Genomic DNA, 113,502 nt, shown 5'->3' on the forward strand with positions numbered 1-113,502 from the left:
TCGCCGCCGACAGCCCGGCGGGGCCGCCGCCGACGATCACGACGTCGTATTCCATCGATTCGCGCGGGCCGTATTGCTCGATGAGGCTTGCGGGGGTCATTGGCGTTCCTCTAACCGTTAGAATGCTTTTATTCGGGAGCGTATTGTCTGCGAAACGAAACGCTTGCCGCAACAACATGCGGCTAGATTAGCACGATCGTTCTATTTTTGTGCTAGGGTAATGTCGCCCGGGCTGTGCCGCCCGGGCTGGCGAAACGACATCGAAAGGGGATGTGCAAATGGGTCGGTCGATCAATCTGGAAGGCAAGGTTGCGCTGGTCACGGGCGCGTCGAGCGGCCTCGGGCAGCGCTTTGCGCAGGTGCTGTCGCAGGCTGGCGCGAAGGTCGTGCTCGCGAGCCGCCGCGTCGAGCGCCTGAAGGAACTGCGCGCGGAGATCGAGGCGGCCGGCGGCGCCGCGCACGTCGTGTCGCTCGACGTCACCGACGTCCAGAGCATCAAGGCGGCGGTCGCGCATGCCGAGACGGAAGCCGGCACGATCGACATCCTCGTGAACAATTCGGGCGTCTCGACGATGCAGAAGCTCGTCGACGTCACGCCGGCCGATTTCGAGTTCGTGTTCGACACCAACACGCGCGGCGCATTTTTCGTCGCGCAGGAAGTGGCGAAGCGGATGATCATGCGCGCGAACGGCAGCGGCAACGGCAAGCCGCCGTGCCGGATCATCAACATCGCGTCGGTGGCAGGGCTGCGGGTGTTCCCGCAGATCGGGCTGTACGCGATGAGCAAGGCCGCGGTCGTGCAGATGACGCGCGCGATGGCGCTCGAGTGGGGGCGCCACGGGATCAACGTCAATGCGATCTGTCCGGGCTATATCGATACCGAAATCAATCATTACCTGTGGGAAACCGAGCAGGGCCAGAAGCTGCAGTCGATGCTGCCGCGCAAGCGCGTCGGCAAGCCGCAGGATCTCGACGGGCTGTTGTTGCTGCTCGCGGCCGACGAGTCGCAGTTCATCAACGGCTCGATTATCTCTGCCGACGACGGCTTCGGCCTCGCCTGAGCGGATGACATTCAGCAACAAAGAAGACTGCAATGAGCGCAACAAGCGATTACTCCCCTGTATTTGAGATGTCGATGCCGATCCGCTGGGGCGACATGGACGCGTTCGGCCATGTGAACAACACGGTCTATTTCCGCTACATGGAGCAGGCGCGGATCTCGTGGTTCGAGGAGCTCGGCATTGCCGGCGGCAACGGCGAAGGGCAGGGGCCCGTCATCGTCACGGCGTCGATGGAATTTCTCAAGCAGCTGCACTATCCGGGCGACGTGATCGCGAAGATGTCGGCCGCGAAGCCTGGCCGGAGCAGCTTCGACACCGGCTTCGAGCTCACGCGCGCGGATGATCCGCAGCACGTCTATGCGCGCGGCAAGGCGCGCTGCGTGTGGGTCGACTACGCGCTCGGCAAGTCGGTGGAACTGCCGCAACTGCTGCGCGACACGATCGAGCGCGCACTCGCGACCAAAATCGACTGAGCGCCGGGTCGGCGAGACCGGCGCCGGCGCCGGTGAGCCGCCATGCCTGTCTTACCCGGAGTCATCCGATTCGGCCGCCCAGCGCGGCCGATCTTCATTCGGACGCCGCCATCCGGCGGGCGTTCACTGCCCGAGCAGACGCTGCAGCAGTTCCGGCGTGTTGTTCGTGCCGTATTTGCGCATCAGCCGTGCGCGGTAGATGTCGACCGTGCGCGAACTGATCTCGAGCACGCGCCCGATCTGCTTGCTGGTCTTGCCTGTGGCGAGCTGCGCGGCGATCTCGCGCTCGCGCGGGGTCAGCTCGACGGCGACGCGGCGCGTCGCGCTCAGGTCCTCGAAAGTCCACACGCCGGCCGCGAGCGGCGCGGTGCGGTCGAGCGCGCGGCCCGTCACGTGGCACCAGAACAGCTCGCCGTCCGCGCGCTTCATGATCCTGTCATCCGAGTAGATGCCGTTCGCGGCCATCACGCGCGCGATGCGCTCGCCGATGCGCTGGAATTCGTCCGTCGACGGGTAGAGCACCTCGTACGACTTTCCGATCAGGTCGGCCCGCGCGCAGCGGAAGATCGACGCGAGCGCGTCGTTGCAATCCTCGATCACGCGGTCGCGCGACAGCACGAGGCCGAGCGGCGCGAGGTGGAAGGCAGTCTGGTAATCGAGAGCGGGCATGGCGCAGGCAAGCGGAGGCAAACGCTTATGTATTTTTGCGTATTGTGCCGCATCCGTGCCGCATCGTACCCTTTCAGGCATCTCGCGGTGGTTTGCCGCGACATAAAAACAGCGTGCTTCGACGCAGGCATTGCCGCGCATGCATAGAATGATGCGGCGGGCTTGCGGTCCAACTGGGCGCGTGAACCGGTTTTGCTGGTTTCCATAGAGGAAGGGACAACTGATGAACAAAGTCTATCCAAGCGCGGCTGCCGCGCTGGAAGGGATCGTCCGCGACGGACAGACCTTCGCGGTGGGCGGCTTCGGCCTGTGCGGGATTCCGGAGGCACTGATCGCGGCGTTGCGCGACTCGGCCGTCAAGGGCATCACCTGCATCAGCAACAACGCGGGCGTCGACGGTTTCGGCCTCGGCCTGCTGCTGGAAACGCGCCAGATCAGGAAGATGATCTCGTCGTACGTCGGCGAGAACAAGGAGTTCGAGCGCCAGTACCTGGCCGGCGAACTCGAGCTCGAATTTACGCCGCAAGGCACGCTCGCCGAGAAGCTGCGCGCGGGCGGCGCGGGCATCCCCGCCTTCTTCACGAATACCGGCTACGGCACCGTGATCGCGGAAGGCAAGGAAACGCGCCAGTTCGGCGACCGTCACTACGTGCTCGAGCCGTCGCTGACGGCCGACGTCGCGCTCGTGAAGGCGTGGAAGGCCGACAAGTCCGGCAACCTGATCTACCGCCGCACGGCGCGCAACTTCAACCCGATGTGCGCGATGGCCGGCAAGATCACCGTGGTGGAAGTCGAGGAGATCGTCGAGAACGGCACGCTCGATCCGGACCAGGTCCACACGCCGGGGATTTTCGTGCAGCGCATCGTGCTGAATGCGACGCCTGAAAAACGCATCGAACAACGCGTCGTACGCGCGAAAGGAGACTGACATGGCCTGGAATCGTGACCAGATGGCCGCGCGCGCGGCGAAGGAACTGCAGGACGGCTTCTACGTGAACCTCGGCATCGGCTTGCCGACGCTCGTGGCCAACCACGTGCCGGAAGGCGTCGAGGTGTGGCTGCAGTCGGAAAACGGCCTGCTCGGCATCGGCCCGTCGCCGACCGAGGACGAAGTCGACGCCGATCTCATCAACGCCGGCAAGCAGACCGTCACGACGCTGCCGGGCTCGTCGATCTTCTCGTCGGCCGATTCGTTCGCGATGATTCGCGGCGGCCACATCAACCTCGCGATCCTCGGCGCGATGCAGGTCAGCAAGCAGGGCGACCTCGCGAACTGGATGATCCCCGGCAAGATGATCAAGGGGATGGGCGGCGCAATGGACCTCGTCGCGGGCGTGGGGCGTGTCGTCGTGCTGATGGAGCATGTCGCGAAGGGCGACCAGCACAAGATCCTCGAAGAATGCAACCTGCCGCTGACGGGTGTCGGCGTGGTCGACCTGATCATCACCGATCTCGGCGTGATCGAAGTGACGCCGGCCGGCCTGAAGGTCCTCGAACTCGCCGACGGCGTGAGCGCCGACGAGATCCAGGCGAAGACGGGCGCGCCGCTCGACGTGAGCGCGGTAGCCTGAGTCGTCGTTCGTCCCGATACGCCCCGCATGCCGGAAGGTATGCGGGGCGTTTGCATGGGCGGCCGGCGCGACAGGCCGCGCCGGCGTCAGACGGCGGCCCGCAACGATTCGCCGGCGCGCCCGGTTGCGGATGGGGGCTCGCCGGGCGAACCCAACTGCAGCGCATGAAACAGGAAGCGCTGTAGCGTCGCGGCCGCCGACGTGCGATCGCCGGTATCCGCGTGGCTGAACAGCCCGAAATCGGCGGCGGGCGGGGCCGGCAGTCCGGCTGCCTGTGGATCGAGCGCGCGCATCGTGTCGCGACGCACGTTCCAGTCCAGCAGCACCGCGATGCCGAGGCCGGCCTCGACCGCCGACTGGATCGCGGACAGGCTCGTGCTGGTGCAGATGACGCGCCATGCGCGGCCGGCTTCGCGCAACGTCGCGAACAGCCTGTCCTGCCACGGGCACGCACCGCCGAATGCGACGATGGGCACCGCTTCGTCCGTCGGAAGCCGGGGCGCGGCGAGCGCGGCGGCCCAGCGCAGCGGATGCCGCCACGTCGTGAGCGGCTCTGCGCGGATCAGTGCGGGATCGCCGATCACGAAATCGAGCGCATTGGCCGCGAGTCGCTGCGACAGCACCGGGCTCGTATCGACGACGATCTCGAGCGCGACGTTCGGAAACGACGCTGCGAACTGCCGCAGCGCGTGCGGCAGATGCCCGACGGCGATGTCCTCGAGAATGCCGAGCCGGACGGTGCCTGAAATGTCGCCCGCGGTGAGCGCGGCGCGGGCGGCGAGCCCGATGCCGAGGAGCTCGTGCGCATACGGCAGCAGCACGCTGCCCGCCGCCGTCGGCGTCACGCCGCGCGGCGAGCGTTCGAGCAGGCGCTGGCCGACTTCCTCCTCGAGCCGGCGCAGCGCCATGCTGACGGCGGCCTGCGTGCGATGCAGCACCATTGCCGCCGCGCTGACGCTGCCGGTTTCGATCACGGTGACGAACGTGCGCAGCAGCGTGCTGTCGAGATCGCGGATCATCAATTTTCCTGATGCAGACATAAGAATTATCAGCTTATATCAGGCGCGCGGCCGCGGTTAGCATCGGCGTGTCACTGATCTGGAGCGGTCGAATGAGCGAGGAATCGAGTACGGTACGGCCGGGTGGTGTCGCGCGCACGGCTGCCCCATTCGCGAACGCGGTCGCGCCGCTGCTGGCGGTCGCGTCGATGTGCAGCGTGCAGCTCGGCGCGGCGCTGTCGAGGCCGGCGACGATCGAGTACGGCACCGTAAGCACAACCTGGTTGCGGCTCTGTTTCGCTGCACTCGCGCTCGCGGTTGTCGTGCGGCCGCCGCTTCGCACTTATTCGCGGCAACGCTGGATTGCGGCCGTCGCGCTCGGCAGTGCGATGGCCGTGATGACGCTGTGCTTCTTCGAAGCCGTGCGCCGCGTGCCGCTCGGGCTCGCGGTGGCGATCAACTTTCTCGGGCCGCTGGCGGTCGCCGCCGTCGGCGTGCGCAGGCCGGCGATGCTCGTATGGCCCGTGCTGGCACTGGCGGGCGTGCTGTTGCTGGCGCGGCAGGACGGCATGTGGGTGACGGCGCCCGCCGCGCTGGTCTTTCCGGTCGGTTCGGCGCTCGGCTGGGCCGCCTATATCCTGTTGATGAAGCGCGTCGGTACGTTGTTCGACGGATTGCAGGGGCTCGCCACGTCGCTGATCGTGGCCGCGCTCGTCACGACGCCGTTCGGGCTTGCGCAAAGCGGCGGCCATCTGCCGGCCGGGCAACTGGTCGATGCCGCATATCTGGCGGTGCTGGTCCCGCTGTTTCCCTACGTGCTCGAGCTGATCGCCCTGCGGCGGATGAGCGCGTCGGCGTTCGGCATCCTGATGAGCGCCGAGCCTGCGATCGCTGCCGTGATCGGTTTCGTCGTGCTGGCGCAGCCGATGAGTGCGCTGCAGATCGCCGGCACGCTGTGCGTGGTCGGCGCGAGCATCGGTGCGGTCGTGCAGAAGTAGTCGCGTCGTCGCGAACGCACGGCCATGACGAGCCGGTGCGTGCGCGGGGTGTTTTATCGCGAGTGCATGCGTCACGCGATCGCGCCGCCGCCGTCGATCAGTACCGTCGAACCGGTCGCATAAGGCGTTGCCGCCAGATACAGGATCGCATTCGCGACATCCTCCGGCTGGCCGACCCTGCGTGCCGGAAGCCGCTGTGCGGCGCCTGCATACATCGCGTCGCGTGCGTCGGGTGCGAGCTTCTCCCACAGCGGCGTTGCGATCAGGCCGGGCGATACGGTATTCACGCGAACCGGCGCCAGCTCGAGTGCCAGGCCGCGGGCGAGGGCTTCGAGCGCCGCATTGATCGCCCCCTGCAGGACCGACGACGCGCTCGGCCGCACACTCAGGTAGCCGGATACGAATGTCAGCGAACCGCCGGGCGCGATATCGATCGCGCGGGCGATGCGGTATGCGCCCCAGAACTTGCTGTCCATCGCCGCCTGCGCGTCGGCAAGCGGCAGTGCACGGACCGGGCCCGTGGCCGTCTTCGCGGCCGAGATCACGACGTGGTCGAACTCGCCGGCACGCGCGCAGAAGGCGTCGACGTCCGTCGTATTCGTGATGTCGAGCGTTTCGCGCCGCACATGCGCGGCTGGCATGGCGTCGACGTCGGACCTGCCCGGGTCGCGCGAGGCGATCGTCACTAGCGCGCCGCGTCGCGCGAATGCTGCCGCCGCGGCGGCGCCGATGCCGGAGCTGCCTCCGACGACGAGGACTTTCTTTCCGTGAAGCAGATCATTCATGAGTGTCTTTCCTGGGTGAGTGTTGATGGGAATCCCGTCAGATCGTTTCGGTTTCGCGCAGCGTCGACGGGCTGTGCAGGGCGAAGCGCGCAATGTCGTCCTTGCGCATGAAGGCGACGCCCGGGTGTGATCGCGCGTAGTGCAGGAACGCGTCCCACGCGCGGACCATCTGCGGCGTGCCGCTGATCCGGTCATGCGCACTGATCGACATCAGTCTGCGCCGCTGCCCGGCTTCCGCGTACAACTGGTCGAAATCGAGCTTGATCTGCTCGAGGAACATCGTCGGCGAATAGTTGCGACCTTCGATCAGCAGGATGTCGTTGTTGCGCAGCGTGTACGGAACCACCGCGAAATCGCGACCGCCGACGGTCTCGATGAACGGTTCGTCCCGACTGACGTCGTCGATGTGATAGGTGTAGCCGAGTTCCTGCAGCAGCGGCAACGTATGCGGTCCGCGCCGCAGCCAGTTGCAGTTGTAGCCGGTGGGGCGCTGGCCGGTCACCGATTCGACCATGTCGCGTGCTTCGGTCAGGAAGCGACGCTCTTCGTCGCGGCTCATCGCGAATTGTGCGCGCCACGTCGGGCCGTGTGCGGCAGCTTCGTGGCCGCGCGACACGATTTCACGTGCCAGTTCGGGGTGCCGGCGCGCGGCTTCCCCGATCATGTGCGACGTGACTTTCACGCCGTGTCGGTCCCACAGGTCGAGCAGGCGCGGAATGCCTTCCCGGTAGCCATACGCGAACCAGGTGGCCGACGCGAGATCGACCGGCACCGACAGCGGGAACGCGACGGCCGGGAACGGGCTGTCCGCGCCCGTGGGCGGCTGTCCGCCCGCTTCGAACTGCATCGAGATCGAGATCGCGAGGCGTGTGTCGTCCGGCCAGAACGGCGCGGCCCCCGGTGCGGTGGGCGCCGGCGTCGGCGCGGCGGTTGCGGGCAGGGAGGCGCCGGCCGCCAGCGCGATGCCGGTCGCCAGTCCGGCACCGGCCTGGACCAGGAACGTGCGGCGCGGCAGGGGCGTCGGGCGTTCGTCGTTTCCGTGGGGCATCGTTCCCTCCGTCAGCCGACGAGTCCAAGCTGACGCAGCAACGTCAGGTTGTCCTCGATGTGCCAGTTTTCCGCGATCCGGCCGTGGTCGATCCGGTAGATATCGGTCGCGATGAAGTCGATCGCCTGTCCATGCCCGGCCGTTCCGTTGAAAGTGCCGGTGAAATGTCCGCGAAAATGCAGGTGCACGACGACACGGTCGCCCGCGACGATCATCTGTTCGATGTCGCAGCGCAGATCCGGGATCGCGCCGCGCATCGTGCCGGACGCCGCGAGCGGCCCCGGCAGCCCTTGTTCGCGGCCGGGTGGCAGCGTTCGGTCGGTGAAGTCGGCGGCGAGTGCCGTGCGGGCGAGGGCGGGATCGCCGGTATTCCAGAAGGTGCCGTAGCGGCGCGCGGCCAGAATTTGCGCACGGGCCTGCGCGGCCGGCAAGCCTGCCGCGACGGTCAGGTTGTGCGGCGCGACGAGATCGGCAGCACGCGACGCGGCTGGCCAGAGCGCAACGGCGCAAGCGGCCGCCGCCAATGCGTGTGCGATTGGGCCGGTGGCCGAACGAAAGCGGATCGACATGGTTTCGGAGGTCCTGTGAGGGGCGTCGGGCGACGACGCGGAACAGGTATGGTAGGTTTCCGTTCTGCATGCAAATACGGGCGAATAGCGAATGGATTCTTCGAAGAAAGGAAAGATTCGGATGAGATGGTGGCCAGGATGCTGATCGACGATTTCCCGGCGCTCGATACCTTCGCGAGGATCGTGGCGGCCGGCAGTCTGTCGGCGGCGGCGCGCGAACTCGACCTGTCGTTGTCAGTCGTCAGCAAGCGGCTCGCGCACCTGGAGTCGCGGCTCGGCGTCCGCCTGCTGCACCGGACGACACGACAGCAAACGCTGACCGATGACGGCGCGCAGTTTCACGCGCAGGTGCTGCGCATCCTGGAGGAGGTTGACCGCGCCGAAACGCTGATGCGCGATCGTCGCGGCACGGTCAGCGGTGTACTGCGCGTGACGGCGCCCGGCGAGCTCGGCCGCTTGCGGATCGCGCCGCTCGTGGCGGCATTTCAGCAGCGACATCCGCAATTGACCGTGCAACTGGTGCTGACCGATACCGTCGTCGATCTGCTCGCAGCCGACATTGACGTCGCCGTGCGGATCGGCAATCTTGCCGATTCGACGATGATCGCGCGCGAGCTGGCGCCGAATCATCGCGTGCTGTGTGCGTCGCCGGGCTATCTGGCGGCGCACGGGCTGCCGGTCCATCCGGCCGAACTCCGTGCGCATCGATGCATCGTGATGGGCGACCAGCCGCGTGCCGAATGGCGGTTCGATGGCGCTCAAGGCGGCGTGGCGGTCGAGGTGACGGCCGCGCTGCTGACGAACGACGGCGGCGCGGCGCGCACGCTGGCGCTCGAGGGCGCGGGCATTGCGTTGAAGTCGATCTGGGATGTCGACGCCGATCTCGATGCCGGTCGGCTCGTGCGCGTGCTGCCGGCGTTCGCGGCGTCCGCGGCACCGCTGCATGCCGTCTATCCCGGCGGCCGTCACGTGCCGTTGCGCGTGCGGACATTCGTCGATTTCCTGCGCGAGCAATTGCGGGGCGCCTGGCGCCGCAACGATTGAATCCGCCTCGGGAGATGGGCCGGCCGCGTGGCGCCTCGTCGTTGCGAAGCGGTTTACAATCGTTTGCATCGGGCGTCGCAAGCGTTGCCCCGCGCGTCGCCCCCGTTCTCCACAGGATGCCAACGATGCCAACGACCCCAGCGAATCCTCCGGTTCCCCGCCAGCGGCGCGTGCAGTGTGCGAGCGCGGCCGGCCTTCACCGTGTTGCCTATACCGAGTGGGGCGATCCCGCCAACCCGCGCGTGCTCGTCTGCGTGCACGGCCTGACCCGCTCGGGGCGCGATTTCGACCGGCTGGCCGCCGCGCTGTCCGATACGTATCGCGTCGTGTGCCCCGACATCGTCGGGCGCGGCCGGTCGGATCGGCTGGCCGACCCGCGGCTCTATGCGATTCCGCAGTACGTGGCCGACATGGTGACGCTGATTGCGCGGCTCGACGTCGAATCGGTCGACTGGTTCGGCACGTCGATGGGCGGCCTGATCGGCATGGCGCTCGCGGGGCTGCCCGGTTCGCCGCTGCGCCGGATGATCGTCAACGACGTCGGTCCGCGCATCGAGCCCGATTCGCTCACGCGCATCGGCGAATACCTCGGCGTGCAGCCGCGCTTTGCGACCGAGCAGGAGGGGATCGACTATCTGACGTCGCTGTCGCTGCCGTTCGGTGCGCTGACTGCGGACGAATGGCGCGAGATCAACGGGCCGCTGCTGCACGAGCTGCCCGAGGGTGGCTGGACGATGCGCTACGATCCGCGCATCGCCGAGCCGTTCAAGGCGACGACGCCCGAACTGGCCGCGCTCGGCGAGGCCGCGCTGTGGCATGCGATCGAGACGACGGATGCGTCGCTGCTCGTCGTGCGCGGCGAGACGTCCGACCTGCTGTCGCGCGAGACGGTGGCCGACATGGTGCGTCGCGGCCGGCATGTGACGCACGCCGAGATTCCGGGTGCGGGCCACGCGCCGGCGTTCATCAGCGCCGACCAGATTGCGCTTGCACGGCGGTTTTTCGTCGAAGGCGACGCATAAACGCGTCATAATATGCGGTTCGGCGGCACGCGGGCCATGCCGCCGCCCGATTCACTATCCACTCACGACCGGAACATTCCATGGCAGTCATTCGTCACCACGTCGGAGCCCGTCTCTCCGAAACCGCGATCCACAACGGTACCGTGTATCTGGCCGGCCAGATCGCCGAAGACACCACGCAGGACATCAGGGGCCAGACGCGCGAAGTGCTCGGCCACATCGACCGCCTGCTCGCCGAAGCGAACAGCGACAAGGCACATCTGCTGTCGGTGCAGATCTACATCTCGGATCTGGCGAACTTCGACGGCATGAATGCGGAGTGGGACGCATGGGTCGCGCACGGCAACACGCCGCCGCGCGCCACCGTCGAGGCGAAGCTCGCGGATCCCGCGCTGCTCGTCGAGATCGTGGTCGTCGCCGCACAGCGGAGCTGAGCGTTATCCGACGATGACCGCATTCCGCCAGGCCGTGCAATGACCGAGTCCGTTTCCGCTTCCCCCGTCGCGGCACCGTCGTTCGACGACGTACTGGCGTTCGTGCGCGAACGGGCCGGCGACGCACGCCTGTCGTCGGGCGAGTTGCTCGCCGATCACTCGGCCGGCACGGCGGCGATCATGCGCACGCTGAACGTCGACCCGTCCGCGATGCAGGCCGCGGCGCTGTTCGTGCTGACGCCGCACCTGAGCGACCCCGAGCGCGAGCTCACCGAGCGTTTCGGCGAAGAGGTGGCGCGGCTCGTGTCCGACGTGCGCAAGCTGTTGCGGCTAGGCACCGTCAGCCTGCGCGCCGCGCAGAACGCCAGGCCCGACACGGGGCGCGACGCGGCGGAAGAGCGGCGCACGCAGATCGAAGCGCTGCGCAAGATGCTGCTCGCGTTCGCGCAGGACATCCGCGTCGTGCTGATCCGGCTCGCATCGCGGTTGCAGTCGCTGCGCTATTACGCGGCCGCGAAGATCGAGCCGCCGCCCGACGTCGCGCGCGAGACGCTCGAGATCTATGCGCCGCTCGCGAACCGTCTCGGTATCTGGCAACTGAAGTGGGAGCTCGAGGATCTCGCGTTCCGCTTCGAGGATCCCGTCACCTACAAGCGGATCGCGAAGCTGCTCGACGAGAAGCGCATCGAGCGCGAGGCGTACGTCACGCAGGCGATCGAGCGGCTGCAGCACGAGCTCGCGGAAGCGAGCATCCAGGCCGACGTGAGCGGCCGGCCGAAACATATCTACAGCATCTGGCGCAAGATGCGCGGCAAGGAGCTCGATTTCTCCGAGCTGTACGACGTGCGCGCGTTTCGCGTGATCGTGCCGGACATCAAGGATTGCTACGCGGTGCTCGGCATCGTGCATCACCTGTGGCAGCCGGTGCCGAAGGAATTCGACGACTACATCTCGCGGCCGAAGCCGAACGGCTACAAGTCGCTGCATACGGTCGTGATCGGCGACGACGGCCGCGCGTTCGAGGTGCAGATCCGCACGCAGGAGATGCACCGCTTCGCCGAGTACGGCGTGGCCGCGCACTGGCGCTACAAGGAGGCCGGTGCGCGCGGCTATGGCGGCCAGTTCTCGGCGAGCGACAAGTACGACGAGAAGATCGCGTGGCTGCGCCAGTTGCTGGCGTGGAAGGACGACGTCGAGGACGGCACCGAGGTGTCGGGCGACCAGGCGTGGGCGCAATTGCGCGAGACGTCCCTCGACGACGACCATATCTACGTGCTGACGCCGCAGGCGCGCGTGATCGCGTTGCCGCAGGGCGCGACGCCGGTGGATTTCGCGTATCACCTGCACAGCGAGCTCGGCCATCGCTGCCGCGGCGCGCGCGTCGACGGCGTGATGGTCCCGCTGAACACGTCGCTCGCGAACGGCCAGACGGTCGAGATCGTCGCGGTGAAGGAGGGCGGGCCGTCGCGCGACTGGCTGAACCTGCAGCTCGGCTACCTGAAGAGCCCGCGCGCGCGGCAGAAGGTGCGTGCCTGGTTCAACTCGATCGAGCAGGAAGAAAACATCGCGCATGGCCGGGCGCTCGTCGAGAAGACGCTGCAGCGCGAAGGCAAGACGTCGGTCAGCCTGGACAACCTCGCCGCGAAGCTCGGCTTCAAGTCGCCCGAGGAACTGTTCTCGGTCGTCGGCAAGGAAGAGTTCAGCCTGCGCAATGTCGAGCACGCGCTGTCCGATGCGCCGCCGCCGGAGCCGGCGCCCGAGGCGCCCGCCGATTTCGAAAAGCGCAGCAGCGGCGCGAGCGTCGCGCACGGCGCGTCGACCGGCGTGCTGGTGGTGGGCGTCGATGCGCTGCTGACCCAGCTGGCGCGGTGCTGCCGTCCGGCGCCGCCCGATCCGATCAGCGGGTTCGTCACGCGCGGCAAGGGCATGTCGATCCACCGCACCGATTGCCCGACGTTCCGCCGGATGGTCGAGCGCGCACCGGAGCGCGTGCTGCAGACGACCTGGTCGGCCGACGTGCTGGGCGGGCGCGGCGCGTCCGTCTATCCGGTCGACCTGATGATCGAGGCGAGCGACCGGCAAGGGTTGCTGCGCGACATCTCCGAAGTGTTCGCCCGCGAGAAGATCAACGTGGTGGGCGTGAAGACGCAGAGTCGCCGCAATGCGGCGTTCATGCAGTTCACGGTCGAGGTATCGAACTCGGCGCAGGTGCAGCGCGCGTGCACGCTGCTCGGCGAGGTGCAGGGCGTCGTGCGGGCAGGGCGGAAGACGTGATGTGGGGTTGGAACACCGTTATTTTGCTGCGACCGCATAAAAACACTTGCCAAGCCCGTAACGGCTCCATATAATCTTAGCTTCTCTAGGCTCGTAGCTCAGCTGGTTAGAGCACCACCTTGACATGGTGGGGGTCGTTGGTTCGAGTCCAATCGAGCCTACCAACGAATTGAGAATGCCCGGTCTCCGGGTGTTCGATGCAGTAAAGAACTCAACGCGAACAAGGCGAATACGGTTATGACACCGCGAACGTTGACCGAAACTACTTCGGAGCGACGCTAGTCGAGGAACGTTTTCGCCCTTTCAGTTTGAGTGAAGTATCGAATGCGGCCCCTCGAAAGCGGGGCCGCATTTTTTTTGTCGCGAAATTTCTGCGCGTGATTTTTTGATCGCGCGTACCTGGTCTGCCGCCCACTGTCGGCATCACGGAGAATGCTATGGTTTCGATACGCTTGCCTGACGGCTCAGTTCGACAATACGAGCATCCGGTGACAGTTGCCGAGGTTGCAGCCTCGATCGGTCCCGGCCTTGCGAAGGCTGCGCTTGGTGGCAAGCTCGATGGCGAGCTCGTTGACACGTCCACGGTGATCGACCGCGACGCGTCGCTCGCGATCATCACGGACAAGGATGCCGACGGTCTCGACATCATCCGTCACTCGACCGCGCACTTGCTCGCGTATGCGGTGAAGGATCTGTACCCGGACGCGCAGGTGACGATCGGCCCGGTGATCGACAACGGCTTCTATTACGACTTCTCGTACAACCGTCCATTTACGCCGGAAGATCTGGAAAAGATCGAAAAGCGCATGCAGGAGCTCGCGAAGAAGGACGAGCCCGTGACGCGTCGCGTCGTGTCGCGCGACGAGGCGGCCGGTTACTTCCGCAGCATCGGTGAGAAGTACAAGGCCGAGATCATCGAATCGATTCCGCAAAGCGACGAAATCAAGCTGTACTCGCACGGCGGCTTCACCGATCTGTGTCGCGGCCCGCACGTGCCGTCCACCGGCAAGATGAAGGTCTTCAAGCTGATGAAGGTCGCGGGCGCGTACTGGCGCGGCGATTCGAAGAACGAGCAGCTGCAGCGCATCTACGGTACGGCCTGGACGAAGAAGGAAGACCAGGATCAATACCTGCACATGCTCGAGGAAGCGGAAAAGCGCGACCACCGCAAGCTGGGCAAGCAGCTCGACCTGTTCCACATGCAGGAAGAGTCGCCGGGCATGGTGTTCTGGCATCCGAAGGGCTGGGCGCTGTGGCAGCAGGTCGAGCAGTACATGCGCCGCCGCGTGAACGACGCCGGCTACCTCGAGATCAAGACGCCGATGATCATGGACCGCTCGCTGTGGGAGGCGTCGGGCCACTGGCAGAACTACCGCGAGAACATGTTCACGACGGAGTCGGAGAAGCGCGACTACGCGATCAAGCCGATGAACTGCCCGGGCCACGTCCAGGTGTTCAAGCACGGCCTGCGTTCGTACCGCGACCTGCCGCTGCGTTACGCGGAATTCGGTTCGTGCCACCGCAACGAGGCGTCGGGCGCGCTGCACGGCCTGATGCGCGTGCGCGGCTTCGTGCAGGACGATGCGCACATCTTCTGTACGGAAGACCAGTTCATCTCGGAATCGATCGCGTTCAACACGCTGGCCATGAGCGTGTACAAGGATTTCGGTTTCGATCACATCGACATCAAGCTGTCGTTGCGCCCCGAGCAGCGCGCGGGCACGGACGAGACGTGGGATCGCGCCGAGCAGGGCCTGCGCGACGCGCTGACGGCCTGCGGCCTCACGTGGGAAGAGCTGCCGGGCGAGGGCGCGTTCTACGGCCCGAAGATCGAGTACCACATCAAGGATGCGCTCGGCCGCTCGTGGCAGTGCGGCACGCTGCAGCTCGACATGGTACTGCCGGAGCGCCTCGGCGCCGAGTACGTGGCGGAAGACAACAGCCGCCGCCGGCCGGTGATGCTGCACCGCGCAATCGTCGGTTCGATGGAGCGATTCCTCGGCATTTTGATCGAGCACCATGCTGGTGCAATGCCCGTCTGGCTCGCGCCGTTCCAGGCAATTGTGCTGAATATCGCCGAAAGTCAGGCCGAATATGCGCACTCTCTGGCCCAAACGTTGCAAAAACAAGGGGTTAGAGTGGCGGCCGATTTGCGCAACGAGAAGATTAGCTATAAAATACGCGAGCACACGCTGGAAAAGGTGCCTTATCTCCTCGTCGTGGGCGATAAGGAGCGTGATGCGCAAACGGTAGCCGTGCGTGCCCGTGGCGGCGTCGACCTTGGCGTAATGCCGGTCGAAGCCTTCGTTGAGCGTCTGCAGGAAGACCTGCGCTCGTTCAAGTAACCGCCCTGGCAGCGCGGCTCGTTTTTTTAATTTTTAGAGGAAACGTAACATCGCTACTGATAAGTCGTCGCACCGCATCAACGGTGAAATCACTGCGCCGGAAGTGCGTCTGGTCGGGATCGAGAACGAACCGCTCGGTATCGTAAAACTCGCTGATGCTTTCCGTAAATCGGAAGAACTGGATGTTGACCTGGTGGAAATCGCGCCGCAAGCGGTTCCCCCGGTTTGCCGTCTGATGGATTACGGCAAGTTCAAGTACCAGGAATCGAAGAAGCAGCACGAAGCGAAGCTGAAGCAGAAGGTCATCCAGGTCAAGGAAGTCAAGTTCCGCCCGGGTACCGATGACGGTGACTACAACGTCAAGCTCCGCAATCTCGTGCGCTTCCTCGAAGAAGGCGACAAGACGAAGATCACGTTGCGTTTCCGCGGCCGTGAAATGGCTCACCAGGAAATCGGTATGCGGATGCTCGAGCGTCTGCGCACGGATCTCGAGGAAGTCGGCCAGGTCGAGCAGATGCCGAAGATGGAAGGGCGCCAGATGATCATGGTGCTCTCGCCGAAGAAAAAGAAGTAACGGGCCCGCGCGCTTCGCGTGCTGGTTCGACAGTGGTTCGGCGCGTTGCCCGGTCAGGGCGGCGTGCCAACGATGACGGCGGCTGCGCAAGCGGGTCGCCGTACACAAGTGGACTGGGTTTCGAAGGGCGGGTCAAGGGCGCAAGCCAACCGCACACCCATCGCCATCTAATAAACTGGAGTTGTTCGTCATGCCTAAGATGAAGACCAAGAAGAGCGCTGCAAAGCGCTTCGTGGTGCGTCCGGGCGGTACCGTCAAGCGCGGTCAAGCCTTCAAGCGTCACATCCTGACCAAGAAAACCACGAAGAACAAGCGTCACCTGCGCGGCGCAACGGCAGTTCATGATTCCGATCTGAACTCCGTCCGCGCGATGCTGCCGTTCGCGTAACCCCTCAACTGATACTCTAAGGAGAGAAACATGCCTCGAGTCAAACGTGGGGTAACCGCACGGGCCCGCCACAAGAAGATCATCAACCTGGCCAAGGGTTATCGCGGCCGCCGCAATAACGTCTACCGCATCGCCAAGCAGGCGGTGATGCGCGCTGGTCAGTACGCGTACCGCGACCGCCGCAACAAGAAGCGTGTGTTCCGCGCACTGTGGATCACGCGTATCAACGCGGCAGTTCGCCAGCACGACATGACCTACAGCGTGTTCATCAACGGCCTGAAGAAGGCGTCGATCGAACTCGACCGCAAGGTCCTGGCCGACATGGCGGTGTTCGACAAGGCTGCTTTTGCTGCGATCGTCAAGCAGGTGAAAGCCGCCGTTGCAGCCTAATTGCAAAATTAGCACTGCGTGGTTAGTTGCAGCGATGTTCCGGTAGTCTCGGCCGCTGCAGCGAAAACGGGGCTCTTCCGAGCCCCTTTTTTGTTTGGCCGGGCGATTTTGCTCGCCGAAAACGAATGACGTTGGAAATGATGGGATCTATGGATCTGGACCAGATTGTCGCCGACGCGCAGCAGTCCTTCGAACAGGCTGCCGACATCACCACGCTCGAAAACGAGAAAGCACGGTTTCTCGGCAAGTCGGGTGCGCTGACCGAGTTGCTGAAGGGCCTCGGCAAGCTCGATCCCGAAACACGCAAGACCGAAGGCGCACGCATCAACGTCGTGAAGCAGCAGGTTGAAGCCGCGCTGACCGCCCGTCGCCAGGCACTGGCCGACGCGCTGCTGAATCAGCGCCTCACTGCCGAAGCGATCGACGTCACGTTGCCGGGCCGCGGCGCCGGTGCAGGCAGCCTGCACCCCGTGATGCGCACGTGGGAGCGGGTCGAACAGATTTTCGGCTCGATCGGTTTCGATGTGGCCGACGGCCCCGAAATCGAGACCGACTGGTACAACTTCACGTCGCTGAACAGCCCGGAGAACCATCCGGCGCGTTCGATGCAGGACACCTTCTACGTCGAAGGCAAGGATGCCGACGGCCGCCAGTTGCTGCTGCGCACGCACACGAGCCCGATGCAGGTGCGTTATGCGCGCATGAACCGTCCGCCGATCAAGGTGATCGCGCCGGGCCGCACGTATCGCGTCGACAGCGATGCGACCCACTCGCCGATGTTCAATCAGGTCGAGGGGCTGTGGATCGACGAAAACATCAGCTTCGCCGACCTCAAGGGCGTCTATACCGACTTCCTGAAAAAATTCTTCGAGCGCGACGACATCCTCGTGCGCTTCCGTCCGTCGTATTTCCCGTTCACGGAACCGTCGGCCGAGATCGACATGATGTTCGAGCAAGGCAAGAACGCCGGCAAGTGGCTCGAGATTTCCGGTTCGGGGCAGGTGCATCCGACCGTGATTCGCAACATGGGCCTCGATCCCGAGCGCTACATCGGCTTCGCGTTCGGCAGCGGCCTCGAGCGCCTGACGATGTTGCGCTACGGCGTCCAGGATCTCCGGCTGTTCTTCGAGAACGACCTGCGTTTCCTGCGCCAGTTCGCATAACGCCGCTCGCCGCGCCGACCTGTGCCCGCGCACGCCCCGACGGACGTTTCCGAGGGGCCCGGGCGTCGATCTAACCTGTTTCGAACGTAGACATCCATGCAATTCCCTGAATCCTGGTTGAGAACCTTTGTCGACCCGCAGCTGACGACCGACGAGCTGTCGCACGCGCTGACGATGGCGGGGCTCGAAGTCGAATCGCTGAGCAAGGCTGCGCCGCCGACGTCGAAGATCGTCGTCGGCCGCGTGCTCGAAGTCGTCAAGCATCCGGATGCGGACAAGCTCAATGTCTGCCAGGTCGACGCCGGCACCGGCGCGACGCTGAACATCGTCTGCGGCGCGCCGAACGTCGCGCCCGGCATCAAGGTGCCGGTTGCATTGGTCGGCGCGGAACTGCCGCCGGCGGAAGAGGGCGGCAAGCCGTTCGCGATCAAGCTGTCGAAGCTGCGCGGCGTGGAGAGCCAGGGGATGCTGTGCTCGGCACGCGAACTGAAGCTGTCCGAGGACCACAGCGGCCTGCTGATCCTGCCGGAAGACACGCCGGTCGGTCAGGACATCCGCGAGACGCTCAATCTCGACGACACGATCTTCGAAATCAAGCTGACGCCGAACAAGGCCGACTGCCTGTCCGTGTTCGGCATCGCGCGCGAGACGTCCGCGATCACCGGCGCGCCGCTGACGCCGGTCGACATCCGCCCGGTGCGCGTCGAGCTCGACGAAACGCTGCCGGTGCGCATCGCCGCGCCCGATCTGTGCGGCCGCTTTTCGGGTCGCGTGATCCGCGGCGTGAACGCACACGCGAAGACGCCGCAGTGGATGGTCGAGCGCCTCGAGCGGTCGGGCCAGCGCAGCGTGTCCGCGCTCGTCGACATCTCGAACTACGTGATGTTCGAACTCGGCCGCCCGTCGCACGTGTTCGATCTCGACAAGATCCACGGCGGCATCGAGGTGCGCTGGGGCAAGCGCGGCGAATCGCTGAAGCTGCTCAACGGCAACACCGTCGAACTCGACGAAACGGTCGGCGTGATTGCGGACGACCGTCAGGTCGAGAGCCTGGCCGGCATCATGGGCGGCGACAGCACGGCCGTCACGCTCGACACGACCAACATCTATCTCGAAGCCGCGTTCTGGTGGCCGGACAGCATCCGTGGCCGTGCGCGCAAGTACAACTTCTCGACCGACGCGGCCCATCGCTTCGAGCGCGGCGTCGATTACGCGACGACCGTCGAGCACGTCGAGCGCATCACGCAGCTGATTCTCGAGATCTGCGGCGGCAAGGCCGGCCCGGTCGACGACCAGTCGGTGAACCTGCCGCAGCGCGCGCCGGTGAAGATGCGCGTGTCGCGCGCGAACCGCATCATCGGCGTGAAGATCAGCGCCGACGAGATCGCCAGCATCTTCACGCGCCTCGGCCTGTCGTTCGAGCGTGAAGACGACGCGTTCCTCGTCACGCCGCCGTCGCATCGCTTCGACATCGAGATCGAGGAAGACCTGATCGAGGAAGTGGCGCGCATCTACGGTTTCGAAAAGATTCCGGCGCGTCCGCCGGTTGCGACGAGCGAAATGCGCGCGACCAACGAGACGCGGCGCTCGATCCACGACATCCGTCACGCGCTCGCCGCGCGCGACTACGCGGAAACCGTCAACTTCAGCTTCGTCGATGCGGAGTGGGAGCACGATTTCGCGGGCAACGACAACCCGATCCGGTTGCTGAACCCGATCGCGAGCCAGCTTTCGGTGATGCGCACGACGCTGTTCGGCAGCCTGATCGCCGTGCTGCGCCACAACCTGAACCGCCGGGCCGATCGCGTGCGCGTGTTCGAATCGGGCCGCGTGTTCCTCGCCGATGCGTCGGTGAAGGCCGGCGAGCTGGCGGTCGAAGGTCATGCGCAGCCGAAGCGGGTCGGTGCGCTGGCATACGGTCCGGCAGTCGACGAGCAGTGGGGCGTCGCTACCCGCGCGGTCGATTTCTTCGACGTGAAGGGCGATCTCGAGGCGCTGCTGGCGCCGGCGGCCGCACGCTTCGTGAAGGCAGAGCATCCGGCCCTCCATCCGGGCCGCAGCGCACGCATCGAGGTCGATGGCCGCGCGGTCGGCTGGATCGGCGAGCTGCACCCGCGCCTGATGCAGAAGTACGAGCTGCCGCACGCGCCGGTGATGTTCGAGATCGATGCGGACGCGCTGATTGCACGGGCGCTGCCGGCACCGACCGACGTGTCGAAATTCCCGCCGGTCCGTCGCGATATCGCCGTGGTCGTCGATCAGGCAGTCGAGGTTCAGGCACTTTTCGACGAAATGAAGAAGGCGCTTGCAGAAGAGGCCTGCCGATTCGTTCAGAAGGTTGTACTCTTCGACGAATTTCGTGCAAAATCAAATACTTCCGGTGGTCTTGCCGCGCACGAGAAGAGCCTTGCGTTCCGTGTGACGCTGCAGGACGCGGCTGGCACGCTACAGGACGAGGTCGTCGATCAGGCGATCCAGACGCTGGTCGAGCGGATGGCTCGTGCCGGTGCGCGCCTGCGCGGCTAAGGAGAAGGCCCGCCCGTTCGCGGGCGGCTTTTTCCCATCGTAAGTTTTGATTTAACGCGCTGTATGGCAGATATGAACGACATGACCTCGAGTGAATTCGAAGCCCTCCTGACGGCGCAACGCAGCGCCATGAACCGCGACGCTTCGGCGGCGGCGTCCCCCGAGACGCCCACGCTGACGAAGGCGGAGCTGGCGGAGTTGCTGTTCGACAGCGTCGGGCTGAACAAGCGTGAAGCGAAGGACATGGTCGAGGCGTTTTTCGAGGTGATCCGCGACGCGCTCGAAAACGGCGAGAGCGTCAAGCTGTCGGGATTCGGCAATTTCCAGTTGCGCGACAAGCCGCAGCGTCCGGGCCGCAATCCGAAGACGGGCGAGGCGATTCCGATCGCGGCGCGCCGGGTGGTAACCTTCCACGCGAGCCAGAAGCTGAAGGCGCTGGTCGAAAACGGCACCGAGTAAGCGCCGCACGCAGCAGTCTCCGCGCGGCCGCCGCGCACCCTTTACCGACGGTTAACCGACGATGACCACTACGGTTGAGAAAGTCGTCTTGCCTCCGATTCCCGCGAAGCGCTACTTCACGATCGGTGAAGTCAGCGAACTGTGCGGGGTCAAGCCGCATGTGCTGCGTTATTGGGAACAGGAATTCACTCAGCTGCGTCCGGTGAAGCGGCGCGGCAATCGTCGCTATTACCAGCATCACGAAGTGCTGCTGATCCGGCGGATTCGCGAGTTGCTCTACGAGCAGGGATTCACGATCAACGGTGCGCGAAACCGGCTCGATTCGCCGGGTAGCGAGCGGGCCGCGGCGGAGCCGGTCGAACCCGAGCTGCAGGCCGCCGATGCGCGCGTACCGGGCAAGCCCGGCACCACCGTCGACGTCGTCGCGCTGCGACAGGCGCTGCTCGACGTGATCGACGGACTGAAGCACGACTAAGCGCCCAGCGCGAACGAGATCAAAGGAAAAGCCCGGTTGGCGACACGCCACCGGGCTTTTTTCACGGGCGCCGCACATGCGCATCAGCGCGACGCGAGCGGATTCTTCCGGCCCATGTCGACGACCAGCGTGCCGTCCGGCAACATCCGCACCGAACCCTGCGCGACCTGGCTGCGGTAGCCGTACAGGTCGAAGCGCATCGGGCCGGCCTCGGCCGAATTGCGGATCAGTGCGCGCACGTTCAGTTCGAGCACGTTGAACATCTTCATGTCGCCGCCTTCCATCCACATGTAGCTCGGTGCGTCGATCTGCGGTCGCTTCGGTGCGGGCGCGCCGGCGGCGCGCCGGAACGTGAGGCGCAACCCGTCGCGCTCGACCGTGGCCTGCCCGAGCTTGCCGTTCAGTATCGGCGGCGGGAACACGGTGTACTGGTCGAGCACGAGCGTGTCGCCGCGCAGTTCCGCGCCGCGCCGCTGCAGCGGCGTCAGCGACGCGAGCTCGATGCCGAGCGAGCGCAGGAGCTTCGCCTGCGGAATGCCGAGCACCGACACCTGCGCAGGCTTGAACGCGAGGTGCCGGTCGTCGAGCACCGTCAGCGAGCCCTTCATGTCAGTCGGCAGCCAGACGCCCGGCACGTGATTCCAGAGCTTGATGCCGCCCTGGACGCGCAGGTCCTGGCCGTCCGCGCTCAGTTGCAGGTCGTTCAGCGACCGCGGCGAGTAGTCGAGCAGGTAGCTGTTGAACAGCGCCGACATCGCCTTCCACGACTCGACGACCGTGCCGCCGAGAATGCGGATGTCGTACTGGTTCGGATCGTCGAGATCGACGGGTTCGCCGGGCCGCTTCGACACGAGTTCGACGTCGAGATCCTCGACATGGAAGCCGATGTCGCCGGACAGGTTGAAGTCGACGTTACGCAGATGGATCGTCGGATTGCGGTTCGACACGTGCCGTTCATTGAATGTCGTGGTCGACGTGCGCCGCATCGCGACCTTCTGCATGCCGGGATGCACCGCGTCTGCCGCGAGCGCATAGGCTTCCCAGTGCTGGCGCACGTCGCGCAGCGCAGTCTGCTGCGCGGCGAGGAAGCTGTCGTTCAGGCGCGCGGTCGCGTTGCCGAGCTGTGCGCCGCTGGCGGGGCCCGTGTACGAAGGCATCCGGATCGCCATCGCACCGCTTTCGTCGAAATTGAAGTAGCCGGCCGACACCTGGTCGCGATAGTGATACAGGTCGAACACGAACGTCTGGTCGCGCTTCGTCGGATCGACCGGACCGATCAGGATGTCCGCGTTCATCGGCATCGAGCGCATGAACTTCACGTCGCCGCCGCGGATGTACATCGCCTGCTGCGGCGCGTTCGCGGGCATCGCGAAGCCGGCATGCGTGCCGTCGTCGAGCTTCAGGTCGAGGCCGGTCGGCGTCACGCGCAGTGCGGTGATCGTGAGTTTCAGGCGCGGCGGCGGCATCAGCTTGTCGACCGCCATCACGAGATCGTCGCCGGCGAGCTGCGCGATCGGGGTCTGCACCTTCAGCAGGTCGGCCATCTTCACGTTGGCCGCGCGCATCACCGGCTGTGCGTTGATGCCCGACACGCGCACGCCGGTCGGGTGGAATACGAGCTGGCTGCCGTCGCGGATCGCGAGCGTGCCGGTCAGCGAGAACGGCACCCAGCCGTCGCGCTGCATCTCGCCTTGCAGATGGATCACGCCGTCGCCGGCCGAGACGGCCAGCTTGCGCAGCGGTGCGTTGCGATAACCGAAGATATAGGTGTTGAAGAGGGCGGTCAGCTTCGCGTTGTCGAGCGTGACCGTGCCTTCGTGGACGTCGATCTGGAAGCTCGTCGGATCGTCGAACACGATCGGCGCGCCGGCCTGCGTCGGCACGAGCGTGGCCGACAGCTGATGGATGAAGAAACCGAGGTTGTTGACGATGCGGAAATCGACATCGCGCAGGAACGTCATCGCGCCGTTCTGGCCCGAGTCGCGCAGCGTGAACGGGCGTGGCTGCGTGAGGCTGAGCGACGCGACCGACGGCACGGTGCGCGCGACCTGCTGCTCGCGCGCGAGGCGTTCTGCCTTGGTGCGTTCGATCTTCGTCGATGCGACCGGCGTATTGCCGTCGCGCTGCGCGGCCGATTCCGCACAGCCGGCGCAGAGCAGCGCGAGCGCAAGCGCGCCGCAGCCGAACACGCGGGACGCGGTGTGCGACATCGGGGCGGCCGCGCGTCGCCGGCCGGACATCCAGTTGAAAATTGCCAAAGGCGAGCGATGGCCGCGCCGGACCGCATTCCGCATCGTCTGTCTCCATGTCTTGTCGTGATCGACGGCGGCGCGCGCCACTGCACGGCGCGAACGTCGATGCCGTGCAGTGTGTCATAGCGCGCTAGAGCGGCGTTACCAAACAACGGGCGCCCGGGGCCGCGGCGCCGACGGGCTGCGGGACAATGGATTCGCGGTGATCGGGCGATTGGATCAAACGGTCGTTTGGTTTTTGCCTCGTGTCGGCCGGCGCCTTTTGCGGGGCCGGGCAAATCCGTCGCGAGCCTTGGCCGGCGCGGGTTTGCCCGGATGGGCGAGGCGGCGGCCGGTCAGACCAGCAGGCGCTGCCGGATCGCGTTCTGCGTGGCCGGGTCGAGTTGCAGGCCGTTCTCGATATACGACGTCATCGACCCGTACGACGCCGTGACCTGATCGAATGCCGCCTGCAGATAGTCGGCGTGCGCGCCTTGCAGCGCGGTCATCATGTCCGCGGCATTCTGGCCGCCGGCTTTTTGGGCCTGGGCGATGGAGGCGGCGATTTCTGCCGCGCTGTAGACATTGGTCAGCAGGTAGTCGTCGACGATCGTGTGCTGCGGGACGCCGATGATCGTGTGCAGGATGGCGGTTGCCCAGCCGGTGCGATCCTTGCCGGCCGTACAGTGGAACACCCGGTTTTCATCCGTGCCGGCGAAACCGGTGAACAGCGCGTGATAGCTCGCACGTGCGGTGTCCGACGTCACGAACGCGCGGTACATGCTCAGCATGAAAGCGGTCGCTGTCGCGCCGCTGGTCGGCAATGGGTCGATGCTGGCGGCGCCGAGCACGTTGAGGTTTTGCCACGTGGCGCCGGCGAGCATCACATCCGGTTGCGTCTTGATTTCGGCGGGCGTGCGCAGGTCGCAGATCTGCTTGATGCCGAGCGTGCCGACGGTCGCGACGTCGGCGCTGGACAGCGCGAGCGCAGACGACCGATAGATCACGCCTTTCTTCATCTTCGCGCCGCCGGTCGTGACATAGCCGGTGCCGTCCGGGCCGGCCGTGTCGCGAAAGTTCGCTGCGGAGGCCAGCCGCGGCGTCGTGACCGGCGCGACCGAGATGGAGTCGCCGCCGCATGCCGACAGCAGCGACGCGCTCCCCAGCGCGACGCCTATGGTGCCGGCGCTGAGCCGGAGAAATTGTCGACGGGAGATTTCGTTGTTCTGATGCATTCAATGCCCTTTGTCGAAGACGGTTACAAGATGCTGCGACCGCCGCGTGACCGAAGCCGCCTCCTGTCTCGCGCAACGCGGCAAAGCCGGGCGGGCCGGATCGATCGGCGTGCAGTCGGACGGTTCGCCGGGCGTGTCGATCTCGCGCCGGCTAACCGCACGGTAGCGATTTACGGTGAATCGGCCATCGTCCTTTTCGATTAGGGGCGTATGTGGGGAGGGCGGCGCGGGCCGTGCATCAACGGATACGATCGGTGTTGACGGCGAGGTAAGATCGGTGTCAGTGGCTGGTTCGATCACAACACGGTAGCCATCACGGGGAAGCGCCATGGATCTCAAGGAAGTCGACGTACTGGGTGCGGCGGTAGGCGATCACTGGTACTACGCGTCGAAGGCGAGCGCGATCCGGCGGTTCCTGGGCGGGGCGGGCGCGAACCGGATCCTCGACGTCGGGGCGGGCTCCGGCTTTTTCTCGAAGCACTTGCTGGAGCGCACGCAGGCATCGGAAGCATGGTGTGTCGATACGAGCTACGCCGGCGACACCGACGAGGAGACGGCCGGCAAGCCCATCCACTTTCGACGATCCGTCGAACGGTTCGATGCCGATCTCGTGTTGCTGATGGACGTGCTCGAGCATGTCGACGACGACGTCGGGCTGCTGACGCAGTACGTGAAGGGCGCGCCTTCGGGCAGCCGGTTCCTGATCACGGTGCCCGCATTCCAGTTCCTCTGGAGCGGCCATGACGATTTTCTCGAGCACAAGCGTCGCTATACGCTTGGCAGTCTCGAGGATGTGGTGCGTCGCGCGGGGCTCGACGTCGAGCACGGCGCCTATTACTTCGGTCTCACGTTTCCGCTGGCGGCCGCGTTGCGGCTCGGCGAGCGGGCGCGTCGGCAGCCGCGCGCGCCGGCATCGCAACTGCGCCGTCACCATCCGCTCGTCAACGGCCTGCTCAAGACGATCTGTCGCATCGAGTTGCCGATGTTCCGCTTCAATCGCGTCGCAGGATTGACGGTCATCTGTGTCGCGCGCAAGCGGTGAATGCGATGTAACGATCAGGCGGTTGGCGCGCAGGGCGTACCGCCATGCGCACTCGCACATGCATCGGTGCGGCCACGCCAAAAAATTTCACAAGAACATTCACAAAATGCATGCGACCCGTTCTAAATCGGGAAACTGTCTGTTATAATTTTTTTCTTTCGGGGCGTAGCGCAGCCTGGTAGCGTACCTGCATGGGGTGCAGGTGGTCGGAGGTTCAAATCCTCTCGCCCCGACCAGACAAAGAACCCGCGTCAGTTCAGGCTGACGCGGGTTTTTTCTTGCCGGTCGCTTTTTTGCACATCGCGGCGCGGCCCCGGTAAAATGCAAGGTTGATCCACGGAAAGCGCCGTGATTTAGCGGAAGAGGATTCCCCGAACATGACTGATCTTCGTCTTACCATGCGGTTCGCTGCAGTGCTCGCCACCGGCGCGCTCGTCGCCGGTTGCGGTACGTCGTCGCCCACGAAAGTGGACTACAAGAGCGATTCGAAATCGAAGGAAGCGTCGCTCGCAGTGCCGCCCAACATGCTCGACGAGACGGCCGATCAGCGTTCGCTGCCGCCGCAGGGCGGCGCGACTTCCCTGTCTGCGCTTCAGCAGGTCCAGCAGGCAGCGCCTGCGCTGGACACTGTCGCACCGCCCGTGGCCGGCATGCATATCCAGCGCGACGGCACCGAGAGCTGGCTCGTGATCGACGGCAAGCAGCCGGCCGACATCTGGCCGCAGGTTCGCCGGTTCTGGCAGGAGCAGGGCTTCCTGCTCGTGGTCGACCAGCGCGACAAGGGCGTGATGGAAACCGACTGGAACGAAACCCATCCGCAGATCAACGACGGCCTGATCCGCAGCGTGATCTCGAAGGCGATGGGCAACTCGTACGTGACGGCCGAGCGCAACAAGTACCGCACGCGCCTCGATTCGGCGCCGAACGGCGGCACCTACGTGTTCATCAGCCAGAAGGGCATGCGCGAGGCGATCACGGGCGCGAACAACGATTCGAGCAAGTGGGAACCGAAGCCGAACGATCCGGCGCTCGAAACCGAATACCTGAAGCGGCTGATGGCCGTGCTCGCGCAGAATGCGCAGCGCGCGAAGAACGGCGAGCCGCCGATCGCGAACATCAAGGACAACACGGTACCGACGGAGAAGAAGGCCGACGCCGATGCATCGTCGAAGGCTGCCGCGGCGATCGCCGCGCAGAACGTCTCGCGCACGTCGGCGCAGGGCAACGACGCGGCCGACGCGGCCGTGCCGTCCGAAGTCACGCTCGGCGAGCCGTACGACCGCTCGTGGCTGCACGTCGGCCTCGCGCTCGATCGCGCGAACTTCACGGTGGACGATCGCGATCGCACGAAGGGCCTGTATTTCGTGCGCTATGTCGATCCGAAGGATCTGACCTCGGCCGAGCAGGGCTTCTGGAGCCAGCTGTTCCACGGCAAGAAGGAAAAGCAGGCGAAGCAGTACCGCGTCAACGTGAAGGCGCTCACGGCCGACCAGACGCGCGTTGCGATCGTCGACGATGCAGGTGCGATCGACACGTCGTCGCCGGCACGCCAGATCATGGGGCTGCTCGTGAACCAGCTTCGCTGATCACGGTCCTTCCCTGCATCACTGAAAAGCCCGCCTTTCGGCGGGCTTTTTTCTTGGCCGTCCACTCCTGCATGCAGGTGTGCGAGCGGGTCGGTCCCTCCTCGTGACGTTACGTAACATCCGTGCGTTACGGCGGCAGAACACGTGTCACATTGTCGCCAACGTCAAAAAATCTCCTTTTAAATCAATGGAATGACTGGTGTGTGAGGGCTGGCATGCAACCTGCTTTATATATTGGAATTGTTGAAACAGGGAGGATGACGTCAGATGCCGGGCGGGCGCCGCGAGCGCCGGATCATCGGTATCGGCGTCTTCGAATGCCGGCGCGACATGTGCCGGCGCAACCGATGACGATCCGCGCCAGCGTGCGGATCTCGATGGCCCCGTCGCCTATCCTCGTAGGGCGACGGTTTCGCCCGCGCTTCTCTGAAGCGCGGGCTATTTTTTTGGGGCCGTCGGGTCGTGTCGCATCGGCGTGGCCGATGCGCGACGTGTGATTCGCGTATTCTCGGACTTTTATCGATGAAGGAGTCGGGAATGGCGGAAATTGCAGTCGTGGCGCTGATCGTGGCGAAGCCCGGTGCCGAGGAAAAGCTGCGCACCGCGCTCGAAGGGATCGTCGAGCCGACCCGCAACGAAGCCGGTGCGTTGCAGTACGACCTGCACCGGGATCTGAAGGAGCCCCTGCGATTCGTATTCGTCGAGCGTTGGGAGAGCGAGGCGGCACTGGCTGCCCATGCGCGTTCCGCGCACATTCTCGCTTATCGCGAGACGGCCGCGGACTGGATCGAAAGTACCGAAATCCGCGTGCTGTCGAAGCTCGTCTGAGCCGGGCAGGGCGACCGGACGTATCCGGTCGCAGCGGCGCGTCAGTGCGACGCGCTGGGGACGTCGAGGATCAGGATGATCGTCCAGTCGGCGTCGCCGTCATGGTGATACTGGCGCTCGGCCACGATGAACGGCTGCTGTTTGCCTTGCGGGCCGAGGAACAGTACGTCGCCCTCCATCGGCAGGCACTCGATCGGCGGCAGCGCGAGGAACGCGTCGGCCGAGCCGCGTGGCATCAGTTGCTTGATCTGGCGAGTGGCGGCTTCGGTCCACTCGATGTCGAGTTGAATGTTGCTCATGCTGTCCTCCGCACCGGGGTGCGCACGGGTGGAAAATTTCGGTGCGCGACTTTAGCACAGCGCGCAGGCGCCGCAACCAAAAAAGCCGAACCCGGTTGCCCGGATTCGGCTTTTTACTTGTGCGGTGCCGCCGAACTTACTGGCTGGCAGCGTCTGCGGCCTTGGCCGCCTTCTTGCCGGCCTTCTTCGCTGCTGCCTTGTGATGAGCAGCCTTCTTGCCGTGATGATGCTCTTCCTGCACCGCCGGCTGAGCGGCTTCGGCCGCTTGCTGCTGCTGCAGCGCTTGTGCGCGCTGCTCGATCTCGGAAATCTTGGCCGGATCGGTGATGGTCTGGATCTGCGTGCTCTCTTGCGCATACGCTGCGCCAGTCAGCGCCGACATCGCTACCAGGATAGCCAGGGACGTCTTCTTCATTGCTTTACCTCCGCTAAGTGGTGATGAACCCGAGTGTTGCCGTTTTGTCTGGCGACTGCAATCGAGTGCGTGTCGAGTGTAACAAAAGTGACGGATCAATGTGCACCGGATCGAGGCGCGATGCAAGGCCCCGTTGAAGTCGCGCAACACTTCGCGTACTTCGTCATGCGCCTGCCATCCTGCGCGAAATCGCGATTTCCTCGCCCGTTTCCGGGCAATTCTCAAAACCAGCCGAGCCACCGGTACACGTGGAATTGCGCGATGCCGACCAGCTCGTGCAGTGCCTGCTCGGCGTTGGCCAGATTGCGCCAGCGCGGGAGCCAGCCTGTTTGCGCAAGCCGGCGGTTCGCATAAACGGGCTGTGGATCGATGCCGAAACGGCGGAAATCGAGCAACGCGCGGCGCATCTGGTACGACGAGGTGACGAGAATGCGTGCGTCGTCATACTGTGAGCGTAGTATAGATGCAGTGAATTTCGCATTTTCGTAGGTCGTGCGGCTGTCCGGTTCGAGCACGAGGTCGGCAGGCGCAACGCCTTCGGCGAGAAGTTGGCGCCCGTATACGACTGCTTCGGTTTCGCCGTGATGCTGCGGGTCGCCGCCCGACATCACCACGGTGCAGCGTTCGGCCTGCTGTCGGCACACGCGATAGAGCGCTGCAGCCTTGTGAATGCGTGCGGCGCCGTCGGGTGGCGGGCGCAGCCCGGTATCGGTGCGACGCGTGCCGGCGCCGATGACGATCAGCGTGGTTCGTCCGTGCATGTCCGGGTGCTCGACCGGCATAACGCCGGCCTCGGTCCAGGCGATCAGCGGCGCGGCGAGCCAGCCCGTCGCGAGCAGCCAGAACAGCGCGGCGGCGGCGATCGAGATGATTCTCCGCCGCTTGCGGCAGAGCATGAAACAGATGAAGAGAAGTACAAATGAATCGAACAGAATCAATTTGATTGGGGTATGGTGTCTTTTTATGGACGGCTGACGATCCGGCCCTGACGCGACGCCGAACGTCGGCCTCCAGAATCGGTGGCGGTATCGGCGGGCGGAGACCCCGCCCGACGCGCCGCTTCGCATTGTCGCTGCACTTTAAGAAAGAATCGAGATGGCCACGTATTCCAACGAAGCGGTGCTCGACGCATTGAGACGAGTGCAGTACCGCCAGGTACCGTGGGCACGCCGCCCGGGCGTGTTCGAGTATCTCCGTTCGCTCGGGCTGATGGACACGGTCAGGCAGAAGACCGTTGCCCCCGCGCCGGGCTTCCACGCCCCGGTCGACATCGCCGTGCTGACCGACAGCGGTCGAGCCGAATTCTCGCGCCTCGAGCGTGACGAGAAATTACTTTCCTGGACCGATCGCCGCATGGACGACTACGCGTTGAGCGAAGCGAGCGCCGTCGCGATTCTCGAAAGCCGTCTGTAGCGGCGAATCATCCCGGCTCGTGCGTCGCCGCGCGACTCGGTCATGCCAAAAAAAAGCCCGTATCACGAGGATACGGGCGTACCGGATACTTTTGCTGTTGCCACGCTGTGCTCATGGCAACGATGTGACTCGTCGCTTGCGGCGCAGTTCCCGAAAGCGGGCATTTTCTTTGGCGAATTCCTGAAATCGGCAGGACTACGGATGACGCGGCACGTCGGACGGCTGCGAGCTGATGCGCGCCCGCGCGTTGCTGGCAATGTCGCCGCGCAGGTCGCCGCGCGGCACGGTCTGCCGGCCGGACGCGTTGGCGGACGGCGGCTGGCGAAGGGTGTTGCGGTGATCCTGCTGACGGTGGGGCGGCTTCGTGCGATCGTCGGCATGAGCTGGAGCCGTCAGCGCCAGGGAAATGACAATGCCGCATGCGACGAGCAGTGACATTGGTTTCATGGCGGGGCTCCCTTCAAGCCGTCGATGCGGCCTGTTGATATTTCGCTAAGGTAAGCGCGGGAGTGCAGGCTAGCTGTAAATATTGGTAAATAGATGTATCGCGGCACGACAACGGTAATCGACGGCAATGCGGGCGCCGCGAAAAAGTCGCGTCGCAGAAAAGAAACCGGGCGGCCGAAGCCGCCCGATCGAGCATGCGTTACGCCATCTTGACGGGGGCGCGCCAGGATTCCGGGTTGGTCCAGAAGGCGCCGCGCAGCCGGTCGCGGCTCGGCGGTGCGGGCGGCTTCGCGGCGCTTGCGCCGATGCGCCCGCGCAGCGAGATCTGCCGGCCGCTCGTACCGAGTCGCTTCACGATTTCGGCGAGCGTACCGTCCGCCTGCCATTCGTCAAAACGACGGCGGCAGGTCGGCGGCGACGGGTAGCGGCCCGGCAGCTTCGACCAGCCTTCACCCGTCGACAGCACCCACAGCACGGCGTTGACCACCGAGCGGGCTTCCACGCGGGGACGGCCGCGCCGTTCACTCCGTGCGGGTTCCGAGCAAAACAGACCCTCGACCAGCGCCCACTCGTTATCTCTCAAATCGTCGAACAGCATCATGTCCTCACCTCAGCGAAGCTAACTCCGGTGCGCTGCCCTGCGCCGCGCACTCTTCAAGCACTCGATCGTCGAGTGCCGGGTGGGGGCGTCCGGTTGGCCGGCAGCGGTGTTTCTGCTCTTCCGTCCGACGAAACCTACGCCCTGTGCGCTAGGTGATGCACGAAGCGTGCCATGTCGGAGGTAAATCCCTCGAGAGCCGCTTGGCAGCGAGCTAACGGCTAAGTCAGCTAGGGGCGTATAAGACGCCAAAATAACCCGGCAGCAAATCGGGACAATCACCAATCTTGTGCAGTTCGCCCGCACCACGTGCGTTCGCGAATGTATTGCACCGCAGCGAAACATTCGCGGCAGGTGCCGGATTCGCACCTCGAGGCCGGATTCGCGCATTAAAATCGCGCATCGATATCGATGATTGATGAGGTCAGGAGATGAACGTCACGCTGCGCCAGCTTCGCGTATTCATCGAGGTCGCGCGGCTCAGGAGCTTCAGTCGCGCGGGCGACGAGATCGGGCTCACGCAGTCCGCGGTCAGCCGCTGCGTGCGCGAGCTCGAGGCCGAGCTCGGGCTGAAGCTGATCGACCGCACGACGCGCGACGTGCAGCTGACCGATGTTGGTGCGAACCTGATCGCGAGTGTGTCGCGCCTGATCGACGATCTCGACGACACGCTGCGCGAGATCCGCGAGATCGGCGAGCAGCGCCGCGGGCGCGTGATCGTCGCGGCGAGCCCGACGATCGCCTGCCGGCTGATGCCGCGTGTGGTTGCGTCGTGCGAGCGCCAGTTCCCGTTCGTGACGCTGGGCTTGCGCGACGACGTGCAGAGCGACGTCTTGCGCAAGGTGAAGTCGAGCGAAGTCGACTTCGGTGTCGTGATCGGGCCACTGACGGTCGCCGATCTCGTGTGCGAGCCGTTGATGACCGATTCGTTCTGTCTCGTCGCACGTGCCGACCATCCGCTCGCGGCACGGGCCGAGGTGCCGTGGACGGCGCTGGACGGCGAGCGCCTCGTGCTGCTCGACCACGCGTCGGGCAGCCGGCCGCTGATCGATGCCGCGCTGGCCGCCCATCACGTCAATGCGACTGTCATGCAGGAGCTCGGGCATTCGGCGACGGTGTTCGGGCTGGTCGAGGCGGGCGTCGGGGTGAGCGTGCAGCCGTGGCTGTCGTTGCCGCTCCCGGCCGGCTCGACGCTGGTCGCGCGGCCGCTCACGCCGCGCACCGAACGGACGGTCGAGCTGGTGCGCCGCCGCGACCGGTCGTTGTCACCTGCCGCGCAGGCGATCTGGGAGCTCGTGCGCCAGATGCCGGCGCGGGCGGAAGACCTCGACTGACGCGTGCCGACTTGCGCCGGCCGCGCTTGAGGGCCGGTACACTACGCGGATCGTGTTCGTCGACGGCGGTCCTCGATGGTGCAATCCGATGATTTTCTTCCCGGGACCGGCGAGCCGGCGGCGCGCGCGGCGGTGCAGGCGCTGCGTCCGTCGCTGATCCGGGAAGTGGCGAATGCCGGCTTCGGCGTGCCGGACATGCTGCCGTTCTGGTTCGGCGAATCCGATCGCGTGACGCCGGATTTCATCCGTGACGCCGCGGCGGCCGCACTGCGCGACGGTGCGACCTTTTATACGCACAACCTCGGCACCGCACCGCTGCGCGCGGCGATCGCGGCCTACGTCGGCGCGCGCCACGGCGCGACGGCGGCCGACACGGTGGCCGTGACGAGTTCCGGCGTGAGTGCGTTGATGCTGGCCGCGCAGATGCTGGTCGGTCCGGGGGGCCGCGTCGTCGCGGTCACGCCGCTGTGGCCGAATCTCGTCGAGATTCCGAAAATTCTCGGGGCGGAGATCGAATGCGTGCCACTCGACTATGGCGACGCGGGCTGGCGGCTCGATGTCGGGCGGCTGCTCGGCGCGCTGACGCCCGGGACGCGGATGCTGCTGATCAATTCGCCGAACAATCCGACCGGCTGGACGATGTCGCGCGACGATCAGCGGGCCGTGCTTGCCCATTGTCGCCGTCACGGCATCTGGCTGGTCGCCGATGAAGTGTACGAACGGCTCGCGTTCGATGCGGGCGGCGCGCCGTCGTTTCTCGACATCGCTGCGCGCGACGAGCGGGTCGTCGTCGTGAATTCGTTTTCAAAGGCGTGGGCGATGACGGGCTGGCGACTCGGATGGCTCGTCGCGCCGGCATCGGTGACGAGCGACCTGTCGAAGCTCGTCGAATACAACACGTCGTGCGCGCCGGGCTTCGTGCAGGCCGCGGGCGAAGTTGCGTTGCGCGACGGCGAGCCGTTCGTGCGGTCGTTCGTCGCGTCATTGCGCGACGCGCGCGATCACCTGGTTGCCGCGCTGCGGACGTTGCCCGACGTCGAAGTGCCGCCTCCGCCGGGCGCGATGTACCTGTTCCTGCGCCTGCCGGGCGCGGCCGACAGTCTCGCGTTCTGCAAGACGCTGGTTCGCGAGGCAGGCGTCGGCCTGGCGCCGGGGCGCGCGTTCGGCCCGGAGGGCGAGGGCTTCGTACGGTGGTGCTACGCGTGCGATCCGGCTCGACTGGACGCGGGCGTCGAGCGGCTGCGCCGGTTCCTCGCGCGCGGTTCGGCCGCCCGCTGAAGCAGGGCCGGAGCGCACACGCCGGGCTGGCGGCGGCCCGCTCGGCTCATCTTTACGCACCGGGCAATTTTGCGTAATATGGCGTTCAGTCACGCGGTTCCGTCGTTGAGCCGTGCTGTTCCGTCCGGTTTGGGCCTGGCCTGAAGTTGGTTCGCCGCCCCCGGTTCGTGCTCCCATCAATATGACCGATCAGAATCGGGCGAGCGCGTCTTCCGTTCCTTTCGTCTGTTTGTTGATCCGGTTCGTTTGACCACAGGGTCTGGCCTAGCTGCATGAATACCCAAGAGGCGAAGATCGTCCTCGAGACTGCTTTGATCTGCGCGCAGGAACCGCTGAAGCTCGGCGATTTGCGCAAGCTCTTTGCCGACGGCGTGTCGGCTGACACGGTCCGCACGTTGCTCGAAGATCTGAAACAGGATTGGTCCGGCCGCGGCGTCGAACTGGTGGCGCTCGCGACCGGATGGCGCTTCCAGAGCAAGCCGGCGATGCGTCATTATCTGGATCGCCTGCATCCCGAGAAACCGCCGAAGTATTCGCGCGCGGTGCTCGAGACGCTCGCGATCATCGCGTACCGGCAACCCGTCACGCGCGGCGACATCGAAGAGATTCGCGGCGTCACGGTCAACACGCAGGTGGTCAAGCAACTCGAGGATCGCGGCTGGATCGAGGTGATCGGCCATCGTGACGTGCCGGGGCGCCCGGCGCTGTATGCGACGACCAAGCAGTTTCTCGACGATCTCGGCCTGAAGGCGCTCGACGACCTGCCTGCGCTCGAAGAGCCGGCCGCGAACATCGAGGCCGAGCTGCTCGCGCAACAGGCCATGGATTTCGACGGTGACGTGCCGGTTGCCGGCGACGCAGCGGGCGATCTGCCGCAGGCGCTGGCGGACGACGCATCGGTTGGCCAGCCGGGCGATGCCGCGGCAGACGTCGCGTCGACGCAGGAAATTCCGAGCCGCGATACGCTCGAGGCTGATCGCGGGCACGCGGAACAAACGGAACAGGTTGGCGCCGAAGCAGTGCCGACCGATGTGCAGTCCGAGCCGCTGCGCGCGGATTGGAGCGAGGAAGATCGCAAGCCGGCCGCCGAAGCGGCTGCCGGAGACGGAGCGGAAGCGGCCGGCGTCATGCCTGGCGAGGCTGACCAGGCCAACGCGTCCCGTTCCCGTCCTGCGGACGACGAGATGCTGGACGACACGTCCGACAGTCTCGCGGATGCCGTACGAAGCGCCAGCGCGCCCATCGGCGCCGACGCGTTGCCGGACGACGAAGCAGAACCCGAACAGCGTCGCGCCTGATCGCGGCCAACATCTTGCCGCGCCCGCGCCGGGCGCGAGACCTGACATTTTGAGGTTGTTTTGACAGATATCCACGATATTGAATCGTCCGCGCCTGCCGTGCAGGCAGCACGCGCCGACGATGCGCCGGAGCAGGACGCTTCGGCCGGTGGCGACGAGCGTCCCCGCCGCGGTTTGCGGCGCGGCCCGCGCAGCCTGATCGCGCGGCGTCGCGCGGCAGCCAAGTCGAAGGGCGAAGGCGAGCAGCCGGGCGGCGAAGGCGCGGATGCGCAGCCGGCCGAGGCTGCCGAAGCGCAGCCGGCGCGTGCGCCGCGCAACAAGGAAGGTGCGGCCAAGGGCGGCCGCAAGCCGGCCGGCAAGCGCGAAGGTGCGGCCAAGTCCGGCCAGGGCCGGCGCGGTGCGCCGAAGGCCGAAGGCGGCCCGGCGAAGGCGGAAGGCGATGCGTCCCAGGACGAGCTGTTCGCGTACGTGACGTCGCCGGCATTCGACGCGGACAATTCCGCGGGCGGCAGCGGCGTGCGTGCGCCGATGCTGCGCCGCGGCCGCAACCAGCCGGCGAACAAGCGCGTGCTGTCGCCGGACGACGACGCGCCGAAGCTGCACAAGGTGCTGGCGGAGGCGGGCATGGGCTCGCGCCGCGAAATGGAAGAATTGATCGTCGCCGGTCGCGTGTCGGTGAACGGCGAGCCTGCACACATCGGCCAGCGCATCATGCCGACCGATCAGGTGCGGATCAACGGCAAGCCGGTCAAGCGCAAGCTGCCGAACAAGCCGCCGCGCGTGCTGCTGTACCACAAGCCGACGGGCGAGATCGTCAGCCACGCGGATCCGGAAGGCCGTCCGTCGGTGTTCGATCGCCTGCCGCCGATGAAGACGGCGAAATGGCTTGCGGTCGGCCGCCTCGACTTCAATACCGAAGGTCTGCTGATGCTGACGACTTCGGGCGATCTCGCGAACCGCTTCATGCACCCGCGCTACAGCGTCGAGCGCGAGTATGCGGTGCGTGTCGTCGGCGAGCTGGCTGAAGGGATGCGGCAGAAGCTGCTGCACGGCGTCGAGCTCGACGACGGCCCGGCGAATTTCCTGCGCATCCGCGATGGCGGCGGCGAAGGGACGAACCACTGGTACCACGTCGCGCTGGCCGAAGGCCGCAACCGCGAAGTGCGCCGGATGTTCGAGGCGGTCGGCCTGATGGTGAGCCGCCTGATCCGCACGCGTCACGGCCCGATCCCGCTGCCGCGCGGCCTGAAGCGCGGCCGCTGGGAAGAACTCGACGACGCACAGGTGCGCAAGCTGATGGCGACCGTCGGCCTGAAGGCGCCGACCGAGGAGAAGGGCAAGCGCGGCGGTACCGGCGCTGCCGAGCGCCGTCAGCCCGATCCGATGGAAACGTCGATGGGTTTCATCAGTCGTGAGCCGGTGCTGACGACGCACGGGCAACTCGACCAGCCGCGTCGCGGTGGCGGCCGGCGCGGCGCGCCTGGCCTGCCGGGTCTGAGCGGCTACGGCAGCCTGCCGGTTTCGCCGTCGGGCTACGGTAACCGTGCCGGCGGCGGTCGCGATGGCAACCGCGGTGGCATGGGCGGTCGCGACGGCAACCGTGCGGGCGGCGGCCGCGATGTCGACGGCAATCGCGCGTCGTACGGTGCAGGCCCCAAGCGCGAAGGCGCGGGCGGCAAGCGGGGCGGCAGCAAGGGCGGCGGCAATCGCAATCCGAACGGCAATCGCGCTGAAGGCGCCGGCAACGGCGGCGGTCCGCGCGGCGGCCAGCGTCCGCAGCGCAGCCGCACGCGCAGCCGCTGAACATATATCGGCGCACGGCGGCGCAAAGCCGCCGGCGTGCCGGCCCGATCGGCATCCCGCCGGTTTTGACGGCACGACGCAATGCGCCGATCGCTTTCGACTATATATATGTCGCGTGCCGCTGCATTGCAGTCGGCATGACCGATCTCCGGCCCGGCAGGATGGCGTGCCGGCTGATCGGATAACCCGATTTCGCATTTTTGGGTCGGTAAAGGCGGGCGACGCGCTGCTTTTACCGGCTGGCTTGGCGTTTGCGCCAAAAATCGCTATAATCGCGGAGTCGCTGGGCGTACGGATTCAATGTGCGGCTCAGGTGCGACCACCAGTAAGAAGATGGGCGTTCCGCCCATTTTTTTTTGCTGAAACGGTTAGGCATCTCGGGTAGCGCTTCCTGCGCCGGCTAAGGCGCGCGCCCGCGGGTGAATCGCGAGCGGCGGGCGCGAACACCTGAGAGGACACAGTGCAACTGACGGAACTGATAGAAACCACGGTCACCGGGCTCGGCTACGAGCTGGTGGATCTCGAGCGCACCGGGCGCGGCATGCTTTGCATCTATATCGATCAGCCTGCCGGCATCTCGCTCGAAGATTGCGAAAAGGTCACGCGTCAGCTCCAGCACGTCTTGACGGTCGAAAACATCGATTACGAACGGCTCGAAGTCTCGTCCCCGGGGCTCGACCGCCCGTTGAAGAAGCTGGCCGACTTCGAGCGCTTCGCTGGCAGCGAAGTCTCCGTGACCTTGAAAAAGCCGCTGGACGGGCGCAAGACGTACCGGGGCATTCTGCACGCGCCGAATGGCGAAACGATCGGTTTGGAATTTGAGGGGAAGAAGGGCGAGGCAGCCATGCTGGATTTCACGCTGGCCGATATCGACAAAGCCCGCCTGATTCCGCAAGTTGACTTTAGGAGCCGCAAATAATGAGTCGCGAAGTGTTGATGCTGGTGGATGCGCTGGCGCGCGAGAAAAACGTCGACAAGGATGTGGTGCTGGGCGCCCTCGAGGCTGCGCTCGCTTCCGCTTCCAAGAAGCTGTTCGACGAAGGCGCCGAAATCCGCGTCCATATCGATCGCGAAAGCGGCGAGCACGAAACCTTCCGTCGCTGGCTCGTCGTGCCCGACGAGGCAGGCTTGCAGGAGCCGGATCGCGAGATCCTGCTGTTCGAAGCGCGTGAGCAGAAGCCCGACGTCGAAGTCGGCGAATATGTCGAGGAACCCGTTCCGTCGATCGAGTTCGGCCGCATCGGCGCGCAGGCCGCGAAGCAGGTGATCCTGCAGAAGGTGCGCGACGCGGAGCGCGAGCAGATCCTGAACGACTACCTCGAGCGTGGCGAAAAGATCATGACCGGTACGGTGAAGCGCCTCGACAAGGGCAACTTCATCGTCGAATCGGGCCGTGTCGAGGCGCTGCTGCGCCGCGATCAGCTGATCCCGAAGGAAAACCTGCGCGTGGGCGACCGTGTGCGTGCGTACATCGCGAAGGTCGACCGCACCGCGCGCGGCCCGCAGATCGAGCTGTCGCGTACGGCGCCCGAGTTCCTGATGAAGCTGTTCGAGATGGAAGTGCCGGAAATCGAGCAGGGCCTGCTCGAGATCAAGGCGGCTGCCCGTGATCCGGGCGTGCGCGCGAAGATCGGCGTGATCGCCTACGACAAGCGGATCGATCCGATCGGCACCTGCGTCGGCATCCGCGGTTCGCGCGTGCAGGCCGTGCGCAACGAGCTCGGTGGCGAAAACATCGACATCGTGCTATGGTCGGAGGATCCCGCCCAGTTCGTGATCGGCGCGCTCGCGCCGGCAGCTGTCCAGTCGATCGTCGTCGATGAAGAAAAGCATTCGATGGACGTCGTCGTCGACGAGAACGAGCTGGCTGTCGCGATCGGCCGCAGTGGTCAGAACGTTCGCCTCGCCGGTGAACTGACCGGCTGGCAAATCAACATCATGACGCCGGACGAATCCGCCCTGAAGCAGGGTGAAGAGCGCGACCGGCTGCGTGCACTGTTCATGGCGCGTCTCGACGTCGACGAAGAAGTTGCCGACATCCTGATCGACGAAGGCTTCACGAGCCTCGAAGAGATCGCCTATGTGCCGCTCAACGAAATGCTCGAAATCGAAGCGTTCGACGAGGACACCGTGCACGAACTGCGCAACCGCGCACGCGACGCGCTGCTGACGATGGCTATCGCGAACGAAGAAAAGGTCGAGAACGCCGCGCTGGATCTCAAGAGCCTCGACGGCATCACGCCGGAGCTGCTCGCGAAGCTGGCCGAACACGGTGTGCAGACGCGGGACGATCTCGCCGAGCTTGCAGTGGATGAACTGGTCGACCTGACCGGAATGGAAGAGGATGCCGCTAAGGCGTTGATCATGAAAGCACGTGAACATTGGTTCCAGTGAGAAATGACCATGGCGCACTGATTTGATGGCGGCCGTATGGCCTGACCCGATGCTAACCGCAAGGAATCGGTCCTTGCACTAAGAGGAATGAATGGCGAGTAACAACGTAGCCCAATTTGCCGCGGAACTGAAAATGCCTGCTGGTGTGCTGCTCGAACAGCTGCAGGCAGCGGGCGTCCAGAAAGCGAGTGAAGACGATGCGCTGTCCGAAACGGACAAGGCGCGTCTGCTCGATCATTTGCGCAAGTCGCACGGCGCAACCGACGGCGACAAGCGCAAGATCACGCTGACCCGCAAGCATACGTCGGAGATCAAGCAATCTGACGCGACGGGCAAGGCTCGCACCATTCAGGTCGAGGTCCGCAAGAAGCGCACGTTCGTCAAACGCGACGACGTGAGCGAGGGTGCGGAACAGGGTCAGGCGCAGGTCGCCGAAGCGGACGACGATGCCGAACTGAAGCGTCGCGAGGAAGAAGCGCGCCGCGAGGCCGAGCTGCTCGAGAAGCAGGCGCAGGAACTGCGCGAGCGCCAGGAGCGCCTGGAGCGCGAAGAAGCCGAACGCCGCGCCCGCGAGGAAGCGGCTGAAGCCGAGCGCCGTCGCGCCGAGGAAGAAGCGGCGACGAAGCGTGCCGCGGCCGAAGCTGCCGCAGCACAGCAGCAGGCGGCAGCGCAGCAGGCCGCCGCGGCCGAGCAGGAAACGGCAAGCGCACAGTCCGCGCAGGACGAAGCCCGTGCGGCCGCCGAACGTGCGGCCCAGCGCGAAGCGGCGAAGAAGGCCGAGGACGCAGCCCGCGAGGCGGCGGACAAGGCGCGCGCCGAGCAGGAAGAGATCAGCAAGCGTCGCGCGGCGGCAGAAGCCGAAGCACGCGCGATCCGCGAAATGATGAACACGCCGCGCAAGGCCGTGGTCAAGGCAGTCGAGCCGCCGAAGCCGGTCGAGCCGCCGAAGCCGGCCGAAGCGAAGGGTACGCTGCACAAGCCGGCGAAGCCGGAAGGCGCGCAGGCGCGTCCGGCCGTGAAGAAGCCGGCCGGTGCTGCCACCCCGGCAACAACGCAGGCGCCGGCAGGCGCGGGCGACCGCAACAAGAAGCCGGGCGCAGGCAAGGGCGGCTGGCAGGACGACGCGTCGAAGCGCCGCGGCATCAAGACGCGCGGCGATTCGAGCGGCGGTGTCGACCGCGGCTGGCGCGGCGGCCCGAAGGGTCGCGGCCGTCACCAGGACAGCTCGACGTTCCAGGCGCCGACCGAACCGATCGTCCGTGAAGTGCACGTGCCGGAAACCGTGTCGGTTGCCGATCTCGCGCACAAGATGTCGATCAAGGCCTCCGAAGTCATCAAGGTGATGATGAAGATGGGCCAGATGGTCACGATCAACCAGGTGCTGGACCAGGAAACGGCGATGATCATCGTCGAGGAACTGGGCCACCGCGCGGTTGCCGCGAAGCTGGACGATCCGGAAGCGCTGCTCGTCGAAGGCGAAACGGGTACCGATGCGGAGCAACTGCCGCGTCCGCCGGTCGTCACGGTCATGGGTCACGTCGACCACGGCAAGACCTCGCTGCTCGACCACATCCGCCGCGCGAAGGTTGCCGCTGGCGAAGCGGGCGGCATTACGCAGCACATCGGCGCTTATCACGTCGACACGCCGCGTGGCGTCATCACGTTCCTCGATACGCCGGGTCACGAAGCGTTCACGGCAATGCGTGCACGCGGCGCGAAGGCGACCGACATCGTGGTGCTGGTGGTGGCAGCCGACGACGGCGTGATGCCGCAGACGAAGGAAGCCATCGCCCATGCGAAGGCGGGTGGTGTGCCGATCGTCGTGGCGATCAACAAGATCGACAAGCCGGACGCAAACCCCGATCGCGTCAAGCAGGAGCTGGTCGCGGAAGGCGTCGTGCCGGAAGAGTACGGTGGCGATTCGCCGTTCGTGCCGGTGTCGGCCAAGACGGGCGCGGGTATCGACGATCTGCTCGAGAACGTGCTGCTGCAGGCCGAAGTGCTGGAACTGAAGGCACCGGTCGAAGCGCCGGCCAAGGGCATCGTGATCGAAGCGAAGCTCGACAAGGGTAAAGGCCCGGTCGCGACGATCCTCGTGCAGTCCGGTACGCTGAACCGCGGTGACATCGTGCTGGCCGGTACCGCTTACGGCCGTGTTCGGGCGATGCTCGACGAGAACGGCAAGCCGGCGAAGGAAGCCGGCCCGTCGATCCCGGTCGAAATCCAGGGTCTGTCGGAAGTGCCGGGCGCCGGTGAAGAAGTGATCGTGCTGCCGGACGAGCGCAAGGCGCGTGAAATCGCCTTGTTCCGCCAGGGCAAGTTCCGCGACGTGAAGCTGGCGAAGCAGCAGGCCGCGAAGCTGGAAAGCATGCTCGAACAGATGGGCGAAGGCGAAGTGCAGAACCTGCCGCTCATCATCAAGGCAGACGTGCAGGGTTCGCAGGAAGCACTCGTGCAGTCGCTGCTCAAGCTGTCGACCGACGAAGTGCGCGTACAGATCGTGCACAGCGCGGTGGGCGGCATCAGCGAAAACGACGTCAACCTCGCGACGGCATCGAAGGCGGTCATCATCGGCTTCAACACGCGTGCGGATGCACAGGCACGCAAGCTGGCCGAGGCGAACGGCATCGACATCCGTTACTACAACATCATCTATGACGCAGTGGATGAGGTGAAGGCGGCAATGTCGGGCATGCTGGCACCGGAGAAGCGCGAAGTCATCACCGGCATGGTCGAGGTGCGCCAGGTCTTCAAGGTGCCGAAGATCGGTGCGGTCGCCGGCTGTATGGTGACGGACGGTATCGTCAAGCGCTCGTCGTCGGTGCGCGTGCTGCGCAACAACGTCGTGATCTTCACGGGCGAACTCGAATCGCTGAAGCGTTTCAAGGACGACGTGAAGGAAGTGAAGCAAGGCTTCGAGTGCGGTATGTCGGTGAAGAACTTCAACGACATCGTCGAAGGCGACCAGTTCGAAGTCTTCGAAGTGACCGAAGTCGCACGGACGCTGTAATCGTCGCGTAACGGCTCATGGGGCGGGGCAGGCTTGGGCCTGTCCCGCCCATTTTCATGGTGGCGTGCCGACAATGGCCGTCGCTTTATCCTGATAAACGGATCACGGATCGATCATGTCCAGGAAACGTACTTCCCCCAATCGCAACGTTCAGATCGCCGACCAGATTCAGCGCGATCTGTCCGAACTCATCATGCGCGAGGTCAAAGACCCGCGTATCGGCATCGTGACCATCCAGAGCGTGGAGCTCACGCCGGACTACGCGCACGCGAAGGTCTACTTCACTGCGCTCACCGGCGATCCGGAAAAGACGCAGGAGGCGCTGAATCACGCGTCGGGTCACCTGCACAACCTGCTGTTCAAGCGCCTGCACATTCACACGGTGCCGACGCTGCATTTCCATTACGACCAGACGATCGAGAAGGCCGTCGAGATGTCGCGCCTGATCAAGGAAGCGAACTCGACGCGCGCGAAGGACGACGACGAGGCCGACGCGCCGGCCAAGGACGACTGAACTCGACCGGCCTATGACGACTGCAGCACCCCAACGTCCGCGCGTGCCCCGGCGCATGCTGGACGGCGTCCTCCTGCTCGACAAACCGGTCGGCCTGTCGAGCAACGATGCGCTGATTCGCGCGAAGCGCCTGCTCCTCGCGAAGAAAGCCGGTCACACCGGCACGCTCGATCCGCTGGCGTCGGGCCTGCTGCCGCTGTGTTTCGGCGAGGCGACCAAGTTCTCGCAGGACTTGCTCGAGGCTGACAAGACCTACGAAGCGACGATGCGTCTTGGCCAGCGCACGGCCACCGGCGATGCGGAAGGCGACGTGATCGACACGCGGCCCGTCGAATGCGACCGGGCCGCGGTGGAAGCCGCGCTCGTGCGTTTCACTGGCGAGATCGTGCAGGTGCCGCCGATGTATTCGGCGCTCAAGCGCGACGGCAAGCCGTTGTACGAATACGCGCGCGCGGGCCAGACCGTCGAGCGGGAAGGCCGCAACGTGACGATCCAAGTACTCGAGCTGCTCGCTTGCGAGCTGCCCGACGTGACGTTTCGCGTGACCTGCAGCAAGGGCACGTACGTGCGTACGCTCGCGGAAGATATCGGCGAGGCGCTCGGTTGCGGTGCGCATCTGACGATGCTGCGTCGCACGGGCGTCGGTGCGCTGACGCTCGAACACGCGGTGACGCTCGATGCGCTGTCGGATGCGGCCGAATCGGCGCGTGATGCGTGGCTCCAGCCGGTCGATGCGTTGCTGTCGACATTCCCGTCCGTTCGTCTCGACGATGCGTCCGCGAAGCGGTTCCTGCATGGCCAGCGCCTGCCGCTGTCGGAACTCGGGCCGATCGAGGCGGCTGACGGCGAGCGCGTGCGCGTGTACGACGCCACGCGGCTGCTCGGCGTGGCACGCAAGGCGAATGGCGTGCTGGCACCGGAACGGCTCGTCGTGACGGCGGCCTGATGTAGCGGCGCCAATGCGCCGCAATCGGCACAAGAAAAAGCCCGGTCGAATCGACCGGGCTTTTTTGTTTGATGCGTCAGCGTTGCGGCATCGTGCTCAGTGCGCCGCCGATGCGGCCGCCCCGGCATCGCCGCCGCCCGCGCGTTCGGGCTTGGTGATCCAGATCAGTCCGATCAGCAATACGAAGATCGCCGCCGAGATGTAGAACAGATCGTTCACGCCGAGCTGTGCGGCCTGCTGCGTCGCCAGGTTGTTGATGAGCCCGTGTGCCTGGTCCGGCGTCAACCCGAGGTTGCCCATCTGCGTGACGGCCTGGTTGAACGTCGGGTTGTACGGGTTCGCCTGCTCGACCAGTTGCGCGTGATGGAAGTTGTTGCGATGGTCCCACGCGGTCTGGAAGATTGACGTGCCGATGCCGCCGCACATGATCCGCACGAAGTTCGACAGGCCGGACGCCGCAGGAATGCGGTGGCCGGGCAGGCCGGACAACGTGATCGACACAAGCGGGATGAAGAAGCCGGCCATCGCGATACCTTGCACGAGCGTCGGCAGCGTCAGCGACCATTCGTCGACGCCCGTCGTATAACGCGAGCGCATCCAGAAGCACAGCGCAAACGTCAGGAACGACGCCGTCGAGATGAAGCGCGGATCGGTGCGCGGCAGATACTTCCCGGTGAGTGGCGACAACAGGATGGCGAACAACCCGACCGGCGCCATCACGAGGCCGGCGTCGGTCGCGGTGTAGCCGATCTGGGTCTGCAGCCACAGCGGTAACAGCACGAGATTGCCGAAGTACAGGCCGTACCCGATCGACAGCGCGACCGTCCCGCCGGTGAAGTTCCGTATGCGGAACAGCGACAGGTCGACGACCGGGTGCTCGGCGGTCAGCTCCCAGATGACGAAGAACGCGAATGCAATGATGGCGGTCAGCGCGAGCACGACGATGGTCGTCGACGCGAACCAGTCGAGATCCTTGCCCTTGTCGAGCATGATCTGCAGCGAGCCGACCCAGACGACCAGCAGCGCGAGGCCGACGCCGTCGATCGGCGCGCGGCGTACGGCTGACTCCCGATCGCGGTAGATCATCCACGTCGCGGCGGCGGCGGCAATGCCGACCGGGATGTTGACGTAGAAGATCCACGGCCACGAGTAGTTGTCCGAGATCCAGCCGCCCAGGATCGGGCCGGCGACCGGTGCGATCAGCGTCGTCATTGCCCATAGTGCGAGCGCCATCGGTGCCTTCGCGCGCGGATAGCTCGACAGCAGGAGCGCTTGCGACAACGGAATCATCGGGCCCGCGACCGCGCCCTGCAGCACGCGCGATGCGAGCAGAAACGGCAGGCTCGGCGCGAGGCCGCACATCCACGACGAGATGACGAACAGGATGATCGAGGCGAGGAACAGGCGGACCTGCCCGAAGCGATCGGTCAGCCAGCCCGTCAGCGGCACCGAGATCGCGTTTGCAACCGCGAACGACGTGATGACCCACGTGCCCTGGTCGGACGATACGCCGAGATCGCCCGAGATGGTCGGGATCGCGACGTTCGCGATGGACGTGTCGAGCACGTTCATGAACACCGCGAGCGATACCGCGACCGTCCCGAGCAAAAGTTTCCCGCCCTGCAAGGGCGGGTAGGAGACAGGAGCCTGTGCCATGTCGGTTGTCTTTCCGGAGTCGGAACGATTACATCATTTTCGCGGCGCTGGTCGGCTTCGCCGCGACGGGGGCCGACGCGTTGCCGCCTGCGTTCTCGGCGATGATGCGCGCGATTTCGGCGTCGGCTTCGTCACCATACTTCGCGAACACGTTGGTCTCGTAGACGGTATTCGGCGCGTTGACGAGCTGGTCGCCGCGTTCATCCTTGATGTCCACGTCGACCTGCATCGACAGGCCGATGCGCAGCGGATGCTTGTCGAGATCCTTCGGGTCGAGCTCGATCCGCACCGGCAGGCGCTGCACGACCTTGATCCAGTTGCCGGTCGCATTCTGCGCCGGCAGCAGCGAGAACGCCGAGCCCGTACCGGCCGAGAAGCCGACGACCTTGCCGTGGTAGGTGACCGACGAGCCGTAGATATCGGCCGTCATCTCGACCGGCTGGCCGATGCGCATGTGCTTCAGCTGGACTTCCTTGAAGTTCGCATCGACCCACACAGCGTTCAGCGGCACCACCGACATCAGCGGCGTGCCCGGCGACACGCGCTGGCCGACCTGCACCGAGCGCTTCGCGACGTAGCCGGTGACCGGCGCCGGCAGCACGTTACGCGCATTCGCGAGGTACGCGTCGCGGACCTTCGCGGCGGCGGCCATCACGTTCGGGTGCGATGCGATCGTCGTGTTTGCGGTCAGCGCGCGATTCGACGCGAGCTGCTGCTGCGCGGCGTCGACCGATGCCTGCGCGGCCTTCACGGCGTCGCGTGCATGCGAGATTTCTTCCTGCGACACGGCGCCCGTCTGCGCGACGGCCACGCGGCGACGCAGGTCGTCCTGGGCCTTCGACAGGTCGGACTGGCGCAGCGCGACCTGCGCGCGGTATTGATCGTCGTTGACGAACAGGCCGCGCACCTGGCGCACCGTCTGCGCGAGGTTGGCTTCCGCCTGCTGCAGCGCGACCTGCGAATCGGCCGGGTCGAGCACGACCAGCGGGTCGCCGGACTTGACCGTCTGCGTGTCGTCCGCCTTCACGGCGATCACGGTGCCGGTGACCTGCGGCGTGATCTGCACGACGTTGCCGTTCACGTACGCATCGTCGGTGCCTTCATGGAAGCGGGCGACGAGGAAGTAATAGAGGCCGTACGCGATGGCCGCGATCACGATGACCGCGACGAGCAGCGTCATCATTCGCTTGCGCTTGCCGTTGTTCTGCGGCTGCGCGCTGGCCGCGTTTTGTTGGTCGCTCATGGCGATTTTCTCCGTCCGTTATTTCGAGTGTCTGCGTAGTGGTGGCGCCGGATCAGTTGGCGGCCTGTTTTGTCGGCTTGGCTGCGTCGGGCGCGGCGAGCGGCGTACCGGTCGCATCGAACCCGCCGCCCAGCGCCTTGATCAGTGCGAGCTGCATGTCGCGACGGCGCATCTTCAGGTTGGTCACCGTCTGCTCGGAGGCGAGGCGGTTGCTGTCTGCGGTCAGCACCTGCAGTTGCGGCGACAGGCCGGCCTTGTAGCGGATCACCGCGAGATCGTAGGCGCGCGTCGACGCGTCGAGCGCGTTCTGCGCGTCGCCCATCTGGCGGTCGATCGCGCGGATCGATGCAACTTGCGTCGCGACGTCGTTCAGCGCGCTGATCAACGTCTGGTTGTAGTTCGCCACCGACAGGTCGAAGTCCGCATAGCGGCCCTTGAGCTGCGCGCGCAGCGCGCCGGCGTCGAAGATCGGCAGGTGGATCGCCGGGCCGAACTGGGCCTGGCGGCTCGCGAAGTTCAGGAATTTGCCCCAGCCGAACGCATCGAAACCGAAGCCGGCCGCGAGGTTCACGTCGGGGTAGAACTCGGCCTTCGCTTCCTTGACGTCGTGCATCGCGGCCTCGACCTGCCAGCGCGCGGCGACGATGTCGGGGCGGCGCGACACGAGATCGGCCGGCAGGTTGCCGGGCAGCGCGACCTCAGCAGTCGGGTTCATCACGGGCGCGGCGATCTGCAGCCCGCGATCCGGACCCTTGCCGAGCAGTGCGGCGAGCTGGTAGCGCACCGTCGTGATCTGGCCGTCGAGGTCCGACAGCGAAGCCTGCGTCGTCGCGATGTTGCCGCGGGCCGTCTGGCGTTCGACGTTGGTATCGAGGCCGGCCGACACGCGGCCGTCGGTGATCTTGCCGACCGTTTGGCGGTTGGTGATCTCGCGTTGCGCGATGTCGCGCAGCGCATAGAGTTGCGCGAGCGAGTTGTAGGTGCGTGCGACCGACGACGCGAGCGTGATGCGCGCCTGCTGCATGTCGGCTTCCGCGGACTTTTCCTGCGACACGGCGGTGTGCAGCCGTTCGCGGTTCTTGCCCCACAGGTCGAGTTCCCAAGACGCGCTCGCGAGCGCGTTGTTCTCGCTGTACCACTGGCCGCCGTACGGGGGCGGGAACAGCGCGTTCGACGAATACAGCTCGCGCGTCCACGAATAGCTCGCCTCGGCCTTCGGCATCAGGTTCGAACGCGACGATTCGATGTACGACGACGCCTTCGCGATGCGTGCCTGCGCCTGCGCGATCGACGGATTGCCCTGCAGCGCTTCGTCGATCAGCTTCGGCAGTTGCGGATCGCCGAACTGGTTGGCCCAGTCGAGCGCCGGCCACTGGCCGCCCTGGGCCGGGATGCTCTGGGCGGACTCGAATTGCGATGCGGGTGCGATCTGCTTGTCGCTCTTGATGCCGATGTAGTTTGCGCAGCCTGCCAGTGCGAATGCGGCGACCGCGGCGGCAACGGCAGCGCGGTACGACCCGCCGCGCACGGACAACGGGGAGGATTTCATCGCGCTGACCCCTGACTCGGAATGAATGATGGACACTGCAAGGATTTCCTTACATTAATCTGTCAAAAGTAATTGTTATGGCAACTATTACGCGATGCTGCTGCCGGCCGTCTCGCAATAGTTGCTGAGAATGCGGCGCAGCATGCTCTTCAGGAACCCGACTTCTTCCGGCGTAAACCCGTCCAGCACCTGGTCGAGCACGCTGCGGAAAATGGGCGGCAGCCGTTCGGCGAGCGCACGGCCCTCGTCGGTCAGTTCGAGGCGGACGACGCGACGATCCTCGATGCTGCGCACGCGGGACAGCAGGCCGCGTTTCTCGACCCGGTCGAGCAGGCGCGTGACCGCGCTCGCATCGATCCCGTATTCGCGCGCGAGCTCGGCGGCCGTCGAGCATTTGCCGACCGCGATCATGAACAGCATGCTCGCCTGCGTGCCCGTGATGCCGAGCTCTTCCTGCGTGCGTTGCGTGACGAGGTTGGTCATCACGGATTTCACGCGCGACATCAGATAACCGACGCTGTCGTTCATCTGATACGTGGACAGCGGCGAAACGGGCGGTTGGGTAGAAGAATCCGACATAAAACCCTGAAGCTGCAATAGTTGACTAGGCAGCAGTATAGGCACAATTGCTTGCCGCGGCAAATGTTAATCGAACGGCAACGGGTGCGCTTTGCAGTGCGAAAATCCCTTGCACGAGTAAGGTTTATTGGCTGCCGGGCGGCGGCACGTTCGAATGCTTCGCCGGTTCGAGGGGCGGACGGACGGGCGCGGTTTTGTCGCGTCGCGACGTGTCCGTCCGCTCTCGACATTCTCACGTGCTATAATTTGTGGCTTTCCAAGCTGCAACAGCGCGCGCCCGTGAAAACGAGCGGGCGCGTTTGCGCGTTCAAACGATTTCCAGGTTTCTATGACCCGCGCCCTTCGCAATATCGCCATCATCGCTCACGTCGACCACGGCAAGACGACGCTCGTCGACCAACTGCTTCGCCAGTCCGGCACCTTCCGCGACAACCAGCAAGTCGCCGAGCGTGTGATGGACTCGAACGACATCGAAAAGGAGCGCGGGATCACGATTCTCGCGAAGAACTGCGCGGTCGAATACGAAGGCACGCACGTCAACATCGTCGACACGCCGGGGCACGCGGACTTCGGTGGTGAAGTCGAGCGCGTGCTGTCGATGGTCGACTCGGTGCTGCTGCTGGTCGACGCCGTCGAGGGCCCGATGCCGCAGACGCGCTTCGTCACGAAGAAGGCGCTGGCGCTCGGCCTGAAGCCGATCGTCGTCGTCAACAAGATCGACCGCCCGGGCGCGCGGATCGACTGGGTGATCAACCAGACCTTCGACCTGTTCGACAAGCTCGGCGCGACCGAAGAGCAGCTCGACTTCCCGATCGTCTATGCGTCGGGCCTGAACGGCTACGCATCGCTCGACCCGGCTGCGCGCGACGGCGACATGCGCCCGCTGTTCGAGGCGATCCTCGAGCACGTGCCGGTTCGCCCGGCCGATCCGGAAGCGCCGCTGCAGCTCCAGATCACGTCGCTCGACTATTCGACGTACGTCGGCCGGATTGGCGTCGGCCGCATCACGCGCGGTCGCATCAAGCCGGGCCAGCCGGTCGTGATGCGCTTCGGCCCGGAAGGCGACGTGCTGAACCGCAAGATCAACCAGGTGCTGTCGTTCAAGGGTCTCGAGCGCGTGCAGGTCGAGTCGGCCGAAGCGGGCGACATCGTGCTGATCAACGGTATTGAAGACGTCGGCATCGGCGCGACGATCTGCGCGGTCGACACGCCGGAAGCGCTGCCGATGATCACCGTCGACGAGCCGACGCTGACGATGAACTTCCTCGTCAACTCGTCGCCGCTCGCGGGCCGCGAAGGCAAGTTCGTGACGAGCCGCCAGATCCGCGACCGCCTGATGAAGGAACTGAACCACAACGTCGCGCTGCGCGTGAAGGACACCGGCGACGAAACGGTGTTCGAAGTGTCGGGCCGCGGCGAACTGCACTTGACGATTCTCGTCGAGAACATGCGCCGCGAAGGCTACGAGCTGGCCGTGTCGCGTCCGCGCGTCGTGATGCAGGAAATCGACGGCGTGCGTCACGAGCCGTACGAACTGCTGACCGTCGACCTCGAAGACGAACACCAGGGCGGCGTGATGGAAGAGCTCGGCCGCCGCAAGGGCGAAATGCTCGACATGGCGTCGGACGGCCGCGGCCGCACGCGTCTGGAATACAAGATCTCGGCACGTGGCCTGATCGGCTTCCAGAGCGAATTCCTGACGCTCACGCGCGGCACGGGCCTGATGAGCCACATTTTCGATTCGTACGCGCCGGTCAAGGACGGTTCGGTCTTCGAGCGCCGCAACGGCGTGCTGATCTCGCAGGACGACGGCGCAGCGGTGGCCTACGCACTGTGGAAGCTGCAGGATCGCGGCCGCATGTTCGTGAAGCCGGGCGACGCGCTGTATGAGGGCATGATCATCGGCATCCACAGCCGCGACAACGACCTCGTCGTGAACCCGATCAAGGGCAAGCAGCTGACCAACGTGCGTGCGTCGGGTACCGACGAAGCCGTGCGTCTCGTGCCGCCGGTCCAGATGTCGCTGGAATACGCGGTCGAATTCATCGACGACGACGAACTCGTCGAAGTCACGCCGCAGTCGATCCGCCTGCGCAAGCGCTTCCTGAAGGAGCACGAGCGTCGCCGCGCGAGCCGCGAAGGTGCGGTCGACTAAGCATTTCGACCGTTCGCTGCGTCACGGAAAAGGCTGCCTTCGGGCAGCCTTTTCCGCATCTGCGCGATGCGCAACCGGATTACCCGCAAAACACTGTTCCCGCAGGTCGTGGCAATCCGGCAAAACCCCGTCGCGCGGTGCTTTCAGGCACATTTCCCCGTGAACTCCGGTATCGGTTCTGTGATATGCTGCGCGCACGCAAGTTTTAGGTCCTTCCAAGCAAGACTTGATTCGCAATCCGCTAAACGGTCAGGCCGTGTCGCGGAAGGTTGAGTAACCCGCTATTTCTCGAGAAGCTCGAAGAAAGGTGAGCGTAAAATGTCAGATGTAATGAAGCAGTTTCAGCTGAACTCCTATCTGTTCGGCGGCAATGCTTCGTACGTTGAAGAACTGTACGATGCATATCTCAACAATCCGGCGTCGGTGCCGGAGAACTGGCGAGAGTATTTCGACGCGCTGCAGAACGTGCCTGCAACGGACGGCTCGAATGCCAATGACGTCGCTCATTTCCCGATCGTCGAATCGTTCGCCGAGCGCGCGAAGGCCAATGCCTTCATCCCGCGCGAAAGCACGAGCAACCTCGCGACCGCGCGCAAGCAGGTCCACGTCCAGTCGCTCATCAGCGCCTACCGCTTCCTCGGCTCGCAATGGGCCAATCTCGATCCCCTGAAGCGTCGCGAACGTCCCGCCATTCCCGAACTCGAACCCGCGTTCTACGACTTCTCCGAAGGCGACCTCGACCAGACGTACAGCGCAAGCAACCTGTACTTCGGTTTCGACCAGGCTTCGCTGCGTGACATCGTCAAGGGTCTGCGCGACACGTACTGCGGCACGATCGGCGCCGAGTACATGTACATCAGCGACCCGGAACAGAAGCGCTGGTGGCAGGAGCGCCTGGAGTCGACCCGTGCGACGCCGTCGTTCTCGATCGACAAGAAGAAGCACATCCTGAATCGCCTGACGGCAGCGGAAGGCCTCGAGCGCTATCTGCATACCAAGTACGTCGGCCAGAAGCGCTTCTCGCTCGAAGGCGGCGAAAGCTTCATCGCGGCGATGGACGAAGTCGTCCAGCACGCAGGCAAGAGCGGCGTGCAGGAAATCATCATCGGCATGGCCCACCGCGGCCGTCTGAACGTGCTGGTCAACACGCTGGGCAAGATGCCGGCCGACCTGTTCGCCGAATTCGAAGGCAAGCACGTCGACGACCTGCCGGCCGGTGACGTGAAGTACCACAAGGGCTTCTCGTCGGACGTGTCGACGGAAGGCGGCCCGGTCCACCTGTCGCTCGCATTCAACCCGTCGCACCTCGAAATCGTGAACCCGGTGGTCGAAGGTTCCGCGAAGGCGCGTATGGACCGTCGCGGCGACGAAGACGGCCTGCAAGTGCTGCCGGTGCAGATCCACGGCGACGCGGCCTTCGCTGGCCAGGGCGTCGTGATGGAAACGCTGAACCTCGCGCAGACGCGCGGTTACGGCACGCACGGCACGCTGCACATCGTCATCAACAACCAGATCGGCTTCACGACGTCGGACCCGCGCGATGCGCGCTCGACGCTGTACTGTACCGACGTGGTCAAGATGATCGAAGCGCCGGTGCTGCACGTGAACGGCGATGATCCGGAAGCCGTCGTGCTCGCGATCCAGATCGCGATCGACTACCGGATGCAGTTCCACAAGGATGTCGTGATCGACATCGTCTGCTTCCGCAAGCTGGGTCACAACGAGCAGGACACGCCGGCCGTCACGCAGCCGCTGATGTACAAGAAGATCGCGCAGCACCCGGGCACCCGTGCGCTGTACGCCGAGAAGCTCGTGCAGCAGGGCGTGATCACCGCGGAAGATGCCGACAACTACGTGAAGGCATACCGCAAGGCGATGGACGACGGTCACCACACGGTCGACCCGGTCCTGTCGAACTACAAGAGCAAGTATGCGGTCGACTGGGTTCCGTTCCTGAACCGCAAGTGGACGGATGCAGCCGACACGGCCGTGCCGCTCGCCGAACTGAAGCGCCTCGGTGAGCGCATCACGACGGTCCCGGAAAACTTCAAGGTCCACCCGCTCGTCGAGCGCGTGATCAACGACCGCCGCAACATGGCGCGTGGCGACCAGCCGCTCGACTGGGGCATGGGCGAACACCTCGCATTCGCGTCGCTCGTCGCATCGGGCTACTCGGTACGCCTGACGGGCCAGGACTCGGGCCGCGGCACGTTCACGCACCGTCACGCGGTGCTGCACGACCAGAACCGCGAGCGCTGGAACGACGGTACGTACGTGCCGCTGCAGAACATCGCCGAAGGCCAGGCGAAGTTCACGGTGATCGACTCGGTGCTGTCGGAAGAAGCGGTGCTGGGCTTCGAATACGGTTACTCGACCGCCGAGCCGAACACGCTCGTGCTGTGGGAAGCGCAGTTCGGCGACTTCGTCAACGGCGCACAGGTCGTGATCGACCAGTTCATCTCGTCGGGCGAAGTGAAGTGGGGCCGCGTGTCGGGTCTCACGATGCTGCTGCCGCACGGCTACGAAGGGCAAGGTCCGGAGCACTCGTCGACGCGTATCGAGCGTTTCCTGCAGCTGTGTGCAGATCACAACATGCAGGTCGTTCAGCCGACGACGCCGGCGCAGATCTTCCACCTGCTGCGCCGCCAGATGATCCGTCTGTTCCGCAAGCCGCTGATCGTCGCAACGCCGAAGTCGCTGCTGCGTCACAAGGAAGCGGTGTCGGACCTGTCGGAACTGGCGAAGGGTTCGTTCCAGCCGGTGCTCGGCGAAACCGACGGCGGCATCGACGCGAAGAAGGTCAAGCGCGTGCTGGCCTGCTCGGGCCGCGTGTACTACGACCTCGTCGCGCATCGCCGCGAAGCGAAGGCGAACGACGTCGCGATCATCCGTATCGAGCAGCTGTATCCGTTCGCGCACAAGCAGTTCGAAGCCGAAATGAAGAAGTACGAGAACGCGACTGAAGTGGTCTGGGTGCAGGACGAGCCGCAGAACCAGGGTCCCTGGTTCTACGTCGAGCACCATCTGAAGGAAGGCATGAAGGAAGGGCAGAAGCTGGCATACAGCGGCCGTCCGGCTTCGGCCTCGCCGGCGGTTGGCTACTACGCGAAGCACTACGAGCAGCAGAAGGCCCTGATCGAAGGGGCATTCGGCCGCCTGAAGAGCGGATCGATCGCGAAATAACCGACGGAAGCGAAACGGGAAGGCGCGCGGCGCTTTCCCGTCTTCCTTGGCCTGCCGGGCGCGTGGCGCGCCGCATCGGCCGAAGGAATCGCACGAACCTCGTCACACCCCAGATTAAGCATCCAGGAAAATCACATGGCTATCGTAGAAGTCAAAGTCCCCCAGCTTTCGGAGTCGGTTTCGGAAGCGACCATGCTGCAGTGGAAGAAGAAGCCGGGCGAAGCAGTTGCGCAGGACGAAATCCTGATCGAACTCGAGACCGACAAGGTCGTGCTCGAAGTGCCGGCACCGGCAGCGGGCGTGCTCGCGCAAGTGCTGCAGAACGACGGTGACACGGTGGTTGCCGATCAGCTGATCGCGACGATCGACACCGAAGCGAAGGCAGGTGCCGCCGAAGCAGCGGCAGGTGCCGCCGAAGTCAAGCCGGCAGCAGCGCCTGCCGCAGCCGCACCGGCCGCACAGCCGGCCGCCGCAACGGCATCGAGCTCGGCCGCCGCATCGCCGGCCGCAGCGAAGCTGCTGGCCGAGAAGGGCCTCTCTACGGGCGACGTCGCAGGTTCGGGCCGCGACGGCCGTGTCACGAAGGGCGACGCGCTGGCAGCAGGCAGCGCACCGAAGGCGGCTCCGGCCGCCGCACCGGCGAAGACCGCTGCTGCGAAGCCGGCACTGCCGGAAGTGAAGGTGCCGGCATCGGCAGCGACGTGGCTGAACGACCGTCCGGAACAGCGCGTGCCGATGTCGCGCCTGCGTGCGCGTATCGCCGAGCGTCTGCTCGAATCGCAGCAGACCAACGCGATCCTGACGACGTTCAACGAAGTGAACATGGCTCCGGTCATGGAACTGCGCAACAAGTACAAGGACAAGTTCGAGAAGGAACACGGCGTGAAGCTCGGCTTCATGTCGTTCTTCGTGAAGGCGGCCGTGCACGCGCTGAAGAAGTTCCCGCTCGTGAACGCGTCGATCGACGGTAACGACATCGTCTACCACGGCTACTTCGACATCGGTATCGCTGTCGGCTCGCCGCGCGGCCTCGTCGTGCCGATCCTGCGCAACGCGGATCAGCTGAGCCTCGCCGAGATCGAGAAGAAGATCGCCGAATTCGGCCAGAAGGCGAAGGACGGCAAGCTGTCGATCGAGGAAATGACGGGCGGTACGTTCTCGATCTCGAACGGCGGCGTGTTCGGTTCGATGCTGTCGACCCCGATCATCAACCCGCCGCAGTCGGCCATCCTCGGCGTGCACGCGACGAAGGAACGTCCGGTCGTCGAGAACGGCCAGATCGTGATCCGTCCGATCAACTACCTCGCGCTGTCGTACGACCACCGCATCATCGACGGCCGCGAAGCCGTGCTGTCGCTCGTCGCGATGAAGGATGCGCTGGAAGATCCGGCCCGCCTGCTGCTCGACCTGTAAGCCGAGTCTCACTGCATTGACCCGCTCCGCGGGTTCGCGCACACGCGCGAACCCGCGGGCGCACAAGTAGAAAGGATTGTCATGTCCAAGGAATTTGACGTCGTCGTGATCGGCGCCGGCCCCGGCGGCTACATCGCCGCGATTCGCGCCGCGCAGCTCGGCAAGACCGTTGCCTGTATCGAGAAGTGGAAGAACCCGACCGGCGCGCTGAAGCTCGGCGGCACCTGCCTGAACGTCGGCTGCATCCCGTCGAAGGCGCTGCTCGCATCGTCGGAAGAGTTCGAGAACACGTCGCATCACCTGGCCGACCACGGCATCACGGTCGACGGCGTGAAGATCGACGTCGCGAAAATGCTCGGCCGCAAGGATGCGATCGTCGAGAAGATGACGAGCGGGATCGAGTTCCTGTTCAAGAAGAACAAGATCACCTGGCTGAAGGGCCATGGCAAGTTCACCGGCAAGACGGACGCCGGCGTACAGATCGAAGTGAGCGGCGAGGGTGAAACCGAAGTCGTCACCGCGAAGAACGTGATCATCGCGACGGGCTCGAAGGCGCGTCACCTGCCGGGCATCCCGGTCGACAACAAGATCGTGTCGGACAACGAAGGTGCGCTGACGTTCGACTCGGTGCCGAAGAAGCTCGCCGTGATCGGCGCAGGCGTGATCGGCCTCGAGCTCGGCTCGGTGTGGCGCCGCCTGGGTGCCGAAGTGACGGTGCTCGAAGCGCTGCCGGCATTCCTCGGCGCAGCCGACGAAGCGCTCGCGAAGGAAGCGGCCAAGCTGTTCAAGAAGCAGGGCCTCGACATCCATCTCGGCGTGAAGATCGGTGAAGTGAAGGCGACCGACAGCGGTGTGTCGATCGCCTACGCGGACAAGGACGGCAACGCGCAGACGCTCGACGCCGACCGCCTGATCGTGTCGGTCGGCCGCGTGCCGAACACCGACAACCTCGGCCTCGAGGCAATCGGCCTGAAGGCGAACGAGCGTGGCTTCATCGACGTGGACGACCACTGCCGTACGGCAGTGCCGAACGTGTACGCGATCGGCGACGTGGTGCGCGGCCCGATGCTCGCGCACAAGGCGGAAGACGAAGGCGTGCTGGTCGCGGAAGTGATCGACGGCCAGAAGCCGCACATCGACTACAACTGCATTCCGTGGGTGATCTACACGTACCCGGAAATCGCATGGGTCGGCAAGACGGAGCAGCAGCTGAAGGCGGAAGGCCGCGAGATCAAGTCGGGCAAGTTCCCGTTCTCGATCAACGGCCGCGCGCTCGGCATGAACGCGCCGGACGGCTTCGTGAAGATGATCGCGGATGCGAAGACCGACGAACTGCTCGGCGTGCACGTGATCGCCGCGAATGCGTCGGACCTGATCGCGGAAGCCGTGGTGGCGATGGAATTCAAGGCGGCGTCGGAAGACATTGCCCGCATCTGCCATCCGCACCCGTCGATGTCGGAAGTGATGCGCGAAGCGGCGCTCGCCGTCGACAAGCGCTCGCTGAACAGCTGAGCACGGCGTAGCGCCTGCCGGCCGTCGGCCGGCGCAGCCGTCTCTTGACGAAGGCGGGCGGGGTTTCCCGCTCGCCTTCGTTCTTTCCGGTTTGCCCGATGAACGTCACCGAATACTACACGCGCGAACTGACCACGCGCGGCTATCAGTCCGATCCCGCCCAGCGCGCGGCCGTCGATCGCCTGCAGCGCTGCTTCGACGAGTGGGTCGAGTACAAGGCGCGTCGCTCGAACGCGTTCAAGAAGCTCATCAATCATCCGGACCTCCCGCGCGGCGTCTACATGTGGGGCGGCGTCGGCCGCGGCAAGAGCTTCCTGATGGACAGCTTCTATGCGGTCGTGCCCGTGCAGCGCAAGACGCGTCTGCATTTCCACGAATTCATGCGCGAAGTGCATCGCGAGCTCGAGGAACTGAAAGGGCAGGCCGATCCGCTCGACGAACTCGCGCGGCGCATCGCGAAGCGCTACCGGCTGATCTGCTTCGACGAATTCCACGTATCGGACATTGCGGACGCGATGATCCTGTACCGTCTGCTCGACCGCCTCTTCAACAACGGCGTGCAGTTCGTGATGACGTCCAACTACGATCCCGACGACCTGTATCCGGACGGCCTGCATCGCGACCGCATGCTGCCGGCGATCGCGCTGATCAAGGACAAGCTCGACGTGCTGAACGTCGACGCGGGTGTCGATTATCGCCAGCGCACGCTCGCGCAGGTGAAGATGTATCACACGCCGCTCGGCGCGGACGCCGATCGCGAATTGCGCCATGCGTTCGGCAAGCTCGCGGCGGTACCCGATGAAAGCCCGATCCTGCATATCGAGAAACGCGAACTGAAGGCGCTGCGCAAGGCGGACGGTGTCGTCTGGTTCGACTTCGCGACGCTGTGCGGCGGCCCGCGATCGCAGAACGACTATCTGGAACTGGCGAGCCGCTTCCATGCGATCGTGCTGTCCGAGGTGCCGCAGATGTCGCCGCGGATGGCGTCCGAGGCGCGTCGCTTCACGTGGCTCATCGACGTGCTGTACGACCACAAGGTCAAGCTGCTGATGTCCGCGGCGGTGCCGGCGGAGCAGTTGTACGTCGAAGGCCCGATGGCCAACGAATTTGCGCGCACGGTGTCGCGAATCGTCGAGATGCAGTCGAAGGAGTATCTCGAGACGCCGCGTCGCATCGTCGACACGTCGCTGACCTGATTGCGTTGTCCGGTAATTGACGGGATTCAAACGTCAATTCCGGTCAAATTCATGCAATCTCGGGGTATTTTCGGATTTGTCTTATATTCATCGTTGAGGTGAGCCGATATCGTTGTGTCATGGTTACCAAGGCTGGAGATGTCCATGACACCGTATCGCGATCTGACCGACCACGAGTGGCGCTGCGTTGCGCCGCTTCTGCCCGAAATGCAGCCGCGCACCGAGTTGCGCGGCCGTCCGTTAGCCAATACGCGGGCCGTCCTGAACGGCGTGCTCTGGGTGATCTACAGCGGCGCGACGTGGTCCGCCATGCCGCGCCGTTACCCGTCGTATCAGACATGCCATCGCCGCTTCAAGGTCTGGCACGAGACGGGCACGCTGTTGAGCGTGATGCGTGAACTCTATGGCGATCCGGGCGTGAATCTGTGCAACGAATTGTCCGCGCGAATGCGCAAGCACACGCAATCGAAGGCGGCAGAGGCACGCAGCAACGCGGTACCCGCGTATCGCAAACCGGGCGGCTATGCGCCCGACTCGCTGAAGCGCGCGGCGTGATGCCAGTCGGTTTCTGTTGCGCCCGCACCCAAAGAAAATCGGCCTGACGACTTCGTCGCAGGCCGATTTTTCATTGAGCCGCGCGCTTTCGTGCGCGCTGCGTTATTGCTGGCGAATCCAGGTCTGCGACCGGCCGAGCAGCGATACGCCGATGTAACCGCGCACCACGAGTTTCTGGCCGCCGTCTTCAAGCGTCATCTTGCACTTGTAGACCTTGCCGTTCTCCGGGTCGAGGATGTTGCCGCCGTCCCAGTGGTCGCCTTCCTTCTTCATTGCCTTGATGATCGTCATGCCCTTGATGAGCTGATCCTTGCGCTCGTCCGTGCAGGCGGTGCAGCGGCGATCGGGCGTATCGTTCGCGCCGAGGCCCTTGACGACCTTGCCCGTCAGCGCACCGTCGCCGTCCTCGGCGATCTGCACGAGTGCTTTCGGTTGATGGGTGTTGTCATCGATCGTCTGCCACATGCCGACGGGATTGTCGGCTTGTGCGAACGTGGGGGCTGCACAGGCGAGCAGTGCGCCGGCAACGGCGATTGCACGCAACGGGCGGGTCAGTTGAATCATTGTCGTCCTCCTTGTTTTGCATGTCGTGTTCGATTCGCCCGCACGCCCGTCTGCATAGGGCGGGCATGTTGCGAGCTTCGCCAGAATACGTGAAACCGCGCGCCACGTTTGATAGAGGGGACTCTAATCGAAACAGCCCGCGTGACGCGGGCTGTTTGGTGTCCGATCAGTTCAGCTGATACGAGAATGCGGCGTTGATGCGCGGGCTGCGCGACGCGCTTTCGACGGGCGCGTCGCCGATCGGCTTCGCAACGTTCAGGTCGAGGCTGTAGAAGCGGCTGTCGGACAACCGCACACCGATGCCGACCGACGACATGCGGTTCGGCGACGGCGTGCCTGAGTGCAGATACACGCGCGCCATGTCGTAGGCCACGTACGGCGTGATCGATTTCAGATACGTCCAGCCCGGCGTGAAGCCGCGGTTGACCTCCAGCGACATCGCCCAGCCCGAGTCGCCCGACGCTTCGCCAGGCTGATAGCCGAGCGCGTAGCGCGTCGAGCCGAACGAGATCTGTTCGGACGTCGGCAGCGAATCGGGACTGTATTGGCCGGTCAGCGAAACCGACGTGCCGATCCGGAACGGCCATTCGTTGGTTTGCGTGACAGTCGCGCCGGTGCGGACGAAGGTCAGCGAAATCGGGTTGCCCACCGAGGTCGTCGTCGAGCCGACGGTGATGTCCTGCGCCTTCGACGCGCCGAGGATGTTGAAACCCTTCGCGACATTGACGCTCAGCTTCTGGACCTGTTTCGGCTGGACGCTCGTGTAGTCGAGTTGCATCTGCAGCACGCGGACCTGCGAGCGCGTATCGAGGGTCGCGCCGTTGATCTGGTTCTGGTAGCGGTCCTCGTTGTGCGACGCGTAGCCCGACACGGTCCCGAGCAGGCTGCGCTGGTTGTTCAGCAAGATCGGATAGGATGCCGAAAGACCAAGCTTCTCGTTCTTGACCGTACGCTGCACATAAGACGGCAGCCCAGGGTTGTCGGTCGGCTTGCCGCGATACGTACTTGCGTCGAGGCGCGTGATCAGGCCGCTGCTGCCGACAGGTACCGCGCCGCTGAACGCGAAGTAGGTCTGCTTGTCACGTCCGGGCGGCGCGAGCGCCGAGATGCTCAATTGCTCGCCAAACCGCGTCAGGCCGTTTTCGGTCGCGGTGATGAGGCCCTGGACGCCGGGGTGGTTGAAGTCGATACCGGTGCCGATGTTGAACGGCTTGCGGTCGACCGCGAGTTCGAGCGTCGTGGCGCCATCGGTGGTTTGCGGCGGCGGGACATTCGCCTTCACCGTGAGGCCGGGCAGCAGGCCGAACGTGTTCACGTAGCGTTCGAACGTCGCGCGGCGCAGCGGGCGATCGTCCGTGATGTGGGCAGCGATCGCGCGGATCTTCGGTTCCATCGCACCGGGCTTGCCGGTGATCTTGACGTCCGACACATAGCCTTCGACTACCGTGATGCGCACGACGCCATTCTCGAACGTCTGCGCGGGAACGAACGCGAACGAAAGCGCGTAGCCGCGTTCCTGGTACAGCTTCGTCACGCCGTTGGCGGTTTCGATCAGGTCGCCGATCGTGATGTCCTTGCCGACGAGCGGGGTGAAGCGACGCGAGATTTCCTCGAACGGCACCGACTTCACGCCTTCGACCTGAAACGTCGACGGCGTCAGGTGTCGCGACAGCAGCTCCTGCAGTTGCGGCGCTTGCGGGGCGACCTGCACGGTCACGTTCGGGCCGGTCTTCGGTGCGTTGATCTGGGGCAGGGAGTCGAGCGGGTTACCGCCGACGCGCGATTGTGCATGTGCCGTGCCTGCTGCCGCGATGGCGAGCAGCATCATCCATCTGTCGAGTCTGGATTTCATTGTTCTTCCTCGTAGGCCTTGCTTTTCGTCTTCTTTGTAATGCCGGCGCGCGACACCAGGGTGTCGCGCGCCGCGTGCCGCCATGCCGGTTGTGTTTGTACGGCCGCGCCATTCGCTCCGGCTGCGATGGTGCGGCCGTCCTCCTTACTTGCCAACGCTACCCAGCGTGCCCAGCAACCCCGTTACCGGTGCCAGCAGGCCCGTCGAGCCGCTACCCGACGATGCCGTGCCCGTGACACCGCCGACCAGCGACGTGACCGGCGCGAGCGGGCTCGCGCCTCCCGATCCTGCTGCACCGCCCACTGCTCCGGTGACAGTATTCAGCAAACCGGTGACGGGCGCGAGAGGGTTTGCACTGCCTGCGCCGCCTGTTGCGCCGCCGAGCGTGCCGGTGACCGTCGACACGAGATTCGTGACGGGGGCGAGCGGACCGCCGCTGCCGCCTGCCGCGCCACCGAGTGCGCCGGTGACCGTCGACACGAGGCCCGTGACCGGAGCGAGCGGGCCGCTGCCCGAGCCGCCCGTTGCGCCGCCAAGTGCGCCCGTGAGCGAGCCGAGCGGCGTCGAGCCGAGACCGGACAGCAGGCCGCCGAGCGGGTTCGTCGAGCTGGAGCCCGACGACGTGCCGTTCTGGACGGTTGCCGTCGAGCCGCCGACGAGGCTCGTGATCAGGCCGGGGATCGGTGCTGCGCCGTTCGGGCCGTTCGGGTTGACGAGGCCGCCTGCGTTGGTCACGGTGTTGCCGACCGCGGTCACGAGTTGGCCGACGTCGCCGACGAGCGGCTGGCTCGACGTGCCGCCCACCTGCTTGCCTGCCGAGCTGATCGCGCCGCCGATCTGGCCGAGCAGGCCGGAGACGGGTTGGCCGAGGCCGGTCGTCGTGCCGACCTGTTGTGTGACCTGGCCGGCCGTGATCACGAGCGGCGTGATCGCCGAGCTGATCGGTTGCGTGACCTGCTGGACTGCGCCCGACGACAGCGTCGAGCCGATCGTCGTGCCGGCGGCCGTCAGGCCGTTGGCGACCGTGTCGAGCACGGTGCCGACCGGCGTCGTGACCGGAGCGAGCGGCGCGAGCGGGCCCGTGCCGAGCGCCTTCACCGTCGAGCTCAGGCCGGACACTGTGTTGCTCGTCGCGCCGACGACATTGCCGAGGCCGGCAACCGTCGTGCCGACCGGATCCTTCGTCGAGCCGATCTGTCCCAGCCCGTTGCTCACGGCATCGGCGGCTGCGCCGACGATCGTGCCGGTGCTGGAGAGCGTGCTGCCGACTCCCTTCGTCACGCCGTCGCCGAGGCCCGGCAGGCTGATGTTGCCGACCGTGCTGCCGAGGTCGCTGGCCGTCTGGCCGACCGTGCTGACGACACCCTTGGTGCCGGTCGACGTGCCGCTGGTGCCGCTCGTGCTGGGCGTGCCGCTCGTGCTCGGATTGCTGTTGCTGCTGCTGGACGGCGTCGCGCTGACACCGCCGCCGCCGCAGGCGGCCAGCAGGCAGGCTGCGGCGAAGGCGGTGAGGGGTACGCGCCACTGGCGCAGGGTGACGGTCGTGATGAAACGTTGCTGGGACATGATGGACTCCTCGCTGTCTTTTCGATGAATGGATGCCGGATTACTTGCCGTGCGTGCCGCCGAGCAGGCCGCCGATCAGCGACGTGACAGGCGCGAGCGGGTTCGACGTCGAGCCCGAGTTCGTGACGGCGCCCGTGCCGCCGCTCAGTGCCGGTGCGCCGACCGTGCTGGTGACCGTCGAGACGGCGTTCGTCACCGGGGCGAGCGGGCTGCTGCCGCCTGCGCCGCCCGTCACGCCGCCGAGGGCACCCGTGACTGCGCCGAGGAGACCTGTGACCGGTGCAAGCGGGCTGCCGCTCGTTCCGCCGGTTGCGCCGCCGAGTGCGCCGGTGACCGTCGAGACGAGGCCGGTAACCGGTGCGAGCGGGCTGCCGCTGCCGCCTGCTGCGCCACCGAGTGCGCCGGTGACCGTGGAGACGAGGCCGGTGACCGGAGCGAGCGGGCCGCTGCCGCCGCCTGCTACGCCACCAAGTGCGCCGGTGACCGTGGAGACGAGGCCGGTGACCGGAGCGAGCGGACCGCTGCCGCTGCCTGCTGCGCCACCAAGTGCGCCGGTCACCGTCGAGACGAGGCCGGTGACCGGAGCGAGCGGGCCACTGCCGCCGCCTGCTGCGCCGCCGAGAGCGCCGGTAACCGTCGAGACGAGACCGGTGACCGGAGCGAGCGGACCGCTGCCGCCACCCGTTGCGCCGCCGAGAGCGCCCGTGACGGTGGAGACGAGGCCCGTGAGCGGAGCGAGCGGATTGGTCACGCCGCCGGTGCCGCCCGTGAGCAGGCCGCCGACGGTCTTCACGGTATTGCCCGTGGCCGAGACGGTGTTGCCGAGGCCTGTCGTGACGGGGTTGCCGCCTGTCGACGCGAGCAGCGCGCCGGCCTGGTTCAGTCCGTTGCCGACCGTGCCGAGCAGCGTGTTGACGGGGGCGCCGAGGCCGGTCGCCGTACCGATCGTCTGGGTCGTCTGGCCGACCATCGTCGTGATCGGCGTGATGGCCGAGCTGACCGTCTGCGTGACTTGCTGGATCGGGCCGGTCGACAGCGCATTGCCAAGGGTCGTGCCGCCGTTCGACACGGCGCCGCCGAGTGTCGACACGAGGCCGCCGACGGCCCCCGTGACCGGAGCAAGCGGCGACAGCGGGCCGCTGCCGAGGCTCGTGACCAGCGCGCCGGTCTGCGTGACGGCGCCGCCGAGCTGGTTGACTACGCCGCCCGTGCTGGCGAGCGTGGTGCCGACCGGATCCTTCGTTGCGCCGAGCTGGCCGAGACCGTTGCCGAGGCCGTTGCCGAGTGCGGTCACCGCGCCGCCGACGCTTTGCACGATGCCACCTGCGGCTTGCGTCGTGGCAGGATTGACGCCCGGCAGCGTTTGGCTGCCGAGGGCGGAGCCGAGATTGGAGACGGCGCCGCCGGCAGTCGTGACGATATTGCTGGTGCTTGCGAGGACAGTTCCCACTGGGTTCGCCGACACACCGGAGGTGCCGGACGTACCGCTCGTGCCCGAGGTTCCGCTGGTACCGGACGTGCCGCTCGTGCCCGACGTGCCGCTGGTGCCGGACGTGCCGCTCGTACCCGAGGTGCCGCTCGTGCCGGACGTACCGCTCGTGCCCGAGCTGCCGCTGGTGCCGGAGGTGCCGCCGCCCGAGCTCGAGCCGCCGCCGATGCCGTGGCTGATGGAACCGGAGCCGCCACACGCGGAGAGGGAGAGCATGGCTGCAACGGTGGCCGCGATCAGAGTCGTCCGGAACACGCCATGAGGGATAACCTTAATGTCCATTTCTTCCTCGCATTAAAAATGTGTTGTGAACTGCGTTGTGTTGAGTGGTGCGAGGACTACTCTGCAACTGTCGTGCCATTTCGACGCCCGACAGTTCGACAACCGGTTTTAAACGAGGCAATTCCTTGTCGGGAAAGGAAGTGGTGGAAATTGAAAGATTGTTGAATCTGTTTAAGTGCGGGCGAATGAGAACGATTTCGGCCGTTTCGTAACGTAACGTCACAACATTGGCGTTACGGGTGCGGCGTAACGTGGGCGGAGAGCCGGCTTGGTGGACAAGGCAATTGTTTTACTGGTGGATTAGGTGTGCACATCTAACCTATCGTAAATCCTATGTGTAAGTCGTACCGAAACGCCGTACAAATACGTTGTGCTCCTGAAGACTTTTTTTCCGGTGGGGTCGTTAAAAGAGGTTGGAAACTAAATCGGATCGGATATAGAATCGGGAGCAGATGTAAGCAAATGTACGGTTCGGTACACAACGTTCGAGGAGGGTCACTATCGCGAATGTTAACTTGCATCAAATCGTGAGCAATGCCCTTCGGGGCGACCTATAAAGAAAGCGCACCCGGTTGTCGCTGCAGCAGATGTGGTGAACGGCGTGGGGCAAGGGCCAGATATGCGGGGACGTATACGTATAAAAGGCCAAAGATCGTAAATACAGGCACGAGGAATAAAATGAAAGCAATCATCAAGCGTTTCCTTAAGGAAGAAAACGGGGTTACCGCAGTCGAGTACGGACTCATTGCCGGACTTATCGCAGTCGCTCTCGTCACTGCCATGGGCACGTTGACGGGCGGCATCTCGGGGGCGTTCAGCTACATCGCGAGCAAGTTGCCGGCGGCATAACGAACGAGCTTTCGCTCATTTCCCTGCTGATAGGGGCGCGGATTGCTTTGGCAATCCGCGCAGGTAAGTTTTGCCGCTCGGGGCGTAAATGATCCTGCTAACTGGCGTCGGGGTTTTCCTCGCGTGGGCGGTGCTCGTCGCGTTCGAGGACATTCGCCACAGGCGTATACCAAATTCACTGGTGATCGGTGGGCTTGTATCTGCATTTCTGCTCTCCGGACACAATCCATTCGGCATATCCGTAAATCAGGCGCTCACCGGCGTACTGATCGGCTTTGTCAGCCTTTTCCCATTTTTCGTGCTGCGCGTAATGGGTGCTGCGGATGTCAAGGTATTCGCAGTGCTGGGTGCGTGGTGCGGTCCCCATGCGTTGTTGTGGCTCTGGATCGTTGCGAGCCTGCTCGCGTTTGCCCATGTCGGCACGCTGATCTTCGCCACTCGCACACCGGTGTCCGCGCTGTGGCATCGGCGCGCTCCGACGATGGAGATTGCCGGCTTCCGCGCGTCGCCGTATGCCGCGTTTCTCGTGATTCCGGCGGCATTGTGGTGCGTGTACCGGATCGCAATTGGGGGAATGCAATGACGCTCCCTTGTCTTGCATCAGGAATGCGGCGTCGCGAGCGCGGCGCGACTGCTATTGAATTTGCGTTGATGCTGCCGGTGTTTTTCCTGATCCTGTACGCGATCATCACGTACGGAATGATCTTCGCCGCGCAGCAAAACCTGACGCTTGCGGCGACAGAGGGCGCCCGTGCTGCGCTGAATTATCAGCAGGTGGGAGCGGCTGCGTCGGTGCAGGCGGCGCAGCAAGCCGCACTTGCCGCGCGGGCCCAGGCCGCCTGCACGGCCGCAACGAACCTGACCACGTGGCTAAAAGGGTCGACATGCACGCCGACGCAGCAAGGTAGCTGTTCGTACGACACGACGATGCTGTGTGTTCAGATCACGCTGACCTATCCGTACTCGCAGAACCCGCTGGTCCCGCCGTTTCCGCTGCTCGGCTCGCTGTTGCCGGTGCCCTCGGCACTCGTCGGAACTGCGATGGTGCAGATCAGCCCGGTCAACATCATATAGACGGCAGCAATGGCGTCGTGCCGGGGCGAGGTCGGCCCGGTCGGTCACGTTGCGCGAAGAATTCAATCGTGAGTAGCGGGGAAGCGTAAGAACACTATGGCCAACAACCTGACGAAGATCATTGCAGGCTTGCTGATCGCGATCGCGGTCCTGCTCGGCGTCTATGCGTGGATGCTCGGTCGAAAGCCAGTCGATGTCGCACCGGTTGCCGCGACGGTGGCGACGCAACGCGAGCCGGTTGTCGTGGCGACCCGGCCATTGCAGGCCGGCCAGCCGATTCCAGCCGATGCGCTGAAGGTTCAGCAGTCGACTGCTGCGCCGAAGGGGGCGTTTGCCGATCCGCTGCAACTAGTTGGTCGCATCCCAATTGCCGATATTCCCGCTCAAGCGGCCGTCGTCGCAAGCGCACTGTCATCCGGCCTTGCCGAGCAGATCGCGCCGGGCGAGCGCGCTGTCGCGATCAAGGTGGACGAGACCAACGCAGTCGGCAACCGCGTGCGGCCCGGTAACTATGTGGACGTGTTCCTGAACCTGAAACGCGACGGGACTGGCGTGGCGATTGGCGGGACGTCGACAGCCGAGATCGTGAATACCCAGGCGCGATTGCTGATGTCGAAGGTCCGCGTGCTGTCGTTTGGAGATGCCACAACCGAGCGAGACAGCTCGAACGGTTCCGTGGTCGGGGTGCGGACTGCCGTGCTGGCAGTGCCGACCGCGCAAGTGGATGCGCTGACGCTCGCCGAGCAGAGTGGCCGGCTCGTGCTCGCGCTCCGTAGCCCGCGCGACGACGAAGTCGCGACGCAGACCGTCGCGGTTCGTGTGGGCGACGACAAGAGCCCGTCGGCGCTTGCCGCAACCGGTGTGATGCTGGGCGAGTTGTCGAAGAGTGCGACGGCGCAGGCGCCGGTTCCGCGTGCGGCGGCGCGGGCAGTCACGCGGCATTCAGGCGGCGGCATCGAGGTGATTCGGGGTGGGCGGACCGAGACGGTCGCTTATTGAGCGCGACGAAGACGACAACCAGAGAAGGGGGGCGGACCGATGCCTCCAAAACAATGAAAAAGAAACTGATTGGATTGGCTATTGCATTGAGCGCGCTGGCAATGCCGCCGCTGTCGGACGCGGCCGACACGAGCGGGACGATCAGCCTTGTGGTCGGCGCGCAACGGCAGCTTGCAACGGGGCGTGCGCTGCAGCGGGTTGCGGTCGGCGACCCGTCGGTCGCCGATGTGCTAGTCGTGAAGGGCGGGCGCGGCGGCGTGCTGCTCGTCGCGAAGAGTGCCGGGTCGACGAACGTGATGATCTGGGAGCGCGGCCGTGACGAACCGACCGTCTACAACGTGAATGTCACGAGCGGTGCCGCGCGTGCGTTGCTTGACGGCGCATCGCCGAGCGTGAATACGTACAGCGGCACAACGGTGATTGGCGGTGCGTCCGGGACGCTCGACGGGCATCAACGGGCGGTTCATGCAGCGAAGACGATCAGCGGCAAGGACGGGACGACTCTTGATGCGTCGACGATTTCCGGCAAGAACGTCGTGCAGGTTGACGTGCGTGTCGTCGAATTCAGCCGTTCGGTGCTGAAGCAGGCGGGTCTCAACTTCTTCAAGCAGAGCAATGGCTTTTCGTTCGGTGCATTCGCGCCGACGGGTCTGACGTCGATTAGCGGTACGCCGGGCAGTTCGCTGACCTACAACACGAACGTGCCGATTTCATCGGCGTTCAATCTCGTCGTCAATTCTGTGTCGCATGGGCTGTTCGCGGATCTGTCGATTCTCGAGGCGAACAATCTTGCCCGCGTGCTTGCACAGCCTACGCTCGTCGCATTGTCCGGCCAAAGTGCGAACTTCCTCGCAGGCGGCGAAATCCCGGTGCCGGTGCCGCAATCTCTCGGCACGATTTCCATCGAATGGAAACCTTATGGCGTCGGACTCACTGTCACGCCGACCGTGCTGAATCCGCGGCGGATCGCGCTGAAGGTCGCACCCGAGTCGAGCCAGCTCGACTTCGTGCATTCGATCACGATCAACGGCGTTCAGGTTCCCGCGCTGACAACGCGGCGCGCGGACACGACGGTCGAACTTGGCGATGGCGAAAGCTTCGTCATCGGTGGCCTGGTCGACCGGGAGACGACGTCCAACGTCAATAAGGTGCCGTTCCTGGGCGATCTGCCGATCATCGGCGCGTTTTTCAAGAATTTGAGTTACCAGCAGAGCGACAAGGAACTCGTGATCATCGTTACGCCGCATCTCGTCGCACCGATCGCGCAAGGCGCGTCGCTGCCGGCAACGCCAGGCGAGCTGTCCGAGCAGCGCGATGCTCCAGTGTGGCGTTCTTATCTGGGCGGCATGGCGTCGCCGGACGCAGGACCGGGGTTCTCAAAATGAGCGCGCCGATTCAATACGGGGCAGCACAGGCCGTCGCGTGCGACGCGATGCCTTGCTTCATTGGGAGTATCCAAGATGAATGCGAGAACCTATTCTTTGGCTGAGCTCGCCGTCACCGACCACTTCGTGTGCGCATCCTCGCTTGCGGAGCATGTGCACTGGCTGTCGCAGTCGCTGGTTTCGGCCGGCGCAGTCGAGGGCGCGCCGCTCGACGGTGCCGCGTTGTCTCAGCGCATCGGCGTGTTGAATCCTGCGCTGGTGTTCATCGATTTTTCGGGTGATTGCGCGGCGGCGAGCACGGTTGTCGCGGCGGTACGCGTGTCGCATCCGGGGGTGCCGGTCGTCGCGCTGGGTTCGCTCACGCAACCGGAGGGGGCACTCGCCGCGCTGCGCGCGGGCGTACGCGATTTCGTCGATTTTTCCGCACCGGCCGACGAGGCGCTGCGGATCACGCGAGTGTTGCTCGACAACGTCGGCGAGCCTGCGAATCGCCACGGGAAGGTCACCGCGTTGCTGGGCGCCCGCGCCGGAATGGGCGTGAGCACGCTGGCCGCGAACCTGTCGGTGCTGATGCAGCGGCGGCCCGCCGATCCCGCACTGACGGCGGCGCTCCTCGATCTCGGATTGCCGGCTGGCGACAGTGCATTGTTCCTGAACACGCGCTGCGAATTCCATTTCGTCGAAGCGGTACGCAACCTGCGTCGAATCGACCGCACTTTCGTGACGACCGCGCTCGCGCGCCATTCAAGCGGTGTTGCACTCACGACGCTGCCGCCGAACCTCGCCGATCTGCGCGAGGTTGCAACGGCGTCGTGCTCGGCATTGCTAAATCGGTTGCGGGCGTTCTTTGATCACCAGATTGTCGATCTCGGTGGTTTCCCGAATCGCGAATTCATCGCACAGGTCGTGAATCTTGCGGACGAAGCATGGCTCGTTTGCGATCAGGGCGTGGCGTCGGTCGTATCGGCGGTCGAGATGCTGGACGGGCTACGCGATGCGGGAGCCGCGACCGAACGGATCCGGCTCGTCGTCAACCAGTTCGACGCTGATCTTGGGCTGATGCCTGCACAGATTGCCGAACGGCTGGAGTTATCGCTGATCGCGACGCTGCCGTCACGGCGCGTGTCGATCGGGCATGCGGCGAACCAGGGCAAGCTGATTGCAGAAGTCGCGGAACGCGATCCGTACGTCCGTGCGCTCGGACCGTTGGTCGAGCGCCTTGCGGGTGCGCCGGCACCGGGAGCGGCACAGCGTGCGGTTGGTGGCCTCTCGGCGCTCAGGCGAATCATTCAATCCTCAACGAAGCGGTCGTAAGTGATGGCACACGACATTCAATTTGCCGACGGCGCAGCGCCGTTCTCGCAAACGCAACAGTTCCACGACATCAAGAATGCCGCTCACGAACATCTGCTCACGCGGATTGAAGAACTGGGCGCCGAATTCGGTCGCTGGTCGCGACAGGCGATCAACCAGTTCGTCGATCTTGAGATCGACAGCTTCGTGCGGCTACGGCGGATCCCGCTCAACGAGAGTGAGGTGCGTGCCGTTGCCGAGGCGCTGACGAAGGAGCTCGCCGGTTTCGGGCCGATCGAGGACCTGTTGGCGGACCCGCACGTCGAGGACATCCTGATCAACGGCTACAACGACATCTATGTGTCACGGCATGGGATCCTGTCGAAGCTGCCGATCCGCTTTACCGATAACGCCCATCTGCTGCGGATCGTGCGACGGATTCTCGCCCCGGTCGGTCGGCGGCTCGATGAATCGAATCCGATGGTCGATGCGCGGCTGCCCGACGGTGGCCGTGTCAACGTCGTGATCGAACCGCTGTCGATCGATGGTCCGGTCGTGTCGATCCGGAAGTTCCGGAAGGATCCGCTGAAGCCCGAGGACCTGCTGGGCAATGGCACCTACAACGAAGAAATCGGCCGGTTGCTCGAGGCCGCGGTCGAGGCGCGCTGCAACGTGCTCGTATCGGGTGGCACCAGTTCGGGCAAGACGTCGCTGCTGAACGCGCTTGCGTTTCATATCCCGATGGCGGAACGCGTCGTGACGATCGAGGATACGGCCGAACTGTCGCTGAATCACCCGCACGTCGTGCGGCTTGAGAGCCGTCCAGGCGGATTCGACGGCAGCGGCGTCGTGACGATTCGCGACCTGTTGCGAAACACGCTGCGGATGCGGCCGGACCGAATCATCGTCGGCGAAGTGCGCGGCGGCGAAGTGCTCGAAATGCTGCAGGCGATGAATACCGGCCACGACGGATCGATGGGCACCGTGCACGCGAGTTCGCCGCGCGAGTGCCTTTACCGGCTCGAGATGCTGGCCGGTTTCGCCGGTTTTCAGGGTACCGAAGCGAGTCTGCGCCGGCAGATCGCCAACGCGATCGATTTCATCGTGCAGATTGGCCGGCTGTCCAACGGTCGCAGGCGCATCCTGTCGATTACCGAAGTCACCGGCATGTCGGACAACATCGTATCGACGCAGGAACTGTATCGCTACGAGGCGCGCGTTACGGCTGAGGGTGACGAGATCGATCATTGGGAGTCGCTCGGCATTCATCCGCATTCGCCAAAGCTCGCGCGTTTCCGCAACTCGCTGGTGTCGAGCGGAGGTGGGTTCGGCGGCAGCTTCGGGCGAGGCGGAGGCTTCAATGTCTAGCGCCACATTGCTCGCGCTGATGTTCGCGCTGATCTGCGCGGCGGCCGGGTTACTGCTGTGGCGCGGAAGCCAGGTGCGGGAAGGGCGCGCGCATACGCAACGATTCTTCGACAGCCGAGTGGGCCAAGGTGCGCGTACCGAACTGCCGGCTGGCGACGCACGCACCATGCGTACCGCGGCGGCCGGTACGGTGAACGCGCAGGAGGCGGCACAGGGTTTGGCGCGTTGGCGCTCGTTGGTGTTCGGCGCGTGGACCGTGCTGTCCGATCGCGCGGGGCTCGATGAAATGCGCGCCGGCCTCGTGCTGGTGCTCGCTATCGTTGTGCTGCTCGCGCTGTGGGCGGGCATGGCCGGCGGGCTGCTCGCGGCAGCTGCTGCGATCATTGGGTGCGGGGTGCTGGTTGTGCTGTGGATCACGTCGCGCATCAGCCGGCGCCGCCTGAAGATCGTCCGTCAGTTGCCGTCGTTTCTCGACGGGATCGTTCGGCTCGTGACCCTCGGGAACAGCGTGCCGGCGGCTTTCCAGTCGGCGCTTCAGACGGCCGAGATGCCGCTGCGCCGCTGCCTCGACGACGTGTCGCGGATGCTGCGCTCGGGTGTCGAGATCGATCGCGCGATGCTGCACATTGCACACACGTACCGGATCCGCGAATTTGAACTGGTCGGTGCGGTGCTGCGCCTGTCGGTCCGCTACGGTGGGCGGGCGGACGTGATGCTCGATAGGATGTCTACGTTCATGCGCGACCTCGAGCAGGCCGAACGCGAACTGTCCGCGATGTCGGCCGAGACCCGGCTGTCCGCATGGGTGCTGGCGCTGTTGCCGATCGCAGTCGGCAGCTTCGTCATCTCCACGAGCCCGCGCTACTTCACGGCGATGTGGAATGACGACTCCGGGCGCCAGCTGATTTATCTGGCGTTTGCGCTGCAGGTGGCGGGCGGTTTCTGGCTGTACCGGCTTGCGCGGCTGAGGTGAATCGATGGATGCAAACCGTTTAGGCGCACTGGCGCTGGTGCTCGGATCTGTCGGCGTGTTACTGCTTGCCGCGCTCACGATCGTTCGCGTCGTGCTCGTGCAGCGTGCCGAGCGCGCGCTGGTGAATGCGCTTGACCGCCGGACCGCGGCAATCGAAGCGGCTGCCGCGCGAGCCGGTTCCGCTGAGCCTGCGCGCGATGCGGCTGCACCTGCTGCTGCGCGCGGACGTTTCGCGGGACTGCGTGAACGCTTCGAAGATGTCGGGATGCGGTGGCTCGAGACCGGCTTCAGCCGATATCTGATTGCCGACGAAGACCGTCAACTGCTGGAGCAATGCGGTTTCGTCGACATCCGTGCGAGAGCGCTGTTCGTCAGTGCGCGCATCGTTTGCGCCATCCTGCTGCCGGTGCTCGCCGTGTTGATACTGGTCAGCCGAGGACACGAGGCGCGCTGGCCGCTCTGGATATCCTTCTCGCTCGTGACCGGCTACATGTTGCCGAAAGTATACGTGCGCCGACGAGCCGCCGCGCGCCGACAGGGCATTGCCGCCGAATTGCCGCTGCTCGTCGACATGCTGAGACTGCTGCAGGGTGTCGGTCTGTCGCTCGACCAGAGCATCCAGATTGTCACGCACGATTTTCAGACCATGCTGCCCGTATTGTCGTGGGAGCTCGGAGTTGCGCAACGGCAGTTCGCGGCCGGACGCACGCGTGAACAATCGCTGCAACGCCTCACGAACAGCTTCGACAACGAGGATCTGCGAGCTATCGTGCGATTGCTGATTCAGGTGGACAAGCATGGTGGCGCGGTGCAAGAGCCGCTGATGCAGTTTGGAGACCGGCTACGCGAAGGACGTCGTGCGACGCTGCGCGAGCAGATCGGCCGCCTGACGGTGAAGATGACCGGCGTGATGATCCTCACACTGTTGCCGGCGCTGTTGATCGTTACCGCGGGGCCCGGGATCATGACCGCGCTGTCCGCGCTTGCTGCGTTTCAGCACTGACGCCGCACGAGGGGAAGGAGCGATACAAGATGAATCGATTTGGTTGTGTCCGCACGATCGCAGGGGCGACGGCGCTCGCGCTGCTTGCCAGCGGGTGCTCGTTGTTCAAGGAGTCCGGATACGGTATCGGTGCGCAAGCCGAGCGCGGTGCGCTGATGCAGGCTGCTGCCGACAAGAGTGCGCCTCCCGATACGCCTGGCATGTACCTGGGCCTGATCGAGCGGATGCAGGGTCAGGGGCTGTATTTTGCGTCACTGGCACACATCGATCAGTACGAGAAGCAATATGGCGCATCTCCGGACACGATCCTTCTGCGTGCCGACGCATTGCGTGCGACCGGCCAGTACGACGCCGGCGTGGCCGCCTACACGAAGCTGCTGACAACACCGCTTGCCGCACGCGGCTATCGCGGACTGGGTCTGACCGCCGGCGCCCGCGGCGATTTTGCGCTTGCCGCGCAGCAACTCGAACAAGCGACGGTGCTTGCGCCGACCGACGCGGCGACGCTGTCCGACCTCGCATATTCGAAAATGCGCGAGGGCGATCTGGCTGGCGCACGCGTGCCGCTGCTGAAGGCAGCCGAACTCGAGCAGAAGAACCCGAAAATCCTCAGCAACTTTGTGCTCTATCTGCTCGCGAGCGGCCATACGAAGGACGCGCGGCGACTGATGGATCAACAGAAGCTTGCGCCCGCGGTGCGTGGCCAGATTCGCGACGACGAAACGAAGGTTGAGGCCGCGATGCGAGCAAAGCAACGTGCAGTCGCACACGTGCCGAGCAATGCGTCCGTGCCGTCGGTTGCGAGCAGCGACAACTTCGATCTTGCGGTGCCGCTGCTGCAGCGTTTCGCGCGATAACGATGATATTCACGGAGGCCATCATGTTTCACCTTTCCTCAATCCGCGTGCGAACCGTGTGCATCGCATTCGCGTGTACGCTCGGTGCGGGCGTCGCGCATGCGCAAAGCGACATGCCGGCGTCCGAAATCGGTCATGCGACCAGCACGCTGCTCGACCTGCAGCGTTCGAATCGCGCGGCCGCCACGCCGCAGCCGATCGACGGCGCTGCCGGCACGTATGCGTATCAGCGCTATATCGACTCTTTCAAGTCACCGATTCCGCAGTGGTTCGGCACGATGTCGACGTCGGGCGGCGGCAGTGGCGGTGGCAGCGGTAGCGGCGGATTGTCCGGCGGCGATCTCGCGCGCTGACGGAGCAAGAACGGTGAATATCCGGCACAGTGGCGGCACATTCCGCCGCGCGTCACGACAGCGCGGCGCGTTCTCGGTGATGGCGATCATCGCGACGCTGATCGCCATCACGACGCTTGGCGCCATTGGCGTCGGTAATCTCTTTTACCAGCGTCGAGACGTGCAGCGGATTGCCGACATGGCTGCGCTTGCGGCCGTGCAGCGGATGGACGATGCCTGTTCGCAGCCGACCGCCACCGCGACCAGCAATGCACAATCGAACGGGCTCAATGCGTCGAACGGCGATACGATCAACATCGAATGCGGTCGCTGGGATACGTCGGTCAACCCCTCACCCAGCTACTACGCTTCCGCGACATCCGGGACCACGCAATTGAACGCTGCCAAGGTGGTCGTCACGCGTCAGGTGCCGTTCTTCTTCGTCGGACCGCCGCAGACGGTGTCTGCGGTATCGACCGCACGGTCGACCAACATCGATACGTTCTCGGTCGGTGCAACCCTTGCGGCGCTCGGCGGGGTCGGCTGCGCAGGCGGATCCGCGCCGACGTCCGGCAATCCGGGGCTCGTCAACGGGCTGATCGGCGGCCTACTCGGTGCCAACCTGAACCTGAACATCGGGTCGTATCAAGCGCTTGCCTGCACGAACGTGACGGTCGGTGATCTCGTCGTGGCGGCAGGCGTCGGCACGGTCGATCAACTGCTCGCGCTGAAGCTCACATTGCCGCAACTGATTCAGTTGATGGTGAACGCGGCCACGCAGACGTCCGTCGCGAACGCGAGCCTGCAGGCGAGCCTCGCCACCCTGCAGGCGATCCTGAACGCCAACGTTCCGGGTACGTCGATCGGCCTCGGCGGTGCGGGCGGCTTGCTGAATGTCGCACTCGCGGATACGCAGGCGGCGCTCAACGCGCAGGTGGATCTGCTCGACCTGCTGATGGTCGGCGCGGAGATCGCGGCGACGGGCAAGCCGGCGGTCGTGGTCAACGTACCGTCGCTGAATCTCGGCGGGCTGACGGGGACACAGTTGCAGGTGCAGATCATCAGTCCGCCGTCGATCGGCATCGGTGAGGGCGGGAAGGATCCGGCGACGGGAACGTGGCGCACGACGGCGTCGACGGCTGCGGTGGGCGTATATCTGAATGTCGATCTTGGCACGACACAGTTGCCCATCGTCGGGGCGTTGCTTGGTGCGCTCAACATCGGTATCGACGTCAACCTGCCGATCTACCTGCAGGCCGGTACCGGCACTGCGCGGCTGGACTCGACACAATGCACGTCGACACAGGCAACCAGCACAGTCGTCATCACCGCGCAACCCGGAGTGGCCAATTTGTGCATCGGCCAGCCTCCGTTCGATGCGTCAGGCAAGATCAGCCTGTCGTCGACTTACAGCTGCAAATCACCTGCCCAGATCATCAACGCCAATGTGCTCGGGCTTGCGCAGTTGACTGCCAGCCTGTCCAATATATCCGTTCAGGTACAAGGTGCCGCTCAATCGCACACCTTCAGCGGCGTACCGGGAATTGATGCGAACTACTGGACGGTCAACTCGAATGCGCTCGGCTCAGCGCTGAGCTCCGCACTGAGCCAACTCGCAGCCGCGACGATCACGGCCAACATCGGGCTAGGGGGGGTGAACCTTCTGTCGCTGCCATCGACTTTCGTGTCTACCTTGCTCACGTTTCTGACCAGCTTGCTCAGCCCGCTGCTGTCGGGTCTTGACGCAGTCCTAGTTCCGCTGCTGAATCTCCTCGGTGTGCAGGTCGGCGCGGCGACGGTCCATCAGATCTCGCTCAATTGCGGGGTCGCCCAAACGGTTTACTGAAGAAGCAGATCAGATGAGAAATACGCCCGCAATCGAAGAGCTCGACCTGTATGTCTGGGAAGGCAAGGCGGACATTGTCGACCGCGTCGCCCGGTGCATGGCGAGCTTCGACGTCGAAGTGATCCGCGCCGACAACGCCGAGATCTCGCCCGAGCGCGCCGCATTGCGGCCTTCGCTCGCGATCATCAGCGTGACGATGATCGAAGGCGGCGCCGCGTTCCTGCGCGACTGGCAGGCCAACATCGGCATGCCGGTGGTCTGGGTCGGCGCGGCGCGCGACAACGACGCGTCGCAGTACCCGCCCGACTATTCGCACATCCTGCCGCTCGACTTCACGTGCGCCGAGCTGCGCGGCATGATCGGCAAGCTCGTCACGCAACTGCGTGCGCACTCGGCCGAAACGTCGCGGCCGTCCGAACTCGTCGCGCACTCCGAATCGATGCAGGCGCTGTTGCACGAAGTCGATACGTTTGCCGACTGCGACACCAACGTGTTGCTGCACGGCGAAACCGGCGTCGGCAAGGAACGCATCGCGCAGCTGCTGCACGAAAAACATTCGCGCTACCGGCACGGCGAATTCGTGCCGGTGAACTGCGGCGCGATCCCCGACGGCCTGTTCGAATCGCTGTTCTTCGGTCATGCGAAGGGATCGTTCACGGGCGCGGTTGTTGCGCATAAAGGCTATTTCGAGCAGGCGGGCGGCGGCACGCTGTTCCTCGACGAAGTCGGCGATCTGCCGCTGTACCAGCAGGTCAAGCTGCTGCGCGTGCTCGAAGATGGCGCGGTGCTGCGCGTTGGCGCGACGGCGCCGGTCAAGGTCGATTTCCGGCTGGTCGCGGCGAGCAACAAGAAGCTGCCGCAGCTCGTCAAGGATGGGCTGTTTCGCGCCGATCTCTACTACCGGCTCGCGGTGATCGAGCTGAGCATTCCGTCGCTGGAAGAGCGCGGCGCAGTCGACAAGATCGCGCTGTTCAAGTCGTTCGTCGCGCAGGTCGTCGGCGAGGAGCGGCTCGCGGAGTTGTCCGATCTGCCGTACTGGCTGACGGATTCGGTCGCGGACAGCTATTTTCCCGGCAACGTACGCGAATTGCGCAACCTCGCCGAGCGTGTCGGCGTGACGGTGCGGCAGACGGGCGGGTGGGATGCCGCGCGGTTGCAACGGCTGATTGCGCACGCGCGCAATTCGGCGCAACCGGTGCCGGTGGAGAGCGCGGCCGAGGTGTTCGTCGATCGCAGCAAGTGGGACATGAACGAGCGCAGCCGCGTCATTGCGGCGCTCGACGCAAACGGTTGGCGTCGTCAGGATACGGCGCAGCAGCTCGGCATCAGCCGCAAGGTTCTGTGGGAAAAAATGCGCAAATATCAGATCTTCGACGAAGAGCCCGAGACACGCGAAAGCGAGTAATTAATGAGATAAAATCGCGCTGAATTACAACGACTCGGGCGGGAATAAAACTTCATGAGCCATATGACGGGGTTGGGGCGGGTGGGCGTGTTGCTTGCCCTGGTGGGAGGCATGCAGGGCGCGTTCGCGCAGGGGTTGGCCGGCAGCGATTCGTCGGCGGTGCAGCAGGCGTCGGCGCCGGTGGCGGCGATTCCGGTGATCGATCAGCAGGGCCAGACGTCGGTGCAGCCACAGGCGGGCGAATCGACGGGGCCGAGCACGGTCGACGACCTGCAGCGCCAGATCCAGGCGCACTCGCTGACGGAAATGCGCACGAGCTACAACGGCAGCTACGGTGCGAGCCTGCTGTTCAACGTGAAGGACGGTGCGTACTTCGTCGCGCTGTTCCAGCAGAAGGCGTTTTGGCGCGTGATCAAGACGTACGACGAAACGCGCGCGGAAGCGATCTATCGCGATTTCTCGCGTCAGGCGGAGCGGCTGGCCGTCAACGAACTGCGGGCGGCGAAGCTGGAATCGCAGAAGGCGCAAATGGACAAGCAGATCGAGGTCACGCAGGATCGCGCACGGCGCCTGCAGGCCGATATCTCGATCGCACGCCAGCAGCAGGCGGCGGTCGCGGATCGCCAGAAGAACGTACGCAACGAGACGGCGGCATTGCAGGCGCAGCAGGCCGAGCTCCAGTCGCAATTGCGCGCGTTGCAGCAGCAGGTGCGTTCGCTGCAGCGTGAGGCCGACGCGGGCCTGCCGACGACGGCACGCTGAACCCGGCAGCGGTGCGGCGACATGCCGCGCCGGCTGCACCAGCAAAAAGGGCAAGCCGTTTGGCTTGCCCTTTTGTTTTACTGGCCGTCCGGCACGATTCGCCGGCGGCGTGTGACGATCACCGGACCGTTGCCGCCGCGGGAATCCGACGACGACGTGTTGCCGGATGCGTCGCCGCTGTCGCGCGGCGCGCCATAGCTTTCGCGCGGTTCGCGGGGCTCGCGCGGCGCACCGTAGCCTTCGCGCGGTTCGCGCGAGCCATAGCCTTCACGCGGTTCGCGGGAACCGTAGCCGCCGCCGTCGCCGCGCGATTCGCGCGGGCCGCCGTGCGAGCCGTACGGGCTGTGACCACCGCCTTCACGGCCGCCGGGGCGACCGCCCGTGCGCGGGCCGCGGGGACCGCCGCCGCCCGGGCGCGAGCCGCCCGTGTCGAGCTGGATGGTGGAAATCGCGCGCTTGTAGATGCCTTGCAGACCCACGGGGGTGCGCAGCATCACCAGGTACTGGTCGAACGACTCGATGCACCCCGTCAGACGAATGCCGTTGACGAGATAGATTTCAACGCGCTTACGTTCCTTGCGCGCCGAATTGATGAAGTCGTTTTGCGGATGGGATTCTGCGGGATTGGCCATTGAGGTGCGGCAGGAGCCTGCGTCAGAGAATATGTTGTGCGTGTGTGTGGCGTGTTCGTCCACAAGGCGTTTGGCGGAATTCTACCCTGTTCGATAGGGAAGCGCGCAGTCGTGATTGTGTCGAACCGTAACCCACTATAGACGTTCCAGCGCATTTTCGCGATTCGGCCGAATAGCTAAAGCCGTTTCGTTACGTCGCGTTACGACTCTCGCAGTGCCGTATCACCTCGCCGCGTGCGGTGCGCTTACATTGAGCGCGCGCGCCGGGCGGGCCGGCGTATCAGGGATGCAGAACATGAACATGAGGCAATGGGCAGGGTGGGTCGGCGGCGTGGCGTTGCTGGCTTCCGGCAGTGCAATGGCGCATGTCGACCTGTCGGTCGGCATCGGCGTACCGGTCGCGCCGGTCTATGTCGAGCCGGCACCGGTCTATGTGGCGCCGCAGCCGGCCGTCGTCGCCTATCCGGGCTACGGATACGGCTACTACGGCGATGACGACGACGATCGCTACCGGAAGTGGCGCAAGCACTATTACAAGCATTGGCGCAAGCACCACGGCGACGACGATGACGATTGATCGCGGCGTCAACCGCGCCGGCGCGCATCAGAACGCGTAGTCGGGGTTTTTCGGGTCGAATGCGGTGTCGTCGAGTGTGGTCGGCGCGATTTTCTCGATGACGATCCGCTCGAAGATCTTGCCGTCGTTGTCATAGGACTCGACGGTCCGGAAATAGGGCGCGTGCAGGTCGAGCCCGAGGACTTCCTTCTTCGCGTAGAACTGCGGCCGGCCGGTCGGCGTCTCGTAGGTGAGCGCGACCACGCGCACGCCGCCGATCGATTTCGCTTCGACCTGGGTCGGCCGCTGCACGCCGGCTTCCAGATACTTCTTCCCTTCGGTCAGGTACAGGTTCGTGATGAACTCGGTGCCGAGATCCTTCACCTGGTGATTCGACTGCGCACGCGCCAGCGCGCCGTCGAGCGCCGTCCACAGCGGAATCTTGCCGAGCAGGCCGCCGAGATGGCCGTACATCTCGTCCTTGCGCTGCGTCGTGTCGTAGATCGTCTCCTGTCCCGCATGCGCGCCGCCCGGCAACCATTTCGCATACACGCGCAGCGGCTCGCGGGTGGTCTTCACCAGCATGCGGTCGGGCGTGTCGGACCATTTCCCGCTGATGCGCTCCTGGCGCACCATCGTGAACTGGTACGCCGGATAGCCGTTAGGACCATTGCGGATATAGAGCGGCACGGCGAGCGGGTCGAGCGCCTTGAAGAGCGCGGTGAGCGTCGCGTCGTCGAGCTGCGCGAGCGTGCCGCGCTGCGCGGCCGTGCGCAGCCAGCCTGCCTGTTGCGCGAGCGGCTCGCGCGTGACTTTCGCGAGGTCCGCCGGCAGCGCGACCTCGTGTGCCGCACTCGCGGTATCGGCCGTTTCCTGCGCGTGCAGGCCCGCGTGCGCGAGCGACAGCAGGCCTGCGACGGCCGCGGCGGCGGCATGCCGTGCGCGGCGCTTCATTCCTTCGTTCATCGACAGCGTCTCCCGGAGCGATGGTTCGTTCAGCCTTGCTTCGCGGCCTTGACTTTGGCGAGCTCCTCGTCGCGCAGCGCTCGGCGCAGGATCTTGCCGACGTTCGTCTGCGGCAGCGCGTCGCGGAACTCGACGAATTTCGGCATCTTGTAGCCGGTCAGGTTCTTGCGGCAGTGCGCGAGCACGTCGTCGACGGTCAGCGACGGGTCGCGGCGCACGACGAACACCTTGATCCGTTCGCCCTGTACTTCGTCCGGAATGCCGATCGCGGCGGCCTCGCTGATGCCCGGATGCATCACGAGCACTTCCTCGATCTCGTTCGGATACACGTTGAAGCCCGACACGAGGATCATGTCCTTCTTGCGGTCGATGAGGCGGACGAAACCGCGCTCGTCCATCACGCCGATGTCGCCGGTGCCGAGCCAGCCGTCGGCGTCGATGACCTTGGCCGTCTCGTCCGGGCGCTGCCAGTAGCCGAGCATCACCTGCGGGCCGTGCACGCACAGCTCGCCCGGCTCGCCGACGGGCGCCCAGGTGCCGTCCTCGCGACGAAAGCGCACGATCGTCGACGGCGCGGGCAGGCCGATCGAGCCGCTGAACGCGGCCATGTCGTTCAGGTCCACGGGGTTCATCGTGACGATGGGCGAGCATTCGGTGAGCCCGTAGCCTTCGACGACCGGTCGCCCCGTCACCTGCTGGAAGCGTTCCGCGACCGCGCGCTGCATCGCCATCCCGCCGGCCATCGCGAGCTTGAGCTTCGAGAAGTCGCGCTGGCGGAATTCCTCGTTGTCGAGGAACGCGTTGTACAGCGTGTTGATGCCGGTGATGCCCGTGAACGTTTCGTTGCGGATGATCTTCATCACCATCTTCATGTCGCGCGGGTTCGCGATCAGGATGTTGCGCCCGCCGAGTCCCATGAAGATGAACGCGTTTACCGTCAGCGAATAGATGTGATACAGCGGCAGCGGCGTGAGCACGGTTTCGACGTCGCCCGACACCTGGTCGGCGATCCACGCCTTCGCCTGCAGCAGGTTCGCGATCAGGTTGCCGTGCGTGAGCATCGCGCCTTTCGCGACGCCGGTCGTGCCGCCCGTGTACTGCAGGAACGCGAGGTCGTCGCGTGTCGTCTGCACGGGTTGCGGCTTGACGCGCGCGCCGAGCGCGAGGGCCGAGCGCAGCCGGACGGCCTGCAGCAGGTGGTAGGCCGGCACGAGCTTCTTCACGTGTTTCAGCACGAAATTGATCAGGCGTCCTTTCGCATTGAAACCGTCGGCGAGCAGGTCGCCGAGCGCGGTGACGACGATGTTCTTCACCTGCGTTTCCGGCAGTGCGTCCTGCAGCGTGCGCGCGAAGTTCTCGAACACGACGATCGTCTGCGCGCCGCTGTCCTTCAACTGGTGTGCGAGCTCGCGCACGGTGTAGAGCGGGTTGACGTTGACGACGATCGCGCCGGCCTTCAGCGTGCCGAACAGCGCGACCGGGTACTGGAACGTGTTGGGCAGCATGATCGCGACGCGGTCGCCCGGCTTCACGCCGAGGCTTTGCAGATACGACGCGAATGCATCAACTTTCTGCGCGAGCGTGCGGTAGGTCATCGACGCGCCGGCGCTCACGTAGGCGACGCGATCGGCGAAGCGGGTCGTGCATTCGTCGAAGAACTGCACGAGCGACGCGTATTGCGCGACGTCGATTTCGTGCGGGACGCCGGGCGGATATGACGCGTACCAGATGCCGTCGGTGTTCGGCGGGATCTGCGCCGCTGTGGTTGCTGCGGAAGATGACATGACGTGTCTCCGGTCTTTGCTCTCGGCGAGGGCGGGCCGGCGCTTCGACGCCTGCCCATGCCCCGTGCTTCGCGGCCGGTCGGTGCAGGCGCCTCGACGCTCCGCACGACCGCGCGTATCAATCAAATCGTGAACAGGAAGCCGCGCGTGGCCCCGCGCGCTCAGTTCGTGGAATGCAGGGTCGCCGTATCGGTGGCAGCCGCGCTCGAGTGCGGCAGCCCGAACGCTTCGCTGGCGCCTGCGTCGTCGAGCACCGCCGCGAAGATCGACAGCTGCGCGCTATCGGGCATCGGCGCCTTCAGCGCGGCAACGATCAGCGACGACAGCCGCGCGATCATCTGCACGTCGTTCATCGTGCGGCCTTGCGAGAACTCGTCGATCAGGCTTTCCGTCTCGGCACCCGCGAGCGCGCCGGACAGTGCGCCGATCGCGAAGTGCAGCCGCCAGCCGAGCTCGGTGCGCGGCAGATGCGGCAACGCGCGCTGGAACGCGTCGAAGAAGCGGCCGGCGACGCTCGCGTAGTGCGCGGTCAGGAAGTTGCGCACGAACGGCGACGGATCGGTGTAGGCGCGGCCGATCAGCCGGAGAAACCCGGGGCCGCCGCGTTCGGGATCGCGCGAGGCCTTCAGCGCGGGAATGAACATCGCACCGAGCACGTGCTCGCAGGTGATGTGCGTGCCGAGCTGCGCATCGAAGCGGTCGAGGATGCCGAGGCGTTCCTGGTTGAGCTGGTCGAGCCGGCGCGACAGCATCGCGTGGATCAGCGCTTCCTTGCTGCCGAAGTGATAGTTGACCGCCGCGAGGTTGACCGCCGCGCGCGACGTGATCTGCCGCATCGACATCGCTTCGAAGCCATGCTCGATGAAGAGATCCTCGGCCGCATCGAGGATGCGCGCCTTCGTCCCGCCGGTCTGCCGAGTGCCGGATGACCGCGCCCCGGACGGCCGTCCCGCGGATGGCCGCCCCTCCTGACTTACTGCCATGTTCCGCCTCCCATGCCGGTTTCCCGGCCGCGAACAGGTGATTTGATTATCTGATTCAAACAGTCGTTTTTATTAAGATAAAAAATCGCGGGCATGGCGGGCAAGCGGGGAATCTGGACAAATTCCTCTAGTTCGATGTGCGAATGCGGAAAGTGTGACGCGCGGCCCCGGCCAGCCGGGGCGCGCGCGATGATGCGATGCGGCAATACGCGGAATCAGCCGACGGTGCTACGCGTATTGACCGATTGCGTCATGTCGATGCCGCGTCGTTCGCGGCTGAACAGGATCAGCACGGCGATCACGACGGCAACGGTGCCGGCCACGAGCGCAAGCGCGAGGCCGTAGTTGTTGCCGTGCGATACGGCGAGCGACGCCTGCATCGTCGCGTTGCCGGACGCGATCAGGTTGCCGAGCTGATAGACGACGCCGGGGAAGGTCGCGCGGATTTCGTCGGGCGAAATCTCGTTCAGGTGGACCGGGATCACGCCCCACGCGCCCTGGACCGAGATCTGCATCAGGAACGCGCCGGCGGCGAGGGCAACGGGGCCGCTCGAGAATGCCCACAGCGGCAGCACGGGCAGCGCGATCAGCGCGGCGATGAAGATCGCGCGGCGCCGGCCGATGCGCTCCGAAATCGAGCCGAACGACAGGCCGCCGACGATCGCGCCGATGTTCAGCACGATCGTGATCCACGACACGGTATGCGGATCGAAGTGATGCTGTTCGCGCAGGAAGGTCGGGTAGAGATCCTGCGTGCCGTGCGAGAAGAAGTTGAACGCGGTCATCAGCACGATCGCGTAGATCGTGAGCTTCCAGTTCTGCTTGATCGTGGCGCCGAGGCTCGGGCGCGGCTGCTTCTCCATCTGCTTCCACGCAGGCGATTCGGGCACGTGCGTCCGGACGTACAGCACGAGCAGCGCGGGCAGCACGCCGACCATGAACATCCCGCGCCAGCCGATGGTCTGGTAGAACAGGCCGAACACGACGGACGCGAGCAGATAGCCGCTCGGATAGCCGGCCTGCAGCAGCCCCGATACGAAGCCGCGCGCATGGGTCGGCACGGTCTCCATCGTCAGCGCGGAGCCGACGCCCCATTCGCCGCCCATCGCGATGCCGAACAGCGCGCGCAGCACGAGCAGCGCGGTGAGGCTCGGCGCGAAACCGGACGCGAGCTCGAGCAGGGAATAGCACGCGATGTTGACCATCAGCGTCGGGCGTCGGCCGAAGCGATCGGCGAGCCGGCCGAAGATCAGCGCGCCGAGCGGGCGCATCGCAAGCGTCAGCGTGAGCGCGAACGCAACGGCGGGGATCGTCGACGCGAATTCCGCGGCGATGTCCTTCAGCACGAAAACCATCAGGAAAAAATCGAACGCATCGAGCGTCCACCCCAGATAGGCGGCGATCGTGACGTTGCGTTGTTCGCGGGTCCAGCTCATGTCCGAGGTCTCCACGTTGGCGTGTGCGCACACGATAGGCATGCGGATGCCGGCCCGGCCTGCGCGCGGTGCGGGGGCATGGATCGAGTGTAGGCCGCGGCGCCGCGCGATGTGGGGCGCGATAACGTCGAATCGGGAATAATCCCTACGAAATGAACTGTTTCGGAAACGGCAACGGCGCCGCGCGAGCCAGGCGACATGAGTCTGTATCATTCCGGAAGGCTGTTTGTATTTGTTCTGTAATGTGTGCGATGCACATCGTCACCGAATCAGGAGTCCCGATGACCGAACGTTCCGCCGGCGTGCTGCCCGTGCTCGAAACGGCGAGGTTGTGGCTGCGTCCGCGCGTGCTGGCCGATCTCGATGCGTGCCTCGCGATGGATCGCGATCCCGAGGTCACGCGGCACATCGCGGGCCCGTGGCACGACCCCGACGAGCATCGCCGCTTCGTCATGCACCGGATCACGCGCGACTATCCGCCGGGCCTCGGCTACTGGTCGATCTTCGAGAAAGCCGCGCCCGACGCGTTCATCGGCTGGGTCCTGCTGATTCCCGACTATGCGGACGGGGCGCGCGACGTCGAGATCGGCTGGCGGCTCGTGCGCGCGACGTGGGGGCGCGGCATCGCGAGCGAGGCCGCGCAAGCCGTCGTGCGTCACGCGTTCGACACCGTGCGACTGCCGCGCGTGATCGCCGATATCGCGGAAGCCAACCATGGCTCGCTGAACGTCGCGCGCAAGCTCGGCATGCATCGCGTGAGCGTCGTGCACGATGGCATTCCTTACATTCGTCATCGTCTCGAACGCAACGACCTGCGCGCGTAGCGCAGCGTCGTGCGCAGGCACGGACGGTTGTCAGAGATCGTCAATCAGAGGCGCATCGAGGTCATGACGTATTAACGGCTCGCGCGATCAGGAGTATCGTTGCCGGAATTTCGCAACATGGGGTACGACCATGGCACTCGGCAACGACGTTCATCTCATTCCCGTCCGGCTCGACGCGCTGCGTCCGACGCAGATGACGGTCGGCTATCGCGAGGTCAAGGCGAAGCGCAAGCACTGGAAGGGGCTCACCAAGCGCGCACGCAAGGCGGCGATCGAATCGCACTGGTTCCCGGCCATCCTCGGCCCGGACGGGCTGCACTACATCACCGATCACCACCATCTCGGCCTCGCGCTGATCGAGGAGGGCGAGTCGCGCGTGAACGCGATGTTGCTGAAGGATCTGTCGTGGCTCGACGACACGATCTTCTGGCGGATGATGGAGCACAGCCAGTGGGTGCATCCGTTCGGTGCGGACGGCACGCGCCGCGACTACGCGAATCTGCCGAAGGCGCTGACGGGGCTCGTGGACGATCCGTACCGCAGCCTGGCCGGCGAACTGCGCACGGCCGGCGGCTATGCGAAGGACGCGACGCCGTTCAGCGAATTCCTGTGGGCCGACTATCTGCGCCAGCACATCACGCTCGACCAGATCCGCAAGAATTTCGCCAAGGCGCTCGACGTCGCGCTGCACCGCGCACACGACCAGGACGCGCGCTACCTGCCCGGCTGGTCGGGCGTCATCGCCGTCAAGCCCTGACCGGCGCACGGCGCCGACCGCCTCATGACGACCGCCCCGATTCGTCCCGACGCCGGCCCGCAGCATGCCGACCATTTCGCTCCGCTCGATGCCGCTTCGCCGCCGCCCAAGCGGCGCATCGGTCTCGATGCGCTGGCCGGCCTGTCGATCGCCGGGCTGCTGATTCCCGAAGCGGTCGCGTATGCGGGGCTCGCCAACCTGCCGCCGCAGGCCGGCCTGATCGCGCTGCTGTCGGGGCTCGTCGTCTATGCGCTCACGGGCAGCAGCCGCTTCGCGATCGTGTCGTCGACGTCGTCGTCGGCCGCGGTGCTCGCGGCAACCGTGCTTGCCGAATCGGGGATGGCGCTGGCCGCGCAGCTCGCGCTCGCGGCGGCGCTCGTCGCGATGACGGGCGTGCTGTTCATGCTCGCGGGCGCCGCGCGGCTCGGCGGCATGTCGGATTTCGTCGCACGGCCCGTGCTGCGCGGCTTCACGTTCGGCCTCGCGCTGACGATCGTCATCAAGCAGTTGCCGAAGATCCTCGCGATCTCCGTGCAGCACAGCGATGCGCCCCATGTCGCGCTTGACCTGATCGCCGGCGCGCCGCATGCGAACCTCGCGAGCGTCGTGCTCGGTGCGATCGCGCTGGCGCTGCTGTTCGTGCTCGGGCGGAGCTCGCGCGTGCCGGCGACGCTCGTCGTGATCGTGTTGTCGATCGCGGCCGGCTACGCGATCGACTGGCAGCGATACGGGATCGCGATCGTCGGCCATATTGACTTTCGGCACCTCGAATTCGGCCTGCCGACGCTCGACCGCAACGCGTGGATGCAGACGGTCGAGCTCGCGTTCGCGCTGATGCTGATCCTGTACGCGGAGTCGTACGGTTCGATCCGCAATTTCGCGCTCAAGCATGGCGATACCGTGTCGCCGAACCGCGATCTCGTCGCACTCGGCTGCGCGAACCTGGTGTCGGGCCTGCTGCACGGAATGCCGGTCGGTGCCGGCTATTCGGCGACGTCGGCGAACGAGGCGGCCGGCGCGCAGTCGCGCTTTGCCGGCCTGTGGGCGGCCGGCGTGGTCGCGCTGATCGTCTGGCTGCTGCTGCCGCAGCTCGCGCGCACGCCGGAGCCCGTGCTCGCGGCGATCGTGATCTTCGCGGTCAGCCACTCGTTGCATCCGTCCGTCTTCCGGCCGTACTGGGCGTGGCATCGCGACCGGCTCGTCGTGATCGCCGCGCTGCTCGCGGTGCTCGTGCTCGGCGTGCTGCACGGCTTGCTCGCGGCCATCGGCGTGAGCCTGTTGCTGACGCTGCGCAAGCTGTCCGAGCCGAACGTCAGCGTGCTCGGCCGGCTGCGCGACAGCCACGACTTCGTCGACGTCGCGAGCCATGCCGACGCGAAGCCGGTGCCGGGCGTGCTGATCGTGCGGCCCGAAGCGCAACTGTTCTTCGCGAATGCGGACCGGATGCTGAATCGCGTGCGCGCGCTGATGAAGGCCGCGCCGGACACGCATACCGTGATGCTGAGCCTCGAGGAAACGCCTGATGTCGACGGTACGACGATCGAATCGTTACGCACCTTTGCGGCCGAATGCGCGGCGCGCGGGTTGCGGCTCGCGATCGTGCGACTCAAGATGCACGCGCTGCATGCGCTGCGCCGTGCGGCGGACGATACGCTGCACGACGACGCGATGTCGGAATTGAGCGTCGACGAGAGCCTGCAACTGCTGAAGGCAGGCATGCCGCCGGACGGCAGCGACGGCAGCGACGGCACGACCGCCGCGTGACGCGGCGGCGCGCGGCGCCGTCTATTGCTAAAGCGCGGCGACGCCGGCCGTGCGATCGATCATGCCGGCCACTTCCTCAGCCGTCGGCGCATAGGCGCCTGCGTGCCCACAGGCCACCGCCGCGCATGCGGCCGCGTAGCGCAGATGGTCGGCGGCCGTCGCATCGGGGCGCGCAAGCTGGCTCGCGAGCCAGCCGCCGATGCTCGCATCGCCGCAACCGACCGTGTCGGCGACTTCGGTCGGGAAGGCGGGCTGGAACAGCTCGGTGTCGCGATGCAGGAGCTGCATGCCCGATGCGCCGCGCGTGACGAGCAGCGTCGCGTCGGGCGCCCATTCGCGCAGTTGCGCGAGCGCGGCCGCCTCGTCGAGTTCGGGAAACAGCCCGCGCAGATCTTCGTCGGATACCTTGATCCAGTCGGCGAGCACGGCCAGCCGTTGCAACGTGCCGCGATAAGACGGCGCAGCCATCGGCGCGCGGAAGTTCGGGTCGAACGAAATCCGCTTGCCGGCCGCACGCGCGGCCTGTGCGACGTCGATCAGGCGCGACGCGAGCGGCTCGCGCACGACACCGAGCGAGCCGACGTGCACGATCTCGGCCGCGTCGAAGGCGCCGGCGGGCAAGTCGGCCGGATCGAAGGCAAGGTCGGCGCTGTTCTCGCCGATGAAGAAATAGTCGGGTGGCTGCTTCGACACGACCATCGCGAGCAGCGGCGCGCGGTCGACCTGCCGGATGAAGCGCATGTCGAGTCCTGCGTCGGCGCTCTTGCGCATCAGCTCGTCGCCGAAGGTGTCGCGGCTGACCGTGCCGGCGAAGGCCGTCGGCACGCCGAGCCGCGCGCTGACGCGCGCCACGTTCCAGCATGAGCCGCCGGCGACGCTGTGCCAATGCTGCGCGTCGTCGCGGATGAAATCGGTCAGCGCTTCGCCGAATACGATCAGGCGGGGGAACGTCGTCGTCATGTCGAAACCTTGTGCCGCGGCGTTGCGCGCGGCCGTACAGCGGTTGATCAAAAAAAGCGGGCAGTGCGGGCCGTCGCGCATGGCGACGCGGCCCGGCACTGCCCGGTTGCGCGGGCGGACGGGCGGCGCGATCAGCGCGGCGTGCTCCAGCCCTTGTAGGTCTTCACGTTGTCGCGCGTGATGAGCGTCGGCTCGATCAGGATCATCGGATTGGCCGGCTTCTGGCCGTTCATGATCCCGTAGCCGACGTTGACGGCCTGCTGCGCCATCGCCCACGGATCCTGGCTCGACGACGCCTGCACGAGCGTGTTGGACTTGAGCGCGACTTCGATGTCGGGTGCGCCGTCGACCGACGTGATCACGATGCCCGGACGGTTCAGCTGCTTCGCGGCAAGGTCGCTGCCGATCGCCTGCGGGTCGTTGATCGTGAACACCGCGTCGAGCTTCGGAAAGCGCGTCAGGTAGCCCTGCATCGCGTTCATCCCGCCTTCGCGCGAGCCCTTGCCGTCCTGGTCGCTCGACAGCAGCTTGATGCCGGCGTTTTTCGCGAGCACGGACTTGCAGCCGTTCACGCGATCGATCACGGCGGACACCTGCGGGCCGTTCTCGATGATCACGTTGCCCTTGCCGTTGAGTTTCTTCGCGATGTAGTCGCACGCGAGTTCGCCGGCCTTCACGTTGTTGGTCTGCACGGTCGCATTCGCGCCGGCCGCGGCGACGTCGACCGCGACGACCGTGATGCCGGCCGCCTGCGCCTTCCTCACCGCCGGTTCGATCGCCTTCGGATCGGTCGCGTTGAGCAGGATCATGTCGACGTGCGCGGAGATGAAGTTGTCGATCTGCGTGAACTGCTTGTTCAGGTCGTAGTCGGCCGAGACGGCCGTGACCTTCGCGTTCGGGTTGAGCTGCTTCGCACGTGCTTCGGCGCCCTTGACGATCGTGACGAAGTACGGATTGCCGAGCGACCCGACCGTGACGCCGATCGATTTGAGCGGCTTGTCGGCCGCGTGTGCGGCGGAAGCGCCGAAGGCGAGTGCGCAGGCGACGGCGGTCAGGGCGGCGGTGTGCTTGAACATGTCGTGGTGTCTCCGTGAGGTCTGTTGGCGAACGGCGCAGGCGGACCAGCCTGCGCCGCGAGGTTGAATCGACGGGAAGGGATCAGGTGCGCGCCGAGTCGCGCTGGCGGTAACGATCGAGCGCGACGGCGCCGATGATCACGAGCCCCTTGATGATGTATTGCCAGATGTCGGACACGCCGAGCAGCACGAGGCCGTTCGTCAGGACCGCGATGATCAGCGCACCGATCAGCGTGCCGACGATCGAGCCGACGCCGCCGACGAAGCTCGTGCCGCCGAGGATCACCGCGGCGATCGCGTCGAGTTCGTAGGACTGGCCGAGCTGCAGGCCGTTGGCCGCATAGAGCCGGGCGGCCGACATTACCGCGCCGAGGCCTGCCAGCAGCCCGGACGCCGCATAGACGAACATCTGGATCGCCCGCACGTTGATGCCCGACAGGCGCGCGGCTTCCGGATTGCCGCCGACCGAATAGATCCGCATCCCGAGCACCGTGCGGCGCAGGATGAACCACGAGATCGCGATCACCGCGCAGGCGATCACGACGAGCCACGGCACGCCGAGAATCGTGCCGTTGCCGATGAACGCGAACGGCAGTTGCGGGTTGAATACGGTCGTGTCGTTGCCGATCAGGCGTGCGACGCCGCGCACGGCCGTCATCGCGCCGAGCGTGACGATGAACGGCGGCAGGCGCAGGAACGAGATCAGCCCGCCGTTGATCGCGCCGAACACGAGGCCGACGACGAGTGCGAACGGCACGCCGAGCCAGCCCCAGCCGGGGATCGTCGAGGCGAGCAGCGCGGCGACGGCCGCGGCGGCGAGCACCGAGCCGACCGACAGGTCGATGCCGCCCGTCAGGATCACGAAGGTCATGCCGGCCGCGAGCACGATGTTGATCGATGCCTGCTGCGTGACGATCGACAGGTTCTGCAGCGTGAAGAAGCCGTCGGTCAGGAAGCCGAAGCCGATGCACAGCACCAGCAGCACCGGCAGCATGCCGGCTGTGCGGATCAGCGACTGCATGCGGGCGCGTTGATCGGCGCCGCGCAACAGCGGCGTACGGTTGGCCACCGGCTGGGCCGTCGCGGAAGCGAGGTTCCGCTGCTTGGTCGGGTTGATCATTTCGGTAACCTGAATGTAAGGGTGGAATGAAAGAGCGGGCTCAGTGCGCGTCGGCGAGTTCGGCCTGCGAGCCGGTGGCGAGCGCGATGATCGCTTCCTGCGTGATGGACGTATGCGTGTGGCCGCCGAGTTCGCCTGCGATCTCGCCTTCGCGCATCACGAGCACGCGATCCGCAACGCCGATGATTTCCGGCAGCTCGCTCGAGATCACGATCACGCCCACGCCGGCACGGGCCAGTTCGTTGATGATCCGGTAGATCTCGGATTTCGCGCCGATGTCGACGCCGCGGGTCGGTTCGTCGAGGATCAGCACGCGCGGCTTCGTCTCGAGCAGCCGCGACAGCAGCACCTTCTGCTGGTTGCCGCCCGACAGCGCGCCGACGTTGACGTTCGCGTGGGGCACGCGGATCGACAACGACGCGATCGCGTCGCGCGCGCGCTCGGCGCCGCGTGCGAGGTCGAGCGCGCCGAGCCGCGCATCGCGGTTGCACACCGAGATGTTGATGTTGTCGCGCACGCTCATGTCGAGGAACAGGCCCTGGCGCTTGCGGTCCTCGGTCAGGTACACGAGGCCGGCGTCGATCGAGTCGCGCGGCGAGTGGGCGCCGAACGTGCGGTCGCCCAGCTTCACCTCGCCGCGCACGCGCGCCTCAGCCCCGAAGATCAGCCGCGCGAGTTCGGTGCGCCCCGCGCCGACGAGGCCTGCGATGCCGAGCACTTCGCCGGCGTGCAGGTCGAGGCTGCAGCCGCGCACGCGCGCGCCGTCGGCCATGTCGCGGACCGACAGCAGCAGGTGGCCGGGGTCGTACTGCGCGTGTTCCTTCTTGTAAAAGCCGGAGATGTCGCGGCCGACCATCATCGCGACGAGCCGCTCGGCCGACAGCGATGCGCGTTCGAGCGTGCCGACGTACGCGCCGTCGCGCAGCACCGACACGCGATCGGACAGTTCGTAGATCTCCGCCATCCGGTGGCTGATGTAGATGATCGCGAGGCCTTCCTCGCGCAACTGGCGGATCAGGCTGAACAGGTGCTCGGTTTCGCGCGACGACAGCGGCGTCGTCGGCTCGTCCATCACGAGGATGCGAGCACGCGTATGCACGGCGCGCGCGATCTCGACGAGCTGCTGTTCGGCGATCGACAGCGTGTCGACGAGCGTGTCGGGCCCGAACGGCGCACCGAGGCGCGCGAGCACGTCCTGGCAGCCGCGCGCCATCGCCGCGCGGTCGATCGTGCCCCAGCGCCGGTTGCCGCGCCGCAGTTCGCGGCCGATGTAGATGTTCTCGGCAACGGTCAGGTTCGGCGACAGGCACAGCTCCTGGTAGATCACCGCGACGCCCGCATCGCGCGCGGCGAGCGGGCCGTCGATCTCGATGCGTTCGCCGTCGATCAGGATTTCGCCGCCGGCGTCGGCGCGGTATGCACCCGACAGAATTTTCATCAGCGTCGATTTGCCCGCGCCGTTCTCGCCCATCAGCGAGTGGATCTCGCCGGGATAGACGGTCAGGCTGACCTTGTCGAGCGCGCGCACGGCCGGGAACGTCTTGCTGATCCCGCGCATCTCGAGCAACGGACGGGGCGACTCAGAACGCGACATGGTGGACCTCCTGCGAGTCGGTGCGGGCGCCCTTGAGGATGCCGGCACGCGGAGAGAAGTTGAAGAACATCGGCAGCGTGGCGGCGCCGATCGCGCCGGCGTCGGCGCCGAACGTGCCGCGCACGAGCGTCGGCGTGCCGCGTGCTTCGGGTGCGGTCGCAACCAGCGCCGAGCGCAGGCGCGTCGTGACCGCGTCGAGCAGGCCCGCGTCGGTGTCGGCGTCGAGCACGACGACCGGCGCATCGACCACGCACAGCACTGCGCGCAACGCCGGTGCAAGCGCGTCGACGCAGTCGTCGATCCACTCGTCGACGGCCGGCAGGCCGCGGGCGATGCACGCTTCGAGATCGGCGCGATTCTCGACCGTCTCGCCGTGATGGCGCAGATGGCGCACGAGTGCATGCAGCGATGCGCGCGCGAGCAGGATGTCCCACGAGCCGCGTGGCGGCGGCGCGGAGGCGAGCCGGCTCGGCAGCACCGGAATCACGGCGATGTCGCCTGCATTGCCGGTCACGCCGCGCAGGCAGTCGCCGTCGATCGCGATGCCGCCGCCGATCGCCGGTCCGATGAACAGGTACACGAAATCGTCGCACTGCCGGCCGTATCCGTAGAACAGTTCGGCGATCGCCGCTGCATTGCCGTCGTTTTCGCCGAAGACGGGCAGCGACAGCGTGCGGCCGAGATCGGCCGCGAAATCGACGTCTTCCCAGGCGCGAAACGTGTCGGGCGCAAGGCCGAGCTCGCGCATCCACGCGCCGAGGTTGTAGGGCTGCGCGACGCCGACGCCGGTCAGGCGCGCGCGTTCATGGTCGGGGAGCAGGGCCTGCATCGCGTCGATGTCGTGACGCACGATTTCGAGCACGTCGGCAGGGGGCGGCAGCAGCGTGTCGTGCGAGCGGCGGCCGAGCACGTCGCCGGCAAAGTTGACGAGCGCGGTCTCGATGCGCATCCGGTCGAGATGGACGCCGATGCCGAACGCGCCGTGCGGGTCGAGACGGATCAGCGAAGCCGGCTGGCCGCGCTGGCCTTCGGTACGGCCGGCGAATTCGATCAGCTTCGCGTCGGCGAGCGAGTCGATGATGCTGCCGACCGCCGTGCCTGTCATGTTCGCGAGACGCGCGAGGTCGGCCTTCGACGCGCTGCCAACGCGGCGCAGCGTCTTCAGCAGCAGGCGCTCGTTGTAACGGCGCACGTTGGCCGAGTTGCTTCCCTGGCCGATGTGCGGGCTTCTCATGGCGTCTCCTTCCATGTCGCGCCGCTCGGCGGCGCATTAAATAAATCACGTTGATTTATTTAACCGCGTGAACGCAGCCCTGTCAGCCTAGGGAAATCCCGGTTGAGTGTGGTGATCGGGGCGAGCAGGCGGAATCGGGGATGGATCGTGACGACCGTCGCGACTTGTCGTTCGTGAAGGTGACGGTGGATGAAATCCGGCGAGCGGCGCCGATTGGCAGGGTGGTATGCGTCGTGCGTGGACGTCGCGAGCGCGACGCATCGATTCCGGCGCCGGAAATGAAAAAAGGCCGGCTAGAAGCTGACCTTTTTAAATACAGATGGTGCCCAGGAGAGGACTCGGTCACACGGGCGCGACCCCGGCTGCGCTTGCAAGCGCAGCCTTTCGAGTCCTCACGCAAAGCGCGCAGGCGCTTTGCTTCCTGGGCTGAAAATGAAAAAAGGCCGGCTAGAAGCCGACCTTTTTTATCAATCGAGTGGTGCCCAGGAGAGGACTCGAACCTCCACGATGTTGCCACCGCTAGGACCTGAACCTAGTGCGTCTACCAATTCCGCCACCTGGGCACGTTTTGCAGTGAGCTGCTTGCTGCAAAGAAGCGAAATTATAGCGCGTCTTTCGGGGCTGTCAACACTATTTGAGGTCGCGAACGAAAATAATTGATCGAGCGTGTTCGGGTGGGGCGGGCAGGGCGCACGAACTCGTTGCGGCGAGCCGAGCGTGAGTCATCGATATCGGTGTACGTGCTTGCGCAATCGATTCCGGTGCCGGAAATGAAAAAGGCCGGCTAGAAGCCGACCTTTTTTATCAATCGAGTGGTGCCCAGGAGAGGACTCGAACCTCCACGATGTTGCCACCGCTAGGACCTGAACCTAGTGCGTCTACCAATTCCGCCACCTGGGCACGTTTCGCTTGCTGCAGTGCGAAGACCGCTATTCTAGCGTGTCGGCGGAGTCTGTCAACACAATTTCATCCGAAGTGATAAAAATATTCGCCCCGCGCGTGGCAGGCACTCACGCGCCGACCGGCTCCGCGCGCCTTGCCGTGAAATTCCAGCGCTGAGCCTGTCCCGTATCGACGCGAGCGGGCAGCAGTCCGGCTGCGAGGAAGGTGTCGGCGATCTTCTGTTGTTCGCCGAAGTTTTGCGCGACCACGGCGCGGACGAGATAGCTGCGTCGCGCATTCGCACGTGCGATCGTTGTCGCGTCGAGCCCCCAGATCGGCGCAAGCGTGTTCGCGGCTTCCTGCGGGTGGTCGCGCAGCCACGTGCCGGCTTGCGACAACTGGTCGAACAGGATCTGGACGACGTCGGGTCGCGCGGCGGCGAAACTGCTCGACGCGAGGTAGTAGCGCTGGTACGACGCGAGTCCGTCGCCGTCGGCCAGAATTCGCACGTCGGGATTCCGGTCGACCGATGCGACATAGGGATCCCACGTGATCCATGCGTCCACGCTGCCGCGCTCGAATGCGGCACGGCCGTCTGCAGGCGTCAGGTAGTGGATCGCCGCATCGGCGGGCGTGAGCTTCGCGCGTGCGAGTGCGGCAAGCAGCAGGTAGTGGCTGCCAGCCGCTTTCGTGACCGCGATGCGCTTGCCTTTGAGATCGGCGAGCGTGTGCAGCGCGCTGTCCTGCTTCACGACGATCGCCTGCGCTTTCGGTGAAGGCGCTTCCTGCGCGACGTACACGAAGCGCGCATGCGCGGCCTGCGCGAAGACCGGAACCGTATCGGCCACGTCGGCGCTGAAATCGACGGCGCCGACGTTGAGCGCTTCGGTAAGCGGCAATCCGCTCGCGAATTCATGCCACGATACGAGCAGGCCGAGCGGTGTCAGCGCCTGCTCGAGCGTGCCGCGCGTCTTCAGCAGCGTGATGAGCGTCGACGACTTCTGGTAACCGATGCGCAGCGTGGCGGGCGCGTTCTCCGCGTGCGCCCGTACGCCCGCGACAGTGAGGCCTGCGGCCAGCATCGCGCGCGCGAATGCGCGGCGGTTCATCGACGTCATGAGTCGTGCTCCTCGTTGGATGCGTTGAAAGCAAGGCGGCTAACGTAGCAACGGGGAGGGCGATTGATAAACGATTAATTCTGCTATCGATCGGAATGGCCGACATAAGGGCCTAAGGGCCGGTGGCCGGCTCCGCGAGACGGGCGCTGAAAATGAAAAAAGGCCGGCTAGAAGCCGACCTTTTTTATCAATCGAGTGGTGCCCAGGAGAGGACTCGAACCTCCACGATGTTGCCACCGCTAGGACCTGAACCTAGTGCGTCTACCAATTCCGCCACCTGGGCACGTTTTGCAGTGAGCTGCTTGCTGCAAAGAAGCGAAATTATAGCGCCCCAATTATTCGTGTCAACACTTTTTTGCGATGCATCGCAAACCGGCCGCCGTCGTGCCCGCTCGCGGCATTCCCGTCTTTTGGCGACACAGGCGGGTGATAGAATGACCCGCCGCCGTCAATATAGAATTGTCTGACGGACACCTCTATGTTGATGCCGTGCACCATCAGTCAACGCAACGAGAACAATCATCGACAAACCCTTGAGCAAATATCCGTACCCCATTCCGAGCCGTGAAGAAATTCTCGGCGTGCTGCGTACGAGCGACGCGCCGCTGGCTGCCAACGACATCGCCGAAGCCCTGTCGATCAAGCGTCAGGAGCGCGAGGGGTTCTTCCGGCGAGTCGCCGCGATGGAGCGCGACGGCCAGATCCGCCTCGACAAGCGCGGCCACTACCAGTTGACCCATCCGTCGAACTTCGTCGCCGGGCGCGTGCAGGGGCATCGCGACGGCTACGGGTTCGTGATCCGCGACGACGGCCAGGACGACCTGTTCTTGCCGAACGGCGAAATGCAGAAGGTGATGCACAACGATCGCGTGCTCGCGCGGATCGTCGGCTACGATCGCCGCGGCCGTCCCGAAGGGCATGTCGTCGAAGTCACCGAACGCGCGAACAAGCGCGTGATCGGCCGCCTGCTCAACGAGAACGGCGCACTGATCGTCGCACCGGAAGACAAGCGCATCGGTCATGACATCCTGATCACGCAGAACGTGAAGAAGGCGAAGGTCGGGCAGGTCGTCGTCGTCGAACTGACCGACTTCCCGAGCCGTCATTCGCAGCCGCTCGGCCGTGTCGTCGAAGTGCTCGGCGACATCGACGATCCGGGCATGGAAATCGAGATCGCGGTGCGCAAGTACGGCGTGCCGCACGAATTCAGCCAGCCGGCGCTCGACGAAGCCGCCGCGCTGCCCGACAAGGTGCGGCCGGCCGACCTGCGTTTCCGCGTCGACCTGCGCGACGTGCCGCTCGTGACGATCGACGGCGAGGACGCCCGCGACTTCGACGATGCCGTCTACTGCGAGCCGGTCAAGGTCGGCCGTGGCGACGGTTTCCGGCTGATCGTCGCGATCGCCGACGTGTCGCACTACGTCCAGCCTGGCACCGGGCTCGATGCCGATGCGCTCGAACGCAGCACGTCGGTGTATTTCCCGCGCCGCGTGATCCCGATGCTGCCGGAGAAACTGTCGAACGGCCTGTGCTCGCTGAATCCGCACGTCGACCGCTGCGTGCTCGCGTGCGACATGGTGATCACCGCGCGCGGCGAGATCAAGGCGTACCAGTTCTATCCGGCCGTGATCCATTCGGCTGCGCGCCTCACGTACACCGAAGTCGCGGCCGTGCTGTCGAACACGAAGGGCCCGGAGGCTGCGCGCCGCGCCGATCTGCTGCCGCACCTGCAGGACCTGTACGGCGTCTACAAGTCGCTGTTCGCTGCCCGCCAGAAGCGCGGCGCGATCGATTTCGACACGACCGAGACCTACATCGTCTGCAACTCGCAGGGCAAGATCGAGCAGATCGTGCCGCGCCAGCGCAACGATGCGCACAAGCTGATCGAGGAGTGCATGCTGGCTGCGAACGTCTGCGCGGCCGATTTCCTGAAGCGCCACAAGCATCCGGGCCTGTACCGCGTGCACGCGGGGCCGACGCCGGAGAAGCTCGAGAACCTGCGCGCGTTCCTGCGCGGCATGGGCCTGTCGCTCGGCGGCGGCGACAAGCCGCATGCGAGCGACTACGCGGCGCTGATGGCGCAGATCCGCGACCGGCCCGATGCGCAGATGCTGCAGCCGATGCTGCTGCGTTCGATGCAGCAGGCCGTCTACAGCCCGGACAACATCGGCCACTTCGGTCTCGCCTACGAGGCGTACGCGCACTTCACGAGCCCGATTCGCCGCTATCCCGACCTGCTCACGCACCGCGCGATCTACGCGATCCTGTCGGGCAAGAAATACACGCCGAAGGCGCCGGAAGGCTTCGAGCTGAATACCGCGCTGTCGCCGCGTGCGCGCGCCATGCAACAGGCCGACGACGAATCGCGCGGCCGCTCGCGCTCGAACACGGCGATCTGGGAAGAGCTCGGCCTGCACTGCTCGGCGAACGAGCGTCGCGCGGACGAAGCGTCGCGTGACGTCGAAGCATGGCTCAAGTGCTACTTCATGCGCGACAAGCTCGGCGAGGAGTACGGCGGGATGGTGAACGGCGTTACGTCGTTCGGCATCTTCGTGCAGCTCGACACGCTGTTCATCGAAGGGCTCGTGCATGTGACGGAACTCGGCTCGGACTACTTCCAGTACGACGAGATCAAGAACGAGCTGCGCGGTGAACGGACGGGCATCCGCTATCGCCTGTCGGATCGCGTGCGCGTCCAGGTCAGCCGCGTCGATCTCGACGCGCGCAAGATCGACTTCCGCCTCGTGCGCGATACGCCGGTGAAGGCGCCGCGTCCGTCGCCGGCGCCGGCTGCCGCCGGTGGCGATCGCAACGGCAACGGTCCGCGCGTGCGTGCGCTGCCGCAGGCGGAGGAGGCCGCTCCGCGCCGCAAGAAGGCCGCGAGTGCGCCGAGTGTCGCGGTGAAGGACGCGCGCGCCGCGCGTTCCGCAGCGAAGAAGAAGGGCGGCGGCGGTGGCGCACCGGCGAAGCCGACTGCGAAGAAGACACACGCCCGCAAGAAGTATTGAGCGTTCGGGGCATGCGCACGCGCATGCCCTGCAGTATCGAGAGACGCCGCGTCACCGGCCATTGGCCGGCAGCGCGGCGCTTTCCTTTTCCATGGATCGTGGCTGCGCGCGTCGCGCGGCCGCACGTTTGATCGAAGGTTGTTCCAGTCATGTCACGTCTGAAGGTTCTTTACGGTTTTCATGCGGTGACCGCACGTTTGCGGCACGATGCATCGACGGTTGCGGAGGTGCTGTACGACCAGACGCGCCGCGACCGCCGCATGCAGGACTTCCTGCACGCCGCGAAGGAAGCGGGCGTGCGGTTGATTGCAGCCGACGAAACGCGCCTGTGGGGCCTGGCGCACACCGAGCGCCACCAGGGCGTCGTCGCGCGTGTCGAGGACATGCCGCTCGCGCAGAACCTGTCGGAGCTGCTCGACGGCATCCAGGGCCCGGCGCTGCTGCTCGTGCTCGACGGCGTCACCGATCCGCACAACCTTGGCGCGTGCCTGCGTGTCGCCGATTCGGCCGGCGCGCATGCGGTGATCGCGCCGCGCGACCGCGCGGTCGGCCTGAACGCGACGGCGGCCAAGGTGGCGAGCGGCGCGGCCGATACGGTGCCGTACATCACGGTGACGAACCTCGCCCGCGCGCTGCGCGAGCTGAAGGAAGCCGGCGTGTGGATCATCGGCACGTCGGACGAGGCGCCGGCGACGCTCTACGAAACCAAGCTCGACGGCCCTGTCGCGCTCGTGATGGGCGCCGAAGGCGAAGGCATGCGCCGGCTCACGCGCGATACCTGCGACGAAGTGATGAGCATCCCGATGGCCGGCAGCGTGGAAAGCCTGAACGTGTCGGTCGCCAGCGGCGTGTGCCTGTACGAGGCCGTGCGCCAGCGGCGCGTGAAGGGCTGACGCCGGCCCGTCCCGCGCAATCCGCGCGGGCCTCGAGTGACCCGAACGACGCGTGCCGTGCCGTGATGCGGTGTGGTGCGCGCCTCTCCGGAACCCGCGACCGATGACCCTGTTCCGTGTTGGCGCCTGCTGCGCCGTGCTGGGCCTGCTGGCGGCCTGCACGTCGCCGTCGCTCGTCGAACGCGACACCTACTACGCCGACACGAGCCTCCATGCACGCGGCGCCGATTCACGGGTCCGCTTTCTCGTGATGCACTACACCGAAAGCGACGAGGCGAAGTCGCTGCGCACGCTGACGGGCGATTCGGTCAGCGTGCATTACGTCATCCCGCCGCAGCCGCGCACCGAACGCGGCATGCCGGTCGTCTACCAGCTCGTTCCGGAAGCGCAGCGCGCATGGCACGCAGGTGTCAGCGAGTGGCAAGGCACGACCGAGCTGAACGCGGTGTCGATCGGCATCGAGAACGTGAACCGCGGCCCGCTCGATCCACAGCATCGCACCTGGCAGCCGTATCCACCCGAACAGGTCGACGCCTTGACGCGCCTGTCGAAGGACATCGTCGCGCGCTATGGAATCCCGCCAACGCGCGTGGTCGGGCACAGCGACATCGCGCCGCAACGCAAGATCGATCCGGGGCCGCTGTTTCCGTGGCATGCGCTGGCGCAGGCCGGTGTCGGTGCGTGGCCGGACGAGGCGACCGTGGCCGCCCGGCTCGGCGGCCGCGATCCACACGCACCCGTCGACGTGCGTGAGCTGCAACTCAAGCTCGCGCGCTACGGCTACGACGTGCCGACCGACGGCATGCTCGATGCACGTACGCGGCGCGTGTTCGCGGCATTCCAGATGCATTTCCGGCCGTCGGACTATGCGGGCAACCCGGACGCCGAAACCGATGCAATCGCGCAGGCGTTGCTCGATAAATACTTCCCCGGCACGCAACCGCTGGACAACGCGCCCGCGGCCGGCGCGCCCTGAATTCGCGGCGCGCCGCGCGCCGAAAATCGCGGGCCGTCATCCGAGTCCGGTAAACTGGCGGTTTTCCGCAATCCCGCAGCATTCCCACTCCATGACTCAAGACGAACTCAAACGCCTCGTCGGCCAGGCCGCCGCCGACTATGTGATCCAGAACGTGCCGGAAGGCGCCGTGATCGGCGTCGGCACCGGCTCGACCGCCAACTGCTTCATCGACGCGCTCGCCGTCGTCAAGTCGCGCTATCGCGGCGCCGTGTCGAGCTCCGTTGCCACGACCGAGCGCCTGAAATCGCATGGCATCAAGGTGTTCGACCTGAACGAGGTCGACTCGCTGCAGGTGTACGTCGACGGCGCCGACGAGATCGACGCGGGCGGCGCGATGATCAAGGGCGGCGGCGGTGCGCTGACGCGCGAGAAGATCGTCGCGTCGGTGGCCGACACGTTCGTCTGCATCGCCGATGGCAGCAAGCGCGTGCCGGTGCTCGGCGAGTTTCCGCTGCCGATCGAGGTCGTGCCGATGGCGCGCACGGCGATCGGCCGGCGCGTGACCGCGCTCGGCGGCGTGCCCGTGCTGCGCGTGACGAAGGACGGTGCGCCATACATTACCGACAACGGCAACGAAATCATCGACGTGAAGGGGCTGCAGATCGCCGATCCGCGCGGCTTCGAAGCGCAGGTGAACGCATGGCCGGGCGTCGTGACGGTCGGCCTGTTCGCCGAGCGCGGTGCGAATCTGTGCTTGCTCGGCACGGAAAACGGCGTTGAAACGATCGTTTATCCGGCTGGCTGAATCTGAATGAGAAGCAGTCCGTAATGGCGTGGTATCGCTCGTCACGGACTGAATGGTTAAATCTTGTGGAAATCCGGACCCGGCAGGCGCGGCGCGCTTTCCGGGTCTTTTTTTTAGACGTATAAATCACCCCGTCAAAAAGAGGGATAACCCTGTCAGGTGTTTACCAGATAGCGAAATATCCTCGAACTCATCAACTTATAGATCATAAGAACAGTGGTAACCAGGGCCGGCGGAACTGCGGAGCAGGTGTTCGCAAATCGACGCACGGGGAGGTGTCATGGAGCAGGGCAAAGACCGGTCACTGGTCGCCAAAGTGATGGATGGGCTTGTCTCGGGTATTGTCGAAGACAAGTACGGCGGCATCCTGCCGCCACAGGACGTGCTGTCGAAAGAGTTCGATGTGAGTCGTACGGTGATGCGGGAAGCATTGTCGATGTTGCTTGCGCGCGACATGCTCGACGTGCGTCCTAAAGTCGGCACGCGTGTGCGGCCGATGCGCGACTGGCGCATGATCGACGAAGACGTCGTGAGCTGGCGATTTCGGGCAAAACCGGATCCGCAGTTCATGCGCGACGTCATCGAATTCCGGATGCTGATCGAGCCGCGTGCGACCGCGCAGGCGGCCGTGCGAGCGACGGCGGCCGACATCGCGGGCATTCGCGAAGCGTTCGATGCGTTCAAGGTGCTGCAGCCGGGCGATTCCGGCTACGACACGGCAGACGAGTTGCTCCATACGCGGATCGTGCAGGCAAGCGGCAACCAGTTCTTCCAGCAGATGGCGGCGATCGTGCGCGGTGCAGTGCGCCTCGTGAATCCGCGTGTCGTGCAGAAGGAGGGGGCGCACGAGATTGCGGTGAAGGCGCATGCGCGCGTCGTCGATGCGATCGAACGGCGCGACCCGCGCGAAGCCGAGGCGGCATCGCTCGCGCTGATCGATTTCAGCGCCGACGAAATCTCGCGCGATTTCTCGGTCGACGTGCCGGTACGCGCCTGACGTTGTACGTGTCGCTCATCCGTGTGCCGCCGGGCCGTTTATCATGACGGCCGGTCGGCAGCGTGCCGGCCATCGTCTTACGACCGACACGGAAGATCAGGATGAACGACAACGACCATCGCCCGGTGCGCTTCGGCATCGTCGGTGCAGGCAGCATTGCGCACCGCTTCGCGCAAAGCCTCGCGCACGTGCCGGGCGCCACGCTCGCCGGTGCCTGGGCCCGCCGCGCCGACGCCACGGCCGCCTTTTGCGGGACGAATGGCGGCACGCCTGCCGCGAGCCTCGACGCGCTCCTCGCGAGCGATATCGACGCGGTCTACATCGCGACGCTCCATGACAGTCATGCACAGTACACGCTGTCCGCACTGGCCGCCGGCAAGGCCGTGCTGTGCGAAAAGCCCGCGACGCTGAACGCGGCGCAACTCGACGCCGTACTGCGGGCGGCGCGCGACGCCGGACGGCTGTTCATGGAAGCGATGAAGCCGCCGTTCTTTCCGCTGTACCGTCAATTGCGTGCGCACCTCCACGACGACCCGATCGGCGAGATCCGGCTCGTGCGTGCGGGATGCGCATCGTCGTCGGTACCGGACGACCATCCCGTCTATCGCCTCGATCGCGCGGGCGGCGCGCTGCTCGACATCGGCATCTACGAGGCGTTTCTCGCGGTCGACTGGCTCGGTGCGGCGCTCGACGTGCAGACGCTCGGCCGCGTCGGCGCAACGGGCGTCGACCTGTTTGCGAGCCTCAACAGCGTGCACGCGAACGGCGGGATCGCGCAGCTCTTTTGCGGGCTCGACGTGATGGGGCGTGGCGACGCATTGATCGCCGCGGCCGGCGGCCACGTGACGATTCACGAGAAGTGGTGGAATCCTGCGCGCGCGACGATTCGCTATGCGGACGGGCGTACCGTCGAACTCGACGCACCGCCCGAAGGCGGCGGGTTGAACTACGAGACCGCGCATTTCTGCGACCTGCTGCGTGCGGGCAAGACGGAAAGCCCGATCATGACGCACGACCATTCGCGGCAGATGATCGCGATGACCGATGCGGCGCGCGCCGCGCTCGGCGTGCGCTATTCGGGCGAGTAGGCGGGAAGGAGGGGGCGCCGGGCGCGCGTGCGCCGCCCGGCGAAATGGCGCGCGGTCAGTGCCGCGACGGCAGCGACAGGCGCTTTTCGTACCAGCGCTGCACCCATTCGAGGATCTGGCACAGGATCCAGTACACGGCCGCGGCGGCGAGGTAGAGCGGCAGCGGCTGATAGGTCGCCGCGATCACTTCCTGCGCGCTGCGCAGCAGTTCGGTCACGGTGATCACGGATACGAGCGACGTGTCCTTGATCAGGCTGATCAGGCTGTTCGACAGGCTCGGCACCGCGATGCGCAGCGCCTGCGGGCCGATCACGTAGCGCAGCGTCTGCCCCCACGACAGCCCGAGGCTGTACGCGGCGAGCCATTGGCCGCGCGCGATCCCGTTGATGGCACCGCGCATGCTTTCGGACATGTAAGCCGCGACGTTCGCGGACAGCGCGATGACGCCGGCCGGCGTCGGGTCGAGCGAGATGCCGAGGCTCGGCAGCCCGTAGTAGATGACGAAGATCTGCACGAGCAGCGGCGTGCCGCGCATCAGGCTCACGTACGCGCGCGCGAGCCACGCGAGCGCGTTGACCCAGATGCGCTCGAAGCCGTCGAGTGCTTCGCTTTGCCGGATGCCCATCATCGCGAGCACGACGGCGCCAAGCAGGCCGAACACCATCGACAGCACGGCGAACTTGACGGTCAGTACGGCACCCTGGGCGAGCACCGGCAGCGATTGGACGAGCAGGGACGTTGTCGACATGGAGTACGAATCGAATGCGTGCGCGAAAGCGCAATCATAAACCGGGCGAATAAAACAAAGGGCGGCATCGTGACGGATGCCGCCCTTTCCGGCCCGCCGTCAGGCGGGAAATGCAGGCGTGCTTACTTGATCGGCTTGGTCACGTCGATACCGAACCACTTGTCCGAGATCTTCGTGAACGTGCCGTCGGCCTCGAGTTGCACCATGGCGTCGTCGATAGCCTTCTGGAACTTCGGGTTGCCCTTCTTGAACGGGATGCCCGACGGGTTCGCCGAGCCGACGTTCGCGCCCGGGCGCAGCGGCAGTTGCGAGTTCTTCGTCAGGTACGCGAGCATCAGGCGGTCGTTCAGTGCTGCGTCGAGACGGCCGGCCGCGAGATCGCGCAGGTACTCGGGGGCGCCCGGGTACGTCTTCACGTCGATGCCGGGCACCGATTTCGCCATGTCCATGTAGTTCGTGCCGAGCGCGACGCCGAGCTTCTTGCCTTTCAGGTCGTCCAGCGACTTGAACTCGCGCGTGTCGTCCTTGCGCTGGATCAGCTGCGCGGACGAGAACGTGTACGCCGGCGAGAAGTCGAGCGTTTCCTTGCGCTTGTCGGTGATGCCGACCTGGTTGGCGATCACGTCGAACTTGCCGGCCTGCAGGCCGGCGATGATGCCGCTCCATTCGGTCGTCACGAATTCGGCCTTCACGCCGAGCTTCGCGGCGACGGCCTTCGCGATGTCGACGTCGAAGCCGACGAGTTCGCCTTGGGGATTCTTCGAGTTGAACGGCGGGAACGTGCCCTCGAGGCCGACGCGCAGCGTGCCGCGCTGCTTGACCTGGTCGAGGAGGTCGGCCGCATGCGCGGTTGCGGCGGTGAACGACGTGCCGATCAGGCCGGCAACCAGCAGCTTCTTCAGCAGCGAAAATTTCATCGTGTGTGTCCTTGCCCTGTCCGGGTCAATGATTCTGATAGTGCGGTTGATGATAGCAAAAATGCTATCGATCATTAAATACAGTTTGTTTATGTCTATATTACGCGGTGCGCTCGCGGGCGATCGCCTTCACGCATTCCGACACGAGCGCCGGGCCGCGGTAGATGAAGCCGGTGTAAAGCTGGACGAGCGCCGCGCCGGCCGCGAGTTTCGCGCGGGCGTCCTCGCCCGAGAAAATGCCGCCGACGCCGATGATCGGCACGTCGTTGCCGACTTCCGCGTGCAGCTTGCGGATCACTTCGTTCGACGCGTCGAACACCGGGCGGCCCGACAGGCCGCCGGCTTCGTCCGCATGCGGCAGGCCCTGGACGGCTGCGCGCGACAGCGTCGTGTTGGTGGCGATGACCGCTTCGATCTTGTGGCGCAGCAGCGTGTCGCCGATTTCCTTGACCTGTTCGTCGTCGAGATCGGGCGCGATCTTCAGCGCGAGCGGCACGAGCTTGCCGTGGAGATCGGCGAGGCGTTGCTGCTTGTCCTTCAGCGCGGCGAGCAGGGCGTCGAGTTCGCCGGCGCCCTGCAGCTGGCGCAGGTTCTTCGTGTTCGGCGACGAGATGTTGATCGTCACGTAGCTCGCGAACGGGTACACGCGCTCGAGGCAGTACAGGTAATCCTCGGCGGCGCGCTCGATCGGCGTGTCGGCGTTCTTGCCGATGTTCAGGCCGAGGATGCCGCGATAGCGGGCGGCCTGGACGTTCTTCACGAACTGGTCGACGCCGTGGTTGTTGAAACCCATCCGGTTGATCAGCGCTTCGGCCTGCGGCAGGCGGAACATCCGCGGGCGCGGGTTGCCGGGCTGCGCGCGCGGCGTGACCGTGCCGACCTCGATGAAGCCGAAGCCGAGCGCCGCGAGGCCGTCGATGGCCGCGCCGTCCTTGTCGAGGCCGGCCGCGAGGCCGACCGGGTTGCGGAACGTGAGCCCCATCACGGTGCGCGGTGCGTCGGGCACGCGCGCCGACAGCGCGCAGGCGAGGCCCGTGCGGCCGGCCGCGCCGAGCGCGCGCAGCGTGAGGTGGTGAGCGTCTTCCGCATCCATTTTGAACAGGGATGCGCGGGCCAGCGGGTAGAGGGAACTGAACACGGGAATTGGGCGGACGGCCGGAATGAATGACAACCCGCTATTTTACCGGGAGTTGCGCGGCAGGGGCGCGCTTCGCTTCGTAGCCCCCTGCGGCGTGCGTCAACCCGAGCCGGAATGCCCGCCCGGCAACGGCGCGCGGGCCAGCGCCGCGTCGACGGGCGGCAGGTCGATCCGCTCCGGGTCGAGTGTCTTCCAGCGGCCGTCGATCAGCCCCTCGAGCGGGTGGAAGTTCGCCTTGTACGCCATCTTCGGGCTCTCGCGGATCCAGTAGCCGAGGTACACGTACGGCAGGCCGAGGCTCTTCGCCTGCTCGATCTGCCACAGGATGTTGTAGGTGCCGTAGCTCGTGTGCCGGTCGTCGGGCTCGAAGAACGTGTAGACCGACGACAGCCCGTCGCCGAGGATGTCGATCATGCTGACCATGCGCAGCTTGCCGGGCTCGCCGCCCGGCGCGTCGAGGTCGCGGAATTCGACGAGGCGCGAGTTGATCCGGCTCTGCAGCAGGAACTGCTCGTACTGGTCGCGGCTGTCGCGATCCATGCCGCCGCCCGCGTGGCGCGCCGACTGGTAGCGCATGTAGAGCGCGTAGTGCTCTTCGTCGTAGTGCAGCGGCGAAACCGTCGCGATCAGCGCGCGGTGGCGCTTCCACATCCTGCGCTGCGTGCGCGACGGCGCGAACGCGCCCACGGGGACGCGCACCGGTACGCATGCGCGGCAGCCGTCGCAGTACGGGCGGTACGTGAACACGCCCGAGCGGCGGAAGCCGGCCTTCACGAGTTCGGTGTAGATGTCGGAGTTGATCAGGTGGCTCGGCGTCGCGACTTGCGAGCGCGCGATGCGGTCGTCCAGATAGCTGCACGGATAGGGCGCCGTTGCATAGAATTGCAGCGCCGAAAGCGGTGAAAGCGGCAGCTCAGTCGGGTGAGTCATGGGCAGCTCTCGATGCAGGGAAGGAGTGCCGCGCTAGCGCTCGCTCCCGGAGGGCGCCGCCGATTCGGCGGGGCCCGTCAGCGCGGCGAGCACGCGCTTGTCGAACTGCCAAGGAATCGGCGGTTCGGCTACCGCGCTGCGCACGTGAGCGACAAAGGCCTTGCGTGCGATCTCGCGGCCGCCGAGCGACGCTAGATGCGACGTATTCTGCTGGCAGTCTATCATCTCCAGCCCGTGCTCGCGAAGGTGCGCGACGAGCGTGGCCAGCGCGATCTTCGACGCATCGGTCACGTCCGCATACATCGACTCGCCGAAAAACATCCGCCCGAACGACACGCCGTACAGGCCGCCGACACGGCGCCCGTCGTGCCACGTCTCGATGCTGTGCGCGTTGCCGGAGCGGTAGAGCGACGTATAGGCGTCGATGATCTCGGCCGTGATCCATGTGCCGCGCTGCCCGCGGCGCGGCGCCTGCGCGCACGCGCGCATCACGCCCGGAAAGTCGTGGTCGACGCGTACTTCCCATTCGGGCTCGCGCAGCACGCGCTTAAGCGTCTTGCGCAGAGAAGGCGATACCTTGAATTCGGCCGGCACGAGGATCATGCGCGGGTCGGGGCTCCACCACAGCACGGGCTGGCCGTCCGAGTACCACGGGAAAATGCCGCGCAGGTACGCGTCGATGAGGCGCGACGGCAGCAGGTCGGTGCTCGCGGCGAGCAGCCCGGGCGCGCCGGTCGCGGGACCGAGCGCGCGCTCGATGGGCGGAAACGGATCGTCCGGGCCGAGCCAGGGGACCATGGAGTGCGGCTCAGCCGTTGCGCAGCGAGCGGAAGATATCGCCGGTGTGCACGCCGTAATCGCCGGCGGCGCGATCGGCGAAGAAGAATCGCAGGGTCTGGCTGACGGTCGGGAACGCGATCTCGTCCCACGGGATGTCGGCCTCGTCGAACAGCTTCACTTCGAGGCTTTCCTCGCCCGCTTCGAAGCCGGGATCGGTGAGCCGCGCGAGGTAGAACAGATGGACCTGGTGCACGTGCGGCACATTGAGCAGCGTGAACAGGTTCTGCACCTCGACGCGCGCGCCGGCTTCCTCGAGCGTTTCGCGTGCGGCGGCTTCCGCCGTCGTCTCCCCCATTTCCATGAAGCCCGCCGGCAGCGTCCAGAAGCCGTAGCGCGGTTCGATCGCGCGGCGGCACAGCAGGATCTGATCGCCCCAGACCGGGACCGTGCCGACGACGTTGCGCGGATTCTGGTAGTGGATCGTGCCGCAGTGATCGCAGATGAAGCGCTCGCGGTTGTCGCCGGGAGGAATGCGCGCGATGACTTCGTGGCCGCAGACGGAGCAGAATTTCATGTCGAGTGGAAGGGACGAGGTGATGCGAGTGTATCACCGGGGCGCGGCATTCTCGAACGCCCGCGCAGGCGGGCGGCAGGTCGTGCGACGCGGAGGCGCGTGCGCGAGGAGGGCGCTGTTCCGGGCGCGGAAAAACAAAAAGCCCGGCGCTGGGCCGGGCTTTTTGCGTAATGCTGGACGGGTTGGTTGCGGGGGTAGGATTTGAACCTACGACCTTCGGGTTATGAGCCCGACGAGCTGCCAGACTGCTCCACCCCGCGTCCGTCGAAGAAATGAATTATATGGGTTATCCCGAATGCGTGCAAGCGCTTTCTGACAATTTCTTGTCGTTGCTTGTGGGGCCGGTACCGTGGGTACGTGCGCTAGAATCGGGCGGTTTGTTTCGTCTCCTATTCAGCGGGGCCGTGCGCGATTGCGCCGGCCCCGGTGCAACGCTCATTACTGCATCGACGGATTCATGGACATCGCTCACGATCTGCAATCGATCGGCGCGCAGGAACAGGCGCTCGTGTTTCCCCATTTCGACCCGGCCCGCGCGTGGGCGCTCGGCAACCGGATGCATGCGCTCGCGGCGTCGCGTGGCCATGCGGTCGCGCTCGACATCGTCACGTTCGGCCAGCCGCTGTTCTATGCGGCGCTCGCCGGCGCGACGCCCGACAATGCCGACTGGGTGCGCCGCAAGCGCAACGTCGTCGCGCATTTCCGCCGCAGTTCGTACGCGATTGGCCTGCGCATGCAGCAGGCCGGCGCCACGCTCGCGGACAAGCACGGGCTGCCGATCGCCGAATATGCGCCGCATGGCGGCTCGTTTCCGCTGACTGTCGCGGGCGCCGGCGTGATCGGCTCGATCACCGCGTCGGGGCTGCCGCAGCGCGCGGATCACGAGTTCGTCGTCGAGGCGCTGTGCGCGGAGCTCGGCCACGACTACGCCGTGCTGGCCCTCGCAAGGAGCTGAGCGATGCAGCTGCCCGGTTACGCATGGCTCGCGATCGCGATCGTCGCGGAAGTGGTCGGCACGTCTGCGCTGCGCGCGGCGGACGGCTTCACGCGTTTCTGGCCGTCGACGCTCGTCGTCGCCGGCTACGGCATCGCGTTCTACTGCCTGTCGCTCACGTTGCGCACGATGCCCGTCGGCATCATCTATGCAGTCTGGTCGGGCGCCGGCATCGTGCTGATCACGCTCGTCGCGATGCTGCTCTATCGTCAGGTGCCGGACCTGCCGGCGGTGATCGGCCTCGGGCTGATCATCTCGGGCGTCGTGGTGCTGAACCTGTTCTCGAAGATGCAGGCGCACTGAGCGTGCGACTGCTGTTTGCCGGATGACTTTCATGACCGATTCCACTTCCGCTGCTGCTTCCGCTTCCGCCGAATCCACCCGGCCCGATGTCCATGCGTATGTCGCGAACCGCATCGGCTTTCTCGAACTGAACCGTCCGAAGGCGCTGAATGCGCTGTCGGTCGGCATGATCCGGCTGATGCAGCAGGCGCTCGACGCGTGGCGTGACGATCCCGAGGTCGTCGCCGTCGTCGTGCACAGCCCGCACCCGCGTGCGTTCTGCGCGGGTGGCGACGTGCGTTTCTTCCACGACGCGTGGCAGCGCGGCGACCGCGATGCGGTCGACACGTTCTTCATCGAGGAATACACGCTGAATCATGCGATCTTCACTTATCCGAAGCCGTACATCGCGCTGATGCACGGCGTCGTGATGGGCGGCGGCATGGGCATTTCGCAGGCGGCGCGGCATACGGGCGGCCTGCGCGTCGTGACCGACTCGACGAAGATGGCGATGCCCGAAACGCGCATCGGCCTGTTTCCGGACGTCGGGATGAGCTGGTTTCTCGCGCGCACGCCCGGCGCGATCGGCCGCTATCTCGCCGTGACCGGTGCGCCGCTCGGCGCGGCCGATGCGCTGTATGCGCAGCTCGCCGACGTTTATCTGCCCGATGCCGCGCTGCCGGCACTGCTCGATACGCTGCGCAGCGCGCCGATCGAAAGCGGCGCGCAGGCGGTCGCGTGCGTTGCCGATGCGGCGGCCGCGCACAAGGTCGTGCCGACGCCCGACACGTCGACGCTGGCCGATGCGCGCGCCGGTATCGACCGGCATTTCGCGCAGCCGGACATCAGCGCGATCCTCGCGTCGCTCGACGCCGAGCAGGATTGCGCGGCCGTCGACGGATGGGTCGAAAAGGCGACTCATGCGATGCGCGAGCAGCTGTCCCCGCTGTCGATGGCCGTGTCGCTCGAAGTCGTCGAACGTGCGCATGGCGCGACAATGGCCGATTGTCTGCGACGCGATCTCGATCTCACGCGCTCGACGTTCGCGCGCGGCGACGTGATCGAAGGCGTGCGCGCGTTGATCGTCGACAAGGATCACCAGCCGGACTGGCGCTTCAAGTCGGCCGCCGATGTCGGTCGCGCCGATGTGCTCGCGATGTTCGACAGCCCGTGGACGCCCGACGCGCATCCGCTGCGGAATCTGAAGGACTGACGTCGCGCGGGCCGGTAGGCACGCGAGACGGAAGCGAAAAGGCCGCCTGCATTTGCAGGCGGCCTTTTTTGCGGATGTCGACCGGTCGGCGGGCGAAGGGCGCCGCGCCCCGGGGGCGAGCGTCAATCGTCGCCCGCGTCGTCCGACATGAATGCGCGCATGAACACGAGCGCGCCGAAGCCCCAGACCGCGTTCGCCGCGAAGCCGGCCGCGAGCACGGGCATCATGTTGCCCGACGGCCAGATACCGCGCAGCGGATCGATCGCGAACACGCGGGCGGCCGTCAGCACGATGCCGCCGAATACGAGCGCGCCGATCCACGATGCCTCGCGTTCCGGCGATACGCGCAGCAGCCACGCCATCGGAACCGCACAGCATGCGCTGATCAGCGCATTCGCGACAAATTCAGGAATGCCGAGCGGCGCGAACGGCTGTGTCGAGAAGCCGGTTGCGGCGATCAGGTCGGCCGTGTGGAGAAGAGCGAGCGTGGCCTCGCGGAAGAACAGGGCGGCAAGGAAGCCGGACAGGAACGGCAGGATGACTTTCTGCATCGATGAGTGCACCGCAGGCGCGCACGGCCGGGGCTGTACGCGCGGAGTTATTCGGATAGGTGCGTCATTATAGGGCCCGCATGCGGCGATATTCGCTCCAGCGTCGTGCTAATCACGAAAGCGGAAAACCTAAGCTCAAAAAAATCGTTCCAAAGCCCCGCACCGATCCCTAGACTGATTTCCCAGAAACAGCCGTGCAATCGCGTCCTCGTCCGCTGCACGGCCTGACCGGCGAGCCATCCCGAATCGAACGCACACCATGCATGCGTCGCGCATCCGCGACGCGAGCAGGGCGAAGTCTTTTCCAAATTTCGGCAGTGACAGTCAAGCAGGAGCAGCAGATGAATGTGTTCTGGTTTATCCCCACGCATGGCGACAGCCGCTATCTCGGCACGGCCGAAGGTGCGCGCGCCGCGGATTACGATTACTTCAAGCAGGTCGCCGTGGCGGCCGACACGCTCGGCTACGAAGGCGTGCTGCTGCCGACCGGCCGCTCCTGCGAGGATGCGTGGGTCGTCGCGTCGAGCCTCATCCCGGCGACGCAGCGCCTGAAATTCCTGGTCGCCGTGCGTCCCGGCATCGCGTCGCCGGGCCTGGCGGCACGGATGGCCGCGACGTTCGACCGCCTGTCGGGCGGCCGCCTGCTGATCAACGTCGTCACGGGCGGCGATGCGGCCGAGCTCGAAGGCGATGGCCTCTTTGCCGATCACGATACGCGCTACGAGATCACCGACGAATTCCTGAACATCTGGCGCGGGCTGCTGACCGCGTCGCACGACAACGGCGGCTTCGACTACGTCGGCAAGCACCTGCAGTCGAAAGGCGGCAAGGCGCTTTATCCGCCCGTGCAGCGCCCGCATCCGCCGCTGTGGTTCGGCGGTTCGTCGCCGGCTGCTCACGCGATTGCCGCCGATCACATCGATACCTACCTGACCTGGGGCGAGCCGCCCGAGGCCGTCGCGAAGAAGATCGCCGACATCCGGGCCCGTGCCGAAGCACGCGGCCGCAAGATCAAGTTCGGCATCCGCCTGCACGTGATCGTGCGCGAGACCGAGGATGAAGC

The 113,502-nt window shown here is 65.4% G+C and carries 101 protein-coding genes, 6 tRNA genes and 1 pseudogene (1 of these 108 only partly in view); 66 read left to right on the forward strand and 42 right to left on the reverse strand.

All coding sequences use genetic code 11. The annotated features are described in order from the left end of the window. Window positions 1–278: 278 nt before the first annotated feature. Window positions 279–1,061: an SDR family oxidoreductase gene (locus tag DIE03_RS24240; RefSeq protein WP_124454775.1), complete on the forward strand. Its 783-nt coding sequence runs from the start codon at window positions 279–281 to the stop codon at window positions 1,059–1,061. 32 nt (window positions 1,062–1,093) lie between these two features. Continuing rightward, on the forward strand, window positions 1,094–1,534 hold the full coding sequence (locus DIE03_RS24245; protein ID WP_124454777.1) for a thioesterase family protein: 441 nt from the start codon (window positions 1,094–1,096) through the stop codon (window positions 1,532–1,534). Between the two features lie 123 nt (window positions 1,535–1,657). Here DIE03_RS24245 and DIE03_RS24250 read toward each other — a convergent pair whose 3' ends face one another. Beyond that, window positions 1,658–2,203 carry a LuxR C-terminal-related transcriptional regulator gene (locus DIE03_RS24250; protein WP_124454779.1) on the reverse strand — a complete coding sequence of 182 codons (546 nt, stop codon included), beginning with the start codon at window positions 2,201–2,203 and terminating at the stop codon, window positions 1,658–1,660. A 223-nt stretch (window positions 2,204–2,426) separates the two neighbouring features. Here DIE03_RS24250 and DIE03_RS24255 point away from each other — a divergent pair, with 223 nt between their 5' ends. Beyond that, window positions 2,427–3,131: a CoA transferase subunit A gene (locus tag DIE03_RS24255; RefSeq protein WP_124454781.1), complete on the forward strand. Its 705-nt coding sequence runs from the start codon at window positions 2,427–2,429 to the stop codon at window positions 3,129–3,131. 1 nt (window position 3,132) lies between these two features. Continuing rightward, the gene (locus DIE03_RS24260; RefSeq protein WP_006476194.1) at window positions 3,133–3,774 is read left to right on the forward strand and encodes a CoA transferase subunit B; all 642 of its coding nucleotides are present in this window, start codon (window positions 3,133–3,135) and stop codon (window positions 3,772–3,774) included. A gap of 86 nt (window positions 3,775–3,860) precedes the next feature. Here the strand turns inward: DIE03_RS24260 and DIE03_RS24265 are convergent, their stop codons facing one another. Continuing rightward, window positions 3,861–4,793 carry a LysR family transcriptional regulator gene (locus DIE03_RS24265; RefSeq protein WP_185658213.1) on the reverse strand — a complete coding sequence of 311 codons (933 nt, stop codon included), beginning with the start codon at window positions 4,791–4,793 and terminating at the stop codon, window positions 3,861–3,863. 92 nt (window positions 4,794–4,885) lie between these two features. Here DIE03_RS24265 and DIE03_RS24270 point away from each other — a divergent pair, with 92 nt between their 5' ends. Next, window positions 4,886–5,770 carry a DMT family transporter gene (locus DIE03_RS24270; protein ID WP_124454783.1) on the forward strand — a complete coding sequence of 295 codons (885 nt, stop codon included), beginning with the start codon at window positions 4,886–4,888 and terminating at the stop codon, window positions 5,768–5,770. A gap of 71 nt (window positions 5,771–5,841) precedes the next feature. Here the strand turns inward: DIE03_RS24270 and DIE03_RS24275 are convergent, their stop codons facing one another. From DIE03_RS24275 to DIE03_RS24285, 3 genes are read right to left on the reverse strand one after another with little or no spacing between them, the layout of a single operon-like run. Beyond that, window positions 5,842–6,555 (reverse strand): SDR family oxidoreductase, encoded by a 714-nt coding sequence (locus DIE03_RS24275; protein WP_124454785.1) that lies wholly within the window; start codon window positions 6,553–6,555, stop codon window positions 5,842–5,844. A 37-nt stretch (window positions 6,556–6,592) separates the two neighbouring features. Further along, complete coding sequence (locus tag DIE03_RS24280) at window positions 6,593–7,603, reverse strand: polysaccharide deacetylase family protein (RefSeq protein ID WP_124454787.1); 1,011 nt, start codon at window positions 7,601–7,603, stop codon at window positions 6,593–6,595. 11 nt (window positions 7,604–7,614) lie between these two features. Continuing rightward, window positions 7,615–8,172, reverse strand: coding sequence for an ester cyclase (locus tag DIE03_RS24285; RefSeq protein WP_124454789.1), 558 nt, complete (start codon window positions 8,170–8,172; stop codon window positions 7,615–7,617). Window positions 8,173–8,310: 138 nt separating this feature from the next. Here DIE03_RS24285 and DIE03_RS24290 point away from each other — a divergent pair, with 138 nt between their 5' ends. The 13 genes from DIE03_RS24290 (at window position 8,311) to DIE03_RS24355 (ending at window position 21,266) form a co-directional block, all read left to right on the forward strand. After that, window positions 8,311–9,216 (forward strand): LysR family transcriptional regulator, encoded by a 906-nt coding sequence (locus DIE03_RS24290; RefSeq protein WP_124455034.1) that lies wholly within the window; start codon window positions 8,311–8,313, stop codon window positions 9,214–9,216. Between the two features lie 125 nt (window positions 9,217–9,341). Continuing rightward, a complete protein-coding gene (locus DIE03_RS24295; protein ID WP_124454791.1) occupies window positions 9,342–10,238 on the forward strand; it encodes an alpha/beta fold hydrolase in 897 nt (298 codons plus the stop codon). An 80-nt stretch (window positions 10,239–10,318) separates the two neighbouring features. Next, window positions 10,319–10,672: a RidA family protein gene (locus tag DIE03_RS24300; protein ID WP_124454793.1), complete on the forward strand. Its 354-nt coding sequence runs from the start codon at window positions 10,319–10,321 to the stop codon at window positions 10,670–10,672. A gap of 39 nt (window positions 10,673–10,711) precedes the next feature. Next, window positions 10,712–12,946: a bifunctional (p)ppGpp synthetase/guanosine-3',5'-bis(diphosphate) 3'-pyrophosphohydrolase gene (locus DIE03_RS24305; RefSeq protein ID WP_124454795.1), complete on the forward strand. Its 2,235-nt coding sequence runs from the start codon at window positions 10,712–10,714 to the stop codon at window positions 12,944–12,946. An 87-nt stretch (window positions 12,947–13,033) separates the two neighbouring features. After that, window positions 13,034–13,110 (forward strand) — tRNA-Val (locus tag DIE03_RS24310). Window positions 13,111–13,383: 273 nt separating this feature from the next. After that, a complete protein-coding gene (gene thrS, locus DIE03_RS24320; protein ID WP_124454797.1) occupies window positions 13,384–15,291 on the forward strand; it encodes a threonine--tRNA ligase in 1,908 nt (635 codons plus the stop codon). A 49-nt stretch (window positions 15,292–15,340) separates the two neighbouring features. Beyond that, window positions 15,341–15,865, forward strand: coding sequence for a translation initiation factor IF-3 (infC, locus tag DIE03_RS24325; RefSeq protein ID WP_071734130.1), 525 nt, complete (start codon window positions 15,341–15,343; stop codon window positions 15,863–15,865). Window positions 15,866–16,055: 190 nt separating this feature from the next. Then, window positions 16,056–16,253 carry a 50S ribosomal protein L35 gene (rpmI, locus tag DIE03_RS24330; protein WP_004191477.1) on the forward strand — a complete coding sequence of 66 codons (198 nt, stop codon included), beginning with the start codon at window positions 16,056–16,058 and terminating at the stop codon, window positions 16,251–16,253. Between the two features lie 30 nt (window positions 16,254–16,283). Next, window positions 16,284–16,643: a 50S ribosomal protein L20 gene (gene rplT, locus DIE03_RS24335; protein ID WP_004192938.1), complete on the forward strand. Its 360-nt coding sequence runs from the start codon at window positions 16,284–16,286 to the stop codon at window positions 16,641–16,643. A gap of 149 nt (window positions 16,644–16,792) precedes the next feature. Beyond that, window positions 16,793–17,806 carry a phenylalanine--tRNA ligase subunit alpha gene (gene pheS, locus DIE03_RS24340; RefSeq protein WP_059234715.1) on the forward strand — a complete coding sequence of 338 codons (1,014 nt, stop codon included), beginning with the start codon at window positions 16,793–16,795 and terminating at the stop codon, window positions 17,804–17,806. 96 nt (window positions 17,807–17,902) lie between these two features. Next, on the forward strand, window positions 17,903–20,332 hold the full coding sequence (gene pheT / locus DIE03_RS24345) for a phenylalanine--tRNA ligase subunit beta (protein ID WP_124454798.1): 2,430 nt from the start codon (window positions 17,903–17,905) through the stop codon (window positions 20,330–20,332). A 72-nt stretch (window positions 20,333–20,404) separates the two neighbouring features. Next, on the forward strand, window positions 20,405–20,791 hold the full coding sequence (locus tag DIE03_RS24350; RefSeq protein WP_124454800.1) for an integration host factor subunit alpha: 387 nt from the start codon (window positions 20,405–20,407) through the stop codon (window positions 20,789–20,791). Window positions 20,792–20,852: 61 nt separating this feature from the next. Then, on the forward strand, window positions 20,853–21,266 hold the full coding sequence (locus tag DIE03_RS24355; RefSeq protein ID WP_124454802.1) for a MerR family transcriptional regulator: 414 nt from the start codon (window positions 20,853–20,855) through the stop codon (window positions 21,264–21,266). Between the two features lie 83 nt (window positions 21,267–21,349). On the opposite strand, the gene DIE03_RS24360 is transcribed toward DIE03_RS24355, so the two are convergent. Then, window positions 21,350–23,560, reverse strand: a complete 2,211-nt coding sequence (locus DIE03_RS24360; RefSeq protein WP_124454804.1) for a hypothetical protein — start codon at window positions 23,558–23,560, stop codon at window positions 21,350–21,352. Window positions 23,561–23,853: 293 nt separating this feature from the next. After that, window positions 23,854–24,732, reverse strand: a complete 879-nt coding sequence (locus DIE03_RS24370) for a tyrosine-protein phosphatase (protein WP_124454806.1) — start codon at window positions 24,730–24,732, stop codon at window positions 23,854–23,856. Window positions 24,733–25,060: 328 nt separating this feature from the next. On the opposite strand from DIE03_RS24370, the gene DIE03_RS24375 reads away from it, so the two are divergent. The 4 genes from DIE03_RS24375 to DIE03_RS24390 all read left to right on the forward strand — a co-directional run bounded on the left by DIE03_RS24375 (window position 25,061) and on the right by DIE03_RS24390 (window position 28,188). Further along, complete coding sequence (locus DIE03_RS24375) at window positions 25,061–25,774, forward strand: bifunctional 2-polyprenyl-6-hydroxyphenol methylase/3-demethylubiquinol 3-O-methyltransferase UbiG (protein ID WP_124454808.1); 714 nt, start codon at window positions 25,061–25,063, stop codon at window positions 25,772–25,774. A gap of 159 nt (window positions 25,775–25,933) precedes the next feature. Beyond that, window positions 25,934–26,010: transfer RNA gene (locus tag DIE03_RS24380), tRNA-Pro, on the forward strand. A 141-nt stretch (window positions 26,011–26,151) separates the two neighbouring features. Continuing rightward, window positions 26,152–27,360 (forward strand): outer membrane protein assembly factor BamC, encoded by a 1,209-nt coding sequence (gene bamC, locus DIE03_RS24385; protein ID WP_124454809.1) that lies wholly within the window; start codon window positions 26,152–26,154, stop codon window positions 27,358–27,360. 537 nt (window positions 27,361–27,897) lie between these two features. Beyond that, on the forward strand, window positions 27,898–28,188 hold the full coding sequence (locus DIE03_RS24390) for a putative quinol monooxygenase (RefSeq protein ID WP_124454811.1): 291 nt from the start codon (window positions 27,898–27,900) through the stop codon (window positions 28,186–28,188). Between the two features lie 41 nt (window positions 28,189–28,229). Here the strand turns inward: DIE03_RS24390 and DIE03_RS24395 are convergent, their stop codons facing one another. From DIE03_RS24395 to DIE03_RS24405, 3 genes are all read right to left on the reverse strand, one after another. Further along, window positions 28,230–28,487 carry a hypothetical protein gene (locus tag DIE03_RS24395; protein WP_011884572.1) on the reverse strand — a complete coding sequence of 86 codons (258 nt, stop codon included), beginning with the start codon at window positions 28,485–28,487 and terminating at the stop codon, window positions 28,230–28,232. A gap of 136 nt (window positions 28,488–28,623) precedes the next feature. Then, window positions 28,624–28,902 carry a hypothetical protein gene (locus DIE03_RS24400; RefSeq protein WP_124454813.1) on the reverse strand — a complete coding sequence of 93 codons (279 nt, stop codon included), beginning with the start codon at window positions 28,900–28,902 and terminating at the stop codon, window positions 28,624–28,626. A gap of 221 nt (window positions 28,903–29,123) precedes the next feature. Beyond that, window positions 29,124–29,840: a YdcF family protein gene (locus tag DIE03_RS24405; protein ID WP_124455036.1), complete on the reverse strand. Its 717-nt coding sequence runs from the start codon at window positions 29,838–29,840 to the stop codon at window positions 29,124–29,126. A 157-nt stretch (window positions 29,841–29,997) separates the two neighbouring features. Between DIE03_RS24405 and DIE03_RS24410 the strand changes: the two genes are divergently transcribed. Further along, window positions 29,998–30,315, forward strand: coding sequence for a hypothetical protein (locus DIE03_RS24410; RefSeq protein WP_006495354.1), 318 nt, complete (start codon window positions 29,998–30,000; stop codon window positions 30,313–30,315). A gap of 195 nt (window positions 30,316–30,510) precedes the next feature. On the opposite strand, the gene DIE03_RS38815 is transcribed toward DIE03_RS24410, so the two are convergent. Together DIE03_RS38815 and DIE03_RS24420 are read right to left on the reverse strand one after the other, a co-directional pair. Further along, entirely contained in the window at window positions 30,511–30,762 is a 252-nt protein-coding gene (locus tag DIE03_RS38815; RefSeq protein WP_124454815.1) for a hypothetical protein, read from the reverse strand. A 202-nt stretch (window positions 30,763–30,964) separates the two neighbouring features. Then, window positions 30,965–31,360: pseudogene (locus DIE03_RS24420) on the reverse strand (transposase); the annotation flags it as partial. Window positions 31,361–31,791: 431 nt separating this feature from the next. On the opposite strand from DIE03_RS24420, the gene DIE03_RS24425 reads away from it, so the two are divergent. From DIE03_RS24425 to truB, 9 genes are all read left to right on the forward strand, one after another. Further along, entirely contained in the window at window positions 31,792–32,694 is a 903-nt protein-coding gene (locus tag DIE03_RS24425) for a LysR family transcriptional regulator (RefSeq protein WP_124454817.1), read from the forward strand. Window positions 32,695–32,769: 75 nt separating this feature from the next. Beyond that, window positions 32,770–33,972 (forward strand): pyridoxal phosphate-dependent aminotransferase, encoded by a 1,203-nt coding sequence (locus tag DIE03_RS24430; RefSeq protein WP_124454819.1) that lies wholly within the window; start codon window positions 32,770–32,772, stop codon window positions 33,970–33,972. Between the two features lie 272 nt (window positions 33,973–34,244). Further along, window positions 34,245–35,270, forward strand: coding sequence for an SMC-Scp complex subunit ScpB (gene scpB, locus DIE03_RS24435; protein ID WP_124454821.1), 1,026 nt, complete (start codon window positions 34,245–34,247; stop codon window positions 35,268–35,270). Between the two features lie 60 nt (window positions 35,271–35,330). Next, window positions 35,331–37,073: a 23S rRNA pseudouridine(2605) synthase RluB gene (rluB, locus tag DIE03_RS24440; RefSeq protein ID WP_124454823.1), complete on the forward strand. Its 1,743-nt coding sequence runs from the start codon at window positions 35,331–35,333 to the stop codon at window positions 37,071–37,073. A 460-nt stretch (window positions 37,074–37,533) separates the two neighbouring features. Further along, entirely contained in the window at window positions 37,534–37,992 is a 459-nt protein-coding gene (gene rimP / locus DIE03_RS24445; RefSeq protein ID WP_011351796.1) for a ribosome maturation factor RimP, read from the forward strand. Next, window positions 37,992–39,467, forward strand: coding sequence for a transcription termination factor NusA (nusA, locus tag DIE03_RS24450; protein WP_048020756.1), 1,476 nt, complete (start codon window positions 37,992–37,994; stop codon window positions 39,465–39,467). The genes rimP and nusA overlap by 1 nt, the downstream gene beginning before the upstream one ends. A 91-nt stretch (window positions 39,468–39,558) precedes the next feature. Then, the gene (gene infB / locus DIE03_RS24455; RefSeq protein ID WP_124454825.1) at window positions 39,559–42,477 is read left to right on the forward strand and encodes a translation initiation factor IF-2; all 2,919 of its coding nucleotides are present in this window, start codon (window positions 39,559–39,561) and stop codon (window positions 42,475–42,477) included. 115 nt (window positions 42,478–42,592) lie between these two features. Further along, window positions 42,593–42,991: a 30S ribosome-binding factor RbfA gene (rbfA, locus tag DIE03_RS24460; protein ID WP_034190142.1), complete on the forward strand. Its 399-nt coding sequence runs from the start codon at window positions 42,593–42,595 to the stop codon at window positions 42,989–42,991. A 13-nt stretch (window positions 42,992–43,004) separates the two neighbouring features. Then, window positions 43,005–43,937, forward strand: a complete 933-nt coding sequence (gene truB, locus DIE03_RS24465) for a tRNA pseudouridine(55) synthase TruB (protein ID WP_124454827.1) — start codon at window positions 43,005–43,007, stop codon at window positions 43,935–43,937. A gap of 96 nt (window positions 43,938–44,033) precedes the next feature. On the opposite strand, the gene DIE03_RS24470 is transcribed toward truB, so the two are convergent. From DIE03_RS24470 to DIE03_RS24485, 4 genes are all read right to left on the reverse strand, one after another. Next, on the reverse strand, window positions 44,034–45,593 hold the full coding sequence (locus DIE03_RS24470; protein WP_124454829.1) for a DHA2 family efflux MFS transporter permease subunit: 1,560 nt from the start codon (window positions 45,591–45,593) through the stop codon (window positions 44,034–44,036). A 28-nt stretch (window positions 45,594–45,621) separates the two neighbouring features. Then, entirely contained in the window at window positions 45,622–46,836 is a 1,215-nt protein-coding gene (locus DIE03_RS24475) for an efflux RND transporter periplasmic adaptor subunit (protein ID WP_124454831.1), read from the reverse strand. 52 nt (window positions 46,837–46,888) lie between these two features. Beyond that, complete coding sequence (locus DIE03_RS24480; RefSeq protein WP_124454833.1) at window positions 46,889–48,385, reverse strand: efflux transporter outer membrane subunit; 1,497 nt, start codon at window positions 48,383–48,385, stop codon at window positions 46,889–46,891. 87 nt (window positions 48,386–48,472) lie between these two features. Continuing rightward, a complete protein-coding gene (locus DIE03_RS24485; protein ID WP_124454835.1) occupies window positions 48,473–48,964 on the reverse strand; it encodes a MarR family winged helix-turn-helix transcriptional regulator in 492 nt (163 codons plus the stop codon). A gap of 328 nt (window positions 48,965–49,292) precedes the next feature. Between DIE03_RS24485 and typA the strand changes: the two genes are divergently transcribed. From typA to DIE03_RS24525, 6 genes are all read left to right on the forward strand, one after another. Further along, window positions 49,293–51,119 carry a translational GTPase TypA gene (typA, locus tag DIE03_RS24495; RefSeq protein WP_124454837.1) on the forward strand — a complete coding sequence of 609 codons (1,827 nt, stop codon included), beginning with the start codon at window positions 49,293–49,295 and terminating at the stop codon, window positions 51,117–51,119. Window positions 51,120–51,437: 318 nt separating this feature from the next. Continuing rightward, window positions 51,438–54,302 carry a 2-oxoglutarate dehydrogenase E1 component gene (locus DIE03_RS24505; RefSeq protein ID WP_124454839.1) on the forward strand — a complete coding sequence of 955 codons (2,865 nt, stop codon included), beginning with the start codon at window positions 51,438–51,440 and terminating at the stop codon, window positions 54,300–54,302. 135 nt (window positions 54,303–54,437) lie between these two features. Further along, a complete protein-coding gene (gene odhB, locus DIE03_RS24510; RefSeq protein ID WP_124454841.1) occupies window positions 54,438–55,715 on the forward strand; it encodes a 2-oxoglutarate dehydrogenase complex dihydrolipoyllysine-residue succinyltransferase in 1,278 nt (425 codons plus the stop codon). Between the two features lie 81 nt (window positions 55,716–55,796). Further along, window positions 55,797–57,227, forward strand: a complete 1,431-nt coding sequence (gene lpdA, locus DIE03_RS24515) for a dihydrolipoyl dehydrogenase (RefSeq protein ID WP_124454843.1) — start codon at window positions 55,797–55,799, stop codon at window positions 57,225–57,227. 98 nt (window positions 57,228–57,325) lie between these two features. Beyond that, window positions 57,326–58,423, forward strand: a complete 1,098-nt coding sequence (gene zapE, locus DIE03_RS24520) for a cell division protein ZapE (RefSeq protein WP_124454846.1) — start codon at window positions 57,326–57,328, stop codon at window positions 58,421–58,423. A gap of 144 nt (window positions 58,424–58,567) precedes the next feature. Further along, window positions 58,568–58,978 (forward strand): transposase, encoded by a 411-nt coding sequence (locus DIE03_RS24525; RefSeq protein ID WP_185658215.1) that lies wholly within the window; start codon window positions 58,568–58,570, stop codon window positions 58,976–58,978. Between the two features lie 102 nt (window positions 58,979–59,080). Here DIE03_RS24525 and DIE03_RS24530 read toward each other — a convergent pair whose 3' ends face one another. The 4 genes from DIE03_RS24530 to DIE03_RS24545 form a co-directional block, all read right to left on the reverse strand. After that, the gene (locus DIE03_RS24530; RefSeq protein WP_124454850.1) at window positions 59,081–59,542 is read right to left on the reverse strand and encodes a DUF2147 domain-containing protein; all 462 of its coding nucleotides are present in this window, start codon (window positions 59,540–59,542) and stop codon (window positions 59,081–59,083) included. A gap of 166 nt (window positions 59,543–59,708) precedes the next feature. Beyond that, the gene (locus DIE03_RS24535; protein WP_124454851.1) at window positions 59,709–61,394 is read right to left on the reverse strand and encodes a ShlB/FhaC/HecB family hemolysin secretion/activation protein; all 1,686 of its coding nucleotides are present in this window, start codon (window positions 61,392–61,394) and stop codon (window positions 59,709–59,711) included. Window positions 61,395–61,538: 144 nt separating this feature from the next. Beyond that, on the reverse strand, window positions 61,539–62,960 hold the full coding sequence (locus DIE03_RS24540) for a collagen-like triple helix repeat-containing protein (protein ID WP_124454853.1): 1,422 nt from the start codon (window positions 62,958–62,960) through the stop codon (window positions 61,539–61,541). Window positions 62,961–63,000: 40 nt separating this feature from the next. Then, window positions 63,001–64,731, reverse strand: a complete 1,731-nt coding sequence (locus DIE03_RS24545; RefSeq protein WP_124454855.1) for a collagen-like triple helix repeat-containing protein — start codon at window positions 64,729–64,731, stop codon at window positions 63,001–63,003. A gap of 678 nt (window positions 64,732–65,409) precedes the next feature. Between DIE03_RS24545 and DIE03_RS24555 the strand changes: the two genes are divergently transcribed. The 14 genes from DIE03_RS24555 to DIE03_RS24620 all read left to right on the forward strand — a co-directional run bounded on the left by DIE03_RS24555 (window position 65,410) and on the right by DIE03_RS24620 (window position 78,877). Further along, window positions 65,410–65,580 carry a Flp family type IVb pilin gene (locus DIE03_RS24555; RefSeq protein ID WP_124454859.1) on the forward strand — a complete coding sequence of 57 codons (171 nt, stop codon included), beginning with the start codon at window positions 65,410–65,412 and terminating at the stop codon, window positions 65,578–65,580. 88 nt (window positions 65,581–65,668) lie between these two features. Further along, window positions 65,669–66,163, forward strand: coding sequence for a prepilin peptidase (locus tag DIE03_RS24560; RefSeq protein WP_124454861.1), 495 nt, complete (start codon window positions 65,669–65,671; stop codon window positions 66,161–66,163). Then, window positions 66,160–66,654 (forward strand): TadE/TadG family type IV pilus assembly protein, encoded by a 495-nt coding sequence (locus DIE03_RS24565; RefSeq protein ID WP_124454863.1) that lies wholly within the window; start codon window positions 66,160–66,162, stop codon window positions 66,652–66,654. Before DIE03_RS24560 ends, DIE03_RS24565 begins: the two co-directional genes overlap by 4 nt. Before the next feature lie 96 nt (window positions 66,655–66,750). Next, complete coding sequence (gene cpaB / locus DIE03_RS24570) at window positions 66,751–67,653, forward strand: Flp pilus assembly protein CpaB (RefSeq protein ID WP_124454865.1); 903 nt, start codon at window positions 66,751–66,753, stop codon at window positions 67,651–67,653. A 53-nt stretch (window positions 67,654–67,706) separates the two neighbouring features. Further along, on the forward strand, window positions 67,707–69,038 hold the full coding sequence (locus tag DIE03_RS24575; protein WP_124455040.1) for a type II and III secretion system protein family protein: 1,332 nt from the start codon (window positions 67,707–67,709) through the stop codon (window positions 69,036–69,038). A 75-nt stretch (window positions 69,039–69,113) separates the two neighbouring features. Further along, window positions 69,114–70,352 carry a fimbrial protein gene (locus tag DIE03_RS24580; protein WP_124454867.1) on the forward strand — a complete coding sequence of 413 codons (1,239 nt, stop codon included), beginning with the start codon at window positions 69,114–69,116 and terminating at the stop codon, window positions 70,350–70,352. A 3-nt stretch (window positions 70,353–70,355) separates the two neighbouring features. Beyond that, window positions 70,356–71,699 (forward strand): CpaF family protein, encoded by a 1,344-nt coding sequence (locus DIE03_RS24585; RefSeq protein WP_124454868.1) that lies wholly within the window; start codon window positions 70,356–70,358, stop codon window positions 71,697–71,699. Continuing rightward, a complete protein-coding gene (locus tag DIE03_RS24590) occupies window positions 71,692–72,672 on the forward strand; it encodes a type II secretion system F family protein (RefSeq protein ID WP_124454869.1) in 981 nt (326 codons plus the stop codon). The genes DIE03_RS24585 and DIE03_RS24590 overlap by 8 nt, the downstream gene beginning before the upstream one ends. 4 nt (window positions 72,673–72,676) lie before the next feature. Further along, window positions 72,677–73,675, forward strand: a complete 999-nt coding sequence (locus DIE03_RS24595; protein ID WP_124454870.1) for a type II secretion system F family protein — start codon at window positions 72,677–72,679, stop codon at window positions 73,673–73,675. A 29-nt stretch (window positions 73,676–73,704) separates the two neighbouring features. Next, entirely contained in the window at window positions 73,705–74,532 is an 828-nt protein-coding gene (locus DIE03_RS24600) for a pilus assembly protein (RefSeq protein WP_124454871.1), read from the forward strand. Between the two features lie 23 nt (window positions 74,533–74,555). Next, the gene (locus tag DIE03_RS24605) at window positions 74,556–74,885 is read left to right on the forward strand and encodes a DUF3613 domain-containing protein (protein WP_124454872.1); all 330 of its coding nucleotides are present in this window, start codon (window positions 74,556–74,558) and stop codon (window positions 74,883–74,885) included. Window positions 74,886–74,898: 13 nt separating this feature from the next. Beyond that, window positions 74,899–76,710, forward strand: a complete 1,812-nt coding sequence (locus tag DIE03_RS24610; RefSeq protein WP_124454873.1) for a TadG family pilus assembly protein — start codon at window positions 74,899–74,901, stop codon at window positions 76,708–76,710. 13 nt (window positions 76,711–76,723) lie between these two features. After that, a complete protein-coding gene (locus DIE03_RS24615) occupies window positions 76,724–78,115 on the forward strand; it encodes a sigma 54-interacting transcriptional regulator (RefSeq protein ID WP_124454874.1) in 1,392 nt (463 codons plus the stop codon). Between the two features lie 54 nt (window positions 78,116–78,169). Further along, window positions 78,170–78,877, forward strand: coding sequence for a DUF2968 domain-containing protein (locus DIE03_RS24620; RefSeq protein ID WP_124454875.1), 708 nt, complete (start codon window positions 78,170–78,172; stop codon window positions 78,875–78,877). Window positions 78,878–78,954: 77 nt separating this feature from the next. Here DIE03_RS24620 and hfq read toward each other — a convergent pair whose 3' ends face one another. Continuing rightward, window positions 78,955–79,509 (reverse strand): RNA chaperone Hfq, encoded by a 555-nt coding sequence (hfq, locus tag DIE03_RS24625; protein WP_124455042.1) that lies wholly within the window; start codon window positions 79,507–79,509, stop codon window positions 78,955–78,957. 295 nt (window positions 79,510–79,804) lie between these two features. Here hfq and DIE03_RS24630 point away from each other — a divergent pair, with 295 nt between their 5' ends. Further along, entirely contained in the window at window positions 79,805–80,086 is a 282-nt protein-coding gene (locus DIE03_RS24630; protein ID WP_124454877.1) for a PXPV repeat protein, read from the forward strand. A 27-nt stretch (window positions 80,087–80,113) separates the two neighbouring features. Here the strand turns inward: DIE03_RS24630 and DIE03_RS24635 are convergent, their stop codons facing one another. The 4 genes from DIE03_RS24635 to DIE03_RS24650 form a co-directional block, all read right to left on the reverse strand. After that, window positions 80,114–81,031, reverse strand: coding sequence for a DUF1571 domain-containing protein (locus DIE03_RS24635; protein ID WP_124454879.1), 918 nt, complete (start codon window positions 81,029–81,031; stop codon window positions 80,114–80,116). 29 nt (window positions 81,032–81,060) lie between these two features. Then, entirely contained in the window at window positions 81,061–82,815 is a 1,755-nt protein-coding gene (locus DIE03_RS24640; protein WP_124454880.1) for an AMP-binding protein, read from the reverse strand. A gap of 161 nt (window positions 82,816–82,976) precedes the next feature. Continuing rightward, window positions 82,977–83,798, reverse strand: a complete 822-nt coding sequence (locus tag DIE03_RS24645) for a TetR/AcrR family transcriptional regulator (RefSeq protein WP_124454882.1) — start codon at window positions 83,796–83,798, stop codon at window positions 82,977–82,979. Between the two features lie 215 nt (window positions 83,799–84,013). Next, on the reverse strand, window positions 84,014–85,234 hold the full coding sequence (locus DIE03_RS24650) for an MFS transporter (RefSeq protein WP_124454884.1): 1,221 nt from the start codon (window positions 85,232–85,234) through the stop codon (window positions 84,014–84,016). Window positions 85,235–85,515: 281 nt separating this feature from the next. Here DIE03_RS24650 and DIE03_RS24655 point away from each other — a divergent pair, with 281 nt between their 5' ends. The 3 genes from DIE03_RS24655 (at window position 85,516) to DIE03_RS24665 (ending at window position 88,579) form a co-directional block, all read left to right on the forward strand. Beyond that, the gene (locus tag DIE03_RS24655) at window positions 85,516–86,058 is read left to right on the forward strand and encodes a GNAT family N-acetyltransferase (protein WP_124454886.1); all 543 of its coding nucleotides are present in this window, start codon (window positions 85,516–85,518) and stop codon (window positions 86,056–86,058) included. 130 nt (window positions 86,059–86,188) lie between these two features. Further along, on the forward strand, window positions 86,189–86,815 hold the full coding sequence (locus DIE03_RS24660; RefSeq protein WP_124454888.1) for a ParB-like protein: 627 nt from the start codon (window positions 86,189–86,191) through the stop codon (window positions 86,813–86,815). A 24-nt stretch (window positions 86,816–86,839) separates the two neighbouring features. Then, complete coding sequence (locus DIE03_RS24665; RefSeq protein ID WP_124454890.1) at window positions 86,840–88,579, forward strand: SulP family inorganic anion transporter; 1,740 nt, start codon at window positions 86,840–86,842, stop codon at window positions 88,577–88,579. 27 nt (window positions 88,580–88,606) lie between these two features. Here DIE03_RS24665 and DIE03_RS24670 read toward each other — a convergent pair whose 3' ends face one another. The 9 genes from DIE03_RS24670 to DIE03_RS24710 all read right to left on the reverse strand — a co-directional run bounded on the left by DIE03_RS24670 (window position 88,607) and on the right by DIE03_RS24710 (window position 96,846). Next, window positions 88,607–89,539 (reverse strand): carbohydrate kinase, encoded by a 933-nt coding sequence (locus DIE03_RS24670; protein WP_124454892.1) that lies wholly within the window; start codon window positions 89,537–89,539, stop codon window positions 88,607–88,609. A 131-nt stretch (window positions 89,540–89,670) separates the two neighbouring features. Further along, complete coding sequence (locus DIE03_RS24675) at window positions 89,671–90,615, reverse strand: ABC transporter substrate-binding protein (RefSeq protein ID WP_124454894.1); 945 nt, start codon at window positions 90,613–90,615, stop codon at window positions 89,671–89,673. 82 nt (window positions 90,616–90,697) lie between these two features. Further along, the gene (locus DIE03_RS24680) at window positions 90,698–91,735 is read right to left on the reverse strand and encodes an ABC transporter permease subunit (RefSeq protein WP_124454896.1); all 1,038 of its coding nucleotides are present in this window, start codon (window positions 91,733–91,735) and stop codon (window positions 90,698–90,700) included. Window positions 91,736–91,775: 40 nt separating this feature from the next. Then, on the reverse strand, window positions 91,776–93,329 hold the full coding sequence (locus DIE03_RS24685) for a sugar ABC transporter ATP-binding protein (RefSeq protein WP_124454898.1): 1,554 nt from the start codon (window positions 93,327–93,329) through the stop codon (window positions 91,776–91,778). Next, window positions 93,316–94,563: an ROK family protein gene (locus DIE03_RS24690; protein ID WP_124454900.1), complete on the reverse strand. Its 1,248-nt coding sequence runs from the start codon at window positions 94,561–94,563 to the stop codon at window positions 93,316–93,318. The genes DIE03_RS24685 and DIE03_RS24690 overlap by 14 nt, the downstream gene beginning before the upstream one ends. A gap of 476 nt (window positions 94,564–95,039) precedes the next feature. Beyond that, a tRNA-Leu gene (locus DIE03_RS24695) sits at window positions 95,040–95,126 on the reverse strand. A gap of 250 nt (window positions 95,127–95,376) precedes the next feature. Continuing rightward, window positions 95,377–95,463 (reverse strand) — tRNA-Leu (locus tag DIE03_RS24700). 110 nt (window positions 95,464–95,573) lie between these two features. Further along, complete coding sequence (locus DIE03_RS24705; protein ID WP_124454902.1) at window positions 95,574–96,563, reverse strand: aliphatic sulfonate ABC transporter substrate-binding protein; 990 nt, start codon at window positions 96,561–96,563, stop codon at window positions 95,574–95,576. Window positions 96,564–96,759: 196 nt separating this feature from the next. Next, window positions 96,760–96,846, reverse strand: a tRNA-Leu gene (locus tag DIE03_RS24710). A 250-nt stretch (window positions 96,847–97,096) separates the two neighbouring features. Here DIE03_RS24710 and rnr point away from each other — a divergent pair. From rnr to DIE03_RS24740, 6 genes are all read left to right on the forward strand, one after another. After that, window positions 97,097–99,571 carry a ribonuclease R gene (gene rnr / locus DIE03_RS24715; RefSeq protein ID WP_124454904.1) on the forward strand — a complete coding sequence of 825 codons (2,475 nt, stop codon included), beginning with the start codon at window positions 97,097–97,099 and terminating at the stop codon, window positions 99,569–99,571. 149 nt (window positions 99,572–99,720) lie between these two features. Then, window positions 99,721–100,464: a 23S rRNA (guanosine(2251)-2'-O)-methyltransferase RlmB gene (rlmB, locus tag DIE03_RS24720; protein WP_124454906.1), complete on the forward strand. Its 744-nt coding sequence runs from the start codon at window positions 99,721–99,723 to the stop codon at window positions 100,462–100,464. A gap of 103 nt (window positions 100,465–100,567) precedes the next feature. After that, the gene (locus DIE03_RS24725; RefSeq protein ID WP_124454909.1) at window positions 100,568–101,440 is read left to right on the forward strand and encodes an N-acetylmuramoyl-L-alanine amidase; all 873 of its coding nucleotides are present in this window, start codon (window positions 100,568–100,570) and stop codon (window positions 101,438–101,440) included. Between the two features lie 91 nt (window positions 101,441–101,531). Beyond that, window positions 101,532–102,227 carry a ribose-5-phosphate isomerase RpiA gene (rpiA, locus tag DIE03_RS24730; RefSeq protein ID WP_124454911.1) on the forward strand — a complete coding sequence of 232 codons (696 nt, stop codon included), beginning with the start codon at window positions 101,532–101,534 and terminating at the stop codon, window positions 102,225–102,227. A 280-nt stretch (window positions 102,228–102,507) separates the two neighbouring features. Then, a complete protein-coding gene (locus tag DIE03_RS24735; protein ID WP_124454913.1) occupies window positions 102,508–103,224 on the forward strand; it encodes a FadR/GntR family transcriptional regulator in 717 nt (238 codons plus the stop codon). Window positions 103,225–103,325: 101 nt separating this feature from the next. Further along, a complete protein-coding gene (locus tag DIE03_RS24740) occupies window positions 103,326–104,312 on the forward strand; it encodes a Gfo/Idh/MocA family protein (RefSeq protein WP_124454915.1) in 987 nt (328 codons plus the stop codon). A gap of 55 nt (window positions 104,313–104,367) precedes the next feature. On the opposite strand, the gene DIE03_RS24745 is transcribed toward DIE03_RS24740, so the two are convergent. The 7 genes from DIE03_RS24745 to DIE03_RS24775 form a co-directional block, all read right to left on the reverse strand. Beyond that, on the reverse strand, window positions 104,368–105,060 hold the full coding sequence (locus DIE03_RS24745; RefSeq protein WP_006484207.1) for an amino acid ABC transporter permease: 693 nt from the start codon (window positions 105,058–105,060) through the stop codon (window positions 104,368–104,370). Window positions 105,061–105,182: 122 nt separating this feature from the next. Then, complete coding sequence (locus DIE03_RS24750) at window positions 105,183–105,977, reverse strand: cystine ABC transporter substrate-binding protein (protein ID WP_124454917.1); 795 nt, start codon at window positions 105,975–105,977, stop codon at window positions 105,183–105,185. A gap of 100 nt (window positions 105,978–106,077) precedes the next feature. Continuing rightward, entirely contained in the window at window positions 106,078–107,115 is a 1,038-nt protein-coding gene (locus DIE03_RS24755; RefSeq protein ID WP_059234588.1) for a quinone-dependent dihydroorotate dehydrogenase, read from the reverse strand. Between the two features lie 99 nt (window positions 107,116–107,214). Next, window positions 107,215–108,045, reverse strand: coding sequence for an arginyltransferase (locus DIE03_RS24760; protein ID WP_124454919.1), 831 nt, complete (start codon window positions 108,043–108,045; stop codon window positions 107,215–107,217). A gap of 33 nt (window positions 108,046–108,078) precedes the next feature. After that, window positions 108,079–108,843 (reverse strand): leucyl/phenylalanyl-tRNA--protein transferase, encoded by a 765-nt coding sequence (gene aat / locus DIE03_RS24765; protein WP_124454921.1) that lies wholly within the window; start codon window positions 108,841–108,843, stop codon window positions 108,079–108,081. Between the two features lie 10 nt (window positions 108,844–108,853). After that, complete coding sequence (locus tag DIE03_RS24770) at window positions 108,854–109,399, reverse strand: NUDIX hydrolase (RefSeq protein WP_124454923.1); 546 nt, start codon at window positions 109,397–109,399, stop codon at window positions 108,854–108,856. A gap of 183 nt (window positions 109,400–109,582) precedes the next feature. Continuing rightward, a tRNA-Met gene (locus tag DIE03_RS24775) sits at window positions 109,583–109,659 on the reverse strand. 197 nt (window positions 109,660–109,856) lie between these two features. On the opposite strand from DIE03_RS24775, the gene DIE03_RS24780 reads away from it, so the two are divergent. Genes DIE03_RS24780 through DIE03_RS24790 form a run of 3 tightly spaced genes read left to right on the forward strand, consistent with a single transcriptional unit; the run spans window position 109,857 to window position 111,888 of the window. Next, on the forward strand, window positions 109,857–110,354 hold the full coding sequence (locus DIE03_RS24780; RefSeq protein ID WP_124454925.1) for a heme-degrading domain-containing protein: 498 nt from the start codon (window positions 109,857–109,859) through the stop codon (window positions 110,352–110,354). A 9-nt stretch (window positions 110,355–110,363) separates the two neighbouring features. Beyond that, entirely contained in the window at window positions 110,364–110,696 is a 333-nt protein-coding gene (locus DIE03_RS24785; RefSeq protein WP_404823581.1) for a DMT family transporter, read from the forward strand. Between the two features lie 31 nt (window positions 110,697–110,727). Beyond that, on the forward strand, window positions 110,728–111,888 hold the full coding sequence (locus DIE03_RS24790; RefSeq protein ID WP_124454927.1) for an enoyl-CoA hydratase/isomerase family protein: 1,161 nt from the start codon (window positions 110,728–110,730) through the stop codon (window positions 111,886–111,888). A gap of 122 nt (window positions 111,889–112,010) precedes the next feature. Here DIE03_RS24790 and DIE03_RS24795 read toward each other — a convergent pair whose 3' ends face one another. Then, window positions 112,011–112,439, reverse strand: coding sequence for a hypothetical protein (locus DIE03_RS24795; protein WP_124454929.1), 429 nt, complete (start codon window positions 112,437–112,439; stop codon window positions 112,011–112,013). Between the two features lie 341 nt (window positions 112,440–112,780). Between DIE03_RS24795 and ssuD the strand changes: the two genes are divergently transcribed. After that, a protein-coding gene (gene ssuD / locus DIE03_RS24800; RefSeq protein ID WP_124454931.1) for an FMNH2-dependent alkanesulfonate monooxygenase crosses the window boundary here: on the forward strand, window positions 112,781–113,502 show its 5' portion. The gene runs 436 nt beyond the window's last position; 722 of the gene's 1,158 nt are visible here — the first part of the coding sequence; the start codon lies at window positions 112,781–112,783; the stop codon falls past the right edge of the window.

Source organism: Burkholderia sp. Bp8992, assembly GCF_003853705.1.
Lineage (GTDB): Bacteria > Pseudomonadota > Gammaproteobacteria > Burkholderiales > Burkholderiaceae > Burkholderia.

Excerpts from the sequence above, each read along its gene's own strand:
- DIE03_RS24525 (WP_185658215.1), top strand. The coding sequence starts at position 58,568 with ATGACACCGTATCGCGATCTGACCGACCACGAGTGGCGCTGCGTTGCG.
- DIE03_RS24605 (WP_124454872.1), top strand. The coding sequence starts at position 74,556 with ATGTTTCACCTTTCCTCAATCCGCGTGCGAACCGTGTGCATCGCATTC.
- DIE03_RS24590 (WP_124454869.1), top strand. The coding sequence starts at position 71,692 with ATGTCTAGCGCCACATTGCTCGCGCTGATGTTCGCGCTGATCTGCGCG.
- rlmB (WP_124454906.1), top strand. The coding sequence starts at position 99,721 with ATGTCACGTCTGAAGGTTCTTTACGGTTTTCATGCGGTGACCGCACGT.
- DIE03_RS24285 (WP_124454789.1), bottom strand. The coding sequence starts at position 8,172 with ATGTCGATCCGCTTTCGTTCGGCCACCGGCCCAATCGCACACGCATTG.
- DIE03_RS24370 (WP_124454806.1), bottom strand. The coding sequence starts at position 24,732 with ATGCATCAGAACAACGAAATCTCCCGTCGACAATTTCTCCGGCTCAGC.
- odhB (WP_124454841.1), top strand. The coding sequence starts at position 54,438 with ATGGCTATCGTAGAAGTCAAAGTCCCCCAGCTTTCGGAGTCGGTTTCG.
- DIE03_RS24475 (WP_124454831.1), bottom strand. The coding sequence starts at position 46,836 with ATGAGCGACCAACAAAACGCGGCCAGCGCGCAGCCGCAGAACAACGGC.
- pheS (WP_059234715.1), top strand. The coding sequence starts at position 16,793 with ATGGATCTGGACCAGATTGTCGCCGACGCGCAGCAGTCCTTCGAACAG.
- DIE03_RS24740 (WP_124454915.1), top strand. The coding sequence starts at position 103,326 with ATGAACGACAACGACCATCGCCCGGTGCGCTTCGGCATCGTCGGTGCA.
- DIE03_RS24770 (WP_124454923.1), bottom strand. The coding sequence starts at position 109,399 with ATGAAATTCTGCTCCGTCTGCGGCCACGAAGTCATCGCGCGCATTCCT.
- DIE03_RS24545 (WP_124454855.1), bottom strand. The coding sequence starts at position 64,731 with ATGGACATTAAGGTTATCCCTCATGGCGTGTTCCGGACGACTCTGATC.
- hfq (WP_124455042.1), bottom strand. The coding sequence starts at position 79,509 with ATGGCCAATCCCGCAGAATCCCATCCGCAAAACGACTTCATCAATTCG.
- DIE03_RS24735 (WP_124454913.1), top strand. The coding sequence starts at position 102,508 with ATGGAGCAGGGCAAAGACCGGTCACTGGTCGCCAAAGTGATGGATGGG.
- DIE03_RS24240 (WP_124454775.1), top strand. The coding sequence starts at position 279 with ATGGGTCGGTCGATCAATCTGGAAGGCAAGGTTGCGCTGGTCACGGGC.
- DIE03_RS24410 (WP_006495354.1), top strand. The coding sequence starts at position 29,998 with ATGGCCACGTATTCCAACGAAGCGGTGCTCGACGCATTGAGACGAGTG.
- DIE03_RS24585 (WP_124454868.1), top strand. The coding sequence starts at position 70,356 with ATGGCACACGACATTCAATTTGCCGACGGCGCAGCGCCGTTCTCGCAA.
- DIE03_RS24535 (WP_124454851.1), bottom strand. The coding sequence starts at position 61,394 with ATGAAATCCAGACTCGACAGATGGATGATGCTGCTCGCCATCGCGGCA.
- DIE03_RS24780 (WP_124454925.1), top strand. The coding sequence starts at position 109,857 with ATGGACATCGCTCACGATCTGCAATCGATCGGCGCGCAGGAACAGGCG.
- DIE03_RS24395 (WP_011884572.1), bottom strand. The coding sequence starts at position 28,487 with ATGAGCAACATTCAACTCGACATCGAGTGGACCGAAGCCGCCACTCGC.
- DIE03_RS24565 (WP_124454863.1), top strand. The coding sequence starts at position 66,160 with ATGACGCTCCCTTGTCTTGCATCAGGAATGCGGCGTCGCGAGCGCGGC.
- DIE03_RS24725 (WP_124454909.1), top strand. The coding sequence starts at position 100,568 with ATGACCCTGTTCCGTGTTGGCGCCTGCTGCGCCGTGCTGGGCCTGCTG.
- DIE03_RS24355 (WP_124454802.1), top strand. The coding sequence starts at position 20,853 with ATGACCACTACGGTTGAGAAAGTCGTCTTGCCTCCGATTCCCGCGAAG.
- rpmI (WP_004191477.1), top strand. The coding sequence starts at position 16,056 with ATGCCTAAGATGAAGACCAAGAAGAGCGCTGCAAAGCGCTTCGTGGTG.
- DIE03_RS24655 (WP_124454886.1), top strand. The coding sequence starts at position 85,516 with ATGACCGAACGTTCCGCCGGCGTGCTGCCCGTGCTCGAAACGGCGAGG.
- DIE03_RS24680 (WP_124454896.1), bottom strand. The coding sequence starts at position 91,735 with ATGATCAACCCGACCAAGCAGCGGAACCTCGCTTCCGCGACGGCCCAG.
- DIE03_RS24275 (WP_124454785.1), bottom strand. The coding sequence starts at position 6,555 with ATGAATGATCTGCTTCACGGAAAGAAAGTCCTCGTCGTCGGAGGCAGC.
- DIE03_RS24665 (WP_124454890.1), top strand. The coding sequence starts at position 86,840 with ATGACGACCGCCCCGATTCGTCCCGACGCCGGCCCGCAGCATGCCGAC.
- lpdA (WP_124454843.1), top strand. The coding sequence starts at position 55,797 with ATGTCCAAGGAATTTGACGTCGTCGTGATCGGCGCCGGCCCCGGCGGC.
- DIE03_RS24630 (WP_124454877.1), top strand. The coding sequence starts at position 79,805 with ATGAACATGAGGCAATGGGCAGGGTGGGTCGGCGGCGTGGCGTTGCTG.
- DIE03_RS24375 (WP_124454808.1), top strand. The coding sequence starts at position 25,061 with ATGGATCTCAAGGAAGTCGACGTACTGGGTGCGGCGGTAGGCGATCAC.
- DIE03_RS24300 (WP_124454793.1), top strand. The coding sequence starts at position 10,319 with ATGGCAGTCATTCGTCACCACGTCGGAGCCCGTCTCTCCGAAACCGCG.
- DIE03_RS24530 (WP_124454850.1), bottom strand. The coding sequence starts at position 59,542 with ATGATTCAACTGACCCGCCCGTTGCGTGCAATCGCCGTTGCCGGCGCA.
- DIE03_RS24480 (WP_124454833.1), bottom strand. The coding sequence starts at position 48,385 with ATGAAATCCTCCCCGTTGTCCGTGCGCGGCGGGTCGTACCGCGCTGCC.
- DIE03_RS24650 (WP_124454884.1), bottom strand. The coding sequence starts at position 85,234 with ATGAGCTGGACCCGCGAACAACGCAACGTCACGATCGCCGCCTATCTG.
- rpiA (WP_124454911.1), top strand. The coding sequence starts at position 101,532 with ATGACTCAAGACGAACTCAAACGCCTCGTCGGCCAGGCCGCCGCCGAC.
- DIE03_RS24250 (WP_124454779.1), bottom strand. The coding sequence starts at position 2,203 with ATGCCCGCTCTCGATTACCAGACTGCCTTCCACCTCGCGCCGCTCGGC.
- DIE03_RS24795 (WP_124454929.1), bottom strand. The coding sequence starts at position 112,439 with ATGCAGAAAGTCATCCTGCCGTTCCTGTCCGGCTTCCTTGCCGCCCTG.
- DIE03_RS24675 (WP_124454894.1), bottom strand. The coding sequence starts at position 90,615 with ATGTTCAAGCACACCGCCGCCCTGACCGCCGTCGCCTGCGCACTCGCC.
- DIE03_RS24350 (WP_124454800.1), top strand. The coding sequence starts at position 20,405 with ATGAACGACATGACCTCGAGTGAATTCGAAGCCCTCCTGACGGCGCAA.
- DIE03_RS24635 (WP_124454879.1), bottom strand. The coding sequence starts at position 81,031 with ATGAACGAAGGAATGAAGCGCCGCGCACGGCATGCCGCCGCCGCGGCC.
- DIE03_RS24645 (WP_124454882.1), bottom strand. The coding sequence starts at position 83,798 with ATGGCAGTAAGTCAGGAGGGGCGGCCATCCGCGGGACGGCCGTCCGGG.
- bamC (WP_124454809.1), top strand. The coding sequence starts at position 26,152 with ATGACTGATCTTCGTCTTACCATGCGGTTCGCTGCAGTGCTCGCCACC.
- pheT (WP_124454798.1), top strand. The coding sequence starts at position 17,903 with ATGCAATTCCCTGAATCCTGGTTGAGAACCTTTGTCGACCCGCAGCTG.
- DIE03_RS24430 (WP_124454819.1), top strand. The coding sequence starts at position 32,770 with ATGGTGCAATCCGATGATTTTCTTCCCGGGACCGGCGAGCCGGCGGCG.
- DIE03_RS24600 (WP_124454871.1), top strand. The coding sequence starts at position 73,705 with ATGAATCGATTTGGTTGTGTCCGCACGATCGCAGGGGCGACGGCGCTC.
- DIE03_RS24245 (WP_124454777.1), top strand. The coding sequence starts at position 1,094 with ATGAGCGCAACAAGCGATTACTCCCCTGTATTTGAGATGTCGATGCCG.
- DIE03_RS24470 (WP_124454829.1), bottom strand. The coding sequence starts at position 45,593 with ATGGCACAGGCTCCTGTCTCCTACCCGCCCTTGCAGGGCGGGAAACTT.
- DIE03_RS24760 (WP_124454919.1), bottom strand. The coding sequence starts at position 108,045 with ATGACTCACCCGACTGAGCTGCCGCTTTCACCGCTTTCGGCGCTGCAA.
- DIE03_RS24290 (WP_124455034.1), top strand. The coding sequence starts at position 8,311 with ATGCTGATCGACGATTTCCCGGCGCTCGATACCTTCGCGAGGATCGTG.
- typA (WP_124454837.1), top strand. The coding sequence starts at position 49,293 with ATGACCCGCGCCCTTCGCAATATCGCCATCATCGCTCACGTCGACCAC.
- DIE03_RS24555 (WP_124454859.1), top strand. The coding sequence starts at position 65,410 with ATGAAAGCAATCATCAAGCGTTTCCTTAAGGAAGAAAACGGGGTTACC.
- DIE03_RS24390 (WP_124454811.1), top strand. The coding sequence starts at position 27,898 with ATGGCGGAAATTGCAGTCGTGGCGCTGATCGTGGCGAAGCCCGGTGCC.
- DIE03_RS24485 (WP_124454835.1), bottom strand. The coding sequence starts at position 48,964 with ATGTCGGATTCTTCTACCCAACCGCCCGTTTCGCCGCTGTCCACGTAT.
- DIE03_RS24660 (WP_124454888.1), top strand. The coding sequence starts at position 86,189 with ATGGCACTCGGCAACGACGTTCATCTCATTCCCGTCCGGCTCGACGCG.
- DIE03_RS24790 (WP_124454927.1), top strand. The coding sequence starts at position 110,728 with ATGACCGATTCCACTTCCGCTGCTGCTTCCGCTTCCGCCGAATCCACC.
- DIE03_RS24640 (WP_124454880.1), bottom strand. The coding sequence starts at position 82,815 with ATGTCATCTTCCGCAGCAACCACAGCGGCGCAGATCCCGCCGAACACC.
- scpB (WP_124454821.1), top strand. The coding sequence starts at position 34,245 with ATGAATACCCAAGAGGCGAAGATCGTCCTCGAGACTGCTTTGATCTGC.
- DIE03_RS24745 (WP_006484207.1), bottom strand. The coding sequence starts at position 105,060 with ATGTCGACAACGTCCCTGCTCGTCCAATCGCTGCCGGTGCTCGCCCAG.
- rbfA (WP_034190142.1), top strand. The coding sequence starts at position 42,593 with ATGTCCAGGAAACGTACTTCCCCCAATCGCAACGTTCAGATCGCCGAC.
- DIE03_RS24620 (WP_124454875.1), top strand. The coding sequence starts at position 78,170 with ATGAGCCATATGACGGGGTTGGGGCGGGTGGGCGTGTTGCTTGCCCTG.
- DIE03_RS24750 (WP_124454917.1), bottom strand. The coding sequence starts at position 105,977 with ATGAAATTTTCGCTGCTGAAGAAGCTGCTGGTTGCCGGCCTGATCGGC.
- DIE03_RS38815 (WP_124454815.1), bottom strand. The coding sequence starts at position 30,762 with ATGAAACCAATGTCACTGCTCGTCGCATGCGGCATTGTCATTTCCCTG.
- DIE03_RS24400 (WP_124454813.1), bottom strand. The coding sequence starts at position 28,902 with ATGAAGAAGACGTCCCTGGCTATCCTGGTAGCGATGTCGGCGCTGACT.
- cpaB (WP_124454865.1), top strand. The coding sequence starts at position 66,751 with ATGGCCAACAACCTGACGAAGATCATTGCAGGCTTGCTGATCGCGATC.
- zapE (WP_124454846.1), top strand. The coding sequence starts at position 57,326 with ATGAACGTCACCGAATACTACACGCGCGAACTGACCACGCGCGGCTAT.
- DIE03_RS24280 (WP_124454787.1), bottom strand. The coding sequence starts at position 7,603 with ATGCCCCACGGAAACGACGAACGCCCGACGCCCCTGCCGCGCCGCACG.
- DIE03_RS24685 (WP_124454898.1), bottom strand. The coding sequence starts at position 93,329 with ATGTCGCGTTCTGAGTCGCCCCGTCCGTTGCTCGAGATGCGCGGGATC.
- DIE03_RS24360 (WP_124454804.1), bottom strand. The coding sequence starts at position 23,560 with ATGCGGAATGCGGTCCGGCGCGGCCATCGCTCGCCTTTGGCAATTTTC.
- DIE03_RS24265 (WP_185658213.1), bottom strand. The coding sequence starts at position 4,793 with ATGATCCGCGATCTCGACAGCACGCTGCTGCGCACGTTCGTCACCGTG.
- aat (WP_124454921.1), bottom strand. The coding sequence starts at position 108,843 with ATGGTCCCCTGGCTCGGCCCGGACGATCCGTTTCCGCCCATCGAGCGC.
- DIE03_RS24295 (WP_124454791.1), top strand. The coding sequence starts at position 9,342 with ATGCCAACGACCCCAGCGAATCCTCCGGTTCCCCGCCAGCGGCGCGTG.
- rplT (WP_004192938.1), top strand. The coding sequence starts at position 16,284 with ATGCCTCGAGTCAAACGTGGGGTAACCGCACGGGCCCGCCACAAGAAG.
- DIE03_RS24595 (WP_124454870.1), top strand. The coding sequence starts at position 72,677 with ATGGATGCAAACCGTTTAGGCGCACTGGCGCTGGTGCTCGGATCTGTC.
- DIE03_RS24270 (WP_124454783.1), top strand. The coding sequence starts at position 4,886 with ATGAGCGAGGAATCGAGTACGGTACGGCCGGGTGGTGTCGCGCGCACG.
- DIE03_RS24705 (WP_124454902.1), bottom strand. The coding sequence starts at position 96,563 with ATGACGTCGATGAACCGCCGCGCATTCGCGCGCGCGATGCTGGCCGCA.
- DIE03_RS24260 (WP_006476194.1), top strand. The coding sequence starts at position 3,133 with ATGGCCTGGAATCGTGACCAGATGGCCGCGCGCGCGGCGAAGGAACTG.
- DIE03_RS24505 (WP_124454839.1), top strand. The coding sequence starts at position 51,438 with ATGTCAGATGTAATGAAGCAGTTTCAGCTGAACTCCTATCTGTTCGGC.
- infB (WP_124454825.1), top strand. The coding sequence starts at position 39,559 with ATGGCGAGTAACAACGTAGCCCAATTTGCCGCGGAACTGAAAATGCCT.
- thrS (WP_124454797.1), top strand. The coding sequence starts at position 13,384 with ATGGTTTCGATACGCTTGCCTGACGGCTCAGTTCGACAATACGAGCAT.
- nusA (WP_048020756.1), top strand. The coding sequence starts at position 37,992 with ATGAGTCGCGAAGTGTTGATGCTGGTGGATGCGCTGGCGCGCGAGAAA.
- DIE03_RS24255 (WP_124454781.1), top strand. The coding sequence starts at position 2,427 with ATGAACAAAGTCTATCCAAGCGCGGCTGCCGCGCTGGAAGGGATCGTC.
- DIE03_RS24690 (WP_124454900.1), bottom strand. The coding sequence starts at position 94,563 with ATGAGAAGCCCGCACATCGGCCAGGGAAGCAACTCGGCCAACGTGCGC.
- DIE03_RS24575 (WP_124455040.1), top strand. The coding sequence starts at position 67,707 with ATGAAAAAGAAACTGATTGGATTGGCTATTGCATTGAGCGCGCTGGCA.
- truB (WP_124454827.1), top strand. The coding sequence starts at position 43,005 with ATGACGACTGCAGCACCCCAACGTCCGCGCGTGCCCCGGCGCATGCTG.
- DIE03_RS24615 (WP_124454874.1), top strand. The coding sequence starts at position 76,724 with ATGAGAAATACGCCCGCAATCGAAGAGCTCGACCTGTATGTCTGGGAA.
- DIE03_RS24580 (WP_124454867.1), top strand. The coding sequence starts at position 69,114 with ATGAATGCGAGAACCTATTCTTTGGCTGAGCTCGCCGTCACCGACCAC.
- DIE03_RS24670 (WP_124454892.1), bottom strand. The coding sequence starts at position 89,539 with ATGACGACGACGTTCCCCCGCCTGATCGTATTCGGCGAAGCGCTGACC.
- DIE03_RS24305 (WP_124454795.1), top strand. The coding sequence starts at position 10,712 with ATGACCGAGTCCGTTTCCGCTTCCCCCGTCGCGGCACCGTCGTTCGAC.
- DIE03_RS24425 (WP_124454817.1), top strand. The coding sequence starts at position 31,792 with ATGAACGTCACGCTGCGCCAGCTTCGCGTATTCATCGAGGTCGCGCGG.
- DIE03_RS24560 (WP_124454861.1), top strand. The coding sequence starts at position 65,669 with ATGATCCTGCTAACTGGCGTCGGGGTTTTCCTCGCGTGGGCGGTGCTC.
- DIE03_RS24540 (WP_124454853.1), bottom strand. The coding sequence starts at position 62,960 with ATGTCCCAGCAACGTTTCATCACGACCGTCACCCTGCGCCAGTGGCGC.